General features: G+C 60.4%; 111 protein-coding genes and 1 tRNA gene (1 of these 112 only partly in view). 46 read left to right on the forward strand and 66 right to left on the reverse strand.

Annotation, left to right across the window (positions count from 1 at the left end; all coding sequences use genetic code 11):
* Nucleotides 1-295: 295 nt before the first annotated feature.
* Entirely contained in the window at nucleotides 296-508 is a 213-nt protein-coding gene (locus SFU85_02655; GenBank protein ID MDX6765669.1) for a hypothetical protein, read from the forward strand.
* A gap of 325 nt (nucleotides 509-833) precedes the next feature.
* Here SFU85_02655 and SFU85_02660 read toward each other — a convergent pair whose 3' ends face one another.
* The 4 genes from SFU85_02660 to SFU85_02675 form a co-directional block, all read right to left on the reverse strand.
* On the reverse strand, nucleotides 834-1151 hold the full coding sequence (locus SFU85_02660) for a hypothetical protein (protein MDX6765670.1): 318 nt from the start codon (nucleotides 1149-1151) through the stop codon (nucleotides 834-836).
* Between the two features lie 3 nt (nucleotides 1152-1154).
* On the reverse strand, nucleotides 1155-1475 hold the full coding sequence (locus tag SFU85_02665; protein ID MDX6765671.1) for a hypothetical protein: 321 nt from the start codon (nucleotides 1473-1475) through the stop codon (nucleotides 1155-1157).
* A gap of 120 nt (nucleotides 1476-1595) precedes the next feature.
* Complete coding sequence (locus SFU85_02670) at nucleotides 1596-2678, reverse strand: hypothetical protein (protein MDX6765672.1); 1083 nt, start codon at nucleotides 2676-2678, stop codon at nucleotides 1596-1598.
* A gap of 154 nt (nucleotides 2679-2832) precedes the next feature.
* Nucleotides 2833-3483 (reverse strand): radical SAM protein, encoded by a 651-nt coding sequence (locus SFU85_02675; GenBank protein MDX6765673.1) that lies wholly within the window; start codon nucleotides 3481-3483, stop codon nucleotides 2833-2835.
* A 128-nt stretch (nucleotides 3484-3611) separates the two neighbouring features.
* On the opposite strand from SFU85_02675, the gene SFU85_02680 reads away from it, so the two are divergent.
* Together SFU85_02680 and SFU85_02685 are read left to right on the forward strand one after the other, a co-directional pair.
* A complete protein-coding gene (locus tag SFU85_02680) occupies nucleotides 3612-3974 on the forward strand; it encodes a DCC1-like thiol-disulfide oxidoreductase family protein (GenBank protein MDX6765674.1) in 363 nt (120 codons plus the stop codon).
* A 312-nt stretch (nucleotides 3975-4286) separates the two neighbouring features.
* Entirely contained in the window at nucleotides 4287-6734 is a 2448-nt protein-coding gene (locus SFU85_02685) for a sodium-translocating pyrophosphatase (GenBank protein ID MDX6765675.1), read from the forward strand.
* Between the two features lie 442 nt (nucleotides 6735-7176).
* On the opposite strand, the gene lptB is transcribed toward SFU85_02685, so the two are convergent.
* From lptB to rfaE1, 8 genes are all read right to left on the reverse strand, one after another.
* Nucleotides 7177-7902: an LPS export ABC transporter ATP-binding protein gene (gene lptB / locus SFU85_02690; GenBank protein MDX6765676.1), complete on the reverse strand. Its 726-nt coding sequence runs from the start codon at nucleotides 7900-7902 to the stop codon at nucleotides 7177-7179.
* Nucleotides 7903-7989: 87 nt separating this feature from the next.
* Nucleotides 7990-8496: an LptA/OstA family protein gene (locus SFU85_02695; protein ID MDX6765677.1), complete on the reverse strand. Its 507-nt coding sequence runs from the start codon at nucleotides 8494-8496 to the stop codon at nucleotides 7990-7992.
* Nucleotides 8493-8933: a hypothetical protein gene (locus SFU85_02700; GenBank protein ID MDX6765678.1), complete on the reverse strand. Its 441-nt coding sequence runs from the start codon at nucleotides 8931-8933 to the stop codon at nucleotides 8493-8495. The genes SFU85_02695 and SFU85_02700 overlap by 4 nt, the downstream gene beginning before the upstream one ends.
* Nucleotides 8920-9711, reverse strand: a complete 792-nt coding sequence (kdsA, locus tag SFU85_02705; GenBank protein ID MDX6765679.1) for a 3-deoxy-8-phosphooctulonate synthase — start codon at nucleotides 9709-9711, stop codon at nucleotides 8920-8922. The genes SFU85_02700 and kdsA overlap by 14 nt, the downstream gene beginning before the upstream one ends.
* Nucleotides 9692-11302, reverse strand: a complete 1611-nt coding sequence (locus SFU85_02710) for a CTP synthase (protein MDX6765680.1) — start codon at nucleotides 11300-11302, stop codon at nucleotides 9692-9694. The genes kdsA and SFU85_02710 overlap by 20 nt, the downstream gene beginning before the upstream one ends.
* 30 nt (nucleotides 11303-11332) lie before the next feature.
* Nucleotides 11333-12076, reverse strand: a complete 744-nt coding sequence (gene kdsB, locus SFU85_02715; protein ID MDX6765681.1) for a 3-deoxy-manno-octulosonate cytidylyltransferase — start codon at nucleotides 12074-12076, stop codon at nucleotides 11333-11335.
* The gene (locus SFU85_02720) at nucleotides 12073-12630 is read right to left on the reverse strand and encodes an HAD-IIIA family hydrolase (GenBank protein ID MDX6765682.1); all 558 of its coding nucleotides are present in this window, start codon (nucleotides 12628-12630) and stop codon (nucleotides 12073-12075) included. Before SFU85_02720 ends, kdsB begins: the two co-directional genes overlap by 4 nt.
* A gap of 3 nt (nucleotides 12631-12633) precedes the next feature.
* Complete coding sequence (gene rfaE1 / locus SFU85_02725; protein ID MDX6765683.1) at nucleotides 12634-13635, reverse strand: D-glycero-beta-D-manno-heptose-7-phosphate kinase; 1002 nt, start codon at nucleotides 13633-13635, stop codon at nucleotides 12634-12636.
* Between the two features lie 104 nt (nucleotides 13636-13739).
* Between rfaE1 and SFU85_02730 the strand changes: the two genes are divergently transcribed.
* The 3 genes from SFU85_02730 to SFU85_02740 are packed head-to-tail and all read left to right on the forward strand — an operon-like array spanning nucleotide 13740 to nucleotide 17021.
* Entirely contained in the window at nucleotides 13740-15467 is a 1728-nt protein-coding gene (locus SFU85_02730; protein ID MDX6765684.1) for a hypothetical protein, read from the forward strand.
* Between the two features lie 49 nt (nucleotides 15468-15516).
* Nucleotides 15517-16314, forward strand: a complete 798-nt coding sequence (locus SFU85_02735) for an undecaprenyl-diphosphate phosphatase (protein MDX6765685.1) — start codon at nucleotides 15517-15519, stop codon at nucleotides 16312-16314.
* Between the two features lie 35 nt (nucleotides 16315-16349).
* Nucleotides 16350-17021, forward strand: coding sequence for an exopolysaccharide biosynthesis protein (locus SFU85_02740; protein ID MDX6765686.1), 672 nt, complete (start codon nucleotides 16350-16352; stop codon nucleotides 17019-17021).
* Nucleotide 17022: 1 nt separating this feature from the next.
* On the opposite strand, the gene SFU85_02745 is transcribed toward SFU85_02740, so the two are convergent.
* The 4 genes from SFU85_02745 to SFU85_02760 all read right to left on the reverse strand — a co-directional run bounded on the left by SFU85_02745 (nucleotide 17023) and on the right by SFU85_02760 (nucleotide 21347).
* Nucleotides 17023-18198, reverse strand: coding sequence for an FIST N-terminal domain-containing protein (locus SFU85_02745; protein MDX6765687.1), 1176 nt, complete (start codon nucleotides 18196-18198; stop codon nucleotides 17023-17025).
* A gap of 84 nt (nucleotides 18199-18282) precedes the next feature.
* Nucleotides 18283-19284, reverse strand: coding sequence for a hypothetical protein (locus tag SFU85_02750; GenBank protein ID MDX6765688.1), 1002 nt, complete (start codon nucleotides 19282-19284; stop codon nucleotides 18283-18285).
* A complete protein-coding gene (locus tag SFU85_02755; GenBank protein MDX6765689.1) occupies nucleotides 19281-20003 on the reverse strand; it encodes a lysophospholipid acyltransferase family protein in 723 nt (240 codons plus the stop codon). The genes SFU85_02750 and SFU85_02755 overlap by 4 nt, the downstream gene beginning before the upstream one ends.
* Before the next feature lie 24 nt (nucleotides 20004-20027).
* Nucleotides 20028-21347: an FGGY family carbohydrate kinase gene (locus tag SFU85_02760; GenBank protein ID MDX6765690.1), complete on the reverse strand. Its 1320-nt coding sequence runs from the start codon at nucleotides 21345-21347 to the stop codon at nucleotides 20028-20030.
* Nucleotides 21348-21505: 158 nt separating this feature from the next.
* Here SFU85_02760 and hpnC point away from each other — a divergent pair, with 158 nt between their 5' ends.
* Complete coding sequence (gene hpnC / locus SFU85_02765) at nucleotides 21506-22393, forward strand: squalene synthase HpnC (GenBank protein MDX6765691.1); 888 nt, start codon at nucleotides 21506-21508, stop codon at nucleotides 22391-22393.
* Nucleotides 22394-22398: 5 nt separating this feature from the next.
* Nucleotides 22399-24645 carry a hydroxysqualene dehydroxylase HpnE gene (hpnE, locus tag SFU85_02770; GenBank protein ID MDX6765692.1) on the forward strand — a complete coding sequence of 749 codons (2247 nt, stop codon included), beginning with the start codon at nucleotides 22399-22401 and terminating at the stop codon, nucleotides 24643-24645.
* Here hpnE and SFU85_02775 read toward each other — a convergent pair.
* Complete coding sequence (locus SFU85_02775) at nucleotides 24639-25130, reverse strand: FKBP-type peptidyl-prolyl cis-trans isomerase (protein ID MDX6765693.1); 492 nt, start codon at nucleotides 25128-25130, stop codon at nucleotides 24639-24641. The genes hpnE and SFU85_02775 overlap by 7 nt on opposite strands.
* A 56-nt stretch (nucleotides 25131-25186) precedes the next feature.
* A complete protein-coding gene (locus SFU85_02780) occupies nucleotides 25187-25615 on the reverse strand; it encodes a hypothetical protein (GenBank protein MDX6765694.1) in 429 nt (142 codons plus the stop codon).
* A gap of 118 nt (nucleotides 25616-25733) precedes the next feature.
* Between SFU85_02780 and SFU85_02785 the strand changes: the two genes are divergently transcribed.
* The gene (locus SFU85_02785) at nucleotides 25734-28214 is read left to right on the forward strand and encodes a glycogen/starch/alpha-glucan phosphorylase (protein MDX6765695.1); all 2481 of its coding nucleotides are present in this window, start codon (nucleotides 25734-25736) and stop codon (nucleotides 28212-28214) included.
* A 28-nt stretch (nucleotides 28215-28242) separates the two neighbouring features.
* Here the strand turns inward: SFU85_02785 and SFU85_02790 are convergent, their stop codons facing one another.
* The 9 genes from SFU85_02790 to SFU85_02830 form a co-directional block, all read right to left on the reverse strand.
* A complete protein-coding gene (locus SFU85_02790) occupies nucleotides 28243-29694 on the reverse strand; it encodes a DNA integrity scanning protein DisA nucleotide-binding domain protein (GenBank protein ID MDX6765696.1) in 1452 nt (483 codons plus the stop codon).
* Between the two features lie 94 nt (nucleotides 29695-29788).
* On the reverse strand, nucleotides 29789-30313 hold the full coding sequence (locus SFU85_02795; GenBank protein MDX6765697.1) for a hypothetical protein: 525 nt from the start codon (nucleotides 30311-30313) through the stop codon (nucleotides 29789-29791).
* 67 nt (nucleotides 30314-30380) lie between these two features.
* Nucleotides 30381-32153, reverse strand: coding sequence for a phosphoenolpyruvate--protein phosphotransferase (ptsP, locus tag SFU85_02800; protein MDX6765698.1), 1773 nt, complete (start codon nucleotides 32151-32153; stop codon nucleotides 30381-30383).
* Nucleotides 32154-32218: 65 nt separating this feature from the next.
* A complete protein-coding gene (locus SFU85_02805) occupies nucleotides 32219-32515 on the reverse strand; it encodes an HPr family phosphocarrier protein (protein ID MDX6765699.1) in 297 nt (98 codons plus the stop codon).
* A 10-nt stretch (nucleotides 32516-32525) separates the two neighbouring features.
* Nucleotides 32526-33506 (reverse strand): HPr(Ser) kinase/phosphatase, encoded by a 981-nt coding sequence (gene hprK / locus SFU85_02810; protein ID MDX6765700.1) that lies wholly within the window; start codon nucleotides 33504-33506, stop codon nucleotides 32526-32528.
* Entirely contained in the window at nucleotides 33496-34467 is a 972-nt protein-coding gene (gene galE / locus SFU85_02815) for a UDP-glucose 4-epimerase GalE (GenBank protein MDX6765701.1), read from the reverse strand. Before galE ends, hprK begins: the two co-directional genes overlap by 11 nt.
* A 65-nt stretch (nucleotides 34468-34532) precedes the next feature.
* Nucleotides 34533-35795, reverse strand: coding sequence for a transcription termination factor Rho (gene rho, locus SFU85_02820; GenBank protein ID MDX6765702.1), 1263 nt, complete (start codon nucleotides 35793-35795; stop codon nucleotides 34533-34535).
* A 332-nt stretch (nucleotides 35796-36127) separates the two neighbouring features.
* Entirely contained in the window at nucleotides 36128-36739 is a 612-nt protein-coding gene (gene coaE, locus SFU85_02825; protein MDX6765703.1) for a dephospho-CoA kinase, read from the reverse strand.
* Nucleotides 36740-36796: 57 nt separating this feature from the next.
* Nucleotides 36797-37624 (reverse strand): hypothetical protein, encoded by an 828-nt coding sequence (locus SFU85_02830; GenBank protein MDX6765704.1) that lies wholly within the window; start codon nucleotides 37622-37624, stop codon nucleotides 36797-36799.
* A gap of 93 nt (nucleotides 37625-37717) precedes the next feature.
* Here SFU85_02830 and SFU85_02835 point away from each other — a divergent pair, with 93 nt between their 5' ends.
* The 5 genes from SFU85_02835 (at nucleotide 37718) to SFU85_02855 (ending at nucleotide 42048) form a co-directional block, all read left to right on the forward strand.
* Nucleotides 37718-38623, forward strand: coding sequence for a hypothetical protein (locus SFU85_02835; protein MDX6765705.1), 906 nt, complete (start codon nucleotides 37718-37720; stop codon nucleotides 38621-38623).
* 43 nt (nucleotides 38624-38666) lie between these two features.
* Nucleotides 38667-38740, forward strand: a tRNA-His gene (locus SFU85_02840).
* A gap of 312 nt (nucleotides 38741-39052) precedes the next feature.
* On the forward strand, nucleotides 39053-40429 hold the full coding sequence (gene lpdA / locus SFU85_02845; protein ID MDX6765706.1) for a dihydrolipoyl dehydrogenase: 1377 nt from the start codon (nucleotides 39053-39055) through the stop codon (nucleotides 40427-40429).
* A 67-nt stretch (nucleotides 40430-40496) separates the two neighbouring features.
* Entirely contained in the window at nucleotides 40497-41543 is a 1047-nt protein-coding gene (locus SFU85_02850; protein MDX6765707.1) for an endonuclease/exonuclease/phosphatase family protein, read from the forward strand.
* An 82-nt stretch (nucleotides 41544-41625) separates the two neighbouring features.
* Nucleotides 41626-42048 (forward strand): DUF5069 domain-containing protein, encoded by a 423-nt coding sequence (locus tag SFU85_02855; GenBank protein ID MDX6765708.1) that lies wholly within the window; start codon nucleotides 41626-41628, stop codon nucleotides 42046-42048.
* A gap of 209 nt (nucleotides 42049-42257) precedes the next feature.
* On the opposite strand, the gene SFU85_02860 is transcribed toward SFU85_02855, so the two are convergent.
* From SFU85_02860 to sucC, 5 genes are all read right to left on the reverse strand, one after another.
* On the reverse strand, nucleotides 42258-43337 hold the full coding sequence (locus tag SFU85_02860) for an alanine--glyoxylate aminotransferase family protein (GenBank protein MDX6765709.1): 1080 nt from the start codon (nucleotides 43335-43337) through the stop codon (nucleotides 42258-42260).
* Nucleotides 43338-43420: 83 nt separating this feature from the next.
* Nucleotides 43421-43783 (reverse strand): aspartate 1-decarboxylase, encoded by a 363-nt coding sequence (gene panD, locus SFU85_02865; GenBank protein ID MDX6765710.1) that lies wholly within the window; start codon nucleotides 43781-43783, stop codon nucleotides 43421-43423.
* A gap of 170 nt (nucleotides 43784-43953) precedes the next feature.
* Nucleotides 43954-45084, reverse strand: coding sequence for a citrate/2-methylcitrate synthase (locus tag SFU85_02870; GenBank protein ID MDX6765711.1), 1131 nt, complete (start codon nucleotides 45082-45084; stop codon nucleotides 43954-43956).
* Nucleotides 45085-45146: 62 nt separating this feature from the next.
* Nucleotides 45147-46022 carry a succinate--CoA ligase subunit alpha gene (gene sucD, locus SFU85_02875; GenBank protein ID MDX6765712.1) on the reverse strand — a complete coding sequence of 292 codons (876 nt, stop codon included), beginning with the start codon at nucleotides 46020-46022 and terminating at the stop codon, nucleotides 45147-45149.
* Between the two features lie 3 nt (nucleotides 46023-46025).
* Nucleotides 46026-47210, reverse strand: a complete 1185-nt coding sequence (sucC, locus tag SFU85_02880; GenBank protein MDX6765713.1) for an ADP-forming succinate--CoA ligase subunit beta — start codon at nucleotides 47208-47210, stop codon at nucleotides 46026-46028.
* Between the two features lie 93 nt (nucleotides 47211-47303).
* On the opposite strand from sucC, the gene larC reads away from it, so the two are divergent.
* The gene (gene larC, locus SFU85_02885; protein MDX6765714.1) at nucleotides 47304-48590 is read left to right on the forward strand and encodes a nickel pincer cofactor biosynthesis protein LarC; all 1287 of its coding nucleotides are present in this window, start codon (nucleotides 47304-47306) and stop codon (nucleotides 48588-48590) included.
* Here larC and SFU85_02890 read toward each other — a convergent pair.
* Nucleotides 48587-49972, reverse strand: coding sequence for a sigma-54 dependent transcriptional regulator (locus SFU85_02890; GenBank protein MDX6765715.1), 1386 nt, complete (start codon nucleotides 49970-49972; stop codon nucleotides 48587-48589). The two genes, larC and SFU85_02890, sit on opposite strands and share 4 nt — an antisense overlap.
* A gap of 252 nt (nucleotides 49973-50224) precedes the next feature.
* Here SFU85_02890 and SFU85_02895 point away from each other — a divergent pair, with 252 nt between their 5' ends.
* Nucleotides 50225-50842: a HupE/UreJ family protein gene (locus SFU85_02895; GenBank protein ID MDX6765716.1), complete on the forward strand. Its 618-nt coding sequence runs from the start codon at nucleotides 50225-50227 to the stop codon at nucleotides 50840-50842.
* 78 nt (nucleotides 50843-50920) lie between these two features.
* Nucleotides 50921-51652 carry a nickel pincer cofactor biosynthesis protein LarB gene (gene larB, locus SFU85_02900; GenBank protein MDX6765717.1) on the forward strand — a complete coding sequence of 244 codons (732 nt, stop codon included), beginning with the start codon at nucleotides 50921-50923 and terminating at the stop codon, nucleotides 51650-51652.
* Between the two features lie 101 nt (nucleotides 51653-51753).
* Here larB and SFU85_02905 read toward each other — a convergent pair whose 3' ends face one another.
* On the reverse strand, nucleotides 51754-52419 hold the full coding sequence (locus tag SFU85_02905; GenBank protein MDX6765718.1) for a response regulator transcription factor: 666 nt from the start codon (nucleotides 52417-52419) through the stop codon (nucleotides 51754-51756).
* 138 nt (nucleotides 52420-52557) lie between these two features.
* Between SFU85_02905 and SFU85_02910 the strand changes: the two genes are divergently transcribed.
* The 4 genes from SFU85_02910 to SFU85_02925 all read left to right on the forward strand — a co-directional run bounded on the left by SFU85_02910 (nucleotide 52558) and on the right by SFU85_02925 (nucleotide 56709).
* Nucleotides 52558-53844: an alpha/beta fold hydrolase gene (locus SFU85_02910; GenBank protein MDX6765719.1), complete on the forward strand. Its 1287-nt coding sequence runs from the start codon at nucleotides 52558-52560 to the stop codon at nucleotides 53842-53844.
* A 33-nt stretch (nucleotides 53845-53877) separates the two neighbouring features.
* The gene (locus SFU85_02915) at nucleotides 53878-54741 is read left to right on the forward strand and encodes a hypothetical protein (protein ID MDX6765720.1); all 864 of its coding nucleotides are present in this window, start codon (nucleotides 53878-53880) and stop codon (nucleotides 54739-54741) included.
* 4 nt (nucleotides 54742-54745) lie between these two features.
* Nucleotides 54746-55141, forward strand: a complete 396-nt coding sequence (locus SFU85_02920) for a hypothetical protein (GenBank protein ID MDX6765721.1) — start codon at nucleotides 54746-54748, stop codon at nucleotides 55139-55141.
* Between the two features lie 929 nt (nucleotides 55142-56070).
* Nucleotides 56071-56709 (forward strand): hypothetical protein, encoded by a 639-nt coding sequence (locus SFU85_02925; GenBank protein ID MDX6765722.1) that lies wholly within the window; start codon nucleotides 56071-56073, stop codon nucleotides 56707-56709.
* Nucleotides 56710-57198: 489 nt separating this feature from the next.
* Here the strand turns inward: SFU85_02925 and SFU85_02930 are convergent, their stop codons facing one another.
* From SFU85_02930 to SFU85_02945, 4 genes are all read right to left on the reverse strand, one after another.
* Nucleotides 57199-57627, reverse strand: coding sequence for a hypothetical protein (locus SFU85_02930; GenBank protein ID MDX6765723.1), 429 nt, complete (start codon nucleotides 57625-57627; stop codon nucleotides 57199-57201).
* Between the two features lie 15 nt (nucleotides 57628-57642).
* The gene (locus SFU85_02935; protein ID MDX6765724.1) at nucleotides 57643-58002 is read right to left on the reverse strand and encodes a DUF86 domain-containing protein; all 360 of its coding nucleotides are present in this window, start codon (nucleotides 58000-58002) and stop codon (nucleotides 57643-57645) included.
* A gap of 5 nt (nucleotides 58003-58007) precedes the next feature.
* The gene (locus SFU85_02940) at nucleotides 58008-58445 is read right to left on the reverse strand and encodes a nucleotidyltransferase domain-containing protein (protein ID MDX6765725.1); all 438 of its coding nucleotides are present in this window, start codon (nucleotides 58443-58445) and stop codon (nucleotides 58008-58010) included.
* Nucleotides 58446-58584: 139 nt separating this feature from the next.
* Entirely contained in the window at nucleotides 58585-59403 is an 819-nt protein-coding gene (locus tag SFU85_02945; protein ID MDX6765726.1) for a transglutaminase family protein, read from the reverse strand.
* 290 nt (nucleotides 59404-59693) lie between these two features.
* Here SFU85_02945 and SFU85_02950 point away from each other — a divergent pair, with 290 nt between their 5' ends.
* Complete coding sequence (locus SFU85_02950; GenBank protein MDX6765727.1) at nucleotides 59694-60551, forward strand: TIGR01777 family oxidoreductase; 858 nt, start codon at nucleotides 59694-59696, stop codon at nucleotides 60549-60551.
* 52 nt (nucleotides 60552-60603) lie between these two features.
* Here SFU85_02950 and SFU85_02955 read toward each other — a convergent pair whose 3' ends face one another.
* Both SFU85_02955 and SFU85_02960 read right to left on the reverse strand, forming a co-directional pair.
* On the reverse strand, nucleotides 60604-60810 hold the full coding sequence (locus tag SFU85_02955; GenBank protein ID MDX6765728.1) for a type II toxin-antitoxin system HicA family toxin: 207 nt from the start codon (nucleotides 60808-60810) through the stop codon (nucleotides 60604-60606).
* Complete coding sequence (locus tag SFU85_02960; protein ID MDX6765729.1) at nucleotides 60807-61010, reverse strand: type II toxin-antitoxin system HicB family antitoxin; 204 nt, start codon at nucleotides 61008-61010, stop codon at nucleotides 60807-60809. The genes SFU85_02955 and SFU85_02960 overlap by 4 nt, the downstream gene beginning before the upstream one ends.
* Nucleotides 61011-61264: 254 nt before the next feature.
* Between SFU85_02960 and SFU85_02965 the strand changes: the two genes are divergently transcribed.
* Nucleotides 61265-61489 carry a VF530 family protein gene (locus SFU85_02965; protein MDX6765730.1) on the forward strand — a complete coding sequence of 75 codons (225 nt, stop codon included), beginning with the start codon at nucleotides 61265-61267 and terminating at the stop codon, nucleotides 61487-61489.
* Between the two features lie 158 nt (nucleotides 61490-61647).
* Here the strand turns inward: SFU85_02965 and SFU85_02970 are convergent, their stop codons facing one another.
* On the reverse strand, nucleotides 61648-61935 hold the full coding sequence (locus SFU85_02970; GenBank protein ID MDX6765731.1) for a hypothetical protein: 288 nt from the start codon (nucleotides 61933-61935) through the stop codon (nucleotides 61648-61650).
* 384 nt (nucleotides 61936-62319) lie between these two features.
* On the opposite strand from SFU85_02970, the gene SFU85_02975 reads away from it, so the two are divergent.
* Both SFU85_02975 and SFU85_02980 read left to right on the forward strand, forming a co-directional pair.
* Nucleotides 62320-62808 carry a DUF4174 domain-containing protein gene (locus tag SFU85_02975; GenBank protein MDX6765732.1) on the forward strand — a complete coding sequence of 163 codons (489 nt, stop codon included), beginning with the start codon at nucleotides 62320-62322 and terminating at the stop codon, nucleotides 62806-62808.
* A 175-nt stretch (nucleotides 62809-62983) separates the two neighbouring features.
* Nucleotides 62984-64150, forward strand: a complete 1167-nt coding sequence (locus tag SFU85_02980; protein MDX6765733.1) for an SIR2 family protein — start codon at nucleotides 62984-62986, stop codon at nucleotides 64148-64150.
* A gap of 923 nt (nucleotides 64151-65073) precedes the next feature.
* Here SFU85_02980 and SFU85_02985 read toward each other — a convergent pair.
* The 3 genes from SFU85_02985 to SFU85_02995 all read right to left on the reverse strand — a co-directional run bounded on the left by SFU85_02985 (nucleotide 65074) and on the right by SFU85_02995 (nucleotide 70791).
* Nucleotides 65074-66639, reverse strand: coding sequence for a hypothetical protein (locus SFU85_02985; GenBank protein MDX6765734.1), 1566 nt, complete (start codon nucleotides 66637-66639; stop codon nucleotides 65074-65076).
* A gap of 61 nt (nucleotides 66640-66700) precedes the next feature.
* A complete protein-coding gene (locus tag SFU85_02990) occupies nucleotides 66701-69550 on the reverse strand; it encodes a ribonucleoside-diphosphate reductase subunit alpha (GenBank protein ID MDX6765735.1) in 2850 nt (949 codons plus the stop codon).
* A 74-nt stretch (nucleotides 69551-69624) separates the two neighbouring features.
* Nucleotides 69625-70791, reverse strand: a complete 1167-nt coding sequence (locus SFU85_02995) for a ribonucleotide-diphosphate reductase subunit beta (protein MDX6765736.1) — start codon at nucleotides 70789-70791, stop codon at nucleotides 69625-69627.
* 782 nt (nucleotides 70792-71573) lie between these two features.
* Here SFU85_02995 and SFU85_03000 point away from each other — a divergent pair.
* Genes SFU85_03000 through SFU85_03015 form a run of 4 tightly spaced genes read left to right on the forward strand, consistent with a single transcriptional unit; the run spans nucleotide 71574 to nucleotide 74692 of the window.
* Nucleotides 71574-72410, forward strand: coding sequence for a DUF4465 domain-containing protein (locus tag SFU85_03000; GenBank protein MDX6765737.1), 837 nt, complete (start codon nucleotides 71574-71576; stop codon nucleotides 72408-72410).
* On the forward strand, nucleotides 72407-73717 hold the full coding sequence (locus SFU85_03005) for a hypothetical protein (GenBank protein MDX6765738.1): 1311 nt from the start codon (nucleotides 72407-72409) through the stop codon (nucleotides 73715-73717). Before SFU85_03000 ends, SFU85_03005 begins: the two co-directional genes overlap by 4 nt.
* Before the next feature lie 2 nt (nucleotides 73718-73719).
* On the forward strand, nucleotides 73720-74520 hold the full coding sequence (locus SFU85_03010; GenBank protein ID MDX6765739.1) for a type II secretion system protein: 801 nt from the start codon (nucleotides 73720-73722) through the stop codon (nucleotides 74518-74520).
* Nucleotides 74510-74692, forward strand: a complete 183-nt coding sequence (locus SFU85_03015) for a DUF5522 domain-containing protein (protein MDX6765740.1) — start codon at nucleotides 74510-74512, stop codon at nucleotides 74690-74692. The genes SFU85_03010 and SFU85_03015 overlap by 11 nt, the downstream gene beginning before the upstream one ends.
* A 125-nt stretch (nucleotides 74693-74817) precedes the next feature.
* Here SFU85_03015 and SFU85_03020 read toward each other — a convergent pair whose 3' ends face one another.
* The 5 genes from SFU85_03020 to tilS form a co-directional block, all read right to left on the reverse strand.
* Nucleotides 74818-75267: a transposase gene (locus SFU85_03020; protein MDX6765741.1), complete on the reverse strand. Its 450-nt coding sequence runs from the start codon at nucleotides 75265-75267 to the stop codon at nucleotides 74818-74820.
* 183 nt (nucleotides 75268-75450) lie between these two features.
* The gene (gene glmM, locus SFU85_03025; GenBank protein MDX6765742.1) at nucleotides 75451-76809 is read right to left on the reverse strand and encodes a phosphoglucosamine mutase; all 1359 of its coding nucleotides are present in this window, start codon (nucleotides 76807-76809) and stop codon (nucleotides 75451-75453) included.
* Nucleotides 76810-76944: 135 nt separating this feature from the next.
* Nucleotides 76945-77805 carry a dihydropteroate synthase gene (gene folP / locus SFU85_03030; protein ID MDX6765743.1) on the reverse strand — a complete coding sequence of 287 codons (861 nt, stop codon included), beginning with the start codon at nucleotides 77803-77805 and terminating at the stop codon, nucleotides 76945-76947.
* A 60-nt stretch (nucleotides 77806-77865) separates the two neighbouring features.
* On the reverse strand, nucleotides 77866-80019 hold the full coding sequence (ftsH, locus tag SFU85_03035) for an ATP-dependent zinc metalloprotease FtsH (GenBank protein MDX6765744.1): 2154 nt from the start codon (nucleotides 80017-80019) through the stop codon (nucleotides 77866-77868).
* Between the two features lie 140 nt (nucleotides 80020-80159).
* Nucleotides 80160-81107, reverse strand: a complete 948-nt coding sequence (gene tilS, locus SFU85_03040; protein ID MDX6765745.1) for a tRNA lysidine(34) synthetase TilS — start codon at nucleotides 81105-81107, stop codon at nucleotides 80160-80162.
* 45 nt (nucleotides 81108-81152) lie between these two features.
* Between tilS and sppA the strand changes: the two genes are divergently transcribed.
* From sppA to SFU85_03080, 8 genes are read left to right on the forward strand one after another with little or no spacing between them, the layout of a single operon-like run.
* Nucleotides 81153-82145: a signal peptide peptidase SppA gene (gene sppA, locus SFU85_03045; GenBank protein MDX6765746.1), complete on the forward strand. Its 993-nt coding sequence runs from the start codon at nucleotides 81153-81155 to the stop codon at nucleotides 82143-82145.
* Nucleotides 82146-82153: 8 nt separating this feature from the next.
* Nucleotides 82154-82939, forward strand: coding sequence for a CPBP family intramembrane glutamic endopeptidase (locus SFU85_03050; protein ID MDX6765747.1), 786 nt, complete (start codon nucleotides 82154-82156; stop codon nucleotides 82937-82939).
* A complete protein-coding gene (locus SFU85_03055; protein MDX6765748.1) occupies nucleotides 82936-83817 on the forward strand; it encodes a thiamine-phosphate kinase in 882 nt (293 codons plus the stop codon). Before SFU85_03050 ends, SFU85_03055 begins: the two co-directional genes overlap by 4 nt.
* Nucleotides 83814-84236 (forward strand): tRNA (adenosine(37)-N6)-threonylcarbamoyltransferase complex ATPase subunit type 1 TsaE, encoded by a 423-nt coding sequence (gene tsaE / locus SFU85_03060; GenBank protein MDX6765749.1) that lies wholly within the window; start codon nucleotides 83814-83816, stop codon nucleotides 84234-84236. Before SFU85_03055 ends, tsaE begins: the two co-directional genes overlap by 4 nt.
* 58 nt (nucleotides 84237-84294) lie before the next feature.
* Nucleotides 84295-84882, forward strand: a complete 588-nt coding sequence (tsaB, locus tag SFU85_03065) for a tRNA (adenosine(37)-N6)-threonylcarbamoyltransferase complex dimerization subunit type 1 TsaB (protein MDX6765750.1) — start codon at nucleotides 84295-84297, stop codon at nucleotides 84880-84882.
* 40 nt (nucleotides 84883-84922) lie between these two features.
* The gene (gene alr, locus SFU85_03070; protein ID MDX6765751.1) at nucleotides 84923-86029 is read left to right on the forward strand and encodes an alanine racemase; all 1107 of its coding nucleotides are present in this window, start codon (nucleotides 84923-84925) and stop codon (nucleotides 86027-86029) included.
* A 9-nt stretch (nucleotides 86030-86038) separates the two neighbouring features.
* Nucleotides 86039-86461: a phage holin family protein gene (locus SFU85_03075; GenBank protein ID MDX6765752.1), complete on the forward strand. Its 423-nt coding sequence runs from the start codon at nucleotides 86039-86041 to the stop codon at nucleotides 86459-86461.
* Between the two features lie 5 nt (nucleotides 86462-86466).
* A complete protein-coding gene (locus SFU85_03080; GenBank protein MDX6765753.1) occupies nucleotides 86467-86958 on the forward strand; it encodes a hypothetical protein in 492 nt (163 codons plus the stop codon).
* Here SFU85_03080 and SFU85_03085 read toward each other — a convergent pair.
* Together SFU85_03085 and dnaE are read right to left on the reverse strand one after the other, a co-directional pair.
* A complete protein-coding gene (locus SFU85_03085) occupies nucleotides 86937-87431 on the reverse strand; it encodes a GNAT family N-acetyltransferase (protein MDX6765754.1) in 495 nt (164 codons plus the stop codon). The two genes, SFU85_03080 and SFU85_03085, sit on opposite strands and share 22 nt — an antisense overlap.
* A gap of 5 nt (nucleotides 87432-87436) precedes the next feature.
* Nucleotides 87437-90967 (reverse strand): DNA polymerase III subunit alpha, encoded by a 3531-nt coding sequence (dnaE, locus tag SFU85_03090; protein MDX6765755.1) that lies wholly within the window; start codon nucleotides 90965-90967, stop codon nucleotides 87437-87439.
* A gap of 273 nt (nucleotides 90968-91240) precedes the next feature.
* On the opposite strand from dnaE, the gene rpsU reads away from it, so the two are divergent.
* From rpsU to SFU85_03125, 7 genes are all read left to right on the forward strand, one after another.
* Entirely contained in the window at nucleotides 91241-91429 is a 189-nt protein-coding gene (gene rpsU, locus SFU85_03095; GenBank protein ID MDX6765756.1) for a 30S ribosomal protein S21, read from the forward strand.
* Between the two features lie 110 nt (nucleotides 91430-91539).
* A complete protein-coding gene (locus tag SFU85_03100) occupies nucleotides 91540-91761 on the forward strand; it encodes a hypothetical protein (protein MDX6765757.1) in 222 nt (73 codons plus the stop codon).
* On the forward strand, nucleotides 91758-92162 hold the full coding sequence (locus tag SFU85_03105; GenBank protein MDX6765758.1) for a PIN domain-containing protein: 405 nt from the start codon (nucleotides 91758-91760) through the stop codon (nucleotides 92160-92162). The genes SFU85_03100 and SFU85_03105 overlap by 4 nt, the downstream gene beginning before the upstream one ends.
* Before the next feature lie 3 nt (nucleotides 92163-92165).
* On the forward strand, nucleotides 92166-93083 hold the full coding sequence (locus SFU85_03110) for a sugar phosphate isomerase/epimerase (GenBank protein ID MDX6765759.1): 918 nt from the start codon (nucleotides 92166-92168) through the stop codon (nucleotides 93081-93083).
* Nucleotides 93080-94063, forward strand: coding sequence for a lysylphosphatidylglycerol synthase transmembrane domain-containing protein (locus SFU85_03115; GenBank protein MDX6765760.1), 984 nt, complete (start codon nucleotides 93080-93082; stop codon nucleotides 94061-94063). The genes SFU85_03110 and SFU85_03115 overlap by 4 nt, the downstream gene beginning before the upstream one ends.
* Nucleotides 94060-95415: a CCA tRNA nucleotidyltransferase gene (locus tag SFU85_03120; GenBank protein MDX6765761.1), complete on the forward strand. Its 1356-nt coding sequence runs from the start codon at nucleotides 94060-94062 to the stop codon at nucleotides 95413-95415. The genes SFU85_03115 and SFU85_03120 overlap by 4 nt, the downstream gene beginning before the upstream one ends.
* A 142-nt stretch (nucleotides 95416-95557) precedes the next feature.
* Nucleotides 95558-95812, forward strand: coding sequence for a hypothetical protein (locus SFU85_03125; protein MDX6765762.1), 255 nt, complete (start codon nucleotides 95558-95560; stop codon nucleotides 95810-95812).
* 756 nt (nucleotides 95813-96568) lie between these two features.
* On the opposite strand, the gene SFU85_03130 is transcribed toward SFU85_03125, so the two are convergent.
* The 8 genes from SFU85_03130 to rplM all read right to left on the reverse strand — a co-directional run bounded on the left by SFU85_03130 (nucleotide 96569) and on the right by rplM (nucleotide 104177).
* On the reverse strand, nucleotides 96569-97804 hold the full coding sequence (locus SFU85_03130) for a 4-hydroxy-3-methylbut-2-enyl diphosphate reductase (GenBank protein MDX6765763.1): 1236 nt from the start codon (nucleotides 97802-97804) through the stop codon (nucleotides 96569-96571).
* 76 nt (nucleotides 97805-97880) lie between these two features.
* Nucleotides 97881-98765, reverse strand: a complete 885-nt coding sequence (argF, locus tag SFU85_03135) for an ornithine carbamoyltransferase (GenBank protein MDX6765764.1) — start codon at nucleotides 98763-98765, stop codon at nucleotides 97881-97883.
* Nucleotides 98762-100000, reverse strand: a complete 1239-nt coding sequence (locus tag SFU85_03140; protein MDX6765765.1) for an aspartate aminotransferase family protein — start codon at nucleotides 99998-100000, stop codon at nucleotides 98762-98764. The genes argF and SFU85_03140 overlap by 4 nt, the downstream gene beginning before the upstream one ends.
* Nucleotides 100001-100116: 116 nt before the next feature.
* The gene (gene argB / locus SFU85_03145; GenBank protein MDX6765766.1) at nucleotides 100117-100995 is read right to left on the reverse strand and encodes an acetylglutamate kinase; all 879 of its coding nucleotides are present in this window, start codon (nucleotides 100993-100995) and stop codon (nucleotides 100117-100119) included.
* 2 nt (nucleotides 100996-100997) lie between these two features.
* Nucleotides 100998-102203, reverse strand: coding sequence for a bifunctional glutamate N-acetyltransferase/amino-acid acetyltransferase ArgJ (gene argJ, locus SFU85_03150; protein MDX6765767.1), 1206 nt, complete (start codon nucleotides 102201-102203; stop codon nucleotides 100998-101000).
* 2 nt (nucleotides 102204-102205) lie between these two features.
* On the reverse strand, nucleotides 102206-103237 hold the full coding sequence (gene argC, locus SFU85_03155) for an N-acetyl-gamma-glutamyl-phosphate reductase (GenBank protein ID MDX6765768.1): 1032 nt from the start codon (nucleotides 103235-103237) through the stop codon (nucleotides 102206-102208).
* Nucleotides 103238-103341: 104 nt separating this feature from the next.
* Entirely contained in the window at nucleotides 103342-103737 is a 396-nt protein-coding gene (gene rpsI / locus SFU85_03160) for a 30S ribosomal protein S9 (GenBank protein ID MDX6765769.1), read from the reverse strand.
* An 8-nt stretch (nucleotides 103738-103745) separates the two neighbouring features.
* On the reverse strand, nucleotides 103746-104177 hold the full coding sequence (gene rplM / locus SFU85_03165) for a 50S ribosomal protein L13 (GenBank protein ID MDX6765770.1): 432 nt from the start codon (nucleotides 104175-104177) through the stop codon (nucleotides 103746-103748).
* A gap of 131 nt (nucleotides 104178-104308) precedes the next feature.
* Here rplM and ilvB point away from each other — a divergent pair, with 131 nt between their 5' ends.
* Nucleotides 104309-106144: a biosynthetic-type acetolactate synthase large subunit gene (ilvB, locus tag SFU85_03170; GenBank protein ID MDX6765771.1), complete on the forward strand. Its 1836-nt coding sequence runs from the start codon at nucleotides 104309-104311 to the stop codon at nucleotides 106142-106144.
* A gap of 418 nt (nucleotides 106145-106562) precedes the next feature.
* Here ilvB and SFU85_03175 read toward each other — a convergent pair whose 3' ends face one another.
* Genes SFU85_03175 through SFU85_03185 form a run of 3 tightly spaced genes read right to left on the reverse strand, consistent with a single transcriptional unit; the run spans nucleotide 106563 to nucleotide 108556 of the window.
* On the reverse strand, nucleotides 106563-107468 hold the full coding sequence (locus tag SFU85_03175; GenBank protein ID MDX6765772.1) for a hypothetical protein: 906 nt from the start codon (nucleotides 107466-107468) through the stop codon (nucleotides 106563-106565).
* Between the two features lie 45 nt (nucleotides 107469-107513).
* A complete protein-coding gene (sufT, locus tag SFU85_03180) occupies nucleotides 107514-108047 on the reverse strand; it encodes a putative Fe-S cluster assembly protein SufT (protein MDX6765773.1) in 534 nt (177 codons plus the stop codon).
* Nucleotides 108044-108556 carry an iron-sulfur cluster assembly scaffold protein gene (locus SFU85_03185; GenBank protein MDX6765774.1) on the reverse strand — a complete coding sequence of 171 codons (513 nt, stop codon included), beginning with the start codon at nucleotides 108554-108556 and terminating at the stop codon, nucleotides 108044-108046. Before SFU85_03185 ends, sufT begins: the two co-directional genes overlap by 4 nt.
* 204 nt (nucleotides 108557-108760) lie before the next feature.
* Between SFU85_03185 and SFU85_03190 the strand changes: the two genes are divergently transcribed.
* Nucleotides 108761-109954, forward strand: coding sequence for a hypothetical protein (locus SFU85_03190; protein ID MDX6765775.1), 1194 nt, complete (start codon nucleotides 108761-108763; stop codon nucleotides 109952-109954).
* A gap of 36 nt (nucleotides 109955-109990) precedes the next feature.
* On the opposite strand, the gene SFU85_03195 is transcribed toward SFU85_03190, so the two are convergent.
* From SFU85_03195 to sufB, 4 genes are all read right to left on the reverse strand, one after another.
* Nucleotides 109991-110533 carry a rhodanese-like domain-containing protein gene (locus SFU85_03195; GenBank protein ID MDX6765776.1) on the reverse strand — a complete coding sequence of 181 codons (543 nt, stop codon included), beginning with the start codon at nucleotides 110531-110533 and terminating at the stop codon, nucleotides 109991-109993.
* A 106-nt stretch (nucleotides 110534-110639) separates the two neighbouring features.
* Complete coding sequence (sufD, locus tag SFU85_03200) at nucleotides 110640-112052, reverse strand: Fe-S cluster assembly protein SufD (protein MDX6765777.1); 1413 nt, start codon at nucleotides 112050-112052, stop codon at nucleotides 110640-110642.
* A 62-nt stretch (nucleotides 112053-112114) separates the two neighbouring features.
* The gene (locus SFU85_03205) at nucleotides 112115-112348 is read right to left on the reverse strand and encodes a ferredoxin (protein ID MDX6765778.1); all 234 of its coding nucleotides are present in this window, start codon (nucleotides 112346-112348) and stop codon (nucleotides 112115-112117) included.
* A gap of 40 nt (nucleotides 112349-112388) precedes the next feature.
* Nucleotides 112389-113775, reverse strand: partial view of a Fe-S cluster assembly protein SufB gene (gene sufB, locus SFU85_03210; GenBank protein MDX6765779.1) — the 3' portion only. 20 nt of this gene lie beyond the right edge of the window; 1387 of the gene's 1407 nt are visible here — the last part of the coding sequence; the start codon falls outside the window, past its right edge; the stop codon is at nucleotides 112389-112391.

Below are 113775 nucleotides of genomic sequence, written 5' to 3' on the forward strand. Positions count from 1 at the left end.
CGCGCATATCGGGACGAGATACGCAAGGAAGAGACGACGAAGGGGGTGGGCAGGTGCCGCCATCACCCTCTGGGCTGGGGCCAAAAAGCCGCCCCGCTTTGTTGCTCGTCGGTCACGGGTATATTTCATACCTGCTCCCTCCTCGCGCCTCGCCGGACGGTTTTTTGACCCCCCGCGTAAGGTCGCGTTCCGCTCCCACGCGGTCACGCGACAGCGCGGATCACGCGGGTTATCCGGATAGGCTCTAAGGCAGGTGGAGGATGACGTAGGTCGGCCTGCATGATATAAAACCCTCATGAAGGAAAGTACCCAACGCGCCCTCTTCCGCTGGACCCACCTGCTTTTTGCCCTCCCCTTGGTCGGTTTCATTTACGGACCGCCCGCCGAAGTCGAGCCGTATCGTCCGTATTTCCAGTTCGTCTATTTTCCGGTGGTGGTGCTTTCCGGATTGTGGATGTGGAAGGGCCCCTCGATCAGAAAGCTGTTTGCCAAGACGGACAAGCCCTGAGCCATGGGTGAACCGGGGGGCTGCTCTCTGTGCTCCGGGAAAGCGTCATCCCTGGCCTCCCGTTTCTGATGCGCTTCTGTTTGATCCGGATCGATGCAGGAGATCTCGCGCAGAGTCGCGGAGACGCAGAGAGGGGGAGAGGAATAAAGCCGATGGGGGACGAAAAGGGAACGGGCTTCGCCCTCCCATAAGGCACGTTTTTACGCCCACTCAATTCAATTTGGCATCAGATCGCATTGCGATTGATTGGCAGTGGTTTCAACTCTTTCTCTTACTCGATCACGTGCTCGTTCTCTCCATGCCCGAGAGAACGAGTGGAGTATCTTCAGGGATGCGGGGTGATGGCGATGATGGTGATCACCGGAATCCGCTTTTTGCCGTTTTGTTCATCCGGTCCGTAGTGCCAGAAGATCCGGTAGGCGCCGGGCGTTTTGTTCTGCGCATAAGCTTCGTACACTTTTTCCCCATGGAAGCCGGATAACGAGGTGTATTCGTGGGTCTGCAGCCCGGGATGCCGGGGATTGGTTTCCAGATACCCCAGGGCTTTGCGGACCTGTTTGAGCAGGCCGGCCTTCGAAGCCTGGGCCTCCAGTTCGTCCAATTGACGATCCGCCGTGCGTGTGAAAACCAGCCGCCAGGCCACGGCTTATTCCTTGGCGTCTTGGGTTTCTTTGATTTCTCTGGTGAAGCGGACGAACGATCCGCGATGACGGCTTTTCCCTTCGGCGGATTCTTTCAACCCCTGCCGGACCGTGGCCAAGGCCTTGGGGTTTTCGTAGAGCCAGGCCTCCGAGGCCGGAACCACCTTCACGGGGTCGAGGACGATTTGCCCGAGGGAGTTGCAGTAGATGTTGAAGGCCCCTGCCGCCGCGGCTTCGCCCAGGGAAAGGCGCTTCTTGGAGTCGGTGCGGGCGAACTCGCTGATGAGTTGGAAGTCCTGGTTTTTGATCACCGTAGAGGAAGCCATGGGGACAATATGGCGGGCGTGGGATGGATCGTCAAGTGGGATTGGCCCACCGCATGGAGAAGGCAAACGAGGATGAGGCGGTCCGAGGTGCAACAGCCTGATCCCCTCCACAAACGTATATCACAGCACCCGGATCTGTTCCATCCATGGGAAATTGAAACGCCCGGGGCGGATGTGAATTTCAACGGCTTTTCCTTCGCCACCCTCGTTGTATAGCCCGCGACCGACAACCATCTGTTCCGGAATCCGCACCTTGGAGGCTTCAGCCTCGAACTCCAATCTAAAATAGTAGCTGACTTTGCGGCTCCCTCTCCGTCCTCGTGTGATGCGTGTGTATTTTTCCGTGATGCGCGCATGCCGTATCTCGGCAGGCCGGTTGTCAAAGGCGATATTGGCATCCGACACGAGTTCCGCACCCGTCCAAGGCAAGCCTATGAGAAGGAGCAGGGCACTCTCAACGATGATCCGGTGTGTTCGTGAGGAACCACCCAGAAACAATGCCAGAAACAACATGAGCAATAAAAAAAGCACCGCCGACAAGAGCAGCCCCATCCCCAATACCGGCATCCATGACAAATACAAAGGGTGCGGGAGCAGACTTAGTTCAATCAAACCCGGAGCACCGTAAAGCGCGATTCCCCAAGTCAGAGATTCGGCAATAAAGGCTTTGTGGAAAAATGGATCCTGGAGGAATTGCAATGCAGAATCCGGCACTTTTTTGAGAAGTTTCCCCAACGTGCTTAAGTCCTCTAAATCTTCTTCGTTGGGAACGATGCTGCCCTTTTGATAGACCCAAAGGTAGGAACCGTCGGTGCTGATGGAGTGAATACCGCGCCGGAACAAGCGACAAACGGCCTTTCGGGCGGCGACATCCTGCTTTAAAAACTGCGGCAACTCCCTATGATCACAGGCGACATAGATGTGCCGGTCAAACTCTTCATCCTCTGTCTGCATTTCACTTGAAAAGCCCAGCCATTTGAAAAAGCGGTCCGTTCCGCCTTCCTCGGTCAGCTTGAAGTAAAAACCCTTCTTAAGGGCAATACCGTAGAATGTTCCGGTAATTCTGTGTTTGTTACGGGAATATCGAACAAACCAAGACCCAATGGAGCTACGCCCCCTCTTCTCAGGCTGGTGAACCCTGGGCCAGCAGGACCGGGCGATGGCCGCACCCACGGCGAAGAGCACCCGCAGTAAAATCCACATTAATTCACCCTAGGATATCAAACCAAAGGCATCAAGAGGCTTAGAGCCTTTTGCATTTGATCAGCTGCTCGTTCTCATACTCTTTCTCTCGGGCATGGAGAGAACGAGCACGAGAGCGAGTAAGAGAACGAGTGGCCGATAACCGGAAAAGGCTTCAGACTCCGGTGGCTTTGGGGTCCCAGATGACTTTGTGCATCTGGATCTGGAATCGCACGGGCAGCTGGTCCTCCAGGATCCAGGCCACGATGTCTTTCGGATCGACGCGGCCGAAGACGGGCGAAAACAAGACCGCCCGCACTTTCGACGCCAGGCCGTGTTCCCGCACGCGATCCCGCGCCCACTCGTAATCGCCGCGCGAGGCCAGCACGCATTTGACCTCGTCGTTGGCGGTGAGCAACGGGATGTTCTCCCAGCGGTTCTTGTCGCTCATGCCGCTGTCAGGACATTTCAAATCCATGATGCGCACGACCCGGGGGTCGACCGGGCCGATGTCGCGGTGGCCGCCGGTTTCCAGCAGGACGCGGTAACCGCGGTCGCACAATTGCTTCAACAGGGGAAGGCAGTTGGGCTGGAGCAGGGGTTCGCCCCCGGTCACTTCGACCAGGGGCAGGCCGAGGGCCTCGACGCGGGCCAGGATCGCATCCAGCTCCATCTTCTCCCCGCCGTAAAAGGCCTGGGGGGTGTCGCACCAGGCACACCGGAGGTCGCAGAAGGTCAATCGCACGAAGGTACAGGGCAGGCCGGCAAAGGTGCTTTCCCCCTGCACACTGGCGTAGATTTCGTGGATGGTCAGTTGTTCCGGCATCGGGAGAGATTAACCGCGAAGGATGCGGAGGGCGCGAAGTTTTTTTTCGCCATCCTTCAACGGGCTGCGCTGGCCCGGAGCCGAAGATTCTTGGCACGCGGGAGGGCGATCGCGGTATTCTGTTCAAAATGAAGGGTCCCCTGCTCATTTTCGATGGCGATTGCCGGTTTTGCCGTCGTTCGGTGGCCCTGCTGCAAGCCTGGGCCCCCCTGCCCATCGCGGCCCAAGCGTCGCAGGACTGCACCGTGGCGGTTGCATCGGGCGGGATCGACGGCGAGCAGGCCCCGGGCGCGGTGCAATACATCGACCGGTCGGGGCGGCTGCACCGGGCGGCGCGGGCGGTGCTGCTTTGCCTGGCCGAGCACGGGGCGCCGGCTTGGCCGCTGGCGCTCTATGAACGGGTGCCGGGGATGGCGTGGCTGGCGGAGTGGGTTTACCGGCTGGTGGCCCGCCACCGGGGTTGGATTTCGCGCTGCTGCGTGCGGGGTTGAGCCGCGACTGGCGCAATGAGCTGAACCCGGCTCGGCGGGAGCCTCGCCCTCCCGCTGATTCTGTCGCCTACCCAATAGGATTTGGTATCAGCTTTGGGTTCAAATCGTTTCTCTTACTCGCTCTCGTGCACGTTCTCTCCCATTCAGAGAGCACGAGAATGAGAAAGAGTATGAGAACGAGTGGCAGATTAAATGCAAAATGCTCTAACGTCCGTTTCAGGGAGATCCTCCCGCCTCCGAACGATTGCTGCCATAAAATCTCTTGACCCTCGGAGCCTTCATCTATAAGATTGTCTTGTAGATTTAAAACATATGAAATTATCAAAACTAATCCTTGGTGGTCTTCTTTTGTGTCCTGCCGTGCTGCGGGCGGGCGAATCCGAGCTCTCCCTGCCGATCGACCGGTCGGCATCGTTCAGCTTCTCCGGCATCTCGCTGCAAAGTGAGTGGATCTTATGGATCGGCCTGGGGGTGGCCCTACTGGGGATGTTGTTCGGCTTTCTGGAATACCGGAAGCTCCGCCAACTGCCGGCCCACCAGAGCATGCTGGACATCTCCGCCCTGATCTACGGCACCTGCAAGACCTACCTCCTGCAGCAGGGCCGGCTGCTCCTGATCCTGGAGATCTTCATCGGGTCGACCATGGTCTACTACTTTGGCTTCCTGAAACACGCCGGGCCGTCCACCGTGGCCCTGATCCTGATGTGGTCGCTGATCGGGATCGGCGGTTCCTTCGCCGTGGCCTGGTTCGGGATGTTGATCAACAACGTGGCCAACAGCCGCATGGCCTTCGCCTCGCTCCGCGGACGGGCCCTGGAAGTTTCCGAAATCCCGACCCGCTCGGGCATGAGCATCGGCGTGCTCCTCATCAGCGTGGAACTGTTCCTGATGATCGCCATCCTGGCCTTCGTGCCGCCCGCCCTGGCCGGTTCCTGTTTCATCGGCTTCGCCATCGGTGAATCCCTCGGCGCCAGCGTGCTCCGCATCTGCGGGGGGATCTTCACCAAGATCGCCGACATCGGCAGCGATTTGATGAAGATCGTCTTCAAGATCAAGGAAGACGATGCCCGCAACCCGGGGGTCATCGCCGACTGCGCCGGGGACAATGCCGGCGACAGCGTGGGCCCGACGGCGGACGGCTTTGAAACCTACGGGGTGACCGGGGTGGCCCTGATCACCTTCATCCTGTTGGCGGTCATGGGGCAGTTCCAGTGGACCTTCATCATCTGGATCTTTGCCATGCGCATCGTGATGATCCCGACCTCGGTGTTGTCCTGGAAAATCAACACCTGGATCACCAAGGGCTTCTTTGGAAAGCAAAAGCACTTCAACTTCGAACACCCGCTGACCATCCTGGTCTGGCTGACCTCGATCCTCTGTGTGGCGGTCAGCTACGTGGTCAGCTACCTCATGCTGGCGCAGGAGTTCCCCACCCTCTGGTGGAAACTGGCGACGATCATCAGTTGCGGCACGCTGGCGGCGGCCATCATCCCCGAACTGACCCGGGTCTTCACCAGCACCAAGAGCGCGCACTGCCAGGAAGTGGTCAACGCCACCACCGAAGGCGGCGCCGGATTGACCATCCTGTCCGGCCTGGTGGCGGGGAATTTCTCCTGCTTCTGGAAAGGTTGCGCCATCGCCCTCCTCATGTTGGTGGCCTACCTGACCAGCCTGGGCACGCTGGGTGATTTCATGGACTACCCCGCCGTCTTCGCCTTCGGTCTGGTGGCCTTTGGCATGCTCGGCATGGGACCGGTGACCATCGCGGTCGACAGCTACGGACCCGTGGCCGACAACGCCCAGTCGGTTTTCGAACTCTCCACCATCGAGCAACTTCCCGGCATCGGGGAAGAGGTGAAAAAAGACTTCAGCTTCACCCCGGATTTTGAAGCCGGCAAGATGTTGCTGGAAGACAACGACGGGGCGGGCAACACCTTCAAGGCCACGGCCAAGCCCGTGCTCATCGGCACCGCCGTGGTGGGTGCGACGACCATGATCTTCTCCCTCATCCTGATGCTCAAGAACCACTTCGGCTGGACCGACCTTTCCAACCTCAGCATCGTCGATCCGCGCATCATCCTCGGATTGCTGATGGGCGGGGCGGTGGTCTACTGGTTCGCCGGGGCCTCGCGCCAGGCCGTCACCACCGGGGCCTACCGGGCGGTCGACTACATCAAACGCAACATCAAGCTCAGCTCGGGCAACCGCGCCTCGGCCGAGGACAGCAACGCCGTGGTGAAAATCTGCACCCGGTATGCCCAGCACGGCATGGTCAACATCTTTGCCGTGGTCTTCTCCCTCACCCTGGCCTTCGCCTGCTTCGACGCCGTCTTCTTCGTCGGCTACCTGATCTCCATCGCCATGTTCGGCCTCTACATGGCCATCAACATGGCCAATGCCGGCGGCTGCTGGGACAACGCCAAGAAGATCGTGGAAGTCGAACTGCGGCAGAAGGGCAGCCCCCTGCACGATGCCACAGTCATCGGCGACATCGTGGGCGATCCCTTCAAGGACACTTCCTCGGTGGCCCTGAACCCGATCATCAAGTTCACCACCCTCTTCGGGATCCTGGCGGTGGAAATCGCCATCAATTCCCCCCGCCACCTGGCCCTGGGCATCGGTGTGGTCTTCCTGTTGATCGGCCTGGTCTTTGTCCTGCGCTCCTTCTACGGCATGCGCATTTCAACCCTGCACCCGCAGGCCCACATCGATTTCAACAAAAAGCGCGACGTTGCGGCCGCGGAAGCGGAAGCGGCCTGAGGTGTGGCGTTTTGCGTTCAACTAGCAGTGGTTTCAACTCGTTTCTCTTACTCGCTCTCGTGCACGTTCTCTCCCATTCAGAGAGCACGAGAATGAGAAAGAGTATGAGAACGAGCGACAGAAAAAACGGGAGGGCGAAGCTCCCGCTGAGCCGCCCTTGGGAGGAAGACCACAAACCGGCTCGGCAGGAGCCTCGCCCTCCCGTTGACCGTGTCGCTCAATCAATGCGATTGGGTATAAAGGGCCCTTGTTCTCAAGCTGAAACGCGGAGACGCAGGGGCGCAGAGTTTGAGGGGTAGACTGCCGGATGGAACAACGGGGATGGGAATCCCCGTCTACAGGGCGGGCGCGTTCTAATCTCGGTTCTTTTTGACCAAATCTGTTGGATTCGGTGACAGAAACAACGGGAGGGCGCGGCTCCTGGCTCCCCCGTTAGCAGACCTCACATGTTGAAGCGGGGGCCGAGGTAGAGTTCCCGGGCGATGGGATCGTTGACCAGGAACTCGCTCGTGCCCTGGGACTCCACTTTGCCATCACAGATGAGATAGGCCCGGTTGACCACCTCGAGGGTGTCGCGGACATTGTGGTCGGTGATCAACACGGACAACCCGCGCCGGGTCAGGGCGACGATGATGTCCTTGATGTCGCTGACGGCAATGGGGTCGACGCCGCTGAAAGGCTCGTCGAGCAGGAGGATGGAGGGTTCGGTGGCAAGGCAGCGGGCGATGGAGAGGCGCCGTTTTTCCCCGCCGGAGAGTTTGTAGGCCTGGCTTTTGCGGATGTGCTCGATGCCGAACTCGAAAAGCAGGTCATCGCAGCGCTGCCTGCGTTCCTCCTCCGGGATGGCGAGGGTTTCCAGGATGCAGAGGAGGTTTTCCTCGACGGTGAGTTTGCGAAAAATGGATTCTTCCTGCGGGAGGTAGCCGAGGCCGCGGCGGGCGCGGCGGTACATGGGCATGTGGGTGACATCCTCGCCACCGATGAAGATGTTGCCATCGGTCGGGCGGACGATGCCGGTGATCATGTGGAAGGTGGTGGTTTTCCCGGCCCCGTTCTTGCCCAAAAGTCCGACCACCTCGCGGGCCTCGACACGGAGGCTGACGCCATTGACCACGTTGCGGCTGCCATAGGTCTTGACCAGGTTGTCGGCGCGGAGAACTTCGGACATAAAGGTGGGGATGCGGGTGGGGAGGAAAAGGACAGCCCGCTTAAGATTGAATGCTTGAAACGGAATATTCCCGTCCGCCAGAGGAGCTCATTCGAGGAAGAAAGTCACTTTGCTGCGGCCATCGACGTCCATGCGGTCGGAATCCGGATACATGGTGATGACGGTGCCGGTGACGCGGTTCTGGTTCTGCATGACCACGGGGTCGCCGGTGAGCTTGATTTTCTTTTCCGCGACGAGGTATTCGGCCTCGCGGCTGGTGGAAGAACGGGTCGGGCCGGCTTTGATGCGGACGTTCCCGCGGGCGACCAGGCGCTCGAGTTTGTTGTCGGCGGCGAAGTAAACGATCAATTCCTCGGACTCGAGGTTGAAGGACTTGTCGGCGACCTTGACGTTGCCGCTGAAGACCCCCTCCTTTTTCTCGAGGTTGAGGCGGAAGGAGTCGCTGGCGACCTGGGTTCCCGCGGGGACGTCCGATGCGGGGGCGGGCAGCGAGGGTTTGGCGGCGTTCTGGGCCCCGAGCCGGGGCAGCGGGAGCAGGAGGCCGAGCAGGAGGAGAAGAGGGACGGCGGCACGGGTCAGGGGATGGGTGTTCATGGGATGGCGGCTTCCTTTTTCTGGACTGTGAGGATGACGCCGCCCTGGAAGAGGCCTTTGTTGGCGTTCAATTCCCAGTCCATCTTTTGCGAAACAAGCTTGAATGAAGGGTGGCGGATCTCCACCCCCTTGTTGGTGGTGAGGCGGTTTTCCTGTTTCCAAAAATCGGTTTCCGGCGAGTTCATCTGCACCTCGGGCTGTCCGTCCCTGTAAAGGTCGATGCGGATTTTTTCCACCTTGATGCGGTTGAGGCTGATGACGGTGGCCTGTTCGCCGGAGATTTGCAGCTTCATTTTCCCGTCGGAATCGCGCTGGGGAAGCTGGAAGGATTTGATGATCGAACCGATGGCGAACTCACTCTGGGCGCGGAGCAGAAGCGGCGCGGCCAGAGCCGAGAGGGCCAGAAGGGCCAACAGCGTTGTTTTATTGGGACGCATCGCGCACCTTGGCCAGTTGTCTCAGAACCCGCGGCAGTTCGGCAAGCGGAATCATGTTCGGCCCGTCGGAGGGCGAACGGGCGGGATCGGGGTGGGTTTCCAGGAAAAGGCCGTCGATGCCCACGGCCATGGCCGCGCGGGCCAGCACCGGGGCCAGCGGACCGTCGCCGCCGGTGGCGGTTCCAAGTCCGCCCGGACGTTGCACGGAATGGGTGGCGTCGAAAACCACGCGGTGGCCCCGCTCGCGCATCCAGACGAACGAGCGCATATCCACGACCAGGTTGTTGTAGCCGAAGGTGGTACCGCGCTCGCACATCCAGTAGGACTTGCAACCGGCCTGCTTCAGCTTGCCGGCGATGGGGTCGACGTCGTGGGGGGCGAGGAACTGGCCCTTCTTCACGTTGACCGGGAGGCCGGTTTCCGCGGCGGCGACGACGAGGTCGGTTTGGCGGCAGAGAAAGGCGGGGATTTGCACGGCATCGACGAAGCGGGCGGCCAGGCGGGCCTCCTCCGGGGAGTGGATGTCGGTGATGACCTTGACTCCGGCTTTGTCACCGATGCGGCGGAGCATCGCCAGTCCCTTCTCCGGGCCGAGACCGCGGTGGGATTGGATGGAGGTGCGGTTGGCCTTGTCGTAGGAGGCCTTGAAGTAGTAGTCCCAACCGAGACCTTCCGCCAGATCGCGCACCCGGCGGGCGATGCGCAGGGCGAGGGCCTCGGTCTCGAGCACGCAGGGCCCGGAGAAAAGGACGAAGCGGTCAGGCTTGGTCTTGGCCATGATGGAGGGCGGCGGCGGTGAAGGCCCGGAAGAGCGGGTGGGGCTGGCCGGGTTTGGATTTGAATTCGGGGTGGAACTGGCAGGCCAGGAACCAGGGATGGTCCCGGACCTCGACGATCTCCACCAGGTCGCGTCCCTGATAAAGCCCGGAAAGTCGCAGTCCGGCGTCCTCCATCTGTCGGCGGTATTCGAGGTTGAACTCGTAGCGGTGGCGGTGGCGCTCGGAAACCAGGGATCGGCCGTAGGCGGCGTGGGCCAGGGAACCCTCGGCCAGGACACAGGGACTGGCCCCCAGGCGCATCGTGCCCCCCTTGGTCGTGACCTTGGACTGCTCGTCGAGGAGGGTGATGACGGGGTGCGGGGTGGCGGGATCGAACTCGGTGCTGTGGGCGTCCTTGAGGTTGCAGACGTGCCGGGCGAATTCGATGGTGGCGATCTGCATGCCGAGGCAGAGGCCGAAGTACGGGGTGCGGGATTCCCGGGCGTAGCGGGCGGCCAGGATCTTGCCCTCGATGCCGCGGATGCCGAAGCCGCCGGGGACGAGGATGCCATCCATGCCGGCCAGGAATTTTTCCGCCCCCTCCTGCTCGATGTCCTCGGCGTCGACCTTGTGGACATGGATGCCGGTATCGAGGTCGGCGCCGGCGTGGGTCAGCGACTCGTAGATGCTTTTGTAGGCGTCCTGGTGTTCGATGTATTTTCCGACGACGGCGATGTTGACCTGGTGGCTGGGGGCGATGATGCGGTTGACCATCTGCTGCCAATCCTTCATGTCGGCGGGCGGCAGGGTGAGGTGGAGGTATTTGCAGACCAGGTCGTCGAGATGCTCGCGCTGGAGCATGAGGGGGATTTCGTAGATGCTGTAGGCCGCGTCCTGTTCCTCGATGACCGCTTCGAGGGGGACGTTGCAAAACATGGAGAGTTTGGCCCGGATTTCCTTGTCCATGGGCTGCTCGGTGCGGCAGATGAGGATCTGGGGCTGGATGCCGATCTCGCGCAACTTGGCCACGCTCTGCTGGGTCGGCTTGGATTTGAGTTCGCCCGCCGCCTTGATGTAGGGGATGAGCGTGACGTGGAGGAAGAGGGCATTGTCCGGGCCGACCTCGAGCGCGAACTGGCGCAGGGCCTCGATGAAGGGCAGGCCTTCGATGTCGCCGGTGGTGCCGCCGATCTCGGTGATCAGGACGTCGCATTCCTGGAACTGGCTGACTTTGCGGATGCGCGCCTTGATCTCGTCGGTGACGTGGGGGATGACCTGGACGGTCTTGCCGAGGTAATCGCCGCGGCGTTCCTTACGCAGGACCTCCTCGTAGATCTGGCCGGTGGTGAGGTTGTTCGATTTGGTGAGCAGGCCGTGGGTGAAGCGCTCGTAGTGGCCGAGGTCGAGGTCGGTTTCCGCCCCGTCCTCGAGGACATAGACTTCGCCGTGCTGGAACGGGCTCATGGTCCCGGGGTCGACATTGAGATAGGGATCGAACTTTTGCAGGACGACGCGGAGGCCGCGGCGTTCGAGGAGGGTGCCGAGAGAGGCCCCGGTGAGCCCTTTGCCCAGGGAACTGACCACGCCGCCGGTGACGAAAATATACTTCATGGAGCCCGCAATATCCTGGGAGCGTTCCGCCTAATCCCTGAGGAATGCAGCCACACGCTGCACATCCTCCGGACGGTCCACTCCGATCGTTTCCACGCTAGTGGGAACGACTTGGACCGCAACCCCATTCTGTAGGGCGCGGAGTTGTTCGAGTTTCTCCGCCAGTTCGAGCGGGCTGGGCGGACATTGGACCAAAAACTGGAGGGTGTCGGGCCGGTAGACGTAAAGGCCGAGGTGGTGCCAGTGCTCGGCCCGGTCGCCGGGGTCGCGGACGTGCGGGATGGGCGAACGGGAAAAATAAAGGGCCCGTCCGGAGAGGTCGGAGACGACCTTGACCACGTTGGGATCGGTGATGGCGGCGGGGTCGGTGATCCGCCGGGCCATGGTGGCCATGGGAGCGACGGGGGTGGGCCCGAGTGCGGTGATGAGGCTTTGCAGAACGTCCGGGGTGATCATGGGCTCGTCACCCTGGACGTTGAGAATCCAATCCCACCCCGTTTCACGGCCCCGGATGACGGCCGCCACCCGGTCGGTGCCGGAGGGCAGATCCGGGTCGGTCATGACCGCCTCACCCCCGAAAGCTTCCACCACGCGGGCAATGCGTTCGTCGTCGGTGGCAATGGTGATCCGACCCAAGGCCGGGCACTGGCGGACCCGCTCCCAGACACGCTGGATGAGCGGCTTGCCCTGGATGTCGGCCAGCATTTTTCCGGGAAACCGGCTGGAGGCGTATCTGGCGGGGATGACCGCCCAAACTCGGGGGGAAGTGCTCATGTTTTTGTCTGGGAAAGAATCCATTGGGCGGCGGCGAGGAAGTCATCGGCGGCGTGGTCGGCCAGGTCTTCCGCTCCCTCCACTTCAAACGCCACCGTGCCCGTCCGCACCAGCACCGCCCGGCATCCGGCATTGCGCGCGCATTCGATGTCGATGCGCTTGTCTCCGACCATGAAACACCGTCCCAGGTCGAGGCCGAGTTCGTCCCGGGCGCGGAACAAGAGCGCGGGCGAGGGTTTGCGCTCGTTGGCGGCGGAGGGATCGGAAGGGTCGGCATAGCTGAGGTAGTAGCCACCGATCAGACCGGGCCCGACTTTGGATTCCATGGCGAGATTGACGGCGGCCACCTGTTCTTTGGTGATCAATCCCCTGCCGACGCCGGATTGGTTGCTGACCACCAGAAGACGGAAACCCGCATCGTTGAGCAATCCGAGCCCTTCGGCCACGCCGGGCAGAATTTCCACTCCAGCCGGATCGCCCAGATAGGGCACATTGCGGATCAAGGTATCGTCCCGGTCGAGGAAGACCGCGCGCATGGGTTCATGGCCCGACATGGTTCATTCGGCCTCGGGGAAAAAACTCGCACCAAGTTCTTCCGGGGTGACGGTGGCCGTGCCCAACTTGCTCACCACCACGCCCGCGGCATGATTGGCGGTTTCCGCGGCCAGGCGGACGTCGAGACCGGCGGCGAGGGCGGCGGTGAAAAAGGCGATGACCGTGTCGCCCGCGCCCGAAACATCAAAGACCTCGCGGGCGCGCGTGGGCGTGTGGTAGGGCGGCAGACCCTTGGAAAAGAGCAACATGCCCTCCTCGCCCAACGTCACCAGCAGGTGCGGCAATTTCCAGCGGCGCAGCAGGACCGGGCCGGAGGACCGCGCCTCGGCCAGCGTCTCGAACGAACGGCCCGCCGCGGCCGCCGCCTCCAGACGGTTGGGCTTGAGCACGGTGGCACCGGAATAATCAAGCGGGTTGTTGACGTTGGGGTCGACGGTAACCGGCTTGCCCGCGGCCTGGCAGATCCGGAAGATCTCCCTGACCAGCTCCTGGGTGACAAATCCCTTCCCGTAATCCTCGATGATGACGGCATCATGGGATTGGACCGCGCGCAGGAGGTAGGCATGGAGGCGCTGGCGGTGGCCGGCGGAAAGAACCGTCCGTTCCTCCCAATCGACGCGCACGAGCTGCTGCTGGCGGGCGAAGATGCGCGTCTTGACGATGGTGGGGATGCTGGGTTCGACGAGGAGTCCGGCCGTGCCGATACCATCCGCCTTCAACAAAGCGGCAATTTCCCGGCCCGCGACATCACGTCCGACCAGACCGCAAATGGTGCAGCGGACGCCGATTCCCGCCAGGTTGCGGGCCACGTTGGCCGCCCCTCCGGCGTGGGCGGTCTCCTGGGTCACGTGGACGACCGGCACCGGGGCCTCGGGAGAAATCCGGCTGACCTTCCCGCGGACGAAACGGTCGAGCATCACATCGCCGACCACCAAAATGCGTTGGCGCTTCATCGCCGCCAGGGCGGCCGCGAGCTCGGCACGTGTGGAAAAAACCGGATTCATGAAGCGGTCACATTAGCCGGGGGGCCAGTCCCGAAAAAGAATTTATTTCTCCCCTCCCCCAGCCCGCTCTTTATCAGGACCACCCCATGGTTTATGCTTTGGGGATGAAGCAAGGATGCAGGACCTGGCTGGCCGTTTCGCTTTTGGCCGCCATGCAAGCGCAGGCCGCGCTGCCGCCCTGGACGGAAAAGACCGCCGAAGGCTGGTTCCAAAAACACCCCAACCCGGCCGGCTGGCCCGCAGCCTGTGCCGAACTCGAGGCCGCGCTCAAGGAAGAACACGGGCGCCGTGGAACGTCGGTCTTCGCCGTGGAAGATCCATTCGCCGGCTGGATGGAACACCTGTTGTGGCTCAAAGCCGGCCTCGCCTCGCCCGGGCTCCTGGAAGACCCGGACAAGAAACGTGCCTATCTGGCCATTGGCTCCCATAGCGCCATCGCCCGCGAATGGCTGCGCAACCTGACGGCCTCCGACAACGGTCAAAAATCCCTCGAAATCCTCCTGCAACTGCAGAATCTCCAGCCCTCGGCCCTGGCCGAATACCCCCGGCTGGGCGTGGCCTACGCCCTCGTTTTCGACCAGCCCTTCCCGACCCACTGGCCCCATCCCCAGGTCAACCCGTCGGATATCCCCCGCGACCACCCGGAGGCCATCGACCGCTTCAACGACATGGTCGAAGCCCAGCGGGCCAACCTCCTTGAAATCGACCCGCGCAAGCTGGGCGTGCACGAATTGCGTTTCGTCGTCGATTCGAACGTGTCCCTGGACGAACTGGCCTGGGCCCGGAAAAACATCCGCCTCGGCACCAACAAATTCGCCAACGCGTTCGGCATGATCCGTTACAGCATGCCGCGCGCGATCCAGGGACAATTCCAATGGGATCTCGGGCCATATACATTGGAGGCCATCCAGACACATGGGGGCATTTGTGTCGACCAGGCCTATTTTGCCTCCGTCGCGGGCAAGGCCCTGGGCATACCGACACTCTACTTCCATGGCCAGGGTGGGTCGGGCGGACATGCCTGGTTCGGCTATATGGAAAAGCCCGGACGCTGGAACACCGATTGCGGACGCTATGCCAGCCAGAACTACCCCGTCGGCCAGGCCATCAATCCCCAGACCTGGCAGCCGATCAATGATTCGGAATTGGAATGGCTGGTGGCCGACCTGCCGAAAAATCCTGCCTACCCACAGGCTTGGAGCGCGCTGGCCTGGGCCCGCCTTTCCGCCCGGGGCAACCCCGACGACCTGCTCAAGGGCATTCGCGAAGCCCGGGACCTGCTGCCTTCCTGGCCCCAACCCTGGATCGAAGAAGCCCGGTTGCTGGAGCCGGCGGCACCCGGCGAACGCAGGGCTTTTTACGAAGACTGGATCAAAAACTTCGACAAGCAATCCGACCTCAAAGTGCAGGGCCAGCAACAGTTGCTGGTCTTGCTGAAGGCCGCGGGCGACCCTGCGGCAGCTGCCCTGCAAAAAGAAATCGTGCGGGAGAACCGGAAGAAGCGCTTCGATCTCGGCATCGATGCGGGTGCCGGGGCCATCTTTGAAAAAATCGACTCCGGCGACTGGAATGCCGCGGAAAAAGAATTCAAGAGCATGGTGCGCAAGTTCGACAACCAGGGCGGGGGCAGCCTTTACTACCAGTTGGTCGAACCTTACGTCTTCAGTTGCCTGGAGGATGCCCAATGGGAACGGGCCGGGGAAGCGGTCGACTATGCGGAGAAGAAGATGGGGGTCGACAACAGATCCATTCTTTCCAAGGAGTTCGAGGACCTGCGCCGCCGGGTGGAGTCAAAATGGCAACCCCCAATCTCCATGCCGGGTGGGCTCTGACCCGCTTCCCTCGTTGCATGCCGCGACGGCTCGTGCATAGTCCGACTCCATGCCGCACTGGTTGGAAACGATTGTCCTGGGGATCATCGAGGGGATCACCGAATTCCTTCCCATCTCCTCCACCGGCCACCTGATCGTGGCCGAACACTTCTTCGGTTCACCCCGTTCGGAATTTTTCAACGTCGGCATCCAGTCCGGAGCCGTTCTGGCCGTGGTCCTGATTTACTGGCGGCGACTGCTCGATCTGGGCCTGCGTTGCCGTGAACGGGAGACCCAGGCCTACCTCGGCAAGCTCGCCCTGGCTTTCCTCCTCACGGTCATCCTGGGACTGATCACACGGAAAATGGGCATCAAACTCCCGGAAACCCTCGAACCGGTGGCCTGGGCCGTCCTCCTCGGTGCCTTGGGCATTTTCTTTGCCGAATCCGTGCTGCATCGCCGCAGTTCCACGGACCACATCGCCTGGTCCACCGCCGCCCTGGTCGGCATTTCCCAGGTCATCGCGGGGATTTTCCCCGGCACCTCCCGGTCCGCCGCCACCATCATCGTGGCCATGTTGCTAGGCTGCTCCCGCCTTTCGGCCACCGAGTTTTCCTTCCTCGTCGGCATCCCGACCATGTTTGCCGCCAGTGCCTACCTGGCTTTGGGGGAATGGAAAGACCGCGGACCGGATGCCGTGATTCCGGAGTTGGGCGACTTCGCCCTCGGCTTCGCCGTATCCCTTGTCACCGCCTTCCTGGTCGTCAAGTGGCTCCTCTTCTACCTCCGCAGCCATGACTTCCGGCTCTTTGCCTGGTACCGCCTGGCCCTAGGGATTGCCCTCCTTGCCTGGGTCTATCTGGCCTGATACGTTGTCGCGCACCATCCCGCGGACTCCAGACCATGTCACACTACGATCAAACGCTCCAGCACCTGGACCACCTGGCCACTCTCAACGAGGAAAAAAACCTCTCTGTCGGGAAAGCCCTCGACGAATTGGAAATCTCCAGCTTCGACTTTCTCTGCATCCTGCTCACCGTCCCCTTCCTCCAACCGATTTCCCTCGGTCCGCTTTCGGCCATCGGGGGAATGACCTTTGCCGCCCTCGGCTGGCAGATGGCCCGGCGCCAGTCCAAGCCCTGGTTGCCCGAGAGCATCCGCAAGATCGAACTCCCCGGCGCATCCTGGAAGGTGCTCCTGCTCACCTGCCGCAAAGTCCTGCAGTGGGGTCACCGGATCTGCCGCCCCCGTCTCCAGCGCTGGGTGGAAGGTGCGCGGATGGAACAGTTCCGGGGCATCCTCATTTGTCTCGCCGGCCTCCTCATGGCCATCCCCTTCTTCGGCGTGCCCTTCAACAACACACTCCCGGCCCTGGTCATCCTCTTCGCCTGCCTGGCCAACCTGGAGGACGACGGACTCATGATCCTGGTCGCCCTATTCTGGATGGTCCTGACCGTGCTCTATTTCGGCCTGATTTTCTGGATCGTGTTTTTTGTCGGCGAGGCCGCATGGGAATGGATGCGGGCCCACGGGCTGGGTTGGTTCGGGGATTTCGTCCGCCCGGAGAAGAACTAATCTAACTATCCTTTTGAGGGTAGAAAAGGGCCAGGGTCGCGGAGTAGCCGTGGGCGAAGGTGCGGCCGGCCACCGGGCCGATTTCCCCGTTGCAAAACAATCCTGCCGAGGGGTGCGCCCCCAGCGCATGGGCCAGCATGCGGGCGTCGTGGCCGGGCTCGCCAAAAAATCGGCTGCCCCGGCCGGTGCAGGTGAAGACGAGCGAGGCCATCGGGGTCCCCAATCGTTGCAGTTCATCGAGCATGCGGTGATAGTCGCTCTGGGCCGTGTCTTTTTCCCGCATCTGGTATTGCAGGGTCTGGCCGACACGCGGCCAGGCCCCGACCACCACCGCTCCGCTGGCCGGGTCTGCGGCCACGATGTTGCGCACCAGAAAATCCCCCGCTTGGAAGTCGTCGTGGTATTCGCTCATGGCCAGACCGGCAAAGATGTTGCCCTTGGCCCGCTCGCGCTCGGCTTCATCCATCGAACCAATGACTTCATTCAGGACCTCGTAGGCCGAACGCAATCCGAGTTGCAACACGACATGGTCCTGGGCCTGGGTGATGGTTAGCGGTTCGCCGATTGGTTTGCATCCCTGCGAGATGGCCGTGCGCATGATGAAATCGCCCTTGATGCCGATGGCCAGACCCCCTTCCCTGACCACTTCACCGTCGGCAAAAACCTGGATGCCCTGCGGGCCGAGGCGGCTGCTGGCCAGCCCCCCGACGCAGGGGATTCCGGGCCAGGCTTTGTTCCACGAATCCAGCCACGGATCCACCCCGAGGGCCAGGGGGTTGGCCAAAACAACCCAAGCTTTGACCTCGTCCGCCCGGGCTCCGGCCCTCCGGTGCCAGGCCTCCGGCGTCATGGAGGGCTCGGTCTGTTCCCGGCCGAACGCCATCGGAAAAAAAGTCGCGCCGGGCAAATCCAGAAACAAGAGCGCCGCCCCGGATTCTCCCTCGTATTCACGACCCGCACCGACCAGGCCCGCCGCGGTGCTGCCGAAGATGGAAGGCACATGGCCGTGAACCCGGACCAGATCGCAGAACGACTCCAATTCGGGCAGGTAATCCTCGCTGACAAAGGCAAAGGCCGCGCCGGCCCTGCCACCACAGGTGGCACGGAGTTGCTCGGCCGCAGTCCGGACCACGGCTTCGTCAAATACCCCATTGATGACCAGCGACGCCGCACTCACCCCACCAAAGTCGACGGGATTTACGAACCTGTCAATGACGCCCCAACCGCGATTCCGACCCCGGCCAGACGAACCGGCGGACGCCTACCCGCATCCCGGAAAGAGGTGCGGCATTTTTTCCTGCGCCAGCCGCAGGCTCTCCGGCATCAACTGGTAGCCCACATGACCCTGGCGGCACTCGGCGTAATGGGACCCTTTCCAGAGCCGGTGCACCCGGTGGATGGTCTCGGGCGGGGCGATCCGGTCGAAGGTCCCCGCCATGAGCAGGATGTTTTCCGGCGGGATGACCGGCTGGTGCCGGCCCGGGCAAACCAGGTGGCAATGGGGCGCCACCTGGTTGCGGGTGATCCCGCGCTGCCGCAATTGCCGCCGCAGGGTCAGCGTGGCCGGCGAGGCAAAAATGGCCTCCTCCACATCGACAATCGGCTCCAAGAGCCAGGCCGTGCTGACGGAGGTTTCCAAGTGGGCCAGGAGCCCGGCGATCCAGCCCCCGTAGCTGGTGGCCCACAGTCCGATATGGGGCACGCCGCGTGCGCGCAGGGCCCGGCAGACGATCCGCAACTCCACCACCGCCTGCCTCAGACCCTCGGCGGTGCGTATGAGGTTGGCGCTCAGGGCCATTTCCCCGCTCCATGCCCCCTTGGGACGTCGACCATAATGATAGGGAAGGTGGAAAAAGGCCGCACTCCAGCCGAGCCGGTTCAACTTCTGCGCCCACAGGCGGTAACCGACATCGCTGACCGACATGAACCCGTGCAGCATGAACATGACCGGGGAATCCCAGCCCTGCGGTCCGGGCCAGAGGTCGACATGGACGCGGTTGTTCTCCGGGCATTCGCTCGCCACCGGACTCTCGAAAACCACCGTGCCCCGTCCATCACGGAGATCCGGCAGGGGCGTTCCATCGGGGATGGCAAAGAAATCGGCCGGACCGCCCCCACTCCACCGGGAAAAGTAGGCATTCATTTGTTCCGCGTCATGCGCCCCGCTTTTGGCACGGAGTTGGAGGGCGTTGATCAGTCCGAAGGAAAGACCGTCCACCCCGATGGCCATGAGGTCCTTGATCGAATGGGCTCCGCTGCTCATGCGGGCTCCTGCCAGCGTTCTTGGGCCGTACGGGGTTCCAGACCCGGGTGGTAATCCGGTTGCTGCCGTAGCAACGTGTGCAGCGCGAACCAGGCGTCGCGAAGTCGCCCGTTCAAGTCCTCCCGCGCCGCCGCCGCATCCTTCGCGGGATCCAGACGCAGCTCCTCGCCGAAAGCCACCAACACTCGCGGACGTCTCCACAAACTCCACCATCGGTAAATCTGGTCGGTGCCCAGGATGACAGCCGGTCTCACCCCCACCCCGGCCATCTGGGCCAGGCTGGCCACACCCGCCGGCAGGGGCGCCCCCCCGAGGACCGAGGCAGCCCCGGAACGGATCCCCCCCTCGGGAAAAACAAAAACAATCCGGCCCGCCCTCAACCGCCGCACCGCCGTCCGCACCGCGCTTGTGTCCTGACGGTCGCGCGAAACCGGGAAGGCATCGCAGACATGCGTCAACACCCAGGCCGGAAGCGGGTGGGCAAAGAGCTCCCGCATGGCCATGAAATCCACCTTGCGCCGGGTGCAAACCCCGGCCACCGGGGGATCGAAGTGGCTGATGTGGTTACAAGCGATCAGATAGGGTCCGGCAGGCAGGCGGACCTCGGTGCAAACCCGCACCCGGGCCACGAGGCCGAAAACCAGCCAACAAACCGTTCGCGCCGCCCACCAAGACCAGGAGTCCCGAGTGGTCGGATGAGAAAGCAACGCGGCAGCCATACACTCCCAGGCAACTCCACCGGCTCAGACCCGTTCCCGGGGTTCGATCGAACCGAGGCCACGCATGGTGGCGTCGGTCACGGCACGGTAACGCCATTGGCCCGGCCAGTCCCGGTGGAGGATTTTGTCCAGCCGGTCCGCCCCCCCGGAAACCATCACCACCGGCTGCAGGGACGTTCCCGTGGCCTGGAGCAGGGGCAGGCGCTCGGCACTGGCGGCGATCAATCCCTCGATGACGGCGGAGAGCAAATGACCCCGCTGGGTCGCCAGCGTGATGCCATTGAACCGCCCCTGTCTTTGTTCGATCTGGGTGCGTTCCCCGGCCATGTAGGGTTCGAAGGTGACGCCTGCCGCCGCCTTGGGACCCACCCTGGCCAGCCGGTGCACCTCGGCCTGAAATTCCGCCAGCGGCATTTCCCGGAAAAACTGGTCCCGCACCCAATAAATGGAGGAAGCCGCCGCCGCCAGCGTGCTGACGGAAAGCCAGCGCCTGCCGATCCCCAGGGCCCGCGTCAACAGACGCTCGTGCGGGCGGGGCCGCTCGGTGCAGAGCGCCAACACATCGGTGGAACCCACGACGTTGAACAGGCGGCCGTGTTCGGCCCCGGCGTGGATCATGCCCGCACTCCCGTCCATGAGACCGGTCATGACGGGTGTGCCTTCCTTCAACCCAAATCGTGCCGCACCCGCGGCGTGAACCCGCCCGGCGATGACATCGGAATCCAGCACTTCGGGAAGAAGTCGGGAGTCCACCCCGAGGTTGTGACAAAGCTCCTCACTCCATCCGCCGAGTTTGAGGGTTTCGTAGAGTCCGCTGAACGAGGCATTGGAAGGATCAATGACCCGCGCCCCGGTCAGGTGGAGGTGCAGGAAGGTATTCAAATGGCCGATGGTGGCCGCCTTGCGCAGACGGGCCGGCTCGTGTTTCAGGTACCAGGCCCAGGTGGTCGAACTGATGCCCCCGGGGAAAGGGCGGCATCCGCACAGCTCCAGATGCCGCTTTTTGCCCAAACGAGATTCCAATTCCACGGCCTCGGCCACACTCCGACGGTCCTGGTGGGTCACCATCGGCGTCAGGGCGCGTCCGGTACGATCCATCGCCACCCAGGCCGGACACATCACCGCCAGGTTGATGGTCTCCACCTTGCGCACCCCGGAGCCGAGGGAACGGATGGCCTGCGCCACTGCGGCGAGCAGGGCCTCGGGATCGACTTCGACCCGCGATCCATGGCAACGCGAAGGGAAAAATGCCCGCGGCGATTCGCGCAAAAGGGTTTTGCCCCTCAGGATTCCAGCAATCACCGATGACGAACCAATATCCAAGCCGAGCATCGAACCGCGCATGATAAGCAAGCTACCCCGTCCCAAGGTTCGCTGGCAACGAACAACTTATACCATCCCGGCATCGCTCTTCGCCGACAGGGCCCAGGCTGCGGTAAAAATCGCCCCGTCCGCGTCTTTCCGTTGAAGACCGCGCCCGGGTTGGCTATGGTCCCCCCTCCATGACGCTGGCCGAGTCCTACGCCCAATGCACCGCCCTGGCCCGGTCGCACTACGAAAACTTCCCCGTTGGCCGGCTCGTCCCCGCTTCCATCCGGCCCCATGTTCATGCCGTCTACGCCTTCGCCCGCACCGCCGATGACATCGCCGACGAAGGTTACGACGACCCGCGGGTGCAAAACCGTCCAGCCACTGCCCCGAGCCCGGAACAGCGACTGGAGCAGATGACGTATTTCCGCGGCCAACTCGACCTGGCCCTGCAAGGAAAAGAAACCGACCCCCGCTTCGCCTGGATTTTCCTGGCCCTGGGCCACACCCTGAAAGAAATGAACCTGCCGTCCTCGCTTTTCTACGACCTGCTTTCGGCGTTTTCGCAGGACATCGTCAAACGGCGTTATGCGGACTTCCCGGAGGTGTTGGATTATTGCCGCCGCAGCGCCAATCCGGTCGGTCGGCTGGTCCTTTACCTGCATGGTTACCGCGAGGAAGCCCTGCACCTCCTGTCCGACCACATCTGCACCGGCCTGCAACTGGCCAATTTCTGGCAGGATGTTTCGGTCGACCTCGGGAAGGACCGCATCTACCTGCCCCGTGATTCGCGCGACCGTTTCGGCGTCAGCGAAGACCAGCTTTTCGCCGGCCACTGCAACGATGCCTTCCGTCAATTGCTTCGTTTCGAGGTCGACCGGGCCCAGGAGATCTTCGACCAAGGGGCCCCGTTGACCCGCCACCTCCATGGACTGCTGCGCTGGGAAATCCGCCTGACCTGGCTCGGAGGCACCACCATCCTGGAAAAGATAAGGCGGCAGGACTACGACACCCTGACCCGGCGACCCAAGATTCCCAAATGGGAAATGCTGGCCCTGGCCCCGCGTGCCCTCTTCAGTTGAATCCCATGGAATCCAACCAGTCCATCCACCAGATCACCCGCAAGAGCGGCTCCAATCTCGCCCTCTCCTTCGTTTCCCTCCCCCGGGAAAAGAAGGAGGCGATGTCGGTCTTTTACGCCTTCTGCCGCCTGGTCGACGACATCTCCGATGACAAAACGCGCCCGGTGTCGGTGAAACAAGCCGAACTGGAGCAATGGCGGGAGGAAATCCGTGCCTGCTACAAGGGCCAGCCCGCCACCGCGCACGGACGCGAACTCCAAAACATCATTCGCGCCCACCTCATCCCGCCGCAGCCCTTCCTCGACATCATCGACGGCGTGGAAATGGACCTGACCCTGAACCGCTACCGGACATTCGCCGAGCTCCACGAATACTGCTACCGGGTGGCTTCGGCCGTCGGTCTCGTCTCGATTGAAATCTTCGGCTACACCCGCCCGGCGGCCAAGGAATACGCCGTGGCCCTCGGCCTGGCCTTCCAGTTGACCAACATCCTGCGCGACGTCCGCTACGACCTGGTGACCTACGGGCGCATTTACCTCCCACTGGAGGAAATGGAGGCCTGTGGCGTTGTCGAGGCAGACCTGCTCTCGACCGAGCCGCACGCGGGCCGGACCCGTCTCTACCGGATGCAGTATTACCGGGCCCAGCATTTTTTCCACAAGGCCGCCCGGTTGCTTCCGCCGGAGGACAAGAAATCATTCATCGCCGCCGAGCTGATGACCGAGGTCTACCACCGCCTCCTGGCCAAGATCCGGGCCGCCGGGTTCCCGAATCCCGAAAAACCCATCCGCCTGAACAAATGGGAAAAGATCCTTGCCGTACAACATGCCCGCAACCACGGGGCCCGGGTCAACCGGACCGGGCTCGTCCCCCCACGGAAAGTCACGGTTTGGGGCGCCGGTTTCGCCGGCCTGAACGCCGCCCTCCAGGCCGGTCTCCACGGCCACATCCCCGAAGTGCTGGAAAGCAAGAGCTACGCCGGGGGACGCGCCCACAGCTTCAGCGACGCCCGCAGCGGCACCATCCTCGACAACGGCCAGCACATCTTCATGGGGTGTTACCCCAGTTGCCTCGAACTCTTCGATCTCCTCGGCGTTACGCACAAACTCGACCGCCAGGATGCCATCGAAGTTCCCTACCTTTCCGCCAACGGTGCCTCCGTCCTCAAGGCTTCCGCCGCCCCGGCCCCCTTCCATCTCCTATCCGCCCTTTGGAACTTCAAGGAGTTTTCCGCCCGCGACCGCCTGGCCGTCCTCGGCATGGGCCTGCGACTGCGCTTCGGCGGAGGTGCCGGTGACGCGGAAACCGTCGACCACTGGCTCAACCGGCTCGGCCAGTCCCCCGGCGCCATCCGCGCGCTTTGGGAACCCCTCTGCATCGCCGCCCTCAACGAACCCATCGCCAGTGCCTCCGCGCCTCTCTTCGAGACCGTCCTGCGACGATCGATCTTCGGCAACCGATCTGCCTCCAGCATCTACATCAGCCGGGTGGGTTTGAGTGACCTGTTGCTTCCAGAGGCCAGAATCTTCCTCGAATCCATCGGGGGTTCGCTCCATTTGGGCGAGGGTGTGCAAAGCGTGCGTTTTGAAGGGCGGCAGGTGGCCTCTGTCACAACGACACGTGGAAGGGAAATCACCGGGAGCGTCCACATCAGCGCCCTGCCTTGGTCGGCCCTGCGGGCCCTGTTGCCCGAATCCGGTCCCGGCCCCGCACAATTGGCCGGCCGCATCGCCGCAATCGAGGGCGCCCCGATCATCGCCGTCCATTTGTTCACCGACCGCCAGTTGATCAACCAACCCTTCGTTGGCTTCCTCGATTCCCCCCTGCACTGGATCTTCGACCGCAGCCATCAGGTGGATCCAGGAACGGCGGAAAAACTCAGCGGCCTTCCCGGGGCCGAAGGACGCCCGGTGGACACGGTCTTCCTATCCTCGGTCGTCATCAGTGCGGCCTACGAACTCGCCGCCCTCCCGACCCCGGAATTCCTCCTGCGGATGCGCGCGGAATTGGAACGGTTGATCCCGGAGGCACGCGGGATGCGCCTGCTCCATCACGTGGTCTACAAATCCAAGGATGCCACCTTCGCCGCGCGACCGGGTGTGGCTTCCGCCCGACCGGGTCCAACCACCGATTGGGAAAACCTTTTCCTGGCAGGGGATTGGACGGATACCGGCCTGCCCGCCACGCTCGAGGGCGCCGCTTGGAGCGGAAAAACCGCCGCCCGCTCGATCGACCCGGCGATCTCTCAGTAGGCCGATCCGGGCGGAACCACAGGCTTGGCGATGTCGATCAATTCGATATCGAAAATCAAGGTCGAAGCCGGGCCGATCGTCGGGGGTGAACCGCGCTCGCCGTAGGCCAGTCCCGGAGGAATGACGACCCGGAACTTCGAGCCGACCGGCATCAACTGCAGGATTTCCGTCCATCCCTTGATGACCTGGGTCAGGCCGAAGGAGGCGGGCTCGCCGCGCTTGTAGGAACTGTCGAACTCGGTGCCATTGATCAGCGTTCCCCGGTAGTGGACCAGCACCTTGTCCGACTTCTTGGGCTTGGCTCCCTCCCCCAGGGTGAGGATTTCGTATTGCAGCCCGCTGGCGGTGGTCTTGACCTCCTGGCGGCGGCCGTTTTCTTCCATGAAACGTTTGCCATCAACCATGTTCTGCAACCCCTCATCCAAGGCAAAGGCAGAGGAAACCAGGGAAAAAAGGAACAAGGGCAGGATCAGGCAACGGTTCATGAAATGATCTTGGCGGACCCTGCCGCGAACGGAAGGCAAAAAAACATCCACCACGATCACAGCTCGCGCCAGCCAACCACCTTGCCTTCGCGGAACATGACCTCGAAGGCATCGACCAAGTAGGTGTCGGTGATGGGTGTATAAACATCCCGGATGCAACGCCGTCCGTTGACAAAAACCACCTGGGGCGTGAAGGCAGGCACCACCCGCGACTCCAACCGGCTGTAAATCCAGGAAACTTCCTCCTTGCCGTCACGCTGGCCCCGGGTCCGGCGGCTGGGGTGGCCCATGGCCACGTAGACGGCATCCTCGTCCAATCCCTCGCGGATCTTGCCCTTCAGCACCAGACGCTGGTCGTCCTGGCTGAGTTTTTCGAACGAACTTGCGCGTTCCTGGGAACGGGACTGGGGCGTCGAACAACCGGTGCCCAAGAGCAGAAAAGCGCCCAGAACCAGCAACCCGGCACACCACGCTGAACGGTTCATCAGAAAGCCCGTTGTCAACCGGCTCGCATCTGGCACGGTTTTTTCTTTCACTGAAGACCGGAAGGTGGCCACATGATCAGTGAAGCGCACCCCCCGGCATTCATCAAGGAGCAATAGCATGTCCCCCGAAACGACCCTACCCACGCCCCTGGCCAATCCCACCGTCGAATCGGTCAAGGCCTCGATCCTCGAGCACCTGACCCTTCGCCTGGCCCGCGACCCCTCCACCGCCACCCCCCGCGAATGGATGTATGCCGTTTCCATGGCCGCCAACGACCACATTTTTGCACGACTTCTCGCCACCCAGGCCGTACACAACAACCTCAACGTACGGCGCGTTCATTACCTTTCCCTCGAATTCCTCATGGGGCGCATGCTCTCCAACAACCTTTACAACACCGGCATCTACGACCTCGCCAAAGAAGCCGTCCGCCAGCTCGGTCTCGGACGCACCCTGCGTGACATCCGCAACGAGGAATACGACATGGGCCTGGGCAACGGCGGCCTCGGACGCCTCGCCGCCTGCTTCCTCGATTCGCTCGCCACCCAGGACTACCCCGCCATCGGTTACGGCATCCACTACGAGTTCGGTCTATTCAAGCAGGCTTTCGTCAACGGCTACCAGATCGAACAACCGGACGATTGGATGATGTACGGCCAGGTCTGGGAAGTGGTCCGACCGGAATACACCCAGGAGGTCAAACTCTTCGGCTACGTGGAAAATGTTTTTGACGAGCTTGGCAACTACCGTCCGCAATGGCGCGGCTACCGCACCATCCTCGGCATCCCCTACGACATCCCCATCGCGGGCTACGACACCAAGACGGTCAACTTCCTCCGACTTTGGGAGTCCCGCGCCGCCCAGACCTTCGATCTCGATGCCTTCAACCGCGGTGGTTACGGGCAGGCCGTGGAGGAGAAAAACTTCGGCGAGACCATCTCCAAGGTCCTCTACCCCAACGACAGTACGGAAAACGGCAAGGAACTCCGTCTGGTCCAGCAATACTTCTTCGTCACCTGCTCGCTCAAGGACATCATCCGCCGCTACCGCCGCCACAACGCCGACTGGTCCGCCTTTGCCGACAAAGTGGCCATCCAGCTCAACGACACCCACCCGGCCGTGGCCGTGGCCGAACTCATGCGCATCCTCCACGACGAGGAAAACCTGCCCTGGGCCGAGGCCTGGAGCATCGTCACCCGCACCTTCGGCTACACCAACCACACGCTCCTCCCCGAAGCCCTGGAGCGCTGGAGCGTGCCCCTTTTCCAGAAAGTCCTCCCGCGCCACCTGCAAATCATCCTCGAGATCAACCGCCGCCACCTCATCGAGGTGGAGAAGCAATACCCCGGTGACGTGCGCCGGATGCGGGAGATGTCGCTCATCGAGGAAGGCCACCCACAGATGATCCGCATGGCCCACCTGGCCGTGGTCGGCAGCCACTCGGTCAACGGGGTCGCGGCCCTGCACACCGAATTGCTGAAAAAATTCCTCTTCTCGGATTTCGACGCCTTTTATCCCGGTAAATTCAACAACAAAACCAACGGCGTCACCCCGCGCCGTTGGATGCTCTCATCCAACCCCCGCCTCTGCTCGCTCATCGACCGGCACATCGGCAAGGGCTGGCTGACCAAACTCGATCGCCTGCGCGAACTGGAACATCTGGCCGACGACACCACCTTCCGAACCGAGTTCATGGCCATCAAACGCCACAACAAGGAACACCTGGCCCGTCTCATCCTGGACGAATGCGGCGTGGCGGTCAGTCCGGACGCCCTCTTCGATGTCCAGATCAAGCGCCTGCATGAGTACAAGCGGCAGCACCTCAACCTGCTCCACATCCTCACCCTCTACCGGCGCCTGCTCCAGAACCCCCAACTCGACATCCACCCGCGCGTCTTCATCTTCGCCGCCAAGGCCGCACCCGGCTACCAATTGGCCAAGACGATCATCAAGGCCATCAACGCCGTCGGTGAACGCATCAACAACGACCCGCGCATTGGAGGCAAGATCAAGGTCGTCTTCCTGCCCAACTACCGCGTTTCGCTCGCCTCCAAGATCATCCCCGCCGCCGATCTCTCCGAACAGATTTCCACCGCGGGCAAGGAGGCCTCGGGCACCGGCAACATGAAGCTGGCCCTCAATGGTGCCGTCACCATCGGTACCCTCGATGGCGCCAACGTGGAAATCATGGAAGAAGTCGGACTGGAAAACATCTTCATCTTCGGCCTCAAGGTCGAGGAAGTGGCCGACCTGCTTGCCCGCGGTTATGACCCGCGCACCTACTACGAGGCCGACGAGGAACTCAAGGCCGTGGTCGACTGGCTCGGCTCCACCTTCTTCACCCCCCATGAGCAGGGCCTGGTCCTCGACGGGGTGCGCCACAGCCTGATCGAGGGCGGCGACCCCTATCTCTGTCTGGCCGACTACCGCGCCTACTGCGAGGCCCAGTCGCAGGTGGACGCGGCCTACCGCGACAAGGACCGCTGGGCACGCATGGCGGTGCTCAACACCGCACGCTGCGGGAAATTCTCCAGCGACCGCACCATCCAGGAATACGCCGAGCAGATCTGGAATCTGCCCAAGTGCCCCGTGCCCTGAAGTCCCCTACTCCGTACTCTTTCGGGATTCAGCGCACCCGTTGCGCGCGCGGGACGATTTCCAGCAACACGCGCACGCTGCGTCCGCTGCCCTGGTTGGCCGGCTCTATGGAAGCGGGGATGTTCAGCGGTTGGGCGGCGATGTTGACCGGCCCCGGCGCGGTGACCGCGCTCAGGTCGATGGGAAGTGTGAGCAGCCGGTCGGTCGCCTTCCACGTGCGGTCGCGCACCACGGCCTGGAGGACATTCGGCTGGACGCTGATCGACGCCACACCCCATTCCTTCGACAGACCGGTGACGGGACCGGGCTCAATCGAAATGTCCAGCATGCGCGAGCGTTCGAGAACAAAATTCAACCGCGGCGGGTCGATCCGTTCGACCGCCATTTCCTTGGGCAGCCCGGTGACCATTTCCGGGGAAAGATTGAGCGAGACCGCACCGGGGGCCGTGCGGCTCAGGTCGACGTTCACCGTGAGGTTGCGCGGGATGGGGATGTTGCGCGGGCTGCGCAGTTGCAGGATGCAGCTTTGCACCGCCAGACCATCGACGTAATACTCCTTCGGCACCTCGACGAATTGGATCCGCGCTTCCGCGCCGGTCAGCACCGGGGTTTCGACGAGGTACTTGTCGCGCAGGTTCTGCACGACAAACGATCCGGAAATGGACAGGACCAGCGCGGTCAGCCAAAGAATGGCCGACCAGGCCACCGCCCGGCGTTCGTGGACGCGTTCGCGCCGCATGCCGAGGATGTTGATCAGGTGTTCTTCCAGCCCTTCCTGGGTCAGCGGGGAAAGTTCCCGCAGATTGCCCTCGCGTGCGTGGGAGACCGTCCCGCGTTCCTCGGAAACCACCAGGACGTCGGCATCGGCCCGCTCTGACAAACCAAGTGCGGCCAGGTGCCGCGTGCCCAGCTTGGCCTCGGCTCCCTCGGCGGAAGCCAGCGGCAGCACCGCCCCGATGCGAACGATGCGGTTGTTGCGCAAGACGGCGGCCCCGTCGTGGCGGGGACAGTTGGGATCGAATATCGAGCGCAAGAGTGAGCGTTTGATCGAGCAGTCCACTTCCTCCCCGCCGCTGATGAGATTCTCCGCGTCCTGCAGGCCGGGAAAGACCAGGATCGCCCCCTTGCGCTCGCTGGCCAGTTGCTCCAGCGCGCTGGCGACTTCCGACAGTGTTTCCTCCGACTGCATGACCCGTCCGCGGAAGAGATTGCCGCGGATGGCCGTCTGGTAAACGCGGGACAACTCGGGCAGGAAGGAAAGGAAGATGATGATCGTGGCCGGGACGATCAACAGCAGCACCAGCAGGCCGGCCAGGGGCAGTTGCAGGAAGTTGATCAGGAACACCGCACCGACGATCAGGAACAGCGTGATGATCAGCCGGAGCAAACGCGGAAAGGCCCAGAGCCAACCCAGGATGATCCGCAGGGTGACCAGGCAAAGCGCGATATCGGCGAGATGAATCCAGAAACGGGAAAACATGGCGGCTATGGGCGCAGGTGGAATGACGGTACGGAAGAAGGCTGCAAATTCATGGCGCACAGGTCAATGGCCGAGCTCCGCATATTTTTACCGGTCAAATCAGCCCCCGGTCGCGCAGATCGCGCAGATTTCCTTCCCCCGAGGACTGCACCAGGTCGAACATGAATTTGAGCAGGCAAACCTCCCACCCTTCCTCGATTCCCGTGATGACCGCCGCCAGGGGGTCCTGGCGAGCCTTCACCTCATCGCGCACCCGTCCCGCCACCGGACCCATCGCCTCGTGGACTTCGTAGCCGCGGATATCGGCCTTGCGGATGCGGAAGCCGTACTTGAGGACGGCGAATCGTTGCGCGTTCTGGTTGACCATTTCGGCGAACCGCCCGGCCTCCGGCCCGAATCCCTCCAGCAGCAACTTGGCGATGTTCTCCGGGGAAATGATTTGCGGACGTTCGGCCACAATCGACCCCTCGCGCACGTGCGCAACATCGACCCGGTCCATGTCCTCGGTGATGAGGAAGTAATTCAGAACAGAGGTGCCGAACGTTTCGAGCCGCTTTTCCGGGGGCAGGATCACCTTGGTGTTCTCCAGGGCGTATTGGAAGTCATCGGAGGAAAACATGGTGCACCTTCAGCCTAGCGTCCGGTGAAGAAAGTCAAACCGCAACTCGGCGGCGAACGCGCAAAGGCTATTCCAACAACTCGGGGTAATGCTGCAGGGCCACTTCCTCGATGCTGTCGCGCACATCACGGGCGCTCGCCATCTGGGCCAGTGAATGGGCCAGGATCTGCATCTGCCCGTAATCCAGGCGCTGGATCGCCCGTTTGACCCGCGGGATGAAAACCGGGCCCATGCTCAGTTCGTCCACCCCCAAACCCAGGAGGAGCGGGGTGTAAAGAACCTCCGCCGCCATCTCGCCACACACGCCGACCCAGATGTTCCCCTCGTGGGCCGCCTGCACGACCCGGCTGATCAGAGCGATGATGGCCGGATGGGTGGGTTGGTAAAGATAGGCCACCTTCTCGTTGGTGCGGTCACAGGCCAGGGTGTATTGCACCAGGTCGTTGGTGCCGATGCTGAGGAAATCCACCTCGGGCACGATGCGGTCCACAATCAGCGCCGCCGAAGGCACCTCGATCATCGCACCCAGTTCGATGTCATGGGAACGGTCGCGGCTTTCCCGGTCCAGTTCCAACAGCACGTTCTGGAGGATCGATTTGGCCTCGGTCAGTTCCTCGATGGTGGCGATCATCGGGAACATGATGCGGATGCGGTATCCGGCCCCGGCCCGGCAGATGGCCCGGAGCTGGGTCTCGAAGATATCCCGGCGCTGGAGGGTCAGGCGGATGGCACGCCAGCCCAGGAAGGGATTCAGCTCCTGTTCCATGCCCAGGTTGTTAGGCATCTTGTCCCCGCCGCAGTCCAGGGTGCGGAAGATGACCGGGTGCGGATGGGAGGCCTCGACAAATTTTCGGTAAACCGCCATTTGTTCCTCTTCATCGGGTACACTCAGGCGGTTCATGAACAAAAACTCGGTCCGGTAGAGGCCGATCCCCTCGGCCCCGTTCTCGCGCAGGTGCGGCAGGTCCTCGATCAACTCGACGTTGGCCGAAACAACCAGCTTGCGCCCGTCCGTCGTCGAGGCCGGGGTGTCGCGCAGGGTCTCCAGTTCGGCCTCGACCCGGTTGCGCCGGATCTCGATCTGGCCGTATTCAAACTGGGTTTTTTCCGAAGGACTGACGATCAACACGCCCTCATAGCCATCGAGGAGCACATCCATGCCCCCGGAGAGCAGGAAGGAGGCGTCCTTCAAGCCGACCACGGCCGGTATGTTGAGGGCCCGGGCAATGATGGCGGTGTGCCCGACCGGCCCCCCCTGGTCGGTGGCGAATCCCAGCACCTTGCTGCGGTCGAGCAGGGCGGTGTCACCGGGCGACAAGTCGTGGGCCAGGATGATGCTCGGCTGGTCCAGATGGTACTTCTCGACCGGTTTTTTGCCCATCAGGTTGTTGAGGACGCGCTTGCCCACATCGAGGATGTCGCTGGCGCGTTCGGCCAGGTAGGGGTCATCCATCTCGCGCATGGTCTGGGCATACTGCGTGATGATGTGGTGGAAAACGTATTCGACCCGCAGGTGCTTGGTTTCCAGTTGCTTGTGCACCGCCTGGATGAGCATGGCATCCTCGACCACCAACAGATGGGCCTCGAAGATGCTGGCGTCCTTCTCTCCGATGGACTCGGAGAGAAGGTCTTTGATCTGCTGGATTTGTTTGCGCGTTTCGACCAGGGCCGCTTCCAACCGCGCCATCTCGCCCGGCACTTCATCCGCAGCGATCGGATCACGCGGAATGGTCAGTTCTTCGCGGTCCAACACCACCAGGGGACCGCGCGCCACCCCGGGCGAAACCGGAATTCCTTCCAGACGGACGTCGGTCTGAAGTTTCTTTTTGGGTGGGCGCACCCGACCAACTTACGGGCCCGCCGGGGATTTGAAAAGCCCCCTGTTCACGGGGGTGGCCGAAAGGGTTATTCCTCGTCGAACTTGCGCTGGATCAGGGCCTCGATGGCGTCGAGGGCTTCGGCCCCCTTCTCGCCCTGCACGGTGATCTTCAGCTGGGAACCACAGCCCGCGGCCAGCATCATCAGGCCCATGATGCTCTTGCCATTGACCTGTTCATTGTCCTTCTCGACATGGATGTCACAGGGGTATTGGTTGGCCACCCGGACGAACATGGCGGCGGGTCGGGCATGAAGACCCAGCTTGTTCTGGACCACCAAATCCCGGCTCAGTGTATCACCACCGGCACCCGTCTTTTTCTGCATCAATCCCATTTCAAAGTTCCTTGTCTGACATCCGGCTCATGAGTTTCTGGTTGAACTCAAAAGCCGAGTTGTGCCCCATGCTTTTCAGTTTCTGATCCAGGGCCGCCACCTCGACCAATCCGGCCAGGTCGCGCCCCGAACGCACTGGCAGTGTGACATGCGGTACTTTGATTTGCAATATCTCAAACAGGTCCTGGTCCAGGCCGATGCGGTCGACGTTCTCCACCTCGGCCCAATCCTTCAGGGTCACCACCATGTCCACCCGTTTGGAATGGCGGATGCTGCTGGCGCCGAAAATCGAGGCCACGTTCAGGATGCCGATGCCGCGTACTTCAATGTAATGGCGGGTCAAATCCGAGGCCGTCCCCATCAGCTCCCGGCCCTCGATGCACTTGATCCGGGTGACATCGTCGGCCACCAGGGAATAACCCCGCTCGATCAGGCCCAGCACGCACTCGCTTTTGCCGATGCCGCTTTTCCCGGTGACGATGACCCCCACCCCCTGGATGTCGACCATGCTGCCGTGGATGCTGGTGGAGGGGGCGAAGTCTTCCTCCAGACAGATCGTCACGCTGTTGACCAGTCGCATGGTCTTGATCGGCGAGGTGAAGATGGGCACGCGCAAGCGTTCCGCCTCCTCGAGGAAAAAAGGCGGCACGGTGATGTTACGGGCAAAAACCACGCAGGGGATCTTGTGTTCGAAGATCAGACGGATGCGCTGGCGGCGTTCCTCCGGCTTGAGCGAGCGGATGTAGGCGATTTCGCTGTTGCCGATGATCTGGACGCGGCGGTGGGCGAAGTACTTGAGGAAGCCGGTGATGGCCAGACCGAGGCGGTTGACCGAACCCTCGGTGATCTTGCGGTTCATGCCCTCGGCCCCGGCCACCAGTTTGAGCTGGAGGGAGGCGGAGTGGAGGGCATAGAACTGGCCCACCGTCAGGGTGGGTCCCTGGCTCTTGTTCAGGCCGGTTGTGGCGGACTTAGCGGGCATAACCCTGGGGATGGGCCCGGCGCCATTCCCAGGCGCTGGCCACGGTGTCGTGAATCTTGGTGAACTGCGGCTTCCAACCCAGGTCCATCTTGATCCGGTTGGCCGAGGCCACCAAGCGCGGGGGGTCGCCGGCACGCGGCGGCTCGATCACCGCGGGAATCGGATGGCCGGTGACCTTGCGGCAGGCTTCGATCACCTGAAGGACCGAGACCCCCTCACCCGTCCCCACGTTGTAACTGGCCGAAGCCGTGCGGCCAAGGGCCAGCAGGTGGGCGTCCGCCAGATCGAGGACGTGGATGTAATCCCGGATGCAGGTGCCGTCCGGGGTATTGTGCTTGTCGCCGAAGATGGCAATCTGCGGCCGCTTGCCCAGGGCCACATCAAGGACGATGGGAATCAGGTGGGTTTCGATCTTGCGGTCCTCCCCGTTCTTCTGGGTCGCGCCAGCGGCGTTGAAGTAACGCAGGTTGATGTGGACCATGCCGTACACCTGCTCGTACCACTTGAGGATCTGCTCAAAAAGGAGCTTCGAGTGGCCGTACGGATTGATCGGCTTCTGCGGGCAGCGCTCGTCGATCGGGATTTTCTCCGGCAGGCCGTAGGTGGCACAACTCGAGGAAAAAACGATCTTTTTGCACCCCGCCGCCACCATGGCCTCCAACAGGTTGCAACCGCCGGTGACGTTGACGGCGTAGTAGATGCCCGGATCGCGCATCGATTCGCCCACCAACGCCCGGCCGGCGAAATGCAACACGGCGTCGGGCTTGAATTCGGTCAGGCTTTTTTTCAGCAGGGGTCCATCAAGGAGGTCGCCCACCACCAACTCCGCCGGAGCGGTCACGGCGTCGTGATGGCCCTCGGCCATGTTGTCATAAACTCGCACCACGTGTCCCCCGGCCAGGAGGGACTCCACACACACGCTGCCGATGTATCCGGCCGCACCCGTCACAAAAATACGCATAACTAGGAAAAACCTAGAAGTTCACCGCTCCAAGTCACGCGATTTCAACGCGGCTTTGCCCGGGATCACTCCTTCAGGTTCATGCCGAGGAGGAATTCGACATTGCTCTTGGTCTTCTTGAGACGGTCCTGCAGGAGTTCCATCGCCTCGACCGGCGGCAGGGCGGTGAGCGCACGACGCAGGGCGTGGATGCGCGGCGTTTCGTCCTTGTGGTAGAGCAGTTCCTCTTTGCGCGTGCCGGATTTCGGGATGTTCATCGCCGGGTAACAACGCTTGTCGACCAGCGCCCGGTCCAGGAGGATTTCCATGTTCCCGGTGCCCTTGAATTCCTCGAAGATGACTTCGTCCATCTTGCTGCCGGTGTCGACCAGCGCGGTGGCGATGATGGTCAGGCTGCCGCCTTCCTCGATGTTGCGCGCCGCGGCGAAGAACCGGCGGGGCTTGTGCAGGGCGTTGGCGTCCACGCCCCCGGAGAGGATCTTGCCGCTGTGCGGCTGCAGGGTGTTGTAGGCCCGGGCCAGGCGGGTGATGCTGTCCATCAGGATGACCACGTCGATGCCGCGCTCGGCCAACCGCTTGGCCCGCTCGATGACCATCTCGGCGCACTGCACGTGCCGTTCCGGGTGTTCGTCGAAGGTCGAACTGATGACCTCGCCCTTGACCGAACGGCGCATGTCCGTCACTTCTTCCGGACGTTCGTCGATGAGCAGAACGATGAGATAGGCCTCGGGGTGGTTGACACTGATGGCGTTGGCAATGCTCTGCATGAGCACGGTTTTGCCGGTGCGGGGCGGGGCCACGATGAGCCCGCGCTGGCCGAAACCGATCGGGGTGACCAGATCGACCACCCGCATGGCGAGATTGCCCTCCTTGGCCTTGGGGTTTTCCAGGATGATGCGGCGGTTCGGGAAGAGCGGGGTCAGGTTGTCGAAGTGGATCAGGGCCTTGGCCTTCTCCGGTTCCTTGCCCTCGATTTTGTCCACCGAGAGGAGGGCGAAGTAACGTTCCTTGATCGCCGGGGCGCGCAGTTCGCCGAAAACACGGTCGCCCCGTTTCAGCCCGTAGCGGCGGATCTGGGAGGGGTTGACGTAGATGTCCTCGGGGCCGGCCGCATAGTTGTGCAGCGGGGAACGGAGGAAGCCATAGTTGTCGGGCAGGATTTCCAGGCAGCCTTCGCCCACCATCTTGCCGTTGGCCCAGCCGTTGCGGCGCAGGATCTCGAAAATGAGCTCGTGTTTGCGCAGGGTGCCGATGTTCTCCAGCTTGAATTCGCGGGCCAACTCGGTCAGTTGGTCCATCGGGAGCATCTGCACCTCGCGGAGATTCATCTCGCGGCCGGGCGGCAGATCGAGCGGGGTCTCGGCCTCGGCCGGACCCTGGCCATCATCGGGGCCGTTGCCGCGGGGCTCATCGTGGTAATCGTCGCGCGGCAGGTCGCGCGGTCCTCCCTGGCCCTGGTTGTGGCCGCCGCGGTTGCGGAAGCGTCCACGGTGTTTGTTGCGGCGGTAGCCGCGGTTTTGCCCACCACCACCGCCCTGCCCGGGCTGGTAGTCGCGCTGGGGATGGGGTTCGGAGGGCAGGGGTTCGCTCTTCGCGACGGGCGCGGGGGCTGGGGAGGATTCTTCGGACATAGTCGGCTTTCTTGCGTTCGGCCCGGACTTCAAACAGGAATGCGCTCCAGCTGCGCTTGCAGCAGGGCGGGGGTTCCGTCGTTCCAGATCACGTGATCGCTTTGTTTCATTTTTTCCGCCAGCGGCCATTGGGCCGTCAGACGTCGGTCCGCTTCTTCCTGGTCCCAACCCCGATCACGCATGCGACGGAATTGCTGTTCCGGGGAACAGCCGACCGTCACCGTGCGGGCGAACCAGGGCTCGGCCGCGGTCTCAAAAAGCAGGGGGATTTCCACCACGGCGGGTATGCCGGGTTGGGAGGCCACATGCGTTTGGAGCTGCCTTTGCCACAGGTTGCGGATGATGGGGTGGAGGATGGAATTCAACCGTTCCCTCTGCGCGGTGTCGAAAAAAACAATGCGACCCAGCCGGGAACGGTCAACAGACTTGTCCGTGTTTAGGATGGATGGGCCGAAAGCGTCAACCACTTTTTTATAGCCCTCATGCCCCGGCTGCAGGCATTCCCGCCCCAATTGGTCGGTCTCGATCACCCGCCAACCCCTCGCCGCCAGCAGGCGGCAGACCGTCGATTTGCCACAGGCGATCCCGCCGGTCAGTCCGACCGTATGCGGCAGTTTTGGAGGTTGGCTGGTCTCTTGCAAAAGGTTAAAGGACGGACCGGAACGGTCCGCACAGGTTCGATTCGGCCCCTGTATGGGTCAGAAGACGGTCGCACGCAAGCCGAATCCCGACGACTGCGTCCCGTTAGTGCGCCCGCCGCCGGAGAAAAAATTCCGGTTGAATTCCTCCCCCGCCCCCTGGAATCCCCCCACCTGAACGGTCTGGCCATTGGGCACGGTCACGCGCGTGGCCAACCCCCGGAAATCCACCGTCTCCGTGCGGGCATCGACCAAGGTCGTGATCTGCGGCACCAACTCGACCTCGATGTAGTCCCCCACCACCCGCGGGGTCACCGCCATCTGGCTTCCGATATCACGCCAACGCACGGTCCCGGGAGTAAGCAACCCGAGCCCCAGGGCATACTGATAAAAAAAATCCACTAAGGGCACCTCGCGCACGACCCGGATGGAGGCTGTCCGCCCGCTCTGCACCACCAGGAACTGGTTCGACATGGACGAGGTCGAAGTCCGGCTGTGGGTGCCGTTGATGACCACACTGTTCGACGGCCCCGGACTGTTGCCAACCTGGATGTCGCGCCCCCCCACCCGCCCGCGCACGGCCAGCTGCCGGTCCTGGAGCGAGGAATCCTCCTGGTAAAGAACCTCCACCCGCACGTTGGGCCGCGGTGCGTTCAATTGCCGGATGATGGCCTCCGCCATGGGAAGATTTTCCGCCTCGTCCTGGACCAGGAGTTTGCGCTCTTTCGGCAGCAAGACCGTTTTGCCTTTGGAAGAAAGCGTCGCCTTCACCGCCGCCTCCACCTCATGCGGGTCGGCATCCCCGAGGACAAATACCTTGGAGACCAGTTCCGCCTGGGCCCACCCGGCCAGGCTCCCGAGCAGGATCGCCGCGCACCACGCCTTCATCCCCCCACCCTAGCCCACCCCACCCTCCCGGACAATGTGGAAAGCTGGGGGGATTTTTCTTGTCCCCCCACCCCGCACCAACATGCTTTCCCCATGCACCGCGAAATCTCCTACTCCGGCTGGAACCGCTGCCTCGAACTCACCAACGGCGCCTTCCGCCTCATCGCCACCCTCGAGGTCGGGCCCCGCATCCTCTTCTTCGGCCCGCCGGACGGCCCCAACCTGTTCAAGGAATTCACCGCCCAATCCGGACTGCGCGTCCCCAAGCAATCCGACCCGCAGAGCGGCGACTGGCTCATCTGGGGCGGCCACCGCCTCTGGGTCGCTCCCGAAGCCGATTACTGCTACCTGCCCGACAACCAACCCGTCCGCCTGGAAACCCTGCCCGGCGGAGGCTTCCGCCTCATCGCACCGGACGAAGCCGGCCCGGGCTGGCGACGTGAAATCGACCTGCTGCCCTCGCCCGACCAGGCACGGATCGAAGTCCTGCACCGATTGGTCTCCCTGCGCGATCAAGACCTCGAGGTCGCCCCCTGGGCCTTGAGCGTCATGGATGCGGGTGGAACCGCGCTCATCCCCCAACCTCCCCTGGGCAAACACCCCATCGACCTGCTTCCCAACCGCAATCTCGTCGTCTGGCCCTACGTCGATCTGACCGACGACCGCCTGGACATGAACGCCACCTGTTGGACCCTGCGGCAAACAGCCGGCCGCGAACCGATCAAAATCGGACTGCGCCACAGCACCGGCCCACTCGGATACTGGAACCACGGCCACCTCTTCACCACCACCGTCGACCTCGACCCGGCGGCGTCCTATCCGGATTTCGGGGTCAACTGTGAATTCTTTACCAACAGCGAAATGCTGGAGGTGGAAACCCTCGGGCCCCTGCGCCGCCTGCGCAAGGGAGAAACCGCGGAACTGCGTTCCGTCTGGCAAATCCATCCCGCCGCCGACCTGGCCGCCGCCCGGGCCCGCATCCAGGGCGTCGGACTTTAGGGTTGATGTCATCCGCGCCCGCGCTATCTTCGAAGATTCCACGGCGGCCGTAGCTCAGTTGGTTAGAGCTCCAGATTGTGGATCTGGATGTCGCGGGTTCAAGTCCCGTCGGTCGCCCGTCCCCCTTTTTCCCCTGCCCTGATCGGTCGGCGGGGAAGCCCGAGCGAAGTGAGCCCCGCAACATTCTGTTCCAGGAGACGGAACAGACCGAATTGAAGAGAAGCAAATTCAGCGAAGATCAGGTGAAGTAAGGTCCACGCCCGGCCGGGACATCCCAGCCCCCCTACGGGACGTTTCCGCGGGCCTGGCAGGATCAGGAAGCCTGCCCAAGCCGACCCGGGGTCTGCCACCTGATCCATCCGGGGAGGAAGGAACCACGGTGAAAAAAATCTTCGCGCGCCCGGCGGCCTTCGCGGTAAGCTCTCTTCCATGTCCTATGACCTCCTCATCATCGGCGGCGGACCCGCCGGCTATGTCTGCGCCAACCACGCCGCCCACCTCGGCCTCAAGGTCGCCGTGGTCGAGCAACGCAAAAACCTCGGTGGCACCTGCCTGAACGTGGGTTGCATCCCCAGCAAGGCGCTGCTCAATTCCTCCGAACACTTCCACTACGCCCAACACCGCTTCGCCGCGCATGGCATCAAGGCCGGGGAAATCTCCATCGACATCCCCACCATGATGGCCCGCAAGGAAAAAGTGGTCAACGACCTGGCCAAGGGCATCGACTTCCTCTTCAAAAAGAACCAGGTGGAACGCTTCGAGGGAACCGGCAAAATCCTCAACGCCACCACGGTCGAAGTTTCTTCTCCGACAGGAACCCAGAAACTGGAAGCCAAGAACATCCTCCTCGCCACCGGCTCCGTTCCGATCGAGTTGCCTTTCATGAAGTTTGACGGCCAGTCGATTGTCAGCAGCGACCAGGCACTCTCCTTCCCGGAAACACCCAAGTCCCTGCTCATCATCGGTGCCGGAGCCATCGGTCTGGAACTGGGCTCGGTGTGGGCCCGGCTGGGCACAAAGATCACGGTGGTCGAGTTCCTCCCCCGCGTGGCCGCCGGTTTCGATGCCGAGGTTTCCACCGCGCTCCAGCGCAGCTTCGAGAAACAGGGCATGGTCTTCCATCTCAACACCAAGGTCCAGGCAGCCAAGGTCGGCAAAAACAAAGTCACCGTCACCGCCATGAAGGAAGGGGTCGAACAAACCTACGAAGCCGAGAAGGTTCTGGTCGCGGTCGGCCGCAAACCTTTCACCGACGGTCTGGGCCTGGAGGCCGCCGGGGTCAAGTTGACCGACAAGGCCCGCATCGCGGTCGATGCCCACTGCAAAACATCCGTCGACGGTATCTATGCGGTGGGCGATGTCATCGACGGCCCGATGCTGGCCCACAAGGCCGAGGCCGAGGGCCGGGCATTGGCCGAACGGCTGGCGGGCAAAGCCGCACCGGTCAACTACGCCACCATCCCGAATGTGGTCTACACCTCGCCCGAAGCCGCCTCGGTCGGCCTGACCGAAGAACAACTGAAGGAAAAGGGCACGGCTTATCGTGTGGGCAAATGGACCTTCATGGCCAACGGACGGGCCAAGGCCGTCGACCAGACCGAGGGTTTCGTCAAGCTCCTGGCCGATGCCAAGACCGACCGCATTCTCGGTGTCCACATCGTTTCGAGCAACGCGAGCGAACTCATTGCCGAGTGCGTACTGGCGATGGAATTCAGCGCCAGTGCCGAGGATCTGGCCCGGACCATCCACGCCCACCCGACGATGGCCGAAGTCATCCGCGAGGCCGCGGAACTGGCCCAGGGTTGAAACCGGGGTCTTGGTTTCGTCACATTTTCGGGTTTGTTTAATCATTTGCTTGGGCAATGCTCGGGTCATGCATCGTTCCAAATCACCGGCGATCCTGCCCTTCCATCTGACGTTTTTCCTGCTCTTGGCCGCCCTGCTGCCTGCAGTGGCCCCGGCGCAGGACACCTACACCATCGGCCTGTGGAACGTGCAGAACTTCGGCGTCACCGACCGCTTCATCAACGACAGGCCGGTCAAGTCCGCGATGAAGCCAGAATCGGAAATCCGCACCATGGTGGCCATCCTCAAACGCCTCAATCCGGATATCCTTGGCTTGGTGGAAATCCTCCAGGACCCGGAGGACAAGTACGTCAAGCTCATGCAGTCGACGCTCAAGGAAGCCGGACTGGACTACCCGCATCTGAGCGACTGCCGCGGCGAGGACGACCGCATCCAGACACTCCTGCTTTCCAAGTTCCCCATCGTCCGCACCGAGCACCTCACGGATGCCACGTACAAGGCCACCTTCAAAGATCCCAAGACCCAGGTGACGAGCGAAGTCCAGCGCAAGGTCGAGCGGGGCATCAACCAGTCGGTCATCGAAGTCCGGCCCGGTCTCCAAGTGCGGGTTCTCCTGGTCCATCTCAAGTCCAAGCGTCCCTTCCCCGAGATCGTCAGCGACCAAGCCGAGGAATTGGGCGACGGCTTCGTGCGTCGCAATGAAGCCCTCATCCTGCGCGGGGCCATGACGCGGGCGGTCCAGGCCAACCCGGACGAGCGTCTGATTGCCATGGGTGACTTCAACGACACCCCACGCAGCAAGGCGGTGGGTACGATCCTGGGCCCCAAATCGGCCGAAATCCGTTTCTACGACCTCTGGCTGCAGGACTGGCTGGGGGATTGGTGGACCCACTTCTACATCCCCGAGAAGAGTTACGAGCGCCTGGACTACATGGTGGTCAGTCAGAAATTGTTTCAAGATTGGAAAAAAGAGAAATCCTTCGTCTACCGCCACAACCAGACCGACGGCCCGGAATACAACCACTACAACGCGAGCGACCACCGTCCGCTCCTGGCCACCTTCACCGTCCCGGTGGAAGGGGCCGAGGCCAGGGAACCGGCAAAGAAGAATTGAGCCCCGGAGGTTGCCCGTTTTGGACAAGGATTCCCCTCACCCCTGACCTTGCCTTGCGTGCCGCAACTGCTTCAATCATGCCATGAACATCCCCGGTTTGCGCAGTCCCTACGATAGGGTCAATGGTCTGGTCTATTTCGGCCGCATGTTGGACAAGATCCGCCTGCACCAACAGGGCAGGCTCACCGCCGACTACATTGAAAATCTCGGCCAGGGTTTCGACCTGCGGTGCTGCCGCCTGCTGCGCGTGGGTTACGATGAGATCACCTCCCGCACGCTCCAAGGGGGGACGGACGAGGAAATCCTGTCCTGGGCGCAGCAAAAGGGCCGGGTGCTCGAAGACGACGACATCGAAGTTTGGAACGATTTCATGAGGAAGCGGGGCTGGAAGGATGAAGCGCACGAGCGTCTCCTCTTCCGGCTGAAGGAAGCCAACGCCGCCCACCGCACCGACATCGAAACCATGTTCGATTACATCGATTTCGACGAAGGCCGGAAGGCCTGAGGCAGCATCAAGGCAACGGGGATGGGAATCCCCGTCTTATACACAATTGGATTGAATGGGCGACAAAGTGCCTTACGGGAGGGCGAAGCTCCTGCTGAGCCGCCCTTGAAAGATAGACCTCAAACCGGCTCGGCAGGAGCCTCGCCCTCCCGCTTATTCTTTCGAGAGGTCAATTCTATTTGGTATGACAATCTGAAAAAGGCGCGGCCTCAGGCCAGGGTTTTGAGGCCCTCGTCCAACCACCCTAGCAACTGACCGATGGATTCCTCGGTTTCGTCACCCATGTTGGAAATGCGGAAGGTGGTGCCCTTGATCTTGCCGTAGCCTCCGTCGATGATGCAGTGGTGGTTTTCTTTCAGCCATGCAATGAGCTTGGCCACATCGATGCCGGGGACGTTCTTGACGCAGGTCAATGAGGGCGAGGCATAGGCTTCGCCGGGGAAGAGGGCGAAACCGTGCTTCTTGACCCAGGCGTGGACGAGGGCGCGGGTGGCGCGGTGGCGGGCGTAACGCTGCTCCAGACCCTCGGCGAAGATATCCTCCAGTTTGCTTTCGAGGGCGTAAAAATGGGAGATGCTCGGGGTGGTCGGGGTCATGTTCGACTCCGCGTTCTTGCGGAACTCGACGAAGTCCATGTAATAGCCCCGGTCCTTGATCGACTCGGCACGGGCGAAGGCCCGCTCGGACACGGTGAAGATGGCGGCCCCGGGCGGGAGGGCCATGGCTTTCTGCACCCCGGCCAGCATGACATCGATGCCGAGTCCGGCCACGTCGATCTTGACCGTGGAGAAGGACGAGACGGTGTCGACAATGAACATCACCTCGGGGTATTTGCGGACCACGGCGGCTATTTCTTCCAGCGGATTGATGGTGCCAGTGGAGGTCTCATTGTGGATGAGGGTGATGGCATCGAATTCGCCGGTGGCCAGCCTGGTTTCGATCTGATCGGGCAGGATGGCCTGGCCCCATTCGACCTGGAGTTTTTCGGCGGCCTTGCCGCACTTGAGGGCGACATCGTACCACTTGTCGGAGAAGGCGCCGCTCATGCAGGTGAGGACTTTTTTGCGGACGAGGTTGCGCAGGGAGGCTTCCATGACGCACCAGGCCGAACCGGTGCAGAGGAAAACGGGCTGGGTGGTGAAGCAGAGTTCGCGCAGGCGGGGCTGGACCCGGGCGTAGAGATCCTGGAAGCCTTTGCCACGGTGCCCCATCATGGGCTTGCGGAAGGCTTGGAAGGTTTTATCGGAAACTTCGACGGGACCGGGAATGAACAATTTGGTGTGGGGCATGGGAATTGTGATTTTTGATTTTTGAATGCTGATTGGCTAATCGTTGGGAACGATCCGCATGTGCGTGGTCAGTATATAACCGGTCAGGGACCTTTGCGTTGGAGGATGTGGTTTTTTTCGTCGAGGAGGATGACGCTCGGCTGGTGGGTGGCCACTTCGGCCGGGGTCAGATGACAGAAGCTCATGATGGTGAGTCGGTCGCCGATCTTGCCGAGGTGGGCGGTGGCGCCGTTGAGGCTGATGGTGCCGCTGCCCGCCGGGGCCTGGATGGCGTAAGTCTCAAAACGCTCGCCGTTGTTCAGGTTGCCGACGAGGATGCGTTCGTATTCCGCCATGCCGCAGGCTTGGAGGAGGTTGGCGTCGATGGCGAGACTGCCCTCATATTCAAGGGAGGCGTCGGTGACCGCGGCGCGGTGGATCTTGGAACTGAGCAGGACCTTCAACACCCGAAAAAATTAGGCCCTGGCAGGGAAAAAACAACAGGATTCCCAGAATCCAACGCCAAGACCACGCGGATGGGAATCCCCGTCTACAAAAGGCAGATCGTTGATTCCCCTTGTAGCCGGGGAATCCTTTCCCCGGTCCTCCAGACCAACATCCCACCCCCGGGATGTTTTCAGCCCCGCTGGTCGATGGGGACAACGGTCTTGCCGACGGGCGGTCCGACGTATTCGCTGGAAGGGCGGAAGAGTCGGTTGTCGGCCAGTTGCTCCAACACATGGGCCGTCCACCCGGCCGTGCGGGAAATGGCAAAGATCGGCGTGAAGAGATCCAGAGGGATGCCCAGACTGTAGTAAACCGTGGCGGAATAGAAATCGACGTTGGCGTGCAAGCCCTTCTTTTCCAGCATGTGCGCGGCGATCTTTTCGCTCATTTGCACCCACTTGGGCTCGCCCAATTCGGAGGTGAGCTGGACGGCCATGCGTTTGAGATGGGGGGCCCGGGGGTCGAGGGTTTTGTAGACGCGGTGGCCGATGCCCATGATCTTGCGTTTCATGGCCAGTTGTTCCTCCAGCCAGGGCTCGACGTTTTCCACCGAACCGATTTCCAGGAGCATGCGGATGACGCCCTCGTTGGCCCCGCCGTGGAGCGGTCCCTTGAGGGTGCCGATGGCGCTGGTCACGGCGGAATAGATGTCGGTCAGGGTCGATACGGTGACCCGGGCGGAGAAGGTGGAGGCATTCATGCCGTGGTCGGCGTGGAGCACATAGGCCATGTCGAGGGTGCGGACGGCCTCGGGGCCGGGATCGCTGCCCCGCATGAGGTAGAGGAAGTGGGCCGCCTCACCCAGATCCGAACGGATCGGGGGCAGGGTCTGTCCTTGGCGGGCACGGTGAAAATAGGCCGCCATGACCCCGATCTTGGCCGTGATGGAAAGCGCCCGGCGGCGATTGGGTTCGAGGGCATCCTCACCGATTTGACCCTGGTCGTACAGGCCGAGCATCGAAACCCCGGTGCGGATGACGTCCATGGGGTTGGCGTCCTTGGGGCAATCGCGGAGGAAGTTGATCACACCCTCGGGCAGTTCCCGCTCGCTGCGAAGCTCGGTGCTGAGGAACTCGAGTTCCTTGCGTGTGGGCAGGTGGCCGTGCCAGAGGAGGTAGACCACTTCCTCGAAAGAGACCTTTCCCGCCAATTCGTTGATGTCGTAGCCGAGGTAGATCAACTGACCTTGAACCCCGAGGACATCGCTCAGCGCGGTGTCTGTGGCAACGATTCCTTCCAGTCCTTTGGCAGTCACGGGCATAAGTCTCCATCTTATGGGGACCATGCCGGAAGGCAACCGAGAAGCGCGTTCTTGTTCGCGTTCTACTTGCGGAGCAGACCCTTCATGGTCTGGCCGATGTCAGCCAGGGTCTTGCAAACAGCGATGCCCGAGGCCTCGAGCGCGGCGATTTTCTGCGCCGCCGTACCCTTGCCCCCGGAGATGATGGCGCCGGCATGGCCCATGCGGCGGCCGGGCGGTGCGGTGGCTCCGGCGATGAATCCCACCACCGGTTTGCGCACCCGTTCCTTGATGTAGGCGGCGGCTTCTTCTTCTTCCGATCCGCCGATTTCGCCGATCATGACAATGGCTTCGGTCTGGGGGTCGGCGTTGAAGTATTCAATGGCATCGCGGTGGGTCATGCCGTGGATGGGGTCGCCGCCGATGCCGATGCAGGTGCTTTGGCCGTAGCCCAGGCTGGTCAACTGCCAGACCGCCTCGTAGGTCAGGGTGCCACTGCGCGAAACAACCCCGATTGAGCCCGGGCGGTGGATGTAACCGGGCATGATGCCGATCTTGCACTGGCCGGGCGTGATGATGCCGGGGCAGTTGGGGCCGATGAGAATCGAATGGCGACCCTGCATGGCCACCTTGACCCGCATCATGTCCTGCACCGGGATACCCTCGGTGATGCAGACCACCAGCTGGATGCCGGCGTCGATGGCCTCGATGATCGAATCCGCGGCGAAGGGCGGCGGAACGAAAATCATGGTGGCGTTGCAGCCGGTTTCCCGCTTGGCCTCGAACACGGTGTCGAAGACCGGGACTTTGCCCTCCCATGTTTCACCGCCGCGGGCCGGGGTGACGCCGGCGACGATGTTGGTGCCGTATTCCTGGCAATACTTGGCGTGGAAGGCGCCGGACTTGCCGGTGATGCCCTGGACGAGGAGACGGGTGTTTTTATCGACAAGAACGGACATGGCTTATTTTCCTTTCACGGCCTGGACGACTTTTTCCGCGGCCTCCGAGAGCTGGGTGGCGGCGATGAGGTTGAGGCCGGACTCCTGCAGGAGTTTGCGGCCCTCCTCAACGTTGGTACCTTCGAGGCGCACCACCAACGGAATCTGCAAGCCCACTGTTTTGACAGCGGCCATGACGCCGCGGGCGATGGTGTCGCACTTCATGATGCCGCCGAAGATGTTGACCAGGATGGCTTTGACCTGGGGGTCGGCGACGAGGATCTTGAAGGCCTCGGTGACCTGCTGTTCATTGGCGCCTCCGCCTACGTCGAGGAAGTTGGCCGGGTCGCCGCCGTAATGCTTGATGATGTCCATGGTGGCCATGGCCAGTCCGGCGCCGTTGACCATGCAGCCGATGTTGCCGTCGAGGCCGATGTAATTGAGTCCGACCTTGGAGGCGGCCACTTCGCGGGGGTCTTCCTCGCTTTCATCGCGCATGGCCAGGATGGCTTCCTGGCGGAAGAGGGCGTTGTCGTCGAAGTTGAGTTTGGCGTCGAGGGCCAGTACCTCGCCGCCCTTGGTGACAACGAGCGGGTTGATTTCAATCATGGAGCAATCGCAGTCCATGAACATGCGGAAGGCGGCGTGGAAGAGGCGGCTGGCATCGCGCATCTGCTCCGAGGTGAAACCGAGGAGTTTGGAAAGCTTGCGCGCTTGGTAAGGCTGGAGTCCGAGGGCGCGGTTGATGGGCTCGCGGAAAATGGCCTCTGGGTTGTGGGCGGCAACTTCCTCGATGTCCATCCCGCCCTGCTGGCTGGCGATGATGACCGGGCGGCTGGTGGCCCGGTCCATGACGATGGCGAAGTACATTTCGCGTTCGATCTCGACGGATTCGGCGATGAGGACCGCATTGACCTGCTTGCCGACCGGACCGGTCTGGTGGGTGACAAGGACGTTGCCGAGCATTTTCTCCGCATAATCGCGGGCTTGGCTGGCGGTCTTGGCCAGTTGAACGCCGCCTTGGAAACCATTCTTGAACGTACCCTTGCCGCGACCACCGGCGTGGATCTGAGCCTTGACCACAAGCCGGTTGCCCATCGGGCGGGCGATTTGGTCGGCTTCATCCGGGGTGCGGGCGACCTGGCCCCGCGGTGTGGCCACGCCGAATTTTTCCATCAGTTCCTTGGCCTGGTATTCGTGGATATTCATGGAGTGCGACCAAGGTTCCAGAACCCACCCCAGCCGTCAAAAGGAAAAGGAAAAAAGCTGCGATTTTGCCCGGATGCGGCATGTTGATGGTTGATGGCCTCAACCCTTTACTTGGATTGCATTTCTGGAATCAGCGGCGACATGTTTCTGGCTGGCTTGCTTGACCTCGGGCTGGACCCGAAGGCGGTGGAGAAGTCGCTTGCCTCGCTTCGTCTGGAGGAACATGTCCACCTGCACACCCACCGGGAAACCCGTTGTGGGATTTCCGGAACCCACCTCAACTTCGAGGTCCATCACCATGATTGCGGCCAGGCCGGTCATTCCCACTCCCACTCCCACGATCACCATGACCATCCCGATCATGATCATGGCCACACACACGACACTGCGCACGGGCATGGCCGATCCTTCACCGCGATCAAACAACTCATCGCCCGTTCCAACCTGCCGGACTTGGTCAAGTCACGGGCCATTTCCGTCTTCCGCCGCATTGGTCTGGCCGAGTCACGCATCCATGGCGTCGGAATCGAGGAAATCCATTTCCATGAGGTCGGCGCCATCGATTCCATTGCCGACATCGTGGGCGTCTGCAGCGGCCTCCACCTGCTCGGCATCAAACGCGTGCTGGCCTCCCCCCTCGTCGAGGGCCGGGGCACGTTGGCCTGTGCACACGGCACCTTCCCCATTCCCGCACCCGCGACCCTGGCCATCCTCGAGGGTGTTCCATTGACCCAGATCGATGTGCCCTTCGAGTTGATCACTCCGACCGGTGCCGCCCTGTTGGCCGAATTCGCCGAGTCGTTCACCCCCTTGGCGTCTTTTGCCACGGAAAAGATCGGCTACGGACTTGGCACCCGCGACCTGCCCGGCCGCCCGAACGTCGTGCGCATGCTTTTGGGAGATACGATCAAGACCCAGAGCGAACCCGCCCCGGGTTACGAAAGGGATGAAGTCGCGGTGCTGACCACCCAGATCGACGACGTCACCTCCGAGGTGCTGGCTGCCGCGGTCGAAGCCCTGATGGATGCCGGCGCCCTCGATGTGGGCGTCGGTTCGGTGACGATGAAAAAAGGGCGCAGTGGCTTCCGTCTGGAAGTGCTTTGCGCGACGGCGGAACAGGAACGTCTGGCCGCCTTGGTACTCAAATTGACCCCGGCCATCGGCCTGCGCGTGCGGCTTGAATCCAGAATCAAGCTGCCACGCAGCCGGGTGGAAGTCCCCACCCCCTGGGGTCCGGTGGCGGTCAAGGAAGTCCGCTTTCCCGATGGCTCGGTACGCCGCAAGGCCGAGTTCGAGGATTGCCGCCGCCTCGCCAACGCCCACGGCTTGCCGGTGGCCGATGTCATCCGCCTGGTAGAACGAGAACGGGAGACCCGCTAATCCAAGGAAGGGTCACGGCTTTCTTCGATGACTCGGGCTTCCCGCCGGTAACGGGCCAGTTTGTTGCGCAGGGTCCTGAGTGAAATACCCAGGGATTCGGCGGTGCGGGTGCGGTTGCCTCGCTGCGCCTTGAGCCCCTCGCGGATGGCCTCGTATTCCAATTCATCGATGGTTTTGCCCAGGAAGGAAGGCCCACCCTCCGAAGGCTCATGGTGAGGGAAGGCAAAATCATCGACCGTCAGTCCGGTGCCGGCCTCGGCCAGGATGACCGCACGCTCGACGGCATTCTGCAGTTCGCGGACATTGCCCGGCCATGAATAGGCCAGCAAACGGGACTTGACAGCTGCATCGAACGAACGGACAGCCTTCCCGTGTTTGCGCGAAAAAGATCTGAGAAAATGCTCCGCCAGATGCAGGATGTCGTTACCGCGCTCGCGCAGCGGGGGAAGGTCGATCGGCACCACGTTGAGCCGGTAGTACAAGTCCTCGCGGAAACGCCCGGCACGGACTTCCTCCTTCAGGTTGCGGTTGGTGGTGGCCAGAACGCGCACATCCACCGGGATGGTTTTATTGCCACCGACCCGTTCGAATTCCCTTTCCTGCAGGACCCGCAGTAATTTGACCTGGAGATCGGAAGGTATTTCCGAAATTTCGTCCAATAAAAGCGTGCCCCCATCGGCCACTTCGAAACGACCCTCCCGCCGCTGCACGGCCCCGGTGAAGGCGCCTTTCTCATGGCCGAAGAATTCGCTTTCGAGCAGGGTGGCCGGGATGGCCGCGCAATTGACCCGGATGAAGGGGCGGGTGGCACGGTTGCTGCGGGCATGCAGTTCCCGGGCCACCACTTCCTTGCCGGTTCCACTCTCGCCCTGGATCATGACGGTGGCATCCGTAGTTCCCAATTTCTCGATCAGTTCCCTCACCCGCCCCATGGCCGGACTGCGACCCCATTCAATGCCCTCAAGGGAACTCTCCCGGACCTCGCGCCGCAGGTACGTGTTTTCGCTCTGCAACTGGCCGATTTCCTCCAATCGCTCCAGTGTGACTTTCAACCGCGACAAATTGATCGGTTTCAACAAATAATCGAAGACCCCCAGGCGGATGGCCTCCACCGCGCTGTCCAAGCTGCCATAACCGGTCATGACCACCAGACGGGTCTGGGGCTGGATCTGCTTCGCTTCCTGGAGGAAATCAAGCCCATTGCCGTCCGACAACCGGACATCGGAAAGAATCAGGTCGTAATTGTCCTGCTTGAGCAGGCTGCGCGCCTGCTGCAGCGTGGCCACCGCCAAGGGCGTGTAGCCCAATTCGCGCAACAAATCCGTCATCACCGCCCGGACCGCATCCTCGTCATCGAGAACCAAAATCCGTTCGAGCTTCATGGCCATAAACTGGGCAAATTTTGCCTTTCTGGCGAGGCAAATGTCTAAGGGTCTGGTGGTCCATCAAAGCCCGATGCCAAAACTTCCTGTCTTCCCGTCTTCCTGTCTGAGTTCTAGCAGGAATTGCGAACGATTCCGATGGATGGGAGCGGGGCGACGGCTAAAAATGCGCTTTTGATTCGTAAGGGTGTCCCAGCCAGGAGATGCAGACACGCATTGACTTTGGCCGGTAAAAAACAGATAAAAAGCCCCATGAAGCCTTCCCCCGCACAAACCCCGCTCCAGCTTGGCCCGGTGAGATACGCCCTCTCGTTCCTTTTGCTGTTGTTTGTCCTGCCGTCGCTGGCCCAAGCCCATCCCGGAGCCGGGCACGCCGTTGGGTTTCTCCATGGCACCACCCACCCGGTCACCGGCCTGGACCATCTCTGTGTCATGCTGGCCGTGGGCCTCTGGGCGGCACAGCGTGGCGGGCGGGCCACCTGGCTGGTCCCTTTGACCTTTGTCAGCGTCATGGCCTTAGGGGGATTCCTTGGTCTGGCTTCCGTTCCCCTACCCTTGGTCGAACAAGGCATCCTGGCCTCTGTGCTCGTCTTGGGCGTGCTCATCGCCGCAGCGGTGCGTCTTCCACTCGCAGCCACTTCCATTCTGATCGGACTTTTCGCCCTATTCCACGGTCATGCCCATGGCACGGAAATGCCCGAGAACGCCTCCGGACTGGCCTATGGACTCGGATTCATGCTGGCCACCGCCTGCCTGCACGGCTGCGGCATCGGACTGGGCTTGATGGTTCAACGACTGGGCAGCGCTCGGATGTTTCGTTATGTCGGCGGGGCCATCACCGCCTGCGGCATCTACCTTTGTTTGGCCTAAGAGCCTATCCGAGGCGATTGGGATGGCCTCTCCACATCCCCCCTTGGCCGGGCAAGGGAAAGCGTGTTAAGTAGAGACATGCCCCGGACTTCTCCCCGCACCCGCAGCACGGCACAGTTGGCCCACCCCACCCGCTCTTCCCATACCCCGCATGCTTTTGCCCGGGTCGATCTCGAACGTGAGATGCGATGCGGGGCGGCCGAGGTGATCTATGGCCCGGGGAAAACCCCGGGACAGATCGTCCGCATTGCCAAGACCCTGCGCGCCGCAGGGCAGCCTGTCTTGATCAGTCGCATCGAACCCGGCGTGGCTGCGGTTCTGCGCAAAGGGTTGAAAGGCCTGGGCGCAAACTACGACCCCGTTTCGCGCCTGATCTCGATCGGGGGATATGCCTTCCGGCGGGATTTCCCCGTGGGCGTGTGTGCGGCCGGCACATCCGACCTGCCCGTGGCCGAAGAAGCCGCGCAGGCCTGCACCTTTTTTGGCCTGCCCGTGACCCGCTTCACCGACATCGGCGTGGCCGGCCTGCACCGTCTGTTGGCTGTGCAAGACGACCTCCGGCGGATGAAGGTGATCATCGTGGTGGCGGGCATGGAAGGGGCACTGCCCAGCGTAGTCGGGGGGTTGGTGGCCTGCCCTGTCATTGCCGTGCCCACCAGCGTGGGCTACGGGGCGAACTTCCAGGGACTGAGCGCCCTGCTCGGGATGCTCAATTCTTGCGCCTCCGGATTGACTGTGGTGAACATCGACAATGGCTTCGGGGCTGCTTACGCCGCCCTCCGCATCGCGGGGAATCCCGCGAACCGCTGAGGTTAGCGCATGCTACGATTGATCTGCCAACCTTACCCGTAATTGTTCTCGTTCTCGATCTCTCTCGGCCCGGCAAATTTCAGCTTAAGAGCCAATCCAGCTCAGCGTCTTGGATACACCGGCCCCACCGTTCCCCGGGCCATGACGTAGCGGGTCACTTCGGCCGCATTGTGCAACCCCAGCTTCCGCATCATACCGGAACGATGGATATTGACCGTGGCCGGACTGATCCCGAGTGAGTCTGCGATCTGTTTGTTGCTCAACCCGGCCGCCACCGCCCGGGCCACCTCGCGCTCGCGCGGGCTCAGGGACACTTCCCCGGCCATTCCCCTGCCCTTGATTTTGCGATCTTGATCGGCGGAACCCTCCTTCAAACAATCGGGCCGGTAGCTACGACGCTGCCGGGCCACCGCATCGAGAGCCCGGTTGAACTCCTCCGCCGGCGCCAACTTGGGCAGACACCCCAGCGCCCCCCGTCGCAGACAATCCCGCAGCCGCTCGGCATCCGCACTGCCGGAAAAAACCAGGATCGGCACCCCCGAGGCGCGGCGACGATGGAAATCAATCACCGCCTCGCCGTTTCCTCCCGGCATGCTCAGGTCAAGAACGACGGCGTCCAAAGGTTCCGCCTTCCACTGGCGGACCGATTCCCCCGCGCTGCGGGCCCTGGCCGCCACCGTAAAACGGACCGGGTCGGCCATGTGCAACACCGCGGCATGGATGGCCGGGTGATCATCGACTACCTGCAACCGGATGCGTTCCCTCATAGCCCCCCCCTAATGTGACATTTCCATGAACTAGAGTGTTTCCCCTAGTTGCCAAATAACCAAGAACTGCACACAACTGTCAAGGCGAAACCAAACATTAAGTGGAGTTATTACATGTCTCTAACGCATCCTGTTATATTGTTGCCAGGCATCACTGGAACTGAGCTTGTCGATTTTTACCCGCTCGACCCCTCCGATGTCTGGAAACTACTCAAGCAGGACTATGACCGGATCAAGTTACATCCGGATTCCCTCAAATATGAAGCGATCCAGCCCTCGCGTATTCTTCCCACCCGCGGTTACGAGATTCCCTATGGGGAGATGGTCGAACAGCTCCGCTTCGAACTTAGCCCCAATCAGCAAACTCCCGTGCCCGTGTTTGTTTTTCCGTATGATTGGCGGCAAAAACTTGAAGATACAGAACAGGTTCTCGACTTTTTCATTGAGGAAGTTATAGAACGAACCAAACTTCTTAAGCATTACCATAAGTCAGAATTCGCCAAAAATCCAAAAGTGAACCTGGTCGGCCACTCGATGGGCGGCCTTATTATCTCCGGTTATTTATCGCGTTTTGGATCGAAGAAACGCGTCGGCAAAGTGGCCACCTTAGGAACCCCCTACCAAGGATCGCATGAGGCCGTGGCCCGTGTCATTACAGGAATCGATTTGCTGGGGAATGTTGTCTCCCATTCCCGCGAACGCGAATCCGCGCGTGTGACTCCGGGCCTTTATCACCTTCTGCCAAGCTATCCGGGTGCCGTCCAAGTGGATGATCCTTCTTTAGAGGAGGATTTGTTTGAGCTGACCAATTGGCAGCCCTCCATTCTGAAAACCATCAAATCCTACTCCCAAACCTATGGACTGGGCTTGCTCACACCCGAAGAAATCTTTGAAAAAATGCTGAATGCCGCCGCCACCCAACGCAAGCGTTGTAATGAGCTGACTTTGAGCAAAATGGCTAACGGGCTTCAATCAAGCGATTGGCTTTGCGTGGTTGGCATCGGCAAAGAGACACGGGTTCAAACGCTCGTGACGAAAAAAAGCGGGAAACCCTATTTTGATATCGATGAAAAACGCGATATACAGAATGACTGGGCACCAAAACCAAGCGATGATAGCAAACAGACCCCTACCGGAATCAGAACCGGGGATAACACCGTTCCCTATTTGGGTGCCAAACCTGCCTTCTTAAAAACAGAGGAGTTGGTCTGCGTAACCGATGACGACTTTGGTTTCTGGGAGTTAAAAGATCGCGCGATCGAAAAAGCGGCTGGCCTGCACGGGGCTCTTCCCCTGATGAACCTGGTGCAGAAACTGGTCATTTCCCATTTCAAAGGAACAACCATCACAGGAACCTATGGTCGTCCGGCACCCGACTTAAAAAGTGAATGGAAACCTCCTATTTCCGGATTAAAAAAAGCATAAATCCAACAGATTCTGTTTAAGGAATAAAGATTAATGAAAAAAAATACCCCAATAAACAACGTCTCTCCAGGCATAATAGCTTTTCTGTTTTTATTTTTGGTCGGCTGTGCTGATCTCAAAGGCATAAGGAAGTTTGCTGACACTGGCGCAGATTCGACCTCCTACAATGCCTTTGTTACCGACTATTCCGGAACGGTTCTGCGAAGAAAAGAGTATGCCCCAGGTAAAGAACAGATTGAAAGTATTCACGTAGAGTATGAACGTAGAATCAAAGATCAGAAGCGCCTCTTAGAATTGAATAAAACAGTAACGGACTATATGGCCGCTTTAGCCGCTTTAGCCTCCGACGAAACAATAGATTTTAGCGCCGAAAGCAAGGAGCTAGGAGGCTCTTTGGAAAAAATAGGCTATTTAGATAAAAAGGAGACTGCTGCTGCTACAGCCCTATTCGATCTCATAGCTAAAGCCGCCTCAGAAGGTTATAGACAAGGCAAACTGAAGGAAATTATAAAGAACTCCAATGCAGATTTGCAGGTCCTGCTAGGCTCAATTCAACAAATTGTTGGAACTGCTTATGTTCAGTCATTGGATTCCGAAAAGTTAGCCTTGAGCTCGGCCTACCAAGGCCCTTCCATGACCGACTTGACAAAAGAAAATGCAGCTGTCGTTCTGCCTTTGCGCTCCGTTTATTTCTCTCGCCTAACTAAATTAGAATCACAGAAAGAAGCAGCTATTATGTACAGCCAAGCTATCGGCATTATTGCAAAAGCTCACCAGAAACTTTACGACGAGCGGAACAAGATGAGTTTAGGCCGTCTCTCAACAACTGTTGAGTTCCACGCCAAGCAGGCTAAAGCATTATATGAAGCAGCCAAAGAACTACTAAAGAAAGAATAATTTTATGAGCAAATTAACAACTCAAGACGCCTTGGATCTGAGCAAAGAGCTTGTTTCAATGGCAAATGAAATCGGTTCCCTGAGGCTCGCTAAATGGTCTACCTCCACATCGGCAGAAGACCGAATACTTGCGGACCAACAGTGGGATTTACTTACCATGGCAACAAGATTAGAAACAGATGCTGTTGGCGCGATTTTGGATACAGCCCAAACAAGTATTAATAAAATCAAGTCGTCGATAAAAGCTGCGAAGAATGCGGTTAAAACAATCCAAACTATTAAGTCCGCCGTAAAAATTGCTTCGGCTGTTGTCGTCCTAGCTGGCGCAATTGCAACTCAGAATCCAGGAGCTATTGGGGGCGCTGTCGTAGCTTTGGGCAATGTTATTGCCAACCCTTGATAACACACAAAGGCCCATTCCTGATCTTTGACAAATTTATGGCTAAGCATGATAATGACACAAGCGCTTAAAATACACTGTTAAGAGTGGACTTGCCGACAATCACATTTGTTAACCTCCTATCAAAACTCGTCAATCACTATTAAAACAATCAGCAACGCCTTTAAGCAACAGGGTTAAGCCCGTAAAAAAGCTCCTACTCATCGCAAAATAGGCATTAAATCTGCTAACCATACTTTATCTCATGAATTTCTTTTCTTAAAGAGGTGTTTAGTGAAAAAGCTAATTTATGTTATATTAATAATTTCAACCACTATTTTGAGCCATGCCAACCACGCTATGTCGGCCCCAAAACTCGAGGTTCGCATGGACTCCCAATGGAAGGCTAAAGCTTTTAACTCGACACACAATCTCAAGTTTGAGGGTGATGAAGTTGCCATCAAGTATTCTAATGATACAAATTCGAAATTCATCTGTTTTCTGGTTCGTCGCTTTTATAAGCCGAACACAATAAACCATTCGACCACAGATGATATCATAAATAACGTCTACTTCACACGAGGCCAGGATGACAAATCAATCAAACGTCAGTATTACATAAACTTTCACAACAGTCAGAACTTACCAATCGGTCGAATATATGACGCCATTTATTCATGGCATTATCCGGAAACCAGAAGTCCATCCAACCGAAGAAGGATTTTCAACTTCCCAACAACAACCCAATCCAAAGTTAACGAAAAGGCCACTCTTCAGGCCAGAACCAGAACAGGCAATGTGCTGATTATTTTTACTAATTCCTCCAGTGATCCTACTGACGATAAATGGAGAAGTCCTTATGAGAAAATTGAAATAACAATAATCGAACCGACGCCAATTATATCTAAATCGATCACTCTACGAAACACAGATCCAATGAAACCTTCGCTATGAATTCAATACTGCGTTCCACTTCTTTATTCTACTGGAAAGACGAGCCAGCCGACCTCAAGGAGGTGCTGCTTCTAGCAGTTTCCAATATGGGTCTGTATTTTTTCTGTGTGGCTCTATACAGCATAAATTCCGAAGCGGGATTTAAAATTTCCGAAACAATCATCACCGCCTTTCTGAGTTGCATACTTCCTCTATTTTCAAGCGTTGTTGTGATTCTCATGGGATATGAAAAATTAACAGATGACTCTGTAGCGCGAATATCCCGAACTGTCCTGTTTGCTTGGCTACTTAGTCTGTTTGCTTTTTTGCACAATGCTATTTATGGTTTAAGTATAACTTGGGGACCGTGGCGTAACTGGCTGGGAATTAGTAATCTCGATTCTTCAACTCAGAACTTTATTTTTTCCCTGGCATATGGATTCGTTGGACCACTTCTCCTGGCCTTATGGACATGCAAGAAGTGCACAGCCCAAGGTTGGGATACTGGAAATACCTTCTTTCGAAATCTTTTTATTATCACCACATTGGTGGGGCTGATGAATAGCGCACTATTTTATGGACTCCTTTTTGACCCCCAAATCGGAGATAAGATAACAACATCTTTTTCTGCTTCAACCAAATCAGTAGAGCAATAATCTACCTGAAAATTTTATTTATACATTTTAATCCAAGCAAAGAAATATCCATCCTAACTCATTTAGATTTTTAGGCTTTTTTATTTGACCTATAATTTCAGCTTTTTGTCTTTGGGGTTGATTCTCAACGGGCTATCAGCGGGGTCAGTCCTTGAAATCTGAATCGTTATGCTTTGAGCGCACCCCTTGCCACCCAGTCTGTCGCCTAGCGATACTTAACCCTTTTGCGCTCCGCCGGCGAGGAGGTCTTGCAGGATCGGGAGGTGGGTCAGGAGGTTCTCCACGTGCTCGGGGCTGGTTGCTTGCTTGGCTTCGTGGAAAAAGCCCCCCCACAAACGGGGCGATCTGGTCCGGCTGGATTCCCGCGCTATGAAGCCCGGATGCCGCCTAGGCGATGTCACCCGCCTGTCCCCGTATCATCGATCCGACCGCAATTAGGAATAGTCGGCACAAATGTGGCTCGATGATCTAGGCTGAATCCTCCTCACCCTACTTTTTCCAAACGGCTATCAGGTAGTAGCCAGCCCAGACCAGCAGCAGGGGCAGGGTGAGGACTTCGAGGCGGGGTGTGGTGAAGACGCAGAAAAGCAAGGCCCCGGCGGTCAGGGCCACCGCCAGTCCCACCGCATGCAAGACGGGACGGGATTCGGGCAGGAAGACGGCCACCAGCATGGCCAGGAAGAGCACGGCCAATCCGGCCTGCGGCAGCGCGCTTATCCAGCCGGAACCGACTTGCTCAGGCGCCGTGCCCTGAGTGAATCCGGAAGTGAAGAGTTGGATCACATACCCCAGCACCCCCACCCCCTCCTTGGCCAGTTGCAGGGTATCGCGCACGAACCAGATCAACCCAGCCAGTGCAAGCCCCGCCACGGAGGCCAGGGCCGCCAAGATCCGTGTAACAAGAAATAAAGTATTCATCCGGTGATTCCCCCGTTATTCCAGAGGCCTTGGCCGATCCTTGAAGTAACGCTCAAGGACGGCAATCAAGGGTTCAATCTCCTCTTGGGTCACGGCCCAGACAATTTGAAAATCCACCACTCCGTAATCGTGGGCGATCCGGTTGCGCATGCCCCGGATGCTTTTGAAAGGAATCCCGGGCAGGGTGTCCTCGATCTCTCTTCCGATTTTGTGGGCGGACTCGCCCAGTACGGAAATTCTCAAGGCCACCGCATCCCGCTTCTCGTTGTTGCCCATGAATTGTTCCAAGGTCACCCCGGCCGTATAACTGCGGATCAGCCGCGCCGCTTCGAGCATGTCGTGCAGATAGGCGTCCGGGGATTTGAGCGGGCACATAGGGCTTATCCGCGATAGATCACTTTCCGATCGGCCAGGATGGAAGCACGACGGTAGGGATTCGGCATCTGCTCCACCGAATCACGTGTCAACAGGTGGACCGGCACCCCAAGGATGTTCGACATCTCCCCTTCCATGGCAAAGAATCGCAGGCCGGGATTGGCGGCAAAGGTGGCGATCAGGTCGACGTCGCTGCCGCGCCGGGCTTCGCCCCGTGCGTTGGAACCAAAGACCTCCAGTTGGATGATGCCAGCCTGACGGCAATAATCCGCCAGCTTCTGCCCGACGACCTCCGCTGCGGGCGGGGTGCGCAAGCGTCGGGGAGCGGGCTTTTCTCCCGCACGAACGGCATTCCAGTAGGCGGCGGCCTTGAGACGATTCGCCGCCGTCTTGGCCGCAGAACGCCCCTTTCCTCCCCTGCGACTGAAGGTGGAATGATTCACAAATTCATTCTAAGCGCTTAGCATTCTATGTCGAGTCTATTCATTTGCTGATCAAGGACTTGAAATGCGAATGAATCAACTGAAAAACACAAGATCGCCGTTTTCCAAGAACCGCCCCACGGAAGCCCCACCGAGGCTTTTACTCAAACGAGATGGGCGATGCCGTGTAGGCGGGTACGATGGGGGTGAGCTTCTGCACCTGGATTTCCATCGACTCAAATTGCACCCCCGCCGACATCGTCGCCACCGAGGTGTCGCCGGCATCGTGGCCGCCCCCGATGAGGATGAATCCGGCCTGGGGGGCCAGGCGGGTGGCGTCGTAATACCACCACCGGTCGCCCAACCAGACCTCGAAGAAGGCATGGAAATCCGGGTAGGGCAGTTGGTGGACGTAGGCACTGCCGTAGCGCGCCGGGATGCCCAAGTGCGCGAAGTCCCGGCAAACGCCCGCGCGGGAGATCAGGCAATCGACCGCGCTGCTGTGCTCGTCGGTGGCCCCGGGCAGGTAATCGATCCGGTCATGGATCCAATTGCAGATCGCCGCCACCCGGCTGTGACCGGGGACGAGGGATCCGAATTGCTTGGCGGCCAGGCGGACCAGCTTGTCGGATTCGCAGTAGCGGCTCGGGTAAAGGAACCGCGCCACGTCGACTGGCAGATCGACCAGCGAGGCCTCCAAGGGTTCCCACGATCCCGCGAAGTCGACCTCGGTTCGTTCCACTTCGGCCTCGTAGGTCACTTCGAAGGCCCCGGGCGGGACGTTGACCCCATGGAACCGGGTGCGGGAATCGGGGGCCACCTGCTCCCGGAAAGGCAGGCCCGCGCTGTTGAGGAGGGATTCGCGAATCACCCGCTGGTGCCCGCAGTGGGCGACCGCCATGTTCAACAACATCCACCCCGCGGGTTGGATGTGGTAGCGCAGCCGCGCCTGGACGAGGAACCGGTGGGTGGTGGACATCAATCAAGATGGGCGCGCCGGGGAAGGTGTCAACTACCGGAAGGAGAGGTATTCAGCCCCGTCGAGGCGGATACCGGGCCTTATTCCATAAAGCAAACCCAAAACCCGGATTGAGCACGAAGATCATGACGTCAAGAGTCAGGCGTAGACCCCACAGACGTTCTTTTGTTTGTATGGTTTATCCATACAAATAAAACTTCGGATGAAGGAAAGGGCAAGGTGATCGCGGGAGGGCTGGGGCAAGGGAACTTGGAGTTGCTGTTCGTAAATCTGTTCTTCAACTTAAGTCCATGCGCATCGGCATCACCGGGGTTACGGGCTTGATCGGGCGGCGACTCGCCGAGGAAGCATCCAAGCAGGGCCACACGGTCATTGGCTTTTCCCGCAAGCCAGCCTCTGCCGCGTCTTTTGACTCCCCTCTCCGCCTGCTTTCCAACACCGAACCGGTCGATGTCTCCGGCCTTGATGTCCTGGTGCATCTGGCAGGCGAACCGCCCCTCGGTTTTTGGACAGAAGCCAAACGACGCCGCATTCGCGACAGCCGGGTTCTGACCACACGGCATCTGGTGGAATCCCTGGCGGCTCGCAAAGATAAGCCCGCCGTCTTTCTCTGTGCCTCGGGTACCGACTACTACGGCAACCGGGGCGATGAAGTCCTCACGGAAAGTTCATCGCCCGGCAGCGGCTTTCTCTCCGAAGTCGCCCAAGACTGGGAGGCCGAAGCGATGAAGGCCTCCCTCCTTAGCATCCGGACGGCCTGTCTCCGATTGGGACTCGTCTTGGACGACGAGCAAGGGATCTATCCCCTGATGAAGCGAATCTTCGGACTGGGTCTGGGAGCATGGATGGGATCGGGGCGGCAATACCTGCCGTGGATCCACGTCGAAGATGCAGCCCGGCTCTTTCTTCATGTGGCCGAGAACCAGGAGATTTCGGGCCCGGTGAATGCCGTCACCCCCGAGCCTCTGACCAACCGGCAATTCAGTGAAGCCCTCGCCGCCAGCCAAGGCAAGAAAGTCCACCTAGCTGTCCCGGCATGGGCCCTGCGCGTGACGCTGGGCGACCTATCCAGCATCGTCCTCGACAGTCAACGGGTGGTACCGACGAAGGCACTCCAAAGCGGGTACGCGTTTCGAAAACTATGTTAACTGCGCTCTGCCTCGTGAAGACAGAGTCGATTCCCTATATTCCCAGGGTTGGCTAGATTTCTTCTTCGCTCAGCTCGGCTATCTTCATCAAGGCGCGCAAAAGCCCGATCTTCAGAGACTGCTGGCCATGGATGGGAATGACTATTCGCTCTCGGCGACCCTCTTTGACGAAAATGTGGTGACTTCCCTTGATCCGCGCAAGAACCCATCCTTTACTCTGGATGGCTTTGGCCAGTTCTTTTCCCGAAACTTGCTTCAAAGAGCCAGCTCCAAGATCTGGCCATCCCTGCTGCCTGCTTCCTCTGATTCCCCAGCCTCAAGCCAAAGTTGGATGGCTTCATAAAGGTTGGCGCGCAACTCTTCCAGGGTTTCGCCCTGGGTGACACAACCCGGGAGTGCGGGAACTTCCGCCCAAAATCCGCCTTCTTCCGCCTTGTGAACGATTGCCTTGAGGGTCATGCATTCAATTTACCATGGCGTCATGGGCAGGCAATCCGCCATTTCAACGAAGAAGTGGCTGGTCTTTGAAATAACGCTCACCACCCTGATAATAGGTTCGATTTCTTCTTGGGTCACGACCCAGACCGTTTGAAAATCCACCGTCGCGCATGGGTGAGGAAAAAGCCCAGTCTGTCATGAATCTGGCGCAGACCCCATGGCCCTCCATTCTGCATTTCCCATTTACCATCCGCCATTTAGGATTCCCCCCCCATATGCCCCATCCCAACGACCCCCTGCACAACGTGACCTTGGAATACATCGTGACGGTATTGTCCGAACGGCACGGGTGGGAAAAACTGGGACGGGCCATCCCCATCCGCTGCTTCCTGAACAACCCTTCGGTCAAATCCAGCCTGACCTTCCTCCGCAAAACCCCCTGGGCCCGGGCCAAAGTCGAAGAATGGTATTTGGCCGACAAGGCGGAGGACGCCCGCTGAGGGGCGAAAGAAAGAGGTCCGATGCCCCCGCTCTTGCATCACACAATCAGCTATTAGCTGTTAGCCATCAGCCATGGGCATTTAAGTAACGCTCCGGCACCTGGATCAAGGGCTCGATTTCCTGTGGGATCACGCTCCAGACGATCTGATACCCGACCCTAATTCCAACGGGGTGGGGCCATCAGGATGACGAGGACGAAAACCAGCCCGACAAAGACCGGCAGGGCGGTGGTCAGCAGCACCACCAGCGAAACCCAGGGATGCTTTTGCACATGCAGCACATATCCCCCAACCGGCACCGTGCTCACCCACAAAAGCAGCCCCGTCCACAGCAGTCCGTTGAACGACGACACCGAGCCGTCCATCAAACCGACAAAGAAAAAGAACCAAGCCACGCCCGCCCCGAGTATCGATGCCGAGAAAACCGTGCGAAACAACCATCTCATATCTGCACAATCCGGCTTTCAACGCCGTTTTCCCAGCACAAAACAACAGCAGGCCGACAACCCCGCAAAACCCCATGAGACCTTGTTGTATGGTTATTCCATACAATGTTCTTCACCATTTGGATTGTTGAATTTTTTGCGGAATCTCCATGGAGATCTTGATGTCGGGGGCTCCATACTGCCTGATCCAGAACCTGTCCAGTGGCGCGGGTTGACCCCAGGGCTCCACTCCCTGGCTCCATCTTTGTCGCCTTAAGCCAGCCAAACCCCATCCATCCAAAGCCACTTTCAGCTCTCAGGTTTCAGGTCTCAAGTTTCAAGTTTCAAGTTTTCAGGTCTCAAAACAGGCCCCCCTCCCCGTTTGGTGTGGTATGATCTGGAACGATGAAACCCACGTCCAACGGTCAGTCGAAACTGCCCATCCTCGGCCTGTCTCTGGTGATCCTGGGGGCACTGTCGTTCTCGGTAGAGGCTGCACCGAGCGGCCAGGCCCCCGGGACGGTCCCATCCGTGGGTTCCTTGGGGGAATTCCGCTGGAAGAACCGCGTGCTGGTCGTCCGGGCAACAGACGATGAAGCTGCCCTGATAAGGAAATTGGAGCAGGCGGCGGCCGCCTTCCGTGAGCGCGATCTGGTGTGGTTCCTCATTCGCGCGAAAGGGGTCGAATCGAACACCGGACGACCCTGCACCGCCCAATTCCGGAGCCAACTGGAGAAAATCACTTGGGGCGAAACCCCATGGAAAACCGTCCTGATCGGAAAAGACGGGGGCGTCAAAGCAAAGAGCAAAACCCTCGAAGTTGACGCCATCCTCGCCCAAATCGAAGCCATGCCCATGCGGCAACAGGAGATGCGGGAGATAAAAGAGAACTAAGAGGGATTAACCTGACCCTGAATTGAGAAAGAAAATCAGGAAGTCAAGAATCAGGCATTGACCTCTTGGCTCCTAACTTAGAATCCCAACTTGTGGGGATTGACCTCGTAGGTGTTGTAGACTATCTGTGATAGTAACTGTTAATTGATTATACAGTGCTCTTGAGCTAATTAACATGAAAACTAAATACGCAAGATACGACGCTCTTCATAACGACCACAATGTCTACATTTGCGGAGCCGGTTTTTCCGTTCCTGGAGGAATACCTACAGTTAAGGACTTTTTTAACAAGATGCGAGATGCTTATGACTGGCTTGTTGAAAAGGAGAGATTTCCTGAAGCTGATGCAATCAAAGACGTTATATCTTTTAGAATACATTCCTCCGCAGCGGGCTATTGGACTAAATTAGATTTAGAAAATATTGAAGAGCTTTTCAGTTTAGCAGCTGCATCCTCGAAACCCGACCTATTGAAAAAAATCCCAATTGCAATTAGCGCGACAATAAGTTACTCCAGAATCATCAATACCTCCAATAGCAGAAGTATAGGCAGTAGAACCACAGCATCAAATTTAGCTGCTTTTCCATATTTCGAAAAAGTGCCCCTAATTGGGATGCCTGATGTAGAGCTATCTATTAGTTCTTACGGTCATCATGTTGGAAAGTTATTAGGAGTTTTTCAAGATGGGACTATAAAAGGAGAAAACACATTTATCACTTTTAATTATGATACTCTGATAGAAGAAGGATTAACGGATATAAAAGTGCCATTCACTTACTCATTTGCCAATAAAACTACAAATAATGAAATAAAAGTCCACGATTACAGAGCCGATAGTAAAGTTAAAGTCCTGAAGCTTCATGGTTCTATGAACTGGGCCAAAAAGATAGGAGGCAAAGGACGTAGATTCACACTCTACGATGATTACGATATCGTGCGTGAGAAAGGCTTCATTCCGTCAATTGTACCTCCAACATGGCAAAAAGATCTGTCGGGACCTCTTACATCAATTTGGGGAAAAGCAGTAGAAGCAATCGGCTGTGCAACTAGATTAATTATAATTGGATTTTCGATTCCCAAAACAGACACGCACTTTAAGTACTTAATTTCTGCTGGCTTAAGAAGTAACGCCTCTCTTCGAAGTATTCATATAGTAGATCCAGATTCATCAGAAGACTATCAAAATAGACTTTACGAAATCATACCCAATGATTTTGAGAAAAGAGGTATTTTAAAATTTCACAAACAACATTTTCAACGATTCACAACTTATGATTCAGGCCCAAACGTATTCGATGTAGGAAGACCCTGGAATAGAGACGTATTTCAACGATGGTCGTAGGACTATTCAGAAGAGTAGCGCTGGAAAAGAATTTTAAAATGATCAGCAAGCATATCTTGAATCTTCCATTTTTTTACTTGTGACCGATTGACTATATTTAAGAACTAGCCCTTGGTGCCTTAAAAAAATGAAGAGGTATCCGGCCTGTCATTAATCCAAAAGTTGATCGCGTGTGTCCCAGAAATCACTTCCGATGCAGAAACCAGCCTGAAAATATCCCGTTTTTCTGTGAGATACAAGAAACTGGGAGTGGAAGTGCCGACGGTGATCAAAGTATGCCGCACCTGCCGCAATGCCTACGATGCCCGCTTGGCCCAATGCCCTTCAGATGGGCAATCGCAAACGATTTAATGCAAGGTTAGTTTAGCTCAATTCTGTCAAGAGTCATGGGCCTGTTGCCCAAATCATCTATGTGAAAATTGAAGGAAACCAAGAGCCTTAAAATCGTTTATACGGCGCTTTGATTTTCCCCCAAGGTGTTTTGCTCTCAAGAAAACAATGCATTTCTGGGTTTTAAGCATTCGGGCAACAGGCCGTCATGGGTTGACCCCATGCATCCTTTAAGGGCGGTTGGTCGAATTGGTGTCTATTAGAATGGCGTTAAGGCCGTTGTAGCCCTCAACTCGGAGCATGACACCTTTCCAAGCCTACTGCCAATTCATTGGTACTGGGATCGTTTTTAATTTTCCCGGGGCACTTGGATCTGGAACTCGAACATTGAGCCAACCATCCTGACCTGACCCCGCTGATGGCCAAGTGCAAACGATTTAATGCTGCTTAAGCTTAGCTCTATTCTGTGATGAGTCGTGGGTTGACCCCATGCGCGCGGCTCCCCCGTAGTGTTTCAGGGTCGAGCCGGTTTCAGGTCAGCATCCCAGACGCGGGTCCCGTCCTCAACGTCGGATCCGATGTCGGAAAACACATCACTCAAACACATCATCAAAATCCGCCTCAGATCCTGATTTTGTATATTTTTTTAAGCCTAAATATTCTTGCAACCCAAGATGAACGCGAAATTGAATTGAAGCTTCATTAAAAAGTGCCTGCGAATCCTTGAATTTCCAAACATACGACGCTCCTCCCATGTTACCTCCAGGAGCATAATATCCAATCACAGAAAATTCAAAAAGCTGCTTAAGCGCCGTGATAAATGAAACTCCAGCCGGAGTTATCAACCTTCTATCCTCCCAGGCTTGTTCAAAGTCATTTGCTGTAAATTGAAGCGAGCTCAATCCTTTTAATACCTCAAAATACACCTCGAACTGTGGCATATGCTTGAAAATCTCATCTCTTAATTCTTGATAAAAATAATTCGAATAAGCTCCACGAGCACCACCTATGTCTTTATTTGAAAACTTAGCCCCTCGTTCTTTATTTCTTTTATAAGTAATTAATATTTCGTTACAGAATTTAATCATATCTCTTGGACGCATATACGTCCTATCAACAATATGATTATACTTTTTCTGTTTGCCACGCATTTTTTCTTCTTCATCAAAAACTGCACCCCAATCAACTGGCTTCCCATCACCAAGAATAGTAGAAAAGCGCTTCTCCATTAACTGCCTCAACGAGACAGAGCCATCCTTATCCCATGCTATTCGACTGCAAAATGTCTGAGTAATCTTATTTTTATCTTCGAACCGAAGAATATCATAAATATCGTCACGCAAAAACACGACCACCGAAGCTTTCTTGCTCGCCCTTTCAGCTCGAATATTAAAATCTCTGGCCGCCAAGATTAAACCAATCAAACGTTGCGAATAGCCACTCTCTTCTTTATTGAACCCCAAATCTAGTTGGTCGAAGCAAAGATAGTAGTGCAGTTTACCATTCAATGAACCAATAATTGCTTCAAGTAGATTCTTGTTAATCTCTTGAATAATTTTTGGCAAATAATCCATATCCACACTTTCAGCGCCGAAATTAAGATTCGCAGCATTAAAAAGAAGACTTACTCCGCCTGTGAATTTTAATCTGCGTGCAGGCGAGAAAATTTGTGTTACATCAGGATTTCTAGTACCATAACTATCGATTATAAATCTCTCAATTTTTGAGAGATTTTCCTCCGCGAATTCAGAACAAGGCTGAGAGTGATCTTGGTTCAATAAAACTTTTGCCATGGAGATAAGGATCAAATATTTCCACGCATGCAAATACGCATCTTCCTCAGGAACTCCAATAGCCTTTTGCTTTTCGTGATGCTGCCACGGATAATCTGAAAAATCGAAGCCAAGCGAAAAGGTATCATAAGCCTTCAGTGATATCAGCTTTCTATATATCGCTGTTTTTCCGCTGCCTTTACGTCCAATAATTAAGAATTTTGAGTGATCCTTTGCCTTCTCATATGCCGGATGATCTTCAAAGCACTCCTCTAAGAGTTTATCTGTGTCTGCATCAATACCACCAAAAGTTTCTGCCTGATATAAATTCATCCATTTACCATCTCGATTTTTCACTTCTACAGACGTTAGTTCAAAAAACGCCACAAAAAAACGGTGTTACTCCCACCGTTTTTTCTGGTTTATCTACATTTTTCAGCCTTAGAAATCACTGGCAGGCCTCGCAGGTTCCACCGTTGCGCATGGCTTCGAGGGAGCAGGCTTGGACTTCGTCGGGGGTGTAGTCCCGCTTGCCATTGTCCTCGGCGTTCTTCTTGCGCTCGCGGTTGGCGCTATCGATGGCGCTCTTGTTGAAAGTGCGCAGATAATACGTCGTCTTGAGTCCCCTCTCCCAGGCTTCGCGGTACATGAAGCTGGCGGTGCGGGCGTCGTTTTCTCCCAGGAAGAGGTTGGTGCTCTGGGCCTGGTCGATCCACTTCTGGCGGACGGCGGCGCATTGCAAGATCCAGGTGGGCTCGATCTCGAAGGCGGTCTTGAAAACGCGCTTCACCTCGGCCGGGATGCGGTCGATCGGCTGGATCGATCCGTCAAAGTACTTCAAGTCGGCCAGCATCTCGTCGTCCCAGAGGTTGAGGTCCTGGAGTTTTTTCACCAGGAAGTCGTTGGTGCGGACGAAGTCGCCGGAGAGGTTGGACTTGGTGTGGATGTGTTTGTAGGTGGGTTCGATGCAGGGGGTCGAGCCCATGATGTTCGAAATCGTGGCGGTGGGGGCGATGGCGAGGCAGTTGGAGTTCCGCATGCCCTGGCGCTGGATTTTCTCCCGCAGCGCGCCCCAATCGAGGCGGCTCTTGCGGTCGACCATGAGCGGGCACCCGCGTTCCTGTTCGAGGAGGTCGAGGGTGTCGAGCGGCATGAGGCCGCGCTGCCACTTCGAGCCGTGGAAGGAGGAATAGCTGCCGCGCTCAGCCGCCAGGTCGCTGGAGGCGCTGTAGGCGTAGTAGGCGATGGCCTCGAGGAGTTCGTCGTTGATGTCGACGGCTTCGGGGGAGTCGAAGGAAACTCCTTTTTTGTAGAGCACGTCCTGCAGGCCCATGACGCCGAGCCCGACCGGGCGGTGGCGGTAGTTGGAGTTGGCGGCGGCCTCGACGGGGTAGTAGTTGATGTCGATGACGTTGTCCAACATCCGCATGAGGACGGTGACGGTGGTGCGGAGCTTGTCGTGGTCGATGCTGCCGTCTTCGCGCAGGTGTTCCGGGAGGTTGACCGAGGCGAGGTTGCAGACGGCGACCTCATCCGAGGAGGTGTTGAGTTCGATCTCGGTGCAGAGGTTGGAGTTGTGGATGACCCCGGCGTGGTCCTGGGGGCTGCGGACGTTGGCGGGATCCTTCCAGGTGAACCAGGGGTGGCCGGTCTCGAAGATCATTTCGATCATCTTCTTCCAGAGGGCGAGGATGCGGATCTTGCGGCCGTAGACCTTGCCTTCGTCGGCGAGACGCTCGTATTCGTGGTAGCGGTCCTCGAAGGCCTTGCCGTAGAGCTCGACTAGGTCGGGGGTTTCGTTGGAGCGGAAGAGCGTCCAGGTGGCGTCCTTGGGCAGCTTGCCGTCGGAGATGTCCTTGAGGCGCTTCATGAACAGGTCCGGGATCCAGTGGGCCGTGTTCATGTTGTGGGTGCGGCGGCGGTCGTCGCCGGTTTCCTTGCGCAGGTCGAGGAAGTCTTCGACATCGGTGTGCCAGAGCTCGAGGTAGGAGCAGAGGGCGCCCGGGCGCTTGCCGCCCTGGTTGACGGCGATGGCGATGTCGTTCGAGACCTTGAGGAAGGGGATGATGCCGGAGGATTCCCCGTTGGTGCCCATGATGTGGGCGCCGGTGCCGCGGACGGCGGTCCAGGAGCAGCCGAGGCCGCCGGCCCACTTGGAGAGCATGGAGAAGCGGCGCCAGGTCTCGGTGATTTCCTCGATGGAGTCGCCGCAGTAGAGGAGGTAGCAACTGGAGAGCTGCGAGTGGAGCGTGCCGGCGTTGAAGAGCGTGGGGGTGGAGGAGCAGCCGCGCTTGGTCTTGTAGACGTTGTAGAACTCGATGGCGCGCTGGTTTTTCTGGGGCTCGTTGAGGGAAAGGCCCATGGCGACGCGCATCCAGAACATCTGGGGGGATTCGAGGCGTTTCTTGCCGCCATTGACCTTGTCGACCGTGTGGTGGATGAGGTAGCGGTCGTAGAGGGTCTGGACGCCGAGGAAGTCGAACTGGAGGTCGGCGAAGGGGTCGAGGGCCTCGGCCAGCTCGCGGAGGTTGAAGTCGGCCAGGGCGGGATTGAGACGTTGGAACTCGATGCCCTTGGGGATGTAGTCGAGGAAGGCCTTGATGTGGGCGGCCTTGAGGGCGTCGATGCCGTCGGTGATCTTCCAGGGCAGGGTTTCCTCGTAGATGTAGGTCAGGAGGAGCCGACCGGCGAGGAAGCGGGAATCGGCGTCGACGTCGAGGAGGTTCTTGGCGTTGAGGATGATGGTGTCGCGTTGTTCCTCCTTGGAGAGGGACATTGAGGCGCTGCGGAGGAGTCGGGAGATGAGATCGCCTTCCGAGAGCGTGAGGTGGAGGCCGATCTTGGCGAAGGAGATGCGGGCGCGGATTTCGGCCAGTTGTTCGCGGGTGGCGAGCTCAAGCTGGTCGGGGCTGTCGGCGTGGCCCTGTTCGGCCTGGAGTTCGCGCAGGGCGGCGCGGCGGGCGCGGTACTTGCCGTAGGCGATGGCGACGCGGGGCTGGCCGATCTCGAGGAGGGTTTCCTCGACGAGGTCCTGGAGCTGTTCGATGTGGATGAAGAGCGGGCGCTCCTTGCGCATGCGGAATTCGATCTCGGCCCGCACCTGGGCCCCGACGGGGGCGTCGATGCCCAGTTCCACGCAGGCGGCCTGGACGGCGTGCTCGATCTTGTGTCCGAGCCAGGGGACGACCCGCGGCTTGGTGTTGGCGGCGGAGGGGGTGAGATCGCGGCGGATGACCTGGGGGTAGTCCGAGGATGAAGTTCCAGACGCGAGGTGGGTGTCGGAAAGGGTGGTGGACATAGTTATCTCCAATGGAGTGATTAGGTGATTGGGAGATTAGTGATTGAGTTGATGAGTTATGGATTGGGACCGGATCAGATCAGGTCGTCCTCGTTGGAGTTCTTCATGCTGCCGCCGGTTTGGTACTCGGTGACGCGGGTTTCGAAGAAGTTCTTCTCCTTCTTGAGGAAGATGACCTCGTCGAGCCAGAGGAAGGGGTTCGACTTGACGTTCGAGAGGGGTTCGAGGCCGACGCTGGTGAGGCGGCGGTCGGCGTTGAAGTCGACGTATTCGAGGAAGTCCTTCTGGGTCATGCCGACGGCGTCCTCGGGGAGACAGTCTTTGACGAATTCTTTTTCCAAGGCGACGCCTTCCCTCATGAACGTGCGGAGTTCCTCGCGGAATTCCGGGGTCATGATGTCGGGGTTCTCGGCCACGAGCTGGGTGAAGATGTAACGGCCGAGCGAGATGTGGTTGGATTCGTCGCGCAGGGTGTATTGGAACATCTGGCCGACCCCGGTCATCTTGTTCTGGCGGTGGAGGGAGAGGATCATGGCGAAGAGGGCGTAGAACTGCGTGCCCTCCAAGACCTGGGAGATGCCGAAGATGGCTTTGGCGAACTTTTGCTTGTTGCCGGTGACGGTGAGGTCGAGGCCCATCTTCAGTTCGGGCATGTGGCGGGTGATGAAGGCGTTCTTGGCCTTGATCGAGGGGATGTCGTTGAACTTGGCCGTGACTTCATCCTGGTCGATGTTGAGCGAGCCGATGATGTGGAGGAGCGAGTCCATGTGGATGGACTCCTCGGCGATCCAGCGGAGGGAGGCGTGCTTGAGTTCGGCGGCGGTAAGATTGTCCTCGATGACGTGGAGGACGGAGTCGCCCACGATGCCTTCGGCGGCGGAAAAGTAGCCGACGCCCATTTCAATGATCCAGCGTTCGCGGGCGGTCAGGCCGTTGGGGGAATTCCAAGTGGTGCAGTCCTTGGTCATGTCGATGACGTCGGGCTCCCAATGGTTGGCCTTCATCTGTTTGTAGATGCGGTAGGCCTCGTGGTACTTGAGGGGCATGATGTTGAGCTCGGCGGTGCGCAAGCCATTGATGACGCGCTTGGCGTCCTTGCGGGCACGTGCTTTCTCGCGATCAAGTTTGAAGGTCTTGTTACGGAAGGAGACGATGATGAAATTCCCGTCCTCGCGTTCGGCAATGGTGTCGAAGGCGTCGGGGGTCTGTTGATCGGTGGGAGTGAGAAGTTCGAGTGACATAATGGTTGGTGTTCCTGATTCCGGCGGGCCCTACCGGATTTTACCTGTTTTAGTTTAAAATCATTATCGGGTCCGGGTATCCTCTACGATTAACCATCAATGAGAAGGGTGATTCGGCAAGGGCGCCCAGGTCCGGAATGCACAAGCGATAGTGCATCCTGCAAAAGAACTACGCTGTGAATAGTATCTCGAAGTCATGGCGTCAATGGTTTTTTTGTGACAAAACTGCCTTTTTACACAGTATATGGTAGAAAAGAGACTCGATAACCACCAAATGTAGGGTGTTTGGGCTACACTTGACACTCGATTGTCATGAAAATGAATGATTCTCTCATCTTCATTAGTATTCTATATTAGTAAAACTGTTATTGAATACCTTCGAGCCGACTAGGAAAACCGTTGCGTGCCTGGCAGGCGGAAGCTAAAGATGGGGCAGTTCTTTTGAAGACATGTGGCCTGGGCACGAGCCCGGGCGACGAGCAGCAACTTGGGGAAGGCCGTGTGAACCGGCCACAGTTGCGCTGCGGTATCAGACCACAAGTTGTCCTCCCCCCACCCAATCAGCGGGGGCAGACGCCAATCTCCGGCAACGGAGGTGAAGGCGGACATCTTGGTGGAATCTCCCACCCTACGCAGGGGAAGAGGTTCCGGAATCTGGAGTCCGAACATCCAACTGCTGCTCCTCATGCGTTCCGACCCGGGTGGGCCGGGACGATAAACTTCATCGCCAAAATGAAGCGTGAGAGCAGTACCCATTCTGCTCTTACCAACTAGGAGCAGAAATGAAAAAGTCAGTCTTCGCCGGGATCATCCTCCTGGCCCTAGCCGTTCCCGTGACCCGGGCGGCCGTCGTCGGGTTCGAGGGCCTTTCCCTCGGATCCCCCCTCACCGATGGTTCCATCCAATACGGATCCACCGGCACCCACTACTGGAATGGTTCCAACGCCACCGGCAATTTCACCACCCAGGGTGCGACCTTCCTCAATATCTACAACACCAGCTTCGACAGTTGGGAAGGATTCGCCTACTCCAACACCACGGACACCACCACCCCGGGATTCGGCAACCAATACAGCGCCTTCCCGGGTTCGGGTGCCGGGGGATCCTCGCATTACGCCATCGGCTACCAACCGTTCAGCGACCCCTGGAATCTGACCTTTGTCGCCGACGAGGATTTCACGGGACGCGGGTTGGAGGTCACCAACACCACCTACGTCGCCCGCGACATGCTGACCGGCTCCGGCTTCAGCAAAAAGTTCGGCGGGACTTCCGGGAATGATGCCGACTGGTTCCTGCTCAGCATCGAGGGCCGGAACAACAACGTCTCCCAAGGCACGGTCAACTTCTACCTGGCCGACTACCGGTTCGCCAACAACAGCCTCGACTACATCCTCGATGAGTGGACCTTCGTCGACCTCTCCGCCTTGGGCGTGGTCGATGAACTCCGGTTCACACTCACATCGAGCGACAACGGCATGTTTGGCATGAACACCCCGGCCTACTTCGCTCTGGACAATGTCGGGGCGATCCCCGAGCCCTCGGTGGTGACCCTGCTTGTGTGGGCGGGCGGTGGAGCCCTCCTGCTGGCCCGGAGACGCCGCGCTGCTGCCAGAACGTGAAAGCTCAACCGCGAATCATCGCCCTCCTGGGTGGCCTGGCCGCCACGCTGCTGGCCTGCAGCTCATGGGCCGGACCGTATTCGGCTGGTTCGGGAGACCCCACCAATCCCTACGATGCCCCGGTGCCGGGTTATACCGGCCCCGGAGGCGACGGGGCGGTGGTGGCAGAAAACACCGTCAACCCGATCTTCTTCGGCTGGGCCACCCGTTGGTTCGACTACTTCCCCACCGCGGGAGTGGCGCTGGCATGGAGCAACCCGGACCTGGCCCTCAACTTCGTGACAGGCGACAATTTTGACATCGTCTCGCTGGGCGATTTGAACAGCACGCAGTTGAGCGGGAACCTCACCCCGGGCCGCATCACGCTCGGTTTTGCCAAACCGATCCAGAATCTGAGCGGGGCCGACTTCGTCATTTATGAAAACGCGTTGGGTCTTGCGGGCAGTGTCTTTGCCGAACTGGCCTACGTCGAAGTATCCAGTGACGGTACACACTTCGCCCGCTTCCCTTCGCGCTCGCTGACAACGGCCGCCGTCGGACCCTACGGCAACGTCGACCCCTCGAACGTTTTCAACCTGGCCGGCAAGCATATCAATGGCATGGGTCAGTCCTGGGGCACGCCCTTCGACCTCGCCCAATTGGCCGGCGATCCTCTGGTGCTTTCGGGTCAGGTGGATCTGAACAACATCCAGCAAGTTCGTTTGGTTGACATCCCGGGCAATGGTTCGTTCTTGGACAGCACCGGGGCGGGTATTTACGACGCCTGGGTGACCATCGGCAGTGGCGGGCTCGACCTCGAAGCCATCGGGGTTATTTCGCAGGCCATGACCTATGCCGAATGGGCGGCGCAGCGCGGGCTGGCGGGGACCCTATCCGGGCCGGGCGCGGATGCCGATGGCGATGGATTGACCAACCTGCGGGAATACGCCCACGGGCGCGTGCCTGATTGGGCCGACAACAATCAGGCACCACTGCAATGCGCCATGGTTGCCGACTCGGGGGGCAACAGCACCGCCTCTCGCCTGCAGGTGACCTTTGTCCGCGATGAACGGGCGCAGGACCTGGTCTATGAAATCCAGGCCTCGAACAACGGCCTGCAAAATTGGACGACCATCGCCCGCAGCACCGGGGGCGGACCGATGACCGGAGTCAATGGCTTCAGCCCCTCCATCACAGAAACCGCGGCGACCGGCACGGCCAGCGTGGGTGTCTTGCGATTGGTGAGTCTGGCCGATACCGAAAACGCCGGCGCCCGCACCTCCCGCTTCCTGCGTCTGGTAGTGACGCAAGCCCCCGCCGGCCCATGAAGATGACCGCTCCCCTCACCTTCACGGGTCGCCGGGCCTTCAGCCTGGTTGAGCTCCTGGTGGTATTGGCCATCACCGCCCTGCTGGCTGGGATGCTCTACCCGGCGGTCGAACGCAGCCGCATGTCCGCCCTCACCATCACCAGCACCAGCAACCTGCGCCAACTCGCACTGGCCAACCTGGCCTACCTCTCGGAAAACGGCCGTTACGCGCCTGCGGATGACCAATCGAACAAGAAACGCTGGCACGGCGGTCGCACCTCGGTAGGAAAACCCTTCGACCCGACCCAGGGATACCTGTCCCCCTACCTCGGTGGAAGCAGGGCCGTGAGCCTGTGTCCGGTGCTGAAGCAACAACTGACCGGGGGTGGAACCTTCGAAGAAGGAACCGGCGGCTACGGCTACAACGCCTCATACGTCGGCGGCACCCCGTCATGGGCTTACAACAGCGATGGCTCGCGGGTCTCGGCCCGTGCGGCCGACATCGTCCTACCCTCCACCACGGTCATGTTCACCTCGTCCGCCTACGCCAACGGCGACCATGTCCAGGAATACCCCTACAGCGAACCGCCCTTCTGGGATTTCGGCGACGGGCCCTCGGGCTTCCGGCCATCGCCCACGACCCACTTCCGTTTCAACGGAAAAGCCCTGGTGGCGTGGTGCGACGGGCATGTCGCGCTGGTGGCCAAGGAAACCCGCGAGGTGGGTGACAATCCACACAATGGCGATGCGGTGGCCCAACAACTGGGTTGGTTCGGACCGGACGAAGAAAACGGCTTTTGGAATCCCAAACGTGAGCCTTGAAAACGAGCGTTGGTTCGATCCGACCATCCCGCTGGATCCTCAACTCCAGCCGGAGGCGGATTTTTACCTTGAGAACGGACTGGTGGTTTTCACCGCCGCCTATCTCCTCAAGCGCGGGCACTGTTGTGAAAGCGGGTGCCGCCATTGTCCGTACCAGAAAAAATCATCCTGACGCGCACGAATGCCCCCGGGAGGGCGAATCTCCCGATGAGCCGGTCTTTTCCCCTCTACCACTCCACAAGGCATGGCTCGGAAGGAGCCTCGCCCTCCCGTTCAGAGCCGACTGATAAACTTTCTCTACGGGTCGGTCAAGGTTCCTTGATATGACCAATCCGACGACTTGGCGACCAATCCATATCTTACTGGATTTTCCAAAATGTAGGCCCACTTTTCTGTCAGGCTCTCGCTGCCGCGCAAACGCCGGTCCCAATGGTCCGTCTGCCAGCGATGATCTGGATTTTTGTGCTTTTGGGTGAACGACGACTTCCAGTAACGGACCCACCTTTCTAAAGGGCCATCGGAAGAAGGATAACAAAGCAAATGGAGGTGATCCGGCATCAACACGTATCGCATAACCTTCCAATCATCAGCCGCAAGCCAGGTCTCACGCAGCAGGGCATGAACAGAAGGATCAGCCAACCAGGGCAAACGGTCTTTCGTGCAGACTGTCAGAAAAACAATCAAGCCAGCGTCACAAGGCAGATCCCATACACCGTGCGCCGGATGTTTTCTGTTCTTCGGCGTCATTAATGACACTTAACAAGTCATAAATAACTTGTCGAATGAATCCGAATTCACAAACCACTCTGCTGGCAGAACAAGAAACAAGGCACGGCTCGGCGGGAGCCTCGCCCTCCCGTTCAAGACAGGCAGGTCACTCTCCCCCGGGAGGGCGAATCTCCCGATGAGCCGGTCTTCCAACGATTTTAATCAAACACCGATCTCGGCCCGGAGCGGGGCGAGGATCTCCTCACACCATCCGTCCAGCGGCGCGGATTCGGCGTATTCGAGCAGCAGGCGGGCCTTGTTTTCCGTCCCGGAGTAGCGCAGCAGGACACGACCCTTGGAACCCATGGCGGATTCCACTTTTCGCACCGCCGCCTCCACCGCGGGCATGGATGGCAGAGGACGCTTTTCCCTCACCTTCAATCCCACCAGCTTCTGGGGGTATTTGGGCATGACCCGGCGGAGCTCGGTCAGCGGCCGCCCGGACTCCACCACGACGCGCAAGATCTGCAGGGCCGCCAGGAGGCCGTCTCCCGAGGGCAAATGCTCAAGGAAAAGGATATGCCCGGACTGCTCGCCACCCAGGGTGTGTCCGCCCGTGCGCAGGGCTTCAAGGACATAGCGGTCTCCGACCGCGGTCCGTTCCACCCTTCCGCCGCGTTGTTCCAACACTTCATTCAGCCCAAGGTTGCTCATGACCGTGGCGACCAATGTCCGGTTTTTCAACGTGTCCTGCTCCAGCGCACGGGCGGCCACGATGGCCATCAATTCGTCGCCATCCAGGGGTTCGCCCGATTCATCGATCATGATGAGGCGGTCGGCATCGCCATCGTGGCAGATGCCGATGGTGCCGGGGTGTTCACGGATGAAACCAGCCAGCAATCCGGGATGGAGACTGCCACAGCCCGCATTGATGTTGGTGCCATCGGGTGAGGCGCCTACGACATGGACCCCGGCACCGAATTCACGCAGCAATTGGGGGGTGGTTTCCCAAGCCGCTCCGTGGGCGGCATCGACCGCCAACCTGCGTCCATCGAGCCGGAAGCCGCCGGGCAATGTCGCCTTGAGGGTGTCGAGGTAAAGGTCGAAGGCCTCCGGTTGGGCCCCGAAGCTGGAAGACTCGGGTTGGAAGCTTCCGTGCGGCTGGGGGGCGGCATCGATGAGTTTCTCCAGCGCCGCTTCGGTGGCGTCATCCAGTTTGAATCCATCGGGTCCGAAAAACTTGATCCCGTTGTCGCAGGCGTCGTTGTGCGAGGCACTGATCATGATGCCGGCCGCGGCATTCCGTCGCAGGGTCACGAGGGAAACCGCGGCGGTGGGCAACACCCCGACACGCTGAACCATGGCTCCCCCGGCGCGCAGACCGGAGGCCAGGGCTTCTTCGAGGACGAATCCGGACTGCCGGGTGTCGCGACCGATCACGATGAGGGGTGAGGCGTGGCGGGCGGCAAACTGTTGGGCGGCGGCACGTCCGCTTCGCCAGGCGAAATCCGGAACCATGGGGAAGGTACCAAACGGACCACGGATGCCGTCGGTGCCGAAGTATTTGCGCGGGGTGCTCATGAATGGAAGGATTTAACCGCGAGAACGTGAGCAGTGCAACGTTTCAGGGTGGGCGCGAAGCCGGAGGTCCATCGTGGTGGAAACGCAAAGGGGTTGCTTAGGGATCAAAAACAACGAACACCCACCCACAAGCGGTCATCCCGTTCTTCGGGCTGCATCGTTGTGCAGCAATTCCCACATGTGCACGAATTGGCGGGTTTCGGCCACTTCATGCACCCGCCAGATCTGCGGACCACCGGCTGAGATCAGGCGCGCGTGGGCGGCCAGGCCTCCGGGCAGACGGGAATCTTCCGGGGTCAGGCCAAGGGATTTGAAGATGAAGGATTTGCGTGAAAGCCCCCAGACCACCGGGCGACCCAGTGCCTTGAAAGCCGCGGCCTGGGTGATCAATTCCAAGTTGTGGGAAACGGTTTTGCCAAATCCCACCCCGGGGTCGAAGGCCACCCGCTCGGCGGGAATGCCCGCCTCGTCGAGGGCGCGTCGGCGGGAAGAAAGGAATTCCATCACATCGGCGGTGACATTGGCGTAATGGGGATCGGCCTGCATGGTCCTGGGGGTGCCCCGGCTGTGCATGGCGATGTAGCCCGCGCCGCCACCGGCCACCACCCCCAGCATTTCCGGGTCCCACAATCCGGCACCGACATCATTGACCACGGATGCCCCGGCCTGGAGGGCTTCTTTGGCGACAGCAGCCTTATAGGTATCGACCGAAAGCACCGCGGCGGGCCGGAGGCGGGCGAGTTCCCGGATGACAGGCAGTACCCGCTGGATTTCTTCCGCGGCGGGCACGGGCTCGGCACCCGGACGGGTCGATTCGCCACCGATGTCGATCAGATCCGCACCATCATCCAAGAGGCGCAGGCCATGATCCACCGCGGCGGAAGTTTCCAGGAAGCAGCCCCCGTCGGAAAAAGAATCGGGGGTGACGTTGAGCACCCCCATGAGCAGGGGGCGGCTGCCGATATCGAAGCGGCCCGAGGCGTGTTTCCAGATCATGGGGATCAAGAGAAACAGCCGCGTGCTCCGCCCACTGCCCTCCGTTGTCCTCTTGCGGCCTCAGGCCCCGGCAGGAGCGCCTTCCAAGCCGGGCAGCAATCCGTCGTCCTTGCCTTTTTTGGTGGCCGGTTTGGCCTTGTCGAGGGGTTCCTGGGGCAGAGGGGTCACGGGCGGAGCGGCATTCTTCGGCGGCGGATTCTTCATCTCGCCGTGTTTCATGATGTCCTCGACGTGGGTGCCGTCGAGGGTCTCGTATTCCAGCAGGGCGAGGGCGATGGCCTCGGTTTTGTCCCGGTTGGCCTTGATCAAGTCACTGGCGCGTTCGTAGGCGGTGTTGACCACGGCGAGAACTTCCTTGTCGATCTCGCGGGCGGTTTCCTCGCTGTAACCACGGGCGCGGGACATTTCCCGTCCGAGGAAGACGTATTCATCGTGGTCGCCGTATTGCACCATGCCGAGTTTTTCGCTCATGCCCCACTCACAAACCATCTTCTTGGCGAACCAGGTGGCCTGCTGGATGTCGCCGGAGGCGCCGCTGGAGATTTCCCCGAGGAAAATTTCCTCGGCCACGCGTCCGCCCATGGTGACGCAGAGGCGGTCGAGGATCTGTCGCTTGGCATAACCATAGCGGTCTTCCTTCGGGAGCATCATGGTCACGCCGAGGGCGGGCCCGCGGGGGATGATGGTGACTTTGTGCAGGGGATCGGTGTTGGCCAGGAGGACATTGAGCACGGCGTGGCCGGCCTCATGATAGGCGGTGATTTTCTTTTGTTCCTCGCTCATGGCCATGCTGCGGCGCTCGCGGCCCCAACGGACTTTGTCGCGGGCTTCCTCCAGATCGGGAAGTTCGATGGCGGCGGCGGCACGGCGAGCGGCGATGAGGGCGCCTTCATTGATGAGATTGGCCAGTTCGGCCCCCGAGAACCCCGGGGTGCCTCGGGCGATGATGCTCCAGTCGACGCCGTCGGCGACCTTCACCTTGCGGGCATGGACGGCGAGGATCTGTTCGCGGCCCTTGACGTCGGGGAGGTTGACCGTGACTTCGCGGTCGAACCGGCCGGGCCGGAGAAGCGCGGGGTCGAGCACGTCCTTGCGGTTGGTGGCGGCGATGATGATGACGCCTTCCTGGGAGTCAATGCCGTCCATTTCCACCAGCATGGCGTTAAGCGTTTGTTCGCGTTCATCGTGCCCGCCGCCCAGGCCATGGCCGCGGCTGCGGCCGACCGCGTCGATTTCATCGATGAAGATGAGACAGGGGGCGGTCTTGCGGCCCTGCTCGAACATGTCGCGCACGCGAGAGGCACCGACGCCGACGAACATTTCCACGAAGTCGGAACCGCTGATGCCGTAGAAGGGCACATCGGCCTCACCGGCGATGGCCTTGGCCAGGAGGGTTTTACCGGTACCGGGAGGGCCGACCATGAGCACACCCTTCGGGATGCGCCCACCGAGTCGTTGGAAGCGCTTGGGATCCTTGAGGAACTCGACGATTTCCTGGACCTCGTCCTTGGCTTCGTCGACCCCGGCCACGTCCTTGAAGGTGATCTTGTTTTTGTCCTTGGAGAGGAGGCGGGCCTTGCTCTTGCCGAAGGTGAAGGCGTTCTTGCCCGCCATTTTGATCTGCTGGCGGAAGAAAAAGTACATCAGGAGGATGAATAGAATGAAGGGCAGGATACCAATGAGGGTGGCCCAGGTGGTGTTGTCGATGGTCTTCTGTTCGACCTGGGGGAACCCGGCCTGGGCGAAGATTTCCGGAAGGTCGCGCACCAGCGGCGATTCGAGAATAATGGGGGCGCGGTATTTCTGGGGCGCGGGAGGCTTGGTCGGCGCGGCGCCAAAGATGCCGGGGACGGCGGGGGCGGATTCCTTGGCTTCGGCCCCGGGGACGGGTGAAGTTGGGGCTACCGGCAAACCGGGCTTGATCGAGCCCTCAAGGAAACTGGTTCCGCGGGCGGGTTCATTGAGCACGACCACTTTTTCAAACTCGCCGCCTTTCAAGCGGGTGATGAATTCCGGGTAGCTGATTTCCTTGGTCACCCCCTCGACTTGAAGACGATGGGCATAGAAAGCGAGCATGAGGACGCCGGCTCCGATGACCAAGAGAACAAAAAAGCGGGAATTGGAAGGAGGTGTGGAACCGCCGTCATCGGGTTTGCGGCGGATGGGAGCCTTCGGCAGTTTGGGAGGCCTCGGGCCGGATTTATCTTTAGACATGTTCGAGTAACCTATCATGCCCGCACCCCCTTGGCAACCAAGCTCCGGGGATGGATCCCGGGCAAATCACCTCCCCATGCCCCAAACGCCCCTTGGAGGCAGGCAACTGGCGGCGAGAAAGCACCGGAATTCTTGTATCTTTATCGTTGTAACCAGATCCATCCGGCGGTTCTGCGGGCAAAAAGACCGGTCTTCAGGTTCACTTTGGCCGGCTTGTCCGTAGTTAAAAGCCCGCGCACCGACTCAATTTCCTCGAAGCCGACATCGCTGACTTCGAGCTTCAAAAGCCAGGCACGAATGCGGCGGCGCTGCCACGCCGTGGGTTGGCCCCGCAATTCGGCGACGGACAAACGATCCCCGGTCGCGCCGGACAGGAGTTCGTCCCAGTATTGGTTTTCCGACTCGATGATTTCGGCGGTGCGTGCGAGCAGCGGCGCGACGCGTCGGCCGGTCAAGCGGTCCAGATAAGGAAGCAACCGGAGTCGGACAGCGTTGCGGCGGTGGCGGGTGTCCACGTTGCTCGAATCCTCCCTCCAGGACAATTTCCAGTGGCGGGCCAGGGCAGCGAGATCGTCCCGGGTGAAGGCGGTCAGCGGGCGACATACCTCCAGGCCGAACAGGCTGCGCACCGGGCCCGGTCCCGCCAGGCCGGCCGGACCCGCGCCCCGCAACAACTGCAGCAAAAGGGTCTCGGCCCGGTCGTCCGCATGGTGGGCCAGCCAGATCTCGCCAACGGAGTGGCGCGCCGCCTGTTTGCGGAAAAAGTCCCAGCGCAGGCGACGGGCATCCGCCTCGGTGCGGCGCGATCCGGCGCGGGCCTTGCCGGGGACCAAGGGAACCGATCGCTCACGGCACCAGGCCCGCACCCAGCCGGCATCGGCCTCACTTTCCGCTCCACGCCAGTTGTGGTTGAAATGCCAGGCTTGGAAACCCACCCCGGACCGGCGGAGGGCCTCGGCCAAGAGGACAGAATCCATGCCACCGGATAGACCCAGGGCCCGGCTGACGCGGCGAGCCCCCAGCGATGAAACCGCGGAAAGCACCTGTCTCTCCAAGCGAACGAGTGCGGTGGCGGGCAGCTTCTTCATCACGTGGGCTTGCGCAAGGCGGTGTGGGGTGCCAACTTTTCCCCCATGAACAACAAAGTGCTCGGCTGCCTCGGGATCGTTTTGCTCGCCGCCCTCGGCCTGAGCGTGCTGCTCAATTTCGCCCTGCTGGTGGGCGACCTCGAAACCGGCACCTCCAAAAAAACCTTCCAGGAAAAAGTCATCGAGGAACATGGTCTCGGTTCTTCCGACACCATCGCGGTGTTGGATCTCTTCGGTGTCATCACATACGGCGTCCCCGGCATGGTCGAAGACACCATGGTGGACGACCTGGTGGCAAAGCTCAAGCAGGCTCGCGAGGACGAGAACATCAAAGCCGTGGTCCTGCGCATCGACAGCCCCGGGGGCGAAGTCACGGCCAGCGACGTCCTCTACCACGCCGTCGCCCAGACCCGGGCCACCAAGCCGGTCATCGCCTACATCGACAGCGTGGGCGCGTCGGGGGCCTACTACACCGCCATGGGGGCCTCCAAAGTCATGGCCAACGAACTGAGCATCACCGGCAGCATCGGCGTGATCATGCAGTCGATCAACGTCGAGCAACTGGCCAACAAAATCGGCATCACCGCCTTCACCTTCAAATCCGGAAAAATGAAGGACCTGCTCAACCCCACCCGCCAGCCCACCCCGGAGGAAATGGCCTTCGTGCAGGGCTTGATCAACGAAACCTACGACAAATTTGTCGGCATTGTCTCGAAAGAGCGCAAACTGAACGAACAGGCTCTGCGCGCCGAACTGGCCGACGGGCGCATCGTCAGCGGCAAACTGGCCGCCGCCGCCGGGTTGATCGACAAGACCGGATATTTTGAAGAGGCCCTGGAGGAGGCCAGGAAGGCCGGCAATCTGGGCAAAGACGCCCGCATCGTCCGCCTCGTCGCCCCCTTCACCTTCAGCCACTTCCTGCGGGCCTGGAGCAAGGCGCCTGAAACGCCCAAGGTCCAGATCGAGATCGGTCCGGATCTTCCCCGCATGGAAGCGGGCAAGTTGTATTTTCTCTCCCCCCACCTCTACGGGCGCTGACCGTACCCATGCCCCCGTCGAACCCCACGGTCGATCTGGCCGCCGCCTGCCTGATCGTCCTCTCGATCCCGGTCAGCATCGTGGCCGGCTGGTCGGCCTACAAACTCCTGCGCACCGGCCTCCCCCCCTCCCGCGTGCCGGACCTCGGGATCCCCCTGAACGAAGTCTCCGTATTCTTGCTCAGCATGGCGCTCCTGGTCCTGGCCGCCGGCCCCCTCGTTTATCCCGCCTCGGTCATCCTCACCATCGCCTTTTTGCTCCTTTGCAAAACCGATCTACGCCAACTCTGGAATTTCGAACGGAACGATCTGCGCACCTCACCCGGCCTTGCCGTGACCGTTTACCTGGCCGCCCTGCCGCTGGTGGGGCTTTTGTTGCTGCTTTCGCTTGCTGTGGGTTCCCATTTCGGCTGGCCCATGGAAAGCCAGAAGCCGGTGCAGATGTTCCTCCAGGCCCGCTCACCCATGGTCATCGCCGGGATCATCCTGCTGGCCTGCGTATTGGCACCAGTGGCCGAGGAACTGCTCTTCCGTGGATTCCTCTACCCGTGGCTCAAGGGACGGATCGGACGTACGCCCGCCCTGGCCCTAACTTCGCTGGCCTTTGGACTGGCCCACCTCCACTGGTCCTCCTTCCTCTCCCTGGCCTTCTTCGGACTGGTCCTCAACCTGGTCTATGACCAAACCGGCAAGCTGGCCCACTCCATGGCCCTGCACGCCACCTTCAACCTCGTGACCTGCGGCATGCTTTTGCTCTACAAATTCTCCACGCCGGGGGGCATCATCGGGCCATGAACGAAGACGCCCGCGTCGCCCGCTGGATCCGGGGCTGGGAGAAATCGCCCGGCATCCTCCTTGGACCCGGCGACGATTGCGCATTGGTCGCCCCCCCTCCCCGGGGCCATGTTGCCGTGCTCAAGACGGATGCCGTCCATGAAGGCGTTCATTTCACGCGGCGCGACCCCGCCCGGTTGGTCGGGCGCAAGGCGCTGGCCCGGGCGGTCAGTGATTTCGCCGCCTGCGGCGCCACCCCCGTGGCCTGTCTGCTGGCCCTCGGCACGCCCGGAACGCCAGGCACCGATGCCTACACCGACGGCGTGATGCAGGGCCTGGCCGCTGCCGCCCGGGCCTGGAAGATCGGTCTGGCTGGCGGCGAAACGACCCGTACAGCACGCCTGGGACTGACGGTTTCCCTGTATGGATGGGTCCGGCGCGGCAGTGACGTCCGACGCAGCGACGCCTCGCCCGGGGATTCTTTATTTGTCACCGGCCTGTTGGGGGGGACACGGCGGGGACACCACCTGCGCTTCACTCCGCGTCTGGACGAAGGCCGATGGCTGGCCGCAGAAGGCCTGCCCTCGGCCATGATGGATTTGAGCGACGGACTGGGGAAGGACCTCCCCCGTCTGGCCCGGGCTTCCGGGGTTTCCTACCTCATCCGACCCGAATGCCTGCCCCGACGCCGCGGCTGCACCCCCCACCAGGCGGTCAACGACGGCGAGGACCACGAGTTGCTTTTCACCGTGCCCTTCAAACATTGTCGCCTCCTCTTGGAAAGCTGGCCATTCCCGACGCGCTTGACCTGGATCGGCGGAATCCTTCCCGAAAAATACCCCCCGATGACCTATGGGTTGAAGATGAGGGGTTACGACCCGTTTGCCAGCCAGCCATGAGCCCATTCTTTCCCGCCCTCAGCCACTCGGAAGCAGAAACCCGGGGGCTGGCCCGTGCGTGGGCCGCCACCCTGGGGCCGGGGTCGGTGGTTCGTCTGGTCGGCGACCTGGGAGCGGGCAAGACCACGTTTGTGCAGGGCATGGCCGAGGGACTTGGATGCCAAGCCCAACCGACCAGCCCGACCTTCTCCCTGATGCACGAATACCCGGGATCGCGGATGGTCCTCTTCCACTGGGACCTCTACCGCCTTTCCCTTACTACGGATTGGAGTCAATTGGACCTGCCCGACCAGCTTCCCGGGCCCGGGATCACGGTGGTCGAATGGCCCGACCGTTATCCCGGACACTGGCCCCCCGGCACCCGGACCCTCCACCTCCGCACCCGGGAGGATGGGTTGAGGGATCTCGTTCTGGAATGATCGGCCCGGAGGGGATTCCGCACTTGGCGATGCACCCCGGGCGGGGCAGGATGATCCGGTGGTCGTCACCCTGAGTTTGGAATCAAGCAGCCCGCAGTGCAGTTGGGCCCTCCTGGAGGGCGATGACGTGCGGGCGCACGGCGCCACCCTAGAACGTGCCTCCGGTGGCTTCTTCGCCAGCCTCACCGGTGCCTGGCCCGCGGGCACCCGTCCGAATCAGATCCTCGTCGGCGTCGGTCCGGGATCGTTCAGCGGCGTGCGGGTCGCCATCGCGGCCGCCCTCGGGATGGCCCGCGCCTGGAATTGTCCGGTCATTCCCGTCCGTTCCACCCATGCCCTGGGGAGACTTTACCCGGAAGAAGAATGGTTAGGCGTCTTCAGCGACGCCAAACGCGGCCAGGTTTTTTACACGTCCTACCGGCGTGGCAGGATGGCCGAAGCCAGCCGCCTGGTTCCCCGCGCGGAACTGGGCCCGACAGCCGCCCGCTGTACCCTGGCCGTGGCGCTGGGCCCTCTGGAAGGGCTTTCGCAGGCCGTCTGCCCATCGGCAGCCGAACTCGCCCGTGCCTGGAAAGATGGCGGCGCCGAACCCGCACTGGCCCTGGAACCGGTCTACCTCCACGAGACAGTAGTGGCCTCCGCTTGAGTGACCCAGCTCCGGAGTTGCTTCGCGCAAGGAATGCTTCATGTTGGAACGCTTGAAATCGGACCTGCCCCACCGCTCATGGTGTGAAATCGACCGTTCGGCACTGCGGCACAACCTGCGCGCCCTGGCCGCGATCACCTCGGCACCGGAAATGATGCCCATGGTGAAAGCCGATGCCTACGGACACGGCATGATTGAGTCGGCCAGGGTTTTCGCGGACTCCGGGGCTTCATGGATCGGCTGCGCCAACGTGCACGAGGGCATGGCCCTTCGGGCGGCGGGCATCCCGCTGCCGGTGCTCCTCCTGAGCGGTTTTCTGCCCGCGGAAGTGCCGGCCATGATCGAGCACCGCCTGACCCTGACACTGTCCTCCGTGGAGGAAGCCCGCCAGGTCGCGGCCTTGGCCGCCAAACGCAAAACCCCGCTCCAGGTCCAGGTCAAAATCGACACCGGCATGGGTCGCCTGGGGGTGCCGCTCGGGCAAGCCGCCACACTCGTCCGCAAGGTTTGGGAGGACCCGAACCTCGTTCTGACCGGAGTTTATTCCCACTACGCCTGTTCGGATTCCGACCCCGCCTTCACCCGCGACCAATGGAACAAGTTCCAGACCATCCCTTCGCCGGCGGGAATCCCCCGGCACATCTGCAACAGCGCCGGACTGCTGGCACTTCCGGCTTCGGCCGGCGACCTCGTCCGCCCCGGCGTGGCCGTCTACGGCATCAGTCCCCTGGCCCGATTCCAGTCCCTGCTCCGACCAGCCATGTCTTGGAAATCGCGGATTGTCGGCGTGCGTACCGTGCCCCGTGGCACCCCCTTGAGCTACGGGGCCACATACCGCACACCGCGAGCCATGCGCATCGGTCTGGCCTCGGTGGGATACGGCGACGGCCTATTCCGCGCGCTTTCCAACAAGGGTGAGGTGCTGGTGCGGGGGAAACGCTGCCGGATCGTCGGCCGAGTCACGATGGACCAGATCCTGCTTGATCTGGGGCGTGTGCCCCGGGCTGCCAAAGGTGACGAAGTGGTCCTCCTGGGTCGGCAGGGAGCGGAGGAAATCTCGGCGACAGAGATGGCGCGCAAGGCCGGTACCATCTGTTACGAAGTCTGGTGCCACATCACGGACCGTGTTACAAAGATCTACCGGTAGGTTTGCTTGATGAAAAACCCCTTCTTTCGTTGGTTGGTGCTGATGTTGGCCGTCTGGGTGGCGGATTTCTTCTTCGCCGGCATCCGCCATGATTCCTGGCAGAGCCTGGCCGTGGCCGCGCTGGTCCTGGCCCTGCTCAACACCCTGCTCAAACCGGTCCTGGCCCTGCTTTCCCTTCCCTTCATCATTGTCACCCTCGGTTTTTTCCTGTTGGTCATCAATGCCGCCCTGCTCAAACTCACGGCCTGGATCATGCCGGGGGATTCATTTGTGGTCGCCTCCTGGTGGGATGCACTCGGCGGGGGCTTGGTCATCAGCCTGGTCAATCTGCTCTTTTCACGATCTTCGGCACGGGTCGAAGTGAAAGGCCAGCGCCGGGGCGATTCCGGGCGTCGTCCACCTCCGGGCCAGGGACCGGTCATTGACATATGACAAACGTGCCCGCCATCCCCGAAAGCAACCTCGAATGGCTCCTGCTGGCTGTTTTCATCGCCAGTGCCTGGGTCGGATTCATGGCCCTGCTTTCCTGGTACTCGGGCATCCGCGCCCTCGGACGGACGTTCACCCGGTTCCCGCGCATCAAGGGACGCAAGCACTGGATGGTCACCGTCTGGTGCGGCACCGGCGCCATCGCCATTCCCTATCCGTTTTGTTACACCCTGACGCTCGGCGACGATGGCATGTACCTGGAACCGGCGTTCTTCCTCCGCCCCTTCCACCACAACATGCGTATCGGATGGCGCTCGGTCATCGACTGCGATTCCTCGTTTTTTTTCACCAAGATCCGCTTCGTCGAACTGCCCTTTTCCCTGACCGTGCTCGGACGGGCGGGCAGCGAGATCCACAAGGAAGTGCGCCGCTACTCGGATACTTGCCGGGCGGACGGGAACCGGGCTCCCACCCGCGTTCAGCGCAATTCAAACTCGTAGCGGGCGATGTTGAAGCCCGCCACTTGGCGGTCGCTGTGGTGGCGGAATCCGCATTGTTCGTAAACCGTGCGCAGCTTGGGACGGTCGGCGAGGAAATCCAGACGGAGGAAGCGTTTGCCCCGGTTCTTGGTTTCGCGGAGCGCCCAGGCGATCAGGGCCTGGGCCAGCCCCTTGCCAGCCTCGCGGCGAACCAAGGCCATCTTGTGCAGGAAGAGGGATTCCTGGCCGGGAACGTCCGGCCACATCTCGGGTTCGTCCTCGTGCAACTTGAAAGCCCCAACGGGCGCCCCCTGGGGGTCGCGGGCGATCACATAGCGGCCGGAAAGGATGTCGGGGCGCAGCTTGTCCGGGGCCACTTCCTGTTCGGTCCAGAGCGGCTGGCCCTTGGCTTCCAGCCACTTGGCCGCCTGCTGCAACACCTCGGACACATCGTGCAGATCGTTCTCGTTGGCGGTGCGGATGTCGATTTGCATGGGGATTATCTTTCGACCGTGGCGGTGAGTGGCTTGCTAGTGCGGGCCGGATAGCGCCGTCGCGGGGGCGGAGCGAATTCCTTGGTGCGCAGCCGTACCCTACCCTTTCCGGCGATGCCGCGCAAGGCGCGTAGAAGGCCCAGGGAGGGTTTGATCCAGAGGGACGAAGCGGATTCGAGCACGGCCTGCCCGCCCTGCGGACCGGGAAGGATGAGGCAAAAGGGCACATCCCCGGGATGGGCGGCCAGGAGTTCCAGCACCCGGGAGAACACCTCGGGACGGCACTGCTCCCGGTCTAGGACCAGATAAACGTCGCGCACATGACTCGAGGCCACTTCTTCCAGGGTGTAGATCGCCGCCGGGATGACCTTGGCTTTGTCCTCTTCCCGCCGGTCCATCTGCCCCACCACCACAACCGGGGTTTCTTCCTCCAATTGGGGGCCGAATTTTTGGTAGGTTTCCGACCAGAGCATCATCTCGACCTTTCCCGTGCGGTCCTCGAGTTGCACAATCGCCCAGGGCCGTCCGTCTTTCTTGCTCAGGCGCACTTCGCGGCCCACCACCAGGCCGGCCAGGCGCACGACGCCGTCATGGGGTTCCTCGCCCAATTCGGCCACCGGATGCCCCCGGAACGAACGCAGGTCTTCCTCGTACTCGTCAACCGGATGGCCGGTGACGTAGAAACCGAGCAATTCCTTCTCGTATTGCAGCCGTTCTTTCATCGGCCAGTCAGTCAGGGCCTCCGTCCGGGCCCGGCCTTTGGCCGCCGGGGCGGGGAGGGACTCGCCGCCAAGCATGTCAAGGAGGCTGCCCTGGCCGCTTTCCTTGTCGCGAGCGAGCGATGAGGCGGCGGCCAGGGCGGCATCAATCTGCGACATCAAGGTGGCGCGGTTGGGTCCCAGCCCGTCGAAGGCCCCGGCCTTGACCAGGCTTTCGACCGTCTTCTTGTTGATGGCACGGAATTCGACCCGGCGGCAGAAATCGTCCATCGATAGGTAGGGTCCGGTGGCGCGGCCCGCAATGACCGCATGGGCCGCCCCCTCGCCCACGTTCTTGATCGCCGCCAAGCCGTACCGGATGCGGCCCGGGGCCACGGTGAATTTCAGCCCGCTCTCGTTGACCGAGGGCGGCAGGATCTCCAGGCCCATGGTCACCGCTTCGTCGACAAACAGCGCGATTTTGTCGGTGTTGTCCAGCTCGTTGCAAAGCAGGGCGGCCATGAACTCGACCGGGTGATTGGCCTTGAGGTAGGCGGTGTGGTAGGAAATCAGACCGTACGCCGCACTGTGCGACTTGTTGAATCCGTAGCCGGCGAATTTTTCCAGCAAGGCGAAGATTTCCTCGGCCAGCTTGCGCGGGATCTGGTTCATTTCCGCACAGCCCTGGATGAATCGGGCCTTCTGCTTTTCCATCTCCTCGGGCTTTTTCTTGCCCATGGCCCGGCGGAGCAGGTCGGCGTCGCCCAGACTGTAGCCTGCCAGCACCTGGGCCGCGGCCATCACCTGTTCCTGGTAGATCATGATGCCATAGGTGTCGCCGGAAACCTTCTCCAGGAGCGGGTGCAGGTAGTCGAAGCGGCATTCGCCCTTCTTCCGTTTGATGTAATCCGGGATGAGGTCCATCGGACCGGGACGGTAGAGCGCGATCAGGGCGATGATGTCGTCCACGTTCTGGATATTGAACCCCAGACAGGTGCGCCGCATCCCGGGGGATTCCACCTGGAAGACGCCGATGTTCTGGGCCTTGTTGAGGAGATCGAAGGTTTTCGGATCATCCAGGGGGATGTCTTCGGTGCGCATCCGTTTGCCGGTCGACTGTTCGATGAAGTCGAAACAATCCTGGATGACGGTCAGGGTCTTGAGTCCGAGGAAATCCATCTTCAACATCCCCAGCTCGCTCAACGGCTCCATCTCGAACTGGGTCAACACGCTGCCGCTGTCGTCCATCGTCAGAGGCAATGAGTCGGTCAGGTCGCCATCGGCGATGACCACCCCGGCGGCGTGCATGCCGGTCTGGCGGACCATGCCCTCCAGTTTCAAGGCCGTGTCGATGACCTCGCGCGCCTGTTCTTCTTCGTCGAACATCCGCTTGAAGTCCTGGGAGGCATCGAGGGCCTTCTGGATCGTGATCTTGGGATCTTTGGGGATCTGGTCGGCGATGCGCGAGGCGTCGCCAAAGGACAGTCCCATCACCCGGGCCACATCGCGGATGGCCATCTTGGCCCCGAGGGTGCCGAAAGTGACGATCTGGGCCACCGAGCGGTCCCCGTATTTCTTGCGCACGTATTGGATGACCTCCTCGCGCCGGGTCTGGCAGAAATCCACGTCCACATCGGGCGGGGAAATGCGCTCCGGGTTGAGGAACCGCTCGAAGAGCAGGTTGTAGCGCATGGGGCAGAGTTCGGTGATACCGAGCACGTAGGCCACGAGGCTCCCGGCGGCGCTGCCGCGACCCGGCCCGACCGGTATGCCGTTCTGTTTGGCGTAGTGGATGAAATCCCAGGTGATGAGGAAGTAGCTGACGAAGCCCATGCGCTCGATGACCCCGAGTTCGAAATCCAACCTCTGGAGCAATTCCGGATCGGCGGCCCGCTCTCCATATCGACGGGCCATGCCCGACTGGCAAAGTTCCCGCAGGTAGGTCTCGCGCGTGCGTCCCTCCGGGGGCGGATAGGCCGGGTAGTTGTTCTTCCCGAACTCCAGCTTCAAATCGCATTGGTCCGCGATGGCCAGGGTGTTTTCGCAGGCCTCCGGACAATCGGCGAACAACGCCCGCATGGCGTCGCCATCCTTGAGATAGAATTCGTCCGACGGGTAGCGCAGGCGCTTTTCATCGGTCAGCTTGGCCCCGGTCTGGATGCAGAGCAGGATCTCGTGCGCTCGCGCGTCCTCGCGCTTGACGTAGTGGACGTCGTTGGCCGCCACCAGGGGCACCCCGCTGGTCTTGGAGAGGGATCGATAGGCCTCGCGCACCTGTTGTTCCAGGTCGAGGCCGTGGTTGTGGACCTCGAGGTAAAAACTACCGGGCTCGAAGATTTGGCGGTAGTCATCGACGAGGCCCTGGGCGTCCTTCATCCGCCCCTGGAGGACGGCCTGGGCGATGTCGCTTTTCAGACAGGCGCTGGTGCCGATCAGCCCCTCGCGGTGGCGCTGCAGGAGGGCCTTGTCGATGCGGGGTTTGAAGTAATGGCTCTCCAAGTGCGCGGCAGAGACCAATTTGAGCAGGTTGCGGTAGCCGGTCAGGTTGCGGGCCAGCAGGAGGAAGTGGAAGTTCGGGTCGCGTCCGTTGGCGGCCGGCGTCTTGTCCATCCGATCGCCGGGGGCCATGTAGACCTCGCAGCCGATGATCGGCTTGATCCCCGCCTTGGAGCAGCTTTGGTAGAATTCGATCGCCCCGAAAAGGTTCCCGTGGTCGGTCAAGGCCAGTGCGGGCATGCCAAACTCTTTTGCCCGCGCCACCAGATCCTTCACCCGGCAGGCCCCGTCGAGCAGGGAATACTCGGTATGGACGTGGAGGTGGACAAATGGTGACGGCATCCCCGCCAATATGGAACACCCCCGGGCAAGGTCGAGAGGGAATCGAGCCGGCTGGACCGCCCCCCTCCGCCGGGATGGCCTACCGGCTGAAACTAACCAGCCACCAAGCACCATCATTCGGGCCGGGACGGGTGATTTTCCCGGCCCCTGAGCCCATCCGACTGCGCAACACCCTGCCCTGGAAGGATTAACGCACGTGATTGACAGTGCGCGCGCCTTTTTATATTCTGAACCTCCCTTGGATGCCAAGGGCGAGAGCGAGGTGATTCATCCATGTCCGAAGTCAAACTGAAAAAAGGCGAGTCCGTCGACAAGGCACTCCGCCGACTGAAGAAGAAGCTGGACCGTGAAGGCACGATCCGGGAAGCCCGTGCCCGCCGGAATTTCGAAAAGCCGAGCGAGCGCCGTCGCCGCAAGAAAAAGGAGCCCAAGCTCAATTTCTGGGGCAACTTCAGCCTCTGATCGTCCCGGACGATTTTCCCAAACCCGGTCCCGCGCAAGCAGGACCGGGTTTTTGTTTTGCGGGGGGGGTCCGTCGTTGACCCATTCCATGATTTTGCTACCGTCAAAGTATGAAAGTGACTGTCGATATTTCAGAAAAAGATTTGCGGGATATCATGCGATTTTCCAAAGAAAAAAAGAAAGGTCCGGCGATCACCAAGTATCTCTGCGACAAACTGCAGTTGGAACGCCGCCGCGAACTGCTGCAGGAATTCGCCGAAGGACGCGCGCACGTGGATTTCCCGAATTGGGAGGCCTATGAAAAAGCCCAGTGGACCGAGGCGCGGACATGACCCCCTGCATCCTCGATTCCTGTGTCTGGGTGGACCTCCAACGTCCGAAGACCCCGCCATCCCGAAGGCAGGAAGCCCTGAAATGGGCCTCCCAAGCGGAAGCCCTGACCTGTGAACCGGTGCTGTTTGAGCTGCGCTATCTGGCCAGCCAGACACAGTCAGGTATCCTGGAAAAACTGCTCTCCACCGTGGTTTGCCTGCCCACGCCTCCCACACTGTGGAAAGAGGCCACGGATCTGGCCCAATCCTGTCGCAAAAAAGGCCTGATCGTCCCCCCGATTGATCTTTTGGTCGTGGCCTTGGCACGCCACCATGGTGTGGGTATCGTGACCTCGGATGCGCATTTCTCGGTCCTGAAATCCATCACGCCGTTCCCGCTCCACCTGTTGAAACACGCTTGAATCATGCCCTCCCCGCTCGCCATCTCCACCTGCTGGAATTCCGGAAGGCACCAGGACGGAAGGGCCATGCTGGAAGAATTGGCCGGCCTGGGCTTTGACACCGTGGAACTGGGCCATGGCGTCCGCTTCAGCCTCTGGCCCGGGGTGCGCGAAGCCGTCGATGCCGGGGTCGTGAAAATCTCTTCCCTGCACAACTTCTGCCCCCTCCCCATCGGCTTCACCCGCGCCAATCCAAACTGCTACGAATTCACCGACCCCCGCCCCAGCCGGCGACGACTCGCACTCCGGCACACTTTGGAAACGATCAACGCCGCCGCCTCGGTGGGGGCTTCCCGGGTCGTCCTCCACCTCGGCTCGACCGGCCAGCGGGAAGTCACCCCCCAACTCGAATCCGCCCTGGCCCGTGGCCGATGGGGCTCCCGTAAATTCGTCGCCGACAAAATCGCCGCCCTGACCGCGCACGAACGCGCGGCCGCGGATCGCTGGCCCTGGGTCCGCGACGCCCTGCAAGAAATCGCCGTGCGGGCCCGCGAAAAAAATATCCGCCTCGGCCTGGAATGCCGGGAGTCGGTCGAGGAATTTCCCATGGACCACGCCTGGGAAGGAATCTTCGCCGAATTGGGCACGGACTTTGGTTATTGGCATGACTTCGGCCACGCCGCCCGCAAAGATGCGCTGGGGTGGATCGACCACCTGGGACATTTCCGCCGCATGGCACCCCGCCTGATCGGCTGCCACATCCACGATTTTATCCCGCCCGTCCAGGACCACCAGGCCTTGGGCTCGGGCACCATTCCTTTCGCTTCGTTCTGGCCCATCTTGGAGACCGACCCGGTCTTTGTGCTTGAACTCTCCCCCCGGGTTAAGGTTGAAGAGGTGCGCTTATGTCAGCAATGGTGGATAAAAAACGGACCGGAGTGAACTGGGCCCTCTGGGGCAAGATCCTGCTGACCGCCGGCATCCTGGGCTTTGTCGTGTGGAAAAACCGTACCAATGGCCCGGCCTTCCTGCGCGAACTGCAGGATGCCGACAAACTGTGGGTCGGCGCCGCCTTTGTTTGCGTCGGCTTGGGCATCTTCGGCACCTCGGTGCGCTGGAACCTCCTCCTGCGCATCCAGAAGATCCGCATGTCGTTCTTTGAAAGCTGGCGCCTCGGCATGGTCGGCACTTTCTTCAACAACTTCCTGCCCGGCTCCACCGGTGGCGATGTCATCCGCATTTTCTACGCGCTCAAGCACGCCCCCGACCGCAAGCCCCAGGCCGTGCTCTCGGTGGTCATGGACCGCATCCTCGGCCTCATCGCCATCCTCTGCGTCACCATGCTCCTCCTGCCCCTGGGTTACAAACAGATCGCCTCCAACCACGATGTCCAGGTAACGGTCTGGCTTTTGGCGGTTATTCTGGCGTTGGCCGTTTCCGGTTTGCTCACCCTCATCCTGGTGCCGCTTTCGGTCATCCCCCCTTTCATCTCCCGCCTCTGGCCCCGGGTGCCCAAGCGCGAAGTGGTGGCCCGCCTCTACGAAGCCGTGGTCTCCCACGGCCGCTCCGGCAAAGCCACCGCCGCCGCCCTGGCCGTCGTCCCCATCCTCCTCATCGGCTATTGCCTGGCCCGCAGCCTCCACCTCGACATCGCCATCGGTCCCATGACCATCCTCTTTGCCATCGTGCTTTGCGCCATGAGCGTGCCGGTCAGCCTGAGCGGGCACGGCATCCGCGAGGGTGCGTTCGCCCTGCTTTTCAAGGTCTTCGAAGTGACCCGCCAGGGAACCCCGGTGGGTGACGAGACCGCCCTCGCCTGTTCCACCCTCTTCCTCGGAGTCGGTCTGGTTTGGAGCCTGGCCGGGGGCGCCATATACCTTGGCTGGAGCCACCAAGCCAAGAAGGACCCCGATCTCACATGAATGCGGTCGACCCCCATCAGCCCAACCCTCCGCTCCGGTCCACCGCCGTCCAGATCGTACAAAAACTACAACAGGCCGGTCACACGGCCTACTTCGCCGGAGGTTGTGTGCGCGACGAACTCCTTGGCCGCACCCCCAAGGATTACGACATCGCCACCTCCGCCACCCCGGAACAGGTGCAACAACTCTTCGACCGCGTCACCGATCTCCAGGGCAAATCCTTCGGCGTCCTCCGGGTCATGAAGGGAGACCACGCCTTCGAAGTCGCCACCTTCCGCCACGACGGCACCTACCGCGACGGCCGCCGCCCGGAGTCTGTGACCTTCGCCACACCGGAAGAGGACGCACGGCGGCGCGACTTCACCGTCAACGGACTCTTCCTCGACCCCGTCACCGGCCAGGTCATCGACTTCGTGGGCGGGCAGGACGACCTGCGGGCGGGCCTTCTCCGCGCCATTGGCCGTGCCGAAGACCGCTTCCAGGAAGACCACCTCCGCCTCTTCCGCGCGGTGCGCTTCGCCGCCAACCTCGATTTCCAGATCGACCCCGCCACTTGGCAAGCCGTCCTGCACCTTTCCAACCTCGGCCGGGATCTGGCCCCCGAACGCGTCCGCGACGAACTGATCCGCTGCTTCACCGGCCCGCACCCGCAACGCGCGCTCGATCTCCTGATGGAAAGCCGTCTCCTCGACTTCTGGATTCCGGAAATCCGGGAAATGATGGGCGTGGAACAACCGCCGCAATTCCACCCCGAGGGCGATGTCTACACCCATGTCCGCTTGATGGTCGGCATGCTCAAAGACGCCGACGTCGTCCTCGCCTTCAGCGTCCTCCTGCACGACATCTCCAAGCCCGAAACCTACTTCGTCGACCACACCGGCCGCATCCGCTTCAACGAACACGAAAGCCGCGGGGCCCGCAAGGCCGAGGACATCCTCCGTCGCCTGCGTTTTTCCAACGAACAGATCGAGGCCATCTGCGCCTGCATCGCTAACCACATGGCCTTCAAGGATGTGCCCCACATGCGCGTCAGCACGCTCAAACGATTCCTGGCCCGACCGACCATGCCGGTGGAAATCGAACTCCACCGCATTGATTGTTCCGGCAGCCACAACGATCTGGAGATCTACGACCTGGTGAAACAGAAGCTGGAGGAATTCGCCCACGAGCCCCTCAAACCCGACCCCCTGGTCAACGGCAAGGATCTGCAAGCGCTCGGCATGGAACCGGGACGGGAGATGGGCAAAATCCTCCACCAATTGATGGACGAACAATTGGAAGGCCGTTTCCGCGACCGCGAGGCCGCCCTCAAACGGGCCAAAGCCCTCCTCCAATCGCTGGGCATCGGTTGAGAGACAATCGAAGTACCTAGCATGGAAAATGGAGAGTTGACCCCATTCATGCTTCAAGAAGACATAGACCGTGAATTCTCAAGATGGACAGAGTTCGTGAAGTTAAAAAGGGAGCTTTGCTGTGAAATTAAATGAGTATAGTATGCTGTTATGTTTAGCATTAGCTTTAATGCTTTTGGTTATTTTAACTAAATTACTATTTAAGAAATCGAATAAAGTTTTAGCTATTTGCGCTGGGCTGACCTCTTTTGCTGTAGGAAGTATTAGTATGTGTAATGTATGGTTTGGCTCGCAAAAATTTTCCGTAAATAATTTTGTTAATGACCTTGGTTTAATAGTAAGCGGAATCGCAATGATTGTCGGTTCTTGCATTGTGCTATCCTTAAGAAGAAAGTGATTCATGGGGTCAGCCCTTGAAAATTGAATCACCTTGACGCCAACTTCCCCTCGCGGTTAGGTTCTCCGCATGGCACGCAAGCCAAGACTTGAATGGGAGGGAGCCTCCTACGATGTCTTCCTAAGACGGTGCGGAATGATCCTCCGGACTCTGAAAAGGAGCCGCTTCGCGGCAAAGCGCGATCATGGCCCGAGGCAACGAACGGACCCGGATCTTCGAAAGCAAGGCAAACTAATACCAAATGGAATTGAGTAGGCGTAAAAGTGCCTTATGGGAGGGCGAAGCTCCTGGCTCCCCCGTAAGCATTCGGGGCTGAGCCGCCCTTGAAATAGAGACATCAAACCGGCTCGGCAGGAGCCTCGCCCTCCCGCATATTCTGTCGCTCAGTCATTTTAATTTGGTTTTAAACCAAACACCACTGATTGAAGCGATTTCCACTCAATGGACGCGTTCTGCTCTTGTTTCTCTCATACCATTTTGTAGGGCGGCAGTCCCTTGTCGCCAGTTTCAACGAGCGGCGGCAGGGGACTGTCGCCCAGTCCATATGATTTGGCATGACTCGCTCTCGTGCTCGTTCTCTCCCATTCATAGAGCATGAGAATGAGAAAGAGTATGAGAACGAGCAGCTGAAGTTTCGTTCTGAAAAGGGGCAACGGGGAAAGGGTTCCCCATCTACAGGAAGCGTGGAGCGACTGCCTAGGGAAGCCAACCCTCCGCCCGGCCCGGCGGCTCGCCCGGGCGGGTTTCTGCGCTCGGTCAAACGCGGGCTGACTCAGGGATGAGGTTCAGCACTTCAATGCCGCGGAAGTTGTAGAGCTTGGCGATCGATTCCTCGATGACGTTGTTCGGGCAGGAGGCCCCGGCGGTGATGCCGACACAGATTTTGCCCGAGGGCAGCCAGTCGCGGGTTTCCACTTCCCGGTGTTGGTGCTGGTCGAAATGCCGGATGAGGGCCGGCGATTCCATCTGGCTGGCGTTCTTGATGAAGTAGGTCGGCAGCTTGGCCTCGCCCATTTCCGCCAAGTGGGAGGTGTTGGAACTGTTGTAGCCGCCGACGACAATCAGCAGGTCCATGGGTTCGTCGAGCATGAGCTTGAGCGCGTCCTGGCGTTCCTGGGTGGCACCGCAGATGGTGTCGAAGAAGCGGAAATGTTCCTGCAGGGCCCCCTCGCCGTACCGGTCGACGATGGCCTGCTTGATCCGGCGCTGCACTTCTTCGGTTTCGTTCCGCATCATGGTGGTCTGGTTGGCCACACCGACGAAGCGCAGGTGCTGGTCGGGGTCGAAGCCCGGGGAGTACGCACCCTCGAATTTCTTGAGGAATTCTTCTTTGTTGCCCCCCTTGCGGATGTATTCGCAGACGTAATCGGTCTCCCCAAGGTTGTAGACGACGAGGTATTGGCCGCTGCTGTCATCGCCGAGGGCGCGGGAACTGGTGGCCATGGTTTCCTCGTGCCAGGCCTTGCCATGGATGATCGAAGTGACGCGCTCCTTGTGGTATTGCCGCACCCGGCGCCAGACGCTCATGACGTCGCCGCAGGTGGTGTCGACGAGGAAGCAATTGATCTCCTTGAGTTTTTCCATGGTGTCGACCGGGGCGCCGAAGGCGGGGACGATGACGACATCGTCCTCGGAAAGTTGGGAAAGGTCGTAGCCTTGGGGGCCTTTGAGGAGGGACTTGATGCCCATGTCGGCCAACTGGTCGTTGACGTCCGGGTTGTGGATGATTTCGCCCAACAGGTAGATGCTGCGGTCGGTGAAGTGCTTGGAGGCGGCGTAGGCCAGATCGATGGCGCGTTCGACGCCATAACAAAAGCCGAAGGCCTTGGCCAATTTGACCGTCATGTCGGCGGCGGTCAGGCAGTGCCCGGAGTGGCGGATGTAATCGACCACCCGGCTGCGGTAATGGCTTTCCACTTGGGCTTGGACGAGGCTCATGACCTCCGGGGTTCGGAGGTTGACACGACGGGCTTTGGTCTGAATTTCCGGCATGGGACCAGTCTACCGCCTCCCCCCGGGGCGTAAAGGATTATGGAACGGGCCGGCCGGCAGGAGCCGGGGCATCGTTTCAGCGGTTGGCTTGGAGGAAATCGACGATGCCCTTCTGGACATGGAGGCGGTTTTCCGCCTGGTCAAAGATATCACCGGCGCGGGATTCAAAGAGTTCATCCGTGATTTCCTTGCCGCGGTAAGCCGGAAGGCAGTGGAGGACCAGGGCCTGCGGGTGGGCCGCCTGCATCAAACCCTGATTGATCTGGTAACCTTGGAAGGCCCGGAGACGGGTCGCAGCCTCTTCTTCCTTGCCCATGGAGACCCAGACATCGGTGTAGACCAGATCGGCCCCCTGGACGGCTTGGACCGGATCCTGCGCCAATGCCACGTGGTCGTTCTTGAATCGGGTTTGGTAGCCTTCCGGGGCCGCGCAGTGGAGTTCGAAGCCAAAGATGGGGGCTGCTTCCACCCAGGAACGGCAGACGTTGCAATCGGCATCACCGATGAAGGCCACTTTTTTCCCCCGGATCGGGCCGCGTTTCTCCTCAAAGGTGAAGATGTCGGTCAGGATCTGGCAGGGGTGTTCCTCGTCGGTCAGGGCATTGATGGTGGGCACGGCGGAGAAGGCGGCAAAATCGTCGACGTCCTGCTGGGCGAAGGTGCGGATGACCGCGCCGTGGACCATGCGACCGAGCACACGTGCGGTGTCCTTGATCGGCTCGCCGCGACCGAGTTGGATATCGCCAGCGTTGAGAAAGAGGGCCCGGGCCCCAAGTTCGTGCAGGCCGACCTCGAATGAAACCCGGGTGCGGGTGGAACTTTTGCTGAAGATCATGGCCCAGGTCTGTCCCGCAAGCGGGCGCGGGGCGGTGGCCCGGGAGGATTTGAAAAGGGTGGTGCGGCGGAAGACCTCGCGGGCCTCGGCTTCGGTGAAATCCGGGATGCGCAGGAGGTGTTTCACAGGGCTTTTTCCACCATGGCCAGGGCCTGGTCGATTTCATCCGGGGTCACATTGAAGGGCGGGAGAAAACGGAGGACATTGCCGGTGGCGGGCACGGTCAGGAGACCCGCGCTGCGCAGCCGCGCACACGCCGCCGGGGCGTCCTCGCTGAGGGCCATGCCAATCAAGCCCCCGACCCCGCGGATTTCCACGATGGGCTTGGTCGCCTTCCATTTCTCCAAGCCCGTGGTGAGGCGTTTCCCCATCGCAACCACATGGGAGGCCAGTCCTTTTTCCTCGATTTCGTCCAGCACGGCCAGGGCGACGGCGCAGGCCAGCGGGGTTCCCCCGAAGGTGCTGCCGTGCGAGCCCGGTTGGAAGAGATCAGCGTAGGGGGCGCGGATCCAGGCGGCACCGATGGGGAATCCCCCGCCGAGTGATTTGGCCATGGCGATGCCATCGGGCAGGAAATCGGCACCCCCGGGCAAGCCTTGCAGAATGGTCTGGTAGCTGTGGAAGTGGCCGGTGCGGAAGCAACCGCACTGGACGCCATCCCATAGCAGGAGCAACCCGTGTTTGCGGGTGAGCTCACGGAGGCCGAGGAGGTAATCCGCCCGGGCCGGCTGGACTCCGCCCTCGCCCTGGATGCCCTCGATGAGCACGGCCACCGTGCGCGGGGTCAGGGCGGATTCAATGGCCGCCAGATCATTGTAAGGCACATGGGTGAATCCCGGAAGGAGGGGCTCGAAGGTCTCCTTGACCTTGGCCTGGCCGGTGGCGGAGATGCCGGCCATGGTCCGGCCATGGAAGGAATTGAGCGCGGTGATGATTTCGAACCTGCCCTCCGGGTGGCCGAAACGCCGGGAAAGCTTGATCAGGGCCTCGTTGGCCTCGGCCCCGCTGTTGCAGAAGAAGACCTTGCCCTCGCCGGTCAGGGCGACAAGCCTGGCCGCCAGTTGGCCCTGCGGACGGTGGTGGTAGAGGTTGGAGGCATGGATGAGCGTCGAGGCCTGTTGTTGGAGGGTTTCGACGATCCGGGGATGGGCATGGCCCAGGCAATTGACGGCAACGCCGCCGCCGAGATCGAGGTACTTTTTCCCGTCCTCATCCCAGATCCAGGATCCGGCGCCCCGGGTGACGGAAAGGCTGCGGGCGTAGGAGGGCACGACGTAGCGCTCGTAGAGCGGGCGGGCCGCCTCGGCCACCACCGCGCCCATCGCTCCGAAATCAGGGACATTCATGCGAATGATCGACATCTGCGGACTCCCGTTGTTGGGGGGAAGGTTCCAACCTAGGGGTTGCGGTCCCGCTGACAAGCCAGACCGTGTGACAATTGAGCGGGCGGACCCAGAAGCCCGGCGGGGCGGATTTTCTACCCGCGGACGATTTCCGTGCCGATGCCCTTGTCGGTGAAGAGTTCTAGCAGGAGGGCGTGGGGGATGCGGCCATCGATGAGGTGGACCTTGTCGATGCCGTGTTCGAGGGCCTTGAGGCAGGAATCGACCTTGGGCAGCATGCCGCCGCTGACCGTTCCGTCGGCCTTGAGCGCGGCCACACCCTCCGGTGTCAGGGTGGGCAGGCGCGACTCCGGGTCCCGCGGGTCGCGGAGGATGCCGTTCACATCGGAAAGGTAGATGATCTTGCTGGCCTCAAGGGCGATGGCCATCTCGGCCGCGGCCACATCGGCGTTGATATTGTAGGGCTGGTGGTTCTCGTCCTCCCCGAGGGGCGAAATGACGGGCACCACTTCATCATGCACCGCCTGGATGATCCGGAGCACCTGGCAGCCGAGCACATCGCCGACGAAACCGAGGTCCAGTTCCGCACCCCCATGAAGCACGGGCGCGGCCTTGCGGGCCCGGAAAACGGACCGTCCATTGAAGGAACAGGCCCGCCCACCGGAACGCTGGAGGCCTTCGACAATGTCCGGGTTGATGACCGAGCTGAGGACTTCATCGACGACCTGGACGGTCTCGGCATCGGTGACGCGCAGGCCGGCGACGAAGCGGGCCTGGACGCCATTTTCTTCCAAGCGGCGGTTGATGGCCTTGCCCCCGCCATGGACGATGACGGGATTGATCCCGACGGCTTCGAGAAAAACGATGTCGCGCAGGACGCGAGGGACCAGTTCCGGGTCCTCCATGGCGGCGCCGCCGTATTTGATGACGAAGGTCTGGCCGCGGAAGCGCTGGATGTAAGGCAGGGCCTCGATGAGCACGGCCGCCTGGGCGGCCAATTGGGCGGAATCCATGGCTATTCGCCCTTGTTCAGGGTGACGTACATTTCGGTCAGGTCGTTGACCAACAGGTCGTAGGTGCCGCGGCCGAGGTGGAGGTCGATGGTGATGCGGTAATGGCGGTTGCGGGCGATTTTGCGCAGGCGGGCCATGGGGGTTCTGCTGGCCGTGCCCCCTTTGACCGCGATCAGGCCATCGTAGTAGATGTCGATCATTTCCTCGCGCATGCGGGCCCCGGAGTAGCCGATGACATCCATCAAGCGGCCCCAATTGGGGTCGCCGCCGGCCCAGGAACTTTTGACCAGCGGGGAACGGGCGATGGCCTCCGCGATCATGCGCGCGTGGTGCGAGGAAGAGGCCCCCTGGACGACGAGTTCGACCACGCGGGTGATGCCCTCACCGTCCTCGATGATGAGACGGGCCAGCTTGCGGGTGACGGCATTGAGGGCCTTCTGGAAGATTTCGAGCTGGGGGTGGCCTTTCTGGAGGACGCGGTTGCGGGCCTCGCCCGAAGCCAGAACCAAAACGGTGTCGTTGGTGCTGGTGTCACCGTCGACGGAAATGCGGTTGAAGGACTGGGCCACCGCATCCACGAGGCAATCCTGGAGGGTGCGACGGTCGATGGCGGCGTCGGTGGTGATGACCGAGAGCATGGTGGCCATGTTGGGGTGGATCATGCCCGCGCCCTTGGCCATACCGCCGATGAGGACCCGCTTGCCGTCGATTTCGACCTCGATGGCGCAGGACTTGGGATAGGTATCCGAGGTCATGATGGCCTTGGCGGCGGTGCGTCCATGAGCGGGGGAGAGCTTGTCGACGAGCTTGGTGATGGCGCGGACGATCTTGGGCAACGGGAGGGGAACGCCGATGCGTCCGGTGGAACAGACGAGCACGCGGTTTTTCGGGCAGCCGAGGCGGCGGCCGGTTTCCAAGGCCATGCGGGCGGCGTCCTGGATGCCGCGGACGCCGGTGCAGGCATTGGCGTTGCCGCTGTTGAGGATGACGGCGCGGGCCTTGCCTCCGCGCAGATGCTGCATGCTGAGCTTGACCGGGGCGGCCTTGACTTTGTTGGTGGTGAAGACCCCGGCGGTGACGCAATCGCGGTCCGAGGCGACGAGGGCCATGTCTTTTTTCCCGCCGGGTTTGATACCGGCGACGACGCCCGAGGCGGTGAAGCCCTTGGCGGAGGTGACTCCGCCGCCTTTGATCCAATCGACTTCCATGTTCAGAGCAATCCCGTGGTTTCCGGCCAGCCCATGCGCAGGTTGAAAGCCTGCACAGCCTGACCCGCTGCGCCTTTGCCCAGATTGTCGGTGGCGCTGACAACAATCAAGCGTTCCGCGTGGGCATCGACCCGGACGGAAAGAAGGCAAAGGTTGGTGCCGGTGACCTGTTTGGTCTCGGGAAGTTTGCCCGGGGCCATAACCTTGACGAAGGCGGAACCGGCGTAGTGGGCCTCGAAGGCGGCCTGGGCCTGTTCCTGGGTCACGGGTCGGAGCAAGGGAGCGGACAAGGTGCCCAGCATGCCCCGGATCACCGGGACCAGGTGGGGCACAAAAGAAACGCGGCAGGGTTGGCCGGCGACATGGGCCAATTCCTGCTCGATCTCCGGCAGGTGCCGGTGCACCGGGACCGAATAGGCGGCCAGGTTTTCGCTCCGTTCGGCAAAACTGTAGAACGTATCAGCCTTTTTGCCCGCACCGGAAATACCGGAAAGAGAATTGATGACGATCCGCTGCGGATCGATCCAGCCCAAGGCGAGGGCCGGGGCCAGGCCGAGGACGGCGTTGGTCGGGTAACAGCCCGGGCAGGCCACGAGGGTCGCGCCGGCCAGTTCCCTGGCATGGGTTTCCGGCAGGCCGTAAACGGCCTGACCTAACAAGTCCGGGGCCGGATGATCGGTGTGGTAAAATTCACGGTACGACGCGGGGTTTTTGAGCCGGAAATCCGCGCTCAGGTCGAAGACAGTCCTGCCGGCCTGCAACAAGGGAACGGCGAATTCCGCCGCCACCCCGTGGGGGAGGGCGAGAAAAAACACCTCCGCCCGTGCGGCCATTTCTGACGGTTTGAGGTCCTCGAAGACCAAGGGAGAGGAAAGCGCGGCGGGGCCGGCGACCTCGCTGAGGGGCTTGCCCTCGGCCTGTCGGGAGGTGACGGCAGTCAGGCGAACACGGGGGTGGCGGAGGAGAATACGGAGAAGTTCTTCCCCGGTATAACCCGAAGCCCCGATCACGGCCACATCACACCGGTCAATCATGAGTGGCGGGTGAGCATGGGGGCTGTCAGGCGGAAATCAAGTTCCGCATCCATTGATCGATGAAATCAGATCCGCAGATCCGGGATTCCTGAGCCGAAGGAGGATCAACGCTTGGAGAACTGGAAGCGCTTGCGGGCGCCGGGCTGGCCGGACTTCTTGCGTTCTTTCATGCGGGAATCGCGGGTCAACAATCCCTTGGTCTTGAGACCGGGGCGGTTTCCCACGTCGACCTGGCAAAGCGCGCGGGCCAGGGCCATGCTGACGGCACCGGCTTGTCCACACAAACCGCCACCCTGGGCGCGGATATGGACATCAAATTTTTTCAGGTTTTCCGTGGCCTGGAGGGGAAGCAGGGCCATGGTGCGCTGGGCGGCGGTGACAAAGTAATCCTGGAGATCCTTGCCGTTGACCGAAACCTTGCCGGAACCGGGGCGGATGTTGACGCGGGCGACGGAGGTTTTGCGGCGGCCGAGGGCGCTGAAGACGTTGGCGGTGACCATAAGGGGGATTATTTGACTTTGATGGCCTGGGGATTCTGGGCCACATGGGGGTGTTCGGGACCGGCGTAGACGTGGAGTTTGCCGAGGATGGAGCGGCCCAGGCGGTTGTGGGGAACCATGCCCTTGATGGCGCGTTCCACCAAAAGTTCCGGACGGCGAGCCCGGACCAGTTTGGCGCTCTCGATTTTTTCCCCGCCAATGAAGCCGGAGTAGCGCATGTAAGTCTTCTGGACTTCTTTTTTGCCGGTGAAGACGGCCTTGCCGGCATTGATCACGATAACATTGTCGCCCGTATCGACGTGGGGGGTGAAGACGGCCTTGTCCTTGCCACGGAGGAGAACAGCGGCTTTTTCGGCCACACGCCCGACGATTTGGTTCTCGGCGTCGATGACATACCATTTGCGCTCGATATCCTGGGCGCGGGCAGAGAAAGTTTTCATAAAAGGGACGAGAAAAATATGGATAGCCCCCCTTTGTGTCAACGAATTTATTCTTCTTTATTGTCTCTACCAAAAAATCCCCTACGATTTCGTCTTCACGGATCTCCCGATCCAGCCCAAGCACCTCCCCCATGAAAAAGTCCAAAACCCCCAAAAAAGCCACTGAAGCGACTTCCAAAGCCTCCGCCAAAGCCCCACGCACGCAGGTCAAAGTCGGCGCCACCACTTCCGGCGCCGATATCATGGTTGCCGCGCTGGAACGTGAAGGGGTCGACACCATTTTTGCCTACCCCGGTGGGGCCAGCATGCAATTTCACCAAGCCCTGACCCGCTCGAAAAAAATCCGCACCATCCTCCCCCGTCACGAACAGGGCGGGGTGTTCATGGCCGAAGGCTACGCCCGCGCCACCGGAAAAGTCGGCGTCTGCATGGCCACCTCCGGCCCCGGAGCCACCAACCTCGTCACCGGCATCGCCGATGCCTGGATGGACTCGGTCCCGCTCCTCGCCATCACCGGCCAGGTCGCCCGTGCCGCCATCGGCAAGAGCGCCTTCCAGGAAACCGATGTCTTCGGCCTCACCCTCCCCATCGTCAAGCACAACTACCTCGTCATGGATGTGAACGACATCCCGCGCATCGTGAAGGAGTCCTTCCAGATCGCCAACAGTGGCCGGCCCGGCCCCGTCCTCATCGACGTCCCGAAAGATGTCCAGGGCGACCGCACCCAGCCGGTTTTCCCGTCCTCCGTCAACCTCCGGGGCATGACCGCCCCGCCCAAGGCCGACGACCTGGCCCTGCACGAAATCCTCGGCCTGATCGAAAAAGCCGAACGCCCGGTCCTCTACGTCGGCGGCGGCATCATCTCCTCCGGCGCGGCCCGTGAATTGCGGAAGTTCGCCGAAGCCACCAACATCCCGGTCACCACCACCCTCATGGGCATCGGGGCCTTCCCGGAAACCCACCCCCTCTCGATGAAGTGGCTGGGCATGCACGGCACGGTCTACGCCAACTACGCCGTCGACCGCTGCGACCTCCTCCTCGCCCTTGGCGTCCGCTTCGACGACCGCGTCACCGGCAAGGTGAGCGAGTTCGCCAAGCACGCGACCATCGTCCATGTCGAGGTCGACAACTCCGAGATCAACAAAAACAAAGCCGTCCACCTGCCGATCCAGAGCGACGTGCTCTACGCCCTCACCCGCCTGAACAAGATGATCGCCGCCGAAGGCCGCAAGCGGAAAAGCTTCCCGGCCTGGCAGAAGCAAATCAACCAGTGGAAGCGCGAGTTCCCCCTGCACTACCATCTGGAAGAAGGACGCATCATGCCCCAACAGGTCATTGAGGAACTGTTCCAACTGACCAAGGGCGAGGCCATCCTCACCACCGGCGTCGGCCAGCACCAGATGTGGGCCGGACAATTCTACGACTTCAACCATCCGCGCAGCTTCCTCACGTCGGCCGGCCTGGGTTCGATGGGATACGGCTACCCGGCCGCCCTCGGTGCCAAGGTGGCCTGTCCGGACCGCGAAGTCATCGACATCGACGGCGACGGCAGCTTCGTCATGAACATCCAGGAATTGGCCACCGCGGTGGCGGAAAACATCCCGGCCAAGGCCATCGTCATCAACAACCAATACCTCGGCATGGTGGCGCAATGGGAAGACCGCTTCTTCGACAGCAATCGCGGCCACACCTTCCTCGGGCTGGAACACGACAAAGAACGGATCTACCCCGACTTCGTCAAGATCAGCGAGGGCTTTGGCGTTCCCGCCGAACGTGTGATCGATCCCAAGGACCTCCGCGGGGCACTGAAGCGCATGCTCGACAGCAAGGAACCGTATGTCCTCGACGTCATGGTGCCCTACACCGACCACGTGCTGCCGATGATTCCGGCGGGCAAGACCGTCCAGGACATCATCACCGAGCCCATGGTCCCCGGCACTCGCATCCACGGCGACATCCCCGGTTAGGGTGATGGAAGCTTCCACCGCAGGTGGAGGAAAAATACAGGCCTGTTGTAGCCGGGGAATCCCTTCCCCGGTGCCCTCAAGTCATGGTCTTTCTATTCGGGATCGCTCCCACTCGATTCTCATACCCGCTTTCGCGCTCGTTCTCTCCTATTCATAGCAAATGAAAATGACTGAGCGACAGAATAAGCGGGAGGGCGAGGCTCCTGCCGAGCCGGTTTGATGTCTTTATTCCAAGGCCGGCTCAGCAGGAGCTTCGCCCTCCCATAAGGCACTTTTTCGCCCACTCAATTCAATTTGGTATCAAAGAGCAGAGAGCACGAGAATGGGAAAGAGTGTGAGTACGAGCAGCTGATCAAACGCAAAATGCTCAAACAGCCACTTATCCGCGAACAAAACGGGGATGCGTGAGGCAGCTCCCTCAGCGTCCGGCCAGCTTGTAACCGCTGAAGCCACCGAGTCCCAGGCCGATCAGAAGGAGGAGAACACCGGCAATGAGCGGAGTCTTGCTCTTTTCGACCTTCATCTGGGATTTGCTCAATACCGGAGCCGGAGCCACCGGGGTCGTGGGCTTGGGCGCCGGTTTGTAGGCTTGGGCAGAAGACTGGGAAGAAGAGGTGGACGCCACCGGAGTGGGTGCCCGGACAACGGGCTTGGGATAAAATGCGGTGAACTGGCCCGCCCGCGTCGGCACCTCGCCACCCCAGGTGATTTCCATGGCGCTGAGGTGGGCGTTGGGTCCCTCGGCGATCGAGACATCAATCTTGGCCGTTCCGTCGGAGTTGGGCACCACCCCGGTGACCGAGCCCAGGTTGGCACGGTTGTTCTGAGCCGCCAGGGTGACTGTTTTGCCGTTGACGTTGAAAAGCGTGACAAAGGTGATGGGCGCGTCACGAACGGCAAAAAAATGGAAGTCGTAGGTCTGGGAAGGATTCAAACCGGTGACCAGGAGGGAGGCCTGGTCTTTCTTGCCCTTTTCCAGCGACCACCGGTCCTTGCCCACGTTGATGGGATAAAGATCCTGGTTGTTATCGCCGCTGTCGTAGGCCCCCAGGAAGGGATCGACCACCTTCAGCACGGCTCCGGAGGCCGCACCCTTGTCGTCTTTCAACTCCAGCGGGGCAAAGGAACCCACCGCCGCGGGTGTCGATGGAGGGAGGCTGGCGGCATTCCAAAAACGACCGGCCGCGTCGGGGCCCTTGACCTCGAGCGTGTTCACTCCGAAATCAACCAAGATGCGCCCGGCATGCAGAGCCGGCAATCCGGGGAGCAGCCAAGAGGAGGCGCACAACGCGAAAATCCAACCGGCACGGGGGAATGGATGCATGGCTCTTGTCTACCCCTTTGCGTCGCAAGATCAATCCCGCGCTGATCAAATCAAACCGAGCTTCATCTTACCGACTTCGGTGATCATGTTCTGGTTCCAAGGCGGGTCCCAGACCAATTCCACCTCGGCTTCTTTGATCCCATCCACGGTCAGGACCTTGCTCTTGGCGTCGGCCTGGATCGTCGGCCCCATGCCGCATCCCGGGGCGGTCAGGGTCATCTTCACATCCACCCTCTTGCCACCTTCGATCTCGGATGTCTTCATTTCATAAACCAGGCCGAGGTCCACGATGTTGACCGGAATCTCCGGATCGTAAACGGTCTTCAACCGGTCCCAGATGATCGTCTCCAAATCGCTTCCATCGGCGGCGGGTGCTTCCGGAGCGGCCGGTTTTTCCCGGCCCAGGGCGTCGGCATCAGCGGCTTCAATACGGAACATGCCCAGGTCGCAAACGATGGTGTAAGTGCCTCCCAGAGCCTGGGTGATGCCGACCTCGGTTCCGGCAGGCAGATTCACTTTCTCGCCGCTGGGGATGCGCACCGCGTCGCAGGCGCGCGTCAATGGAAAGGGGTCGTTCATGAAGGGTTGGATCCTGAGGGAGCGGAAGGGGGAAGGAAAACGATTTTTTTGGCCTGCCCGGCCTGCTGCAGGCTGGCGGACAAGCCGGTGGCGGGAGCCGGGGCATGGGTGGCCAGGGAAACCGTGCCGCCTGCCCCCCCCTCCAGTGCCTGGCGGAGGGCTTCCTCGACCAGGGTGGCGCAGTGGATCTTCATCGGGGGCAGAGCACCCAAGGGGGCAGCCAGGTCCTGGCCGGAAAGATGACGGGCCTCCGCGGCGGTCTTGCCCACCAGCATTTCGGTGGCGACACTGGCCACGGCCATGGCCGTCTCGCAGCCGAAGGACTGGAAGCTGGCCTGGTCGATGACTTTGCCCCCCTGCCCATCCTCGCGGTATTTCAACCAGATGCGCAACATGTCACCGCAACCGGGGCTGCCGGCCGTTCCCACGGCATCGGCGTCTTTCAATTCGCCCAGGTTCTGCGGTTGTTCCACCGCCCGGGCAACGCGCTGCTCTAAGGATTCGGACATTTGGACAATTTAGCCTCAAAAAAGCACAAATGCCGCAAAAAAATGGGTCCGGGTTGCAACCATCAGAGCAGCCATTCCATTTGGATCCGCATGAAACAAACACCCCCCTTTGGAAGCGTTGCGCCCGTTTGTGTTAATTCATTGACGACCACCGAAACGCTCACCAGCCTGCACATGAATTCCCAAACACAATAGACCCCCCTTATGGATATCACCGCCGATACTTCCCTGGCCCGTGAAAGCAAATCCGGGGCTTTGTTCACTTGGTCCTGGATAGTCGATGCAAAAACCGATCTGGTTTGGATCACGGGAGGCGGGTGGACGGGTCTTTTTCTGCTTTTGCTCATTCTTCTGGGGGCAGACCCGATGGGCGTCTGGTTCGCTTGGGTGACTCTGGTCGACACCCCCCACTTCATCGGAACCTACACCCGGACCTACTTCGACCCCGAAGTCTGGAAACGCCAGCCGTTCTTCCTCTTGGCCAGTCTCGGCTGGCTCCTGGCCGGACCGGCAGTGTTAGGACTCTGCTATCTGCTTTACCGACTGGGCGTCCATCAATACACCCTCCCCTGGGGACTTTTCGTGGGGGGCTTCCTCGTCTGGGCCTACATGCACATTGTGCGGCAACATTGGGGTGTATTTGCCCTGTACCGCCGCAAGGAATCCGGTCCCCTCTCCCGTTGGGCTGACTTCGGGGAAAAATGGCTGCTCCATGCCGTGCTGGGGTTTCCCGCACTTGCGTTCATTCTGGTCCACCCACAGATGTCGCGCGAACTGGGCCTGAGGAAAGCGGGTGAACCGGCGCTTTATTCGACCGACGTGCTGCTCGTCATCTGCTGGGGCCTGGCCCTGGTCTTCTGGGTCCACCAAGCCTGGCGCACGTGGCAGGCCCAGCGTGCCGGGCGGTCCGTCAATGCGGTCAAATTGCTCTTTGCCGTCCTGGTCACCGCCTACACGGCATTCATCACGTCTTCACCCTGGGTCACGGCCGCACCCATCGTGGTCTTCATGATGCTGACCACGGTGCACCATGACGTCCAATACGACGCCGTGGTCTGGCATTACCACCGACGGCGTCAGGCACGGGGAAACCTGTTGCACGGCTTGGCAGGATGGATGACCCGCAATTTGGGAACGTTCCTTTTCAGCGGAATCCTCATCGCAGCGGCATTCCGGTTCCTTGGTTGCAAAGTTGAAATCCACGAGGGCTGCATCCCGATGTTCACCACAAGCAAAAGCCCGCTCTTCGGCTCAATGACCCTGCGGGATCTGCTCGTGGCGGTCTTCCTCGGATTTCCCCTCAACCATTATTGGATCGACCAGTTCATCTGGCGACCCAGCCAGGATGCCAGGCTGGCATCCGACCTCGGGGTAGGAGACAAATCGTCCCAGGCCTGAACCGACCGGCATGGGCGGGCACGTGCCCGGTGCGTTTCAACCGATCTGGTAGCGCGGCAGGGACGGATCGACCTCGACCGCCCAGGCATCAATCCCGCCCTTGAGCGCATAGGCTTCCTTGAGCCCGTGGCCGATGAAGTAAGAGACCGCGTCCATGATGTGCTTTCCCTGGTGGTCGTAGAACACCACGGCGCCCGGCCCGGCATGGTCCAGCAGTTGCCGGGTCAATTCCTGGCTCAACAATTCCGAACCGGGGATGTGGACCGCCTCATGCTCCTCCCGCGAGCGGATGTCGACCAAACGGATGGCTTCCCCTTTTTTCAGCCGGGCGTTGATATCCAGCGGGGAACACTGCAAGCGGTCTTCCTCAACCTGGGCCGCGAGGATGGTTTCGACGGCCCGGGCGGGGTCGAGGTTTTCATTGCGAAGACAGACCTGTTCCAGCGTTTCCTCCGGCTGGAATCCACAACTGCTGCACCCGCCGATATGGAAAGCGCGGAAGAGAGCCCGGCGTGCAGCGGGAAAGGCGGATTCGATGGCCGCCATGGTCATGTCCGGTTGGCAGGATGGGGTGGGCATGGGTTTTAGTTATTGGTCCCGCTTGCGCTCGCGACGAATGTCGGATTGCGTCCTTGGTCCTTGGTGAGGGTTAAAGGGCCTTTCACCAAGGACTAGGGACCAGGGACTACTCCGTCCCTTGAAGGACGCGAACCTGGGTCGGATCGATGTCGCCTTCGACCACGGTTTCGGTACGGATGCTCTCGGAGCGGTCGAATTTGGACACGATGCGCTCGCGCAGGTATGCGGAGATGCCAGCGTGGCCGAATCGCTCCAGCACTTCCTCGAAGAACCCGATGGCGAGAAGGTGGCGGGCCTGGTGGGCATTGATGCCCCGGCTGAGGAGGTAGAACAATTCCTCGGGATCGATCTGTCCCGTGGTGGCGCCGTGCGAACACTTGACGTCGTCATTGAGGATTTCCAGGCCGGGCATGGAATCGGCCTCGGCCTCGGGGTCGAGGAGAAGATTGCGATTGGTTTGGTAGGCGTCGGTCCAGCGGGCGCCGGGGTCGACACGGATGAGGCCCTGGAAGACCGCCTTGGCGCGGTGGTTGAGGGTGTTTTTGTAGAGAAGGTCGCTGGTGGTGTGGGGGGCGCAGTGGCTTTGCAGGGTGCGGAGGTCGATCTCCTGGTGGTCGTGACCGACAGCGACCGCCAGCATGTCGCTGCGTCCGCCCTCGCCGGTCAGGCGGCTGTGGCTTTCGGTGCGGATGAACCCGCCTCCGAGGTGGACATTGAGGTACTTGCCCGAGGCCTGGCGGTCCACCGTGGTGGAATTGAGGTGGAAGGCCAGGGTTTTTTCGTTCCATTCCTGCACCGAGAGGTAATCAACCTTGGCGCCGGGGGCGAGGATGAGGTCTTTGATGCCGCAGACAAAACCCTGGGCCTGGTCAAGGGAGTTGAAGAAATCGATGAAGGTGGCCGAGCTGTTTTCACCGGCAATGACCAGGGTGTGGGGGAAGATGGCCGAACCCTCGCCGGAAAGCTGGTGGTAGGCGGCGATGGGGAGGGTGATGTGGACGTTTTTGGGAATGATGAGGACGCTGCCCGCGCGACACCAAGCGCGGTGGAGGGCGGCGAACTTGGCCGAGCCAAGCGGGAAGTCCGAGGTCATGAAATGCCTGCGGACCAGATCACCGTGCTTGCAGACGGCGGTCTCCAGGCTTTCCCAAATGACGCCCTGGCGCTGAAGTTCTTCCGGGAGCGGGTGGAATTCGACAACCTGGTCATTGGCAAAGACCACGCGGGCCGCGAGGGGGAAGGCCGGGAGGGTGGTCGATGGGCGCAGCAAAGCCGGATCAGCGGGTGGGGCGGGGCGGAAACCCTCCAGCTTGAGCGCGCGGACGTTGGCAAAACGCCAGTCCTCGTCCTTGCGCTTGGGCATGGGCAGGTTCTGGAAACTCTCCCAAGCCGCCGCGCGTCCCTCCGTCCACCAATCGGCCCAATCCGGCAAGGTGGCCGGGGAAAGGATGGTGCCGTCCGCACCGGTCTGGGCAGATGATCCGGGCTTGGAAGGAGCAGTGGGCAAGAGCGTATCCATGTTCGGGTCTTCCTGAATGATTGACCGCCCTGCGGGGGAAGACCCGCCCGGGCGGGGCGGGTTCAAACGCCGTCGTTGCCGATGGCTTCGACCGGGCAGCCTTCCATGGCTTCCTTGCAGAGGGCTTCCTCTTCTGGGCTACCGGGCTGTTTGTAGACGTAGGAGTGTCCTCCGTCGTCGTTGCGGGTGAAGTTGGCCGGGGCGGTTTCGCGGCACAGGTCGCAGTCGATGCACTGGTTGTCGACGTAGAATTTGCCGGACACGTTGTCGGTGTATTTGTTTTCGAGGTCTGCCATAAGTATGAAGTTTGGGTATTGAGGGTTGAGCCGAGGAGTGTTACCCAACCGACCCCTCCATTTCAAGATCGATCAAGCGCTTGAGTTCCACGCTGTATTCCATGGGGAACTGGGAGACGAGGTCGTTGACGAAGCCATTGACGCTCATGCTCATGGCCTGGGCTTCGGTGAGGCCGCGCTGTTGCATGTAGAAGATCTGTTCGGCGCTGACTTTGCTCACGCTGGCCTCGTGTTGGACCGAATTCCCCTGCCCCCGGACCGTGATGGCCGGGTAGGTATCGGTGCGGGAATGGGAGTTGATCAGGAGGGCGTCACACTCGGTGTTGTTTTTGCAGCCCTTGAGGTGTTTTGGGATGTGGACCAAGCCCCGGTAGGAAGCGCGACCGCTGCCGATGCTGATGCTCTTGGAGGTGATGGTCGAGGTGGTCTCGTCGGCGGCGTGGATCATCTTGGCGCCGGTGTCCTGGTGCTGGCCGTTGTTGGCCAGCGCGATGGAAAGAACCTCGCCGCGGGCCTTGCGGCCCTTGAGGATGACGCCGGGATATTTCATGGTGAGGCGGGAACCGATGTTGCAATCGATCCACTTGATTTCGGCTTCTTCCATGGCCAGACCGCGCTTGGTGACGAGGTTGTAGACGTTGGCGCTCCAGTTCTGGACGGTGATGTACTGGATCTTGGCCCCCTTGAGGGCGACCAGTTCGACCACGGCGCTGTGGAGGGTGGCGGTCTCGAATTTGGGGGCCGTGCAACCTTCCATGTAGGTCAATTCGGCGCCCTCGTCGGCAATGATCAGGGTTCGTTCGAACTGGCCGAAGTTCTCCGCGTTGATACGGAAATAAGCCTGGAGCGGGTGCCTGACCTTCACTCCCTTGGGTACGTAGATGAAACTGCCGCCGCTGAAGACGGCACTGTTGAGGGCGGAGTACTTGTTGTCGGCGGTGGGGATGACCTTGCCGAACCACGGACGGAAGATTTCCGGGTGCTGGTGCAGGGCCTCGGTGCTGCCCATGAAAATAACCCCCTGGTCGGAGAGGGCGGCCTTGACGTTCGAGTAGGCGGCCTCGCTGTCGAACTGGGCCTCGACGCCGGCGAGGAACTTGCGTTCTTTCTCAGGGATGCCGAGGCGCTCAAAGGTGCGTTTGACGTCATCGGGCACCTCGTCCCAACTGCGCTTGGGGGTCTGGCCCTTGGACAGGTAGTAGCGGATGGCGTCGTAATGGATGTTTTCCAAGTCCTTGGTGGCCCAGTGGGTCGGGTTGGGCTTGGAGCGGAAGACCTGGAGGGCGTTGAGCCGGAACTCCCGGATCCATTCCGGATCTTTTTTGACATCGCAGATGTAACGGATGGTTTCCTCGTTGAGGCCGTAGCCGGCATCGAAGGCGTAATCCTCGGGGTAGGAAAAATTCCCGTTGTCGATTTCCAGATTC

It is taken from the genome of Candidatus Methylacidiphilales bacterium, assembly GCA_033875315.1.
Classification (GTDB): Bacteria; Verrucomicrobiota; Verrucomicrobiia; order Methylacidiphilales; family CAZTYG01; genus JANRJG01.

Coding starts and splice junctions, on each gene's coding strand:
- SFU85_02655 (MDX6765669.1), top strand. CDS start 296: ATGAAGGAAAGTACCCAACGCGCCCTCTTCCGCTGGACCCACCTGCTT.
- SFU85_02665 (MDX6765671.1), bottom strand. CDS start 1,475: ATGGCTTCCTCTACGGTGATCAAAAACCAGGACTTCCAACTCATCAGC.
- SFU85_02670 (MDX6765672.1), bottom strand. CDS start 2,678: ATGTGGATTTTACTGCGGGTGCTCTTCGCCGTGGGTGCGGCCATCGCC.
- SFU85_02675 (MDX6765673.1), bottom strand. CDS start 3,483: ATGCCGGAACAACTGACCATCCACGAAATCTACGCCAGTGTGCAGGGG.
- SFU85_02680 (MDX6765674.1), top strand. CDS start 3,612: ATGAAGGGTCCCCTGCTCATTTTCGATGGCGATTGCCGGTTTTGCCGT.
- SFU85_02685 (MDX6765675.1), top strand. CDS start 4,287: ATGAAATTATCAAAACTAATCCTTGGTGGTCTTCTTTTGTGTCCTGCC.
- lptB (MDX6765676.1), bottom strand. CDS start 7,902: ATGTCCGAAGTTCTCCGCGCCGACAACCTGGTCAAGACCTATGGCAGC.
- SFU85_02695 (MDX6765677.1), bottom strand. CDS start 8,496: ATGAACACCCATCCCCTGACCCGTGCCGCCGTCCCTCTTCTCCTCCTG.
- SFU85_02700 (MDX6765678.1), bottom strand. CDS start 8,933: ATGCGTCCCAATAAAACAACGCTGTTGGCCCTTCTGGCCCTCTCGGCT.
- kdsA (MDX6765679.1), bottom strand. CDS start 9,711: ATGGCCAAGACCAAGCCTGACCGCTTCGTCCTTTTCTCCGGGCCCTGC.
- SFU85_02710 (MDX6765680.1), bottom strand. CDS start 11,302: ATGAAGTATATTTTCGTCACCGGCGGCGTGGTCAGTTCCCTGGGCAAA.
- kdsB (MDX6765681.1), bottom strand. CDS start 12,076: ATGAGCACTTCCCCCCGAGTTTGGGCGGTCATCCCCGCCAGATACGCC.
- SFU85_02720 (MDX6765682.1), bottom strand. CDS start 12,630: ATGTCGGGCCATGAACCCATGCGCGCGGTCTTCCTCGACCGGGACGAT.
- rfaE1 (MDX6765683.1), bottom strand. CDS start 13,635: ATGAATCCGGTTTTTTCCACACGTGCCGAGCTCGCGGCCGCCCTGGCG.
- SFU85_02730 (MDX6765684.1), top strand. CDS start 13,740: ATGAAGCAAGGATGCAGGACCTGGCTGGCCGTTTCGCTTTTGGCCGCC.
- SFU85_02735 (MDX6765685.1), top strand. CDS start 15,517: ATGCCGCACTGGTTGGAAACGATTGTCCTGGGGATCATCGAGGGGATC.
- SFU85_02740 (MDX6765686.1), top strand. CDS start 16,350: ATGTCACACTACGATCAAACGCTCCAGCACCTGGACCACCTGGCCACT.
- SFU85_02750 (MDX6765688.1), bottom strand. CDS start 19,284: ATGAGCAGCGGAGCCCATTCGATCAAGGACCTCATGGCCATCGGGGTG.
- SFU85_02755 (MDX6765689.1), bottom strand. CDS start 20,003: ATGGCTGCCGCGTTGCTTTCTCATCCGACCACTCGGGACTCCTGGTCT.
- SFU85_02760 (MDX6765690.1), bottom strand. CDS start 21,347: ATGCGCGGTTCGATGCTCGGCTTGGATATTGGTTCGTCATCGGTGATT.
- hpnC (MDX6765691.1), top strand. CDS start 21,506: ATGACGCTGGCCGAGTCCTACGCCCAATGCACCGCCCTGGCCCGGTCG.
- hpnE (MDX6765692.1), top strand. CDS start 22,399: ATGGAATCCAACCAGTCCATCCACCAGATCACCCGCAAGAGCGGCTCC.
- SFU85_02775 (MDX6765693.1), bottom strand. CDS start 25,130: ATGAACCGTTGCCTGATCCTGCCCTTGTTCCTTTTTTCCCTGGTTTCC.
- SFU85_02780 (MDX6765694.1), bottom strand. CDS start 25,615: ATGAACCGTTCAGCGTGGTGTGCCGGGTTGCTGGTTCTGGGCGCTTTT.
- SFU85_02785 (MDX6765695.1), top strand. CDS start 25,734: ATGTCCCCCGAAACGACCCTACCCACGCCCCTGGCCAATCCCACCGTC.
- SFU85_02790 (MDX6765696.1), bottom strand. CDS start 29,694: ATGTTTTCCCGTTTCTGGATTCATCTCGCCGATATCGCGCTTTGCCTG.
- SFU85_02795 (MDX6765697.1), bottom strand. CDS start 30,313: ATGTTTTCCTCCGATGACTTCCAATACGCCCTGGAGAACACCAAGGTG.
- SFU85_02805 (MDX6765699.1), bottom strand. CDS start 32,515: ATGCAGAAAAAGACGGGTGCCGGTGGTGATACACTGAGCCGGGATTTG.
- hprK (MDX6765700.1), bottom strand. CDS start 33,506: ATGCCCGCTAAGTCCGCCACAACCGGCCTGAACAAGAGCCAGGGACCC.
- galE (MDX6765701.1), bottom strand. CDS start 34,467: ATGCGTATTTTTGTGACGGGTGCGGCCGGATACATCGGCAGCGTGTGT.
- rho (MDX6765702.1), bottom strand. CDS start 35,795: ATGAATCTCCGCGAGGTGCAGATGCTCCCGATGGACCAACTGACCGAG.
- SFU85_02830 (MDX6765704.1), bottom strand. CDS start 37,624: ATGAAGGCGTGGTGCGCGGCGATCCTGCTCGGGAGCCTGGCCGGGTGG.
- SFU85_02835 (MDX6765705.1), top strand. CDS start 37,718: ATGCACCGCGAAATCTCCTACTCCGGCTGGAACCGCTGCCTCGAACTC.
- lpdA (MDX6765706.1), top strand. CDS start 39,053: ATGTCCTATGACCTCCTCATCATCGGCGGCGGACCCGCCGGCTATGTC.
- SFU85_02850 (MDX6765707.1), top strand. CDS start 40,497: ATGCATCGTTCCAAATCACCGGCGATCCTGCCCTTCCATCTGACGTTT.
- SFU85_02855 (MDX6765708.1), top strand. CDS start 41,626: ATGAACATCCCCGGTTTGCGCAGTCCCTACGATAGGGTCAATGGTCTG.
- SFU85_02860 (MDX6765709.1), bottom strand. CDS start 43,337: ATGCCCCACACCAAATTGTTCATTCCCGGTCCCGTCGAAGTTTCCGAT.
- SFU85_02870 (MDX6765711.1), bottom strand. CDS start 45,084: ATGCCCGTGACTGCCAAAGGACTGGAAGGAATCGTTGCCACAGACACC.
- sucD (MDX6765712.1), bottom strand. CDS start 46,022: ATGTCCGTTCTTGTCGATAAAAACACCCGTCTCCTCGTCCAGGGCATC.
- sucC (MDX6765713.1), bottom strand. CDS start 47,210: ATGAATATCCACGAATACCAGGCCAAGGAACTGATGGAAAAATTCGGC.
- larC (MDX6765714.1), top strand. CDS start 47,304: ATGGCCTCAACCCTTTACTTGGATTGCATTTCTGGAATCAGCGGCGAC.
- SFU85_02890 (MDX6765715.1), bottom strand. CDS start 49,972: ATGAAGCTCGAACGGATTTTGGTTCTCGATGACGAGGATGCGGTCCGG.
- SFU85_02895 (MDX6765716.1), top strand. CDS start 50,225: ATGAAGCCTTCCCCCGCACAAACCCCGCTCCAGCTTGGCCCGGTGAGA.
- larB (MDX6765717.1), top strand. CDS start 50,921: ATGCCCCGGACTTCTCCCCGCACCCGCAGCACGGCACAGTTGGCCCAC.
- SFU85_02905 (MDX6765718.1), bottom strand. CDS start 52,419: ATGAGGGAACGCATCCGGTTGCAGGTAGTCGATGATCACCCGGCCATC.
- SFU85_02915 (MDX6765720.1), top strand. CDS start 53,878: ATGAAAAAAAATACCCCAATAAACAACGTCTCTCCAGGCATAATAGCT.
- SFU85_02920 (MDX6765721.1), top strand. CDS start 54,746: ATGAGCAAATTAACAACTCAAGACGCCTTGGATCTGAGCAAAGAGCTT.
- SFU85_02925 (MDX6765722.1), top strand. CDS start 56,071: ATGAATTCAATACTGCGTTCCACTTCTTTATTCTACTGGAAAGACGAG.
- SFU85_02930 (MDX6765723.1), bottom strand. CDS start 57,627: ATGAATACTTTATTTCTTGTTACACGGATCTTGGCGGCCCTGGCCTCC.
- SFU85_02935 (MDX6765724.1), bottom strand. CDS start 58,002: ATGTGCCCGCTCAAATCCCCGGACGCCTATCTGCACGACATGCTCGAA.
- SFU85_02945 (MDX6765726.1), bottom strand. CDS start 59,403: ATGTCCACCACCCACCGGTTCCTCGTCCAGGCGCGGCTGCGCTACCAC.
- SFU85_02950 (MDX6765727.1), top strand. CDS start 59,694: ATGCGCATCGGCATCACCGGGGTTACGGGCTTGATCGGGCGGCGACTC.
- SFU85_02960 (MDX6765729.1), bottom strand. CDS start 61,010: ATGACCCTCAAGGCAATCGTTCACAAGGCGGAAGAAGGCGGATTTTGG.
- SFU85_02965 (MDX6765730.1), top strand. CDS start 61,265: ATGCCCCATCCCAACGACCCCCTGCACAACGTGACCTTGGAATACATC.
- SFU85_02970 (MDX6765731.1), bottom strand. CDS start 61,935: ATGAGATGGTTGTTTCGCACGGTTTTCTCGGCATCGATACTCGGGGCG.
- SFU85_02975 (MDX6765732.1), top strand. CDS start 62,320: ATGAAACCCACGTCCAACGGTCAGTCGAAACTGCCCATCCTCGGCCTG.
- SFU85_02980 (MDX6765733.1), top strand. CDS start 62,984: ATGAAAACTAAATACGCAAGATACGACGCTCTTCATAACGACCACAAT.
- SFU85_02990 (MDX6765735.1), bottom strand. CDS start 69,550: ATGTCCACCACCCTTTCCGACACCCACCTCGCGTCTGGAACTTCATCC.
- SFU85_02995 (MDX6765736.1), bottom strand. CDS start 70,791: ATGTCACTCGAACTTCTCACTCCCACCGATCAACAGACCCCCGACGCC.
- SFU85_03000 (MDX6765737.1), top strand. CDS start 71,574: ATGAAAAAGTCAGTCTTCGCCGGGATCATCCTCCTGGCCCTAGCCGTT.
- SFU85_03010 (MDX6765739.1), top strand. CDS start 73,720: ATGACCGCTCCCCTCACCTTCACGGGTCGCCGGGCCTTCAGCCTGGTT.
- SFU85_03020 (MDX6765741.1), bottom strand. CDS start 75,267: ATGACGCCGAAGAACAGAAAACATCCGGCGCACGGTGTATGGGATCTG.
- glmM (MDX6765742.1), bottom strand. CDS start 76,809: ATGAGCACCCCGCGCAAATACTTCGGCACCGACGGCATCCGTGGTCCG.
- folP (MDX6765743.1), bottom strand. CDS start 77,805: ATGATCTGGAAACACGCCTCGGGCCGCTTCGATATCGGCAGCCGCCCC.
- ftsH (MDX6765744.1), bottom strand. CDS start 80,019: ATGTCTAAAGATAAATCCGGCCCGAGGCCTCCCAAACTGCCGAAGGCT.
- tilS (MDX6765745.1), bottom strand. CDS start 81,107: ATGAAGAAGCTGCCCGCCACCGCACTCGTTCGCTTGGAGAGACAGGTG.
- sppA (MDX6765746.1), top strand. CDS start 81,153: ATGAACAACAAAGTGCTCGGCTGCCTCGGGATCGTTTTGCTCGCCGCC.
- SFU85_03050 (MDX6765747.1), top strand. CDS start 82,154: ATGCCCCCGTCGAACCCCACGGTCGATCTGGCCGCCGCCTGCCTGATC.
- SFU85_03055 (MDX6765748.1), top strand. CDS start 82,936: ATGAACGAAGACGCCCGCGTCGCCCGCTGGATCCGGGGCTGGGAGAAA.
- tsaE (MDX6765749.1), top strand. CDS start 83,814: ATGAGCCCATTCTTTCCCGCCCTCAGCCACTCGGAAGCAGAAACCCGG.
- alr (MDX6765751.1), top strand. CDS start 84,923: ATGTTGGAACGCTTGAAATCGGACCTGCCCCACCGCTCATGGTGTGAA.
- SFU85_03075 (MDX6765752.1), top strand. CDS start 86,039: ATGAAAAACCCCTTCTTTCGTTGGTTGGTGCTGATGTTGGCCGTCTGG.
- SFU85_03085 (MDX6765754.1), bottom strand. CDS start 87,431: ATGCAAATCGACATCCGCACCGCCAACGAGAACGATCTGCACGATGTG.
- dnaE (MDX6765755.1), bottom strand. CDS start 90,967: ATGCCGTCACCATTTGTCCACCTCCACGTCCATACCGAGTATTCCCTG.
- rpsU (MDX6765756.1), top strand. CDS start 91,241: ATGTCCGAAGTCAAACTGAAAAAAGGCGAGTCCGTCGACAAGGCACTC.
- SFU85_03100 (MDX6765757.1), top strand. CDS start 91,540: ATGAAAGTGACTGTCGATATTTCAGAAAAAGATTTGCGGGATATCATG.
- SFU85_03105 (MDX6765758.1), top strand. CDS start 91,758: ATGACCCCCTGCATCCTCGATTCCTGTGTCTGGGTGGACCTCCAACGT.
- SFU85_03110 (MDX6765759.1), top strand. CDS start 92,166: ATGCCCTCCCCGCTCGCCATCTCCACCTGCTGGAATTCCGGAAGGCAC.
- SFU85_03120 (MDX6765761.1), top strand. CDS start 94,060: ATGAATGCGGTCGACCCCCATCAGCCCAACCCTCCGCTCCGGTCCACC.
- SFU85_03125 (MDX6765762.1), top strand. CDS start 95,558: ATGCTGTTATGTTTAGCATTAGCTTTAATGCTTTTGGTTATTTTAACT.
- SFU85_03130 (MDX6765763.1), bottom strand. CDS start 97,804: ATGCCGGAAATTCAGACCAAAGCCCGTCGTGTCAACCTCCGAACCCCG.
- SFU85_03140 (MDX6765765.1), bottom strand. CDS start 100,000: ATGTCGATCATTCGCATGAATGTCCCTGATTTCGGAGCGATGGGCGCG.
- argB (MDX6765766.1), bottom strand. CDS start 100,995: ATGGATTCCGCCCAATTGGCCGCCCAGGCGGCCGTGCTCATCGAGGCC.
- argJ (MDX6765767.1), bottom strand. CDS start 102,203: ATGGAAGTCGATTGGATCAAAGGCGGCGGAGTCACCTCCGCCAAGGGC.
- argC (MDX6765768.1), bottom strand. CDS start 103,237: ATGATTGACCGGTGTGATGTGGCCGTGATCGGGGCTTCGGGTTATACC.
- rpsI (MDX6765769.1), bottom strand. CDS start 103,737: ATGGTCACCGCCAACGTCTTCAGCGCCCTCGGCCGCCGCAAAACCTCC.
- rplM (MDX6765770.1), bottom strand. CDS start 104,177: ATGAAAACTTTCTCTGCCCGCGCCCAGGATATCGAGCGCAAATGGTAT.
- ilvB (MDX6765771.1), top strand. CDS start 104,309: ATGAAAAAGTCCAAAACCCCCAAAAAAGCCACTGAAGCGACTTCCAAA.
- SFU85_03175 (MDX6765772.1), bottom strand. CDS start 107,468: ATGCATCCATTCCCCCGTGCCGGTTGGATTTTCGCGTTGTGCGCCTCC.
- sufT (MDX6765773.1), bottom strand. CDS start 108,047: ATGAACGACCCCTTTCCATTGACGCGCGCCTGCGACGCGGTGCGCATC.
- SFU85_03185 (MDX6765774.1), bottom strand. CDS start 108,556: ATGTCCGAATCCTTAGAGCAGCGCGTTGCCCGGGCGGTGGAACAACCG.
- SFU85_03190 (MDX6765775.1), top strand. CDS start 108,761: ATGGATATCACCGCCGATACTTCCCTGGCCCGTGAAAGCAAATCCGGG.
- SFU85_03195 (MDX6765776.1), bottom strand. CDS start 110,533: ATGCCCACCCCATCCTGCCAACCGGACATGACCATGGCGGCCATCGAA.
- sufD (MDX6765777.1), bottom strand. CDS start 112,052: ATGGATACGCTCTTGCCCACTGCTCCTTCCAAGCCCGGATCATCTGCC.
- SFU85_03205 (MDX6765778.1), bottom strand. CDS start 112,348: ATGGCAGACCTCGAAAACAAATACACCGACAACGTGTCCGGCAAATTC.